This window comes from Sphingomonas sp. (genome assembly GCF_036388215.1).
In the GTDB taxonomy this organism is placed as follows: domain Bacteria; phylum Pseudomonadota; class Alphaproteobacteria; order Sphingomonadales; family Sphingomonadaceae; genus Sphingomonas.
In genome coordinates this window covers 1-113,941 of sequence record NZ_DASVSH010000011.1, presented here as the reverse complement: position 1 = coordinate 113,941, position 113,941 = coordinate 1, and the positions used below count along the sequence as shown (strand labels likewise).

Annotated in this window: 105 protein-coding genes, 2 tRNA genes and 1 pseudogene (1 of these 108 cut by a window edge); 50 read left to right on the top strand and 58 right to left on the bottom strand. The window is 64.5% G+C overall.

The annotated features are described in order from the left end of the window. Positions 1-554, bottom strand: partial view of a TonB-dependent receptor gene (locus VF617_RS05285; RefSeq protein ID WP_331013823.1) — the beginning only. Its footprint begins 1,903 nt before the window's first position; the window shows 554 of its 2,457 coding nt (coding positions 1-554); the start codon lies at positions 552-554; the stop codon falls past the left edge of the window. A 233-nt stretch (positions 555-787) separates the two neighbouring features. Here VF617_RS05285 and VF617_RS05280 point away from each other — a divergent pair, with 233 nt between their 5' ends. Together VF617_RS05280 and VF617_RS05275 are read left to right on the top strand one after the other, a co-directional pair. Beyond that, the gene (locus VF617_RS05280; RefSeq protein ID WP_331013822.1) at positions 788-1,258 is read left to right on the top strand and encodes an Hsp20 family protein; all 471 of its coding nucleotides are present in this window, start codon (positions 788-790) and stop codon (positions 1,256-1,258) included. Positions 1,259-1,424: 166 nt separating this feature from the next. Next, positions 1,425-1,964, top strand: a complete 540-nt coding sequence (locus tag VF617_RS05275) for a PAS domain-containing protein (protein WP_331013821.1) — start codon at positions 1,425-1,427, stop codon at positions 1,962-1,964. Positions 1,965-1,976: 12 nt separating this feature from the next. Here the strand turns inward: VF617_RS05275 and VF617_RS05270 are convergent, their stop codons facing one another. Both VF617_RS05270 and secG read right to left on the bottom strand, forming a co-directional pair. After that, positions 1,977-3,611, bottom strand: coding sequence for a CTP synthase (locus VF617_RS05270; protein ID WP_331013820.1), 1,635 nt, complete (start codon positions 3,609-3,611; stop codon positions 1,977-1,979). 105 nt (positions 3,612-3,716) lie between these two features. Beyond that, complete coding sequence (gene secG / locus VF617_RS05265) at positions 3,717-4,100, bottom strand: preprotein translocase subunit SecG (protein ID WP_331013819.1); 384 nt, start codon at positions 4,098-4,100, stop codon at positions 3,717-3,719. A gap of 199 nt (positions 4,101-4,299) precedes the next feature. On the opposite strand from secG, the gene VF617_RS05260 reads away from it, so the two are divergent. The 8 genes from VF617_RS05260 (at position 4,300) to eda (ending at position 11,696) form a co-directional block, all read left to right on the top strand. Next, positions 4,300-4,668 carry a helix-turn-helix domain-containing protein gene (locus VF617_RS05260; protein ID WP_331013818.1) on the top strand — a complete coding sequence of 123 codons (369 nt, stop codon included), beginning with the start codon at positions 4,300-4,302 and terminating at the stop codon, positions 4,666-4,668. 118 nt (positions 4,669-4,786) lie between these two features. After that, positions 4,787-4,981, top strand: a complete 195-nt coding sequence (locus tag VF617_RS05255) for an SH3 domain-containing protein (protein WP_331013817.1) — start codon at positions 4,787-4,789, stop codon at positions 4,979-4,981. After that, complete coding sequence (gene argC / locus VF617_RS05250) at positions 4,978-5,901, top strand: N-acetyl-gamma-glutamyl-phosphate reductase (RefSeq protein ID WP_331013816.1); 924 nt, start codon at positions 4,978-4,980, stop codon at positions 5,899-5,901. The genes VF617_RS05255 and argC overlap by 4 nt, the downstream gene beginning before the upstream one ends. A gap of 56 nt (positions 5,902-5,957) precedes the next feature. Then, positions 5,958-7,415, top strand: a complete 1,458-nt coding sequence (gene zwf, locus VF617_RS05245; RefSeq protein WP_331013815.1) for a glucose-6-phosphate dehydrogenase — start codon at positions 5,958-5,960, stop codon at positions 7,413-7,415. A gap of 177 nt (positions 7,416-7,592) precedes the next feature. Further along, on the top strand, positions 7,593-8,300 hold the full coding sequence (gene pgl / locus VF617_RS05240) for a 6-phosphogluconolactonase (protein WP_331013814.1): 708 nt from the start codon (positions 7,593-7,595) through the stop codon (positions 8,298-8,300). Next, positions 8,300-10,120: a phosphogluconate dehydratase gene (gene edd / locus VF617_RS05235; RefSeq protein ID WP_331013813.1), complete on the top strand. Its 1,821-nt coding sequence runs from the start codon at positions 8,300-8,302 to the stop codon at positions 10,118-10,120. Before pgl ends, edd begins: the two co-directional genes overlap by 1 nt. 2 nt (positions 10,121-10,122) lie before the next feature. Then, positions 10,123-11,091 (top strand): ROK family protein, encoded by a 969-nt coding sequence (locus tag VF617_RS05230; protein WP_331013812.1) that lies wholly within the window; start codon positions 10,123-10,125, stop codon positions 11,089-11,091. 14 nt (positions 11,092-11,105) lie between these two features. Next, the gene (gene eda / locus VF617_RS05225) at positions 11,106-11,696 is read left to right on the top strand and encodes a bifunctional 4-hydroxy-2-oxoglutarate aldolase/2-dehydro-3-deoxy-phosphogluconate aldolase (RefSeq protein WP_331013835.1); all 591 of its coding nucleotides are present in this window, start codon (positions 11,106-11,108) and stop codon (positions 11,694-11,696) included. Between the two features lie 317 nt (positions 11,697-12,013). Here the strand turns inward: eda and mltG are convergent, their stop codons facing one another. From mltG to fabD, 8 genes and pseudogenes are all read right to left on the bottom strand, one after another. Next, positions 12,014-12,949 (bottom strand): endolytic transglycosylase MltG, encoded by a 936-nt coding sequence (gene mltG / locus VF617_RS05220; RefSeq protein WP_414713958.1) that lies wholly within the window; start codon positions 12,947-12,949, stop codon positions 12,014-12,016. 64 nt (positions 12,950-13,013) lie between these two features. Continuing rightward, positions 13,014-14,273, bottom strand: coding sequence for a beta-ketoacyl-ACP synthase II (gene fabF / locus VF617_RS05215; protein WP_331013811.1), 1,260 nt, complete (start codon positions 14,271-14,273; stop codon positions 13,014-13,016). Between the two features lie 139 nt (positions 14,274-14,412). Beyond that, positions 14,413-14,661 carry an acyl carrier protein gene (locus VF617_RS05210; protein WP_331013810.1) on the bottom strand — a complete coding sequence of 83 codons (249 nt, stop codon included), beginning with the start codon at positions 14,659-14,661 and terminating at the stop codon, positions 14,413-14,415. 371 nt (positions 14,662-15,032) lie between these two features. Beyond that, positions 15,033-15,572, bottom strand: a complete 540-nt coding sequence (locus VF617_RS05205; RefSeq protein ID WP_331013809.1) for a hypothetical protein — start codon at positions 15,570-15,572, stop codon at positions 15,033-15,035. 28 nt (positions 15,573-15,600) lie between these two features. Further along, complete coding sequence (locus VF617_RS05200) at positions 15,601-16,143, bottom strand: hypothetical protein (protein WP_331013808.1); 543 nt, start codon at positions 16,141-16,143, stop codon at positions 15,601-15,603. Between the two features lie 82 nt (positions 16,144-16,225). Beyond that, a complete protein-coding gene (gene fabG / locus VF617_RS05195; protein WP_331013807.1) occupies positions 16,226-16,963 on the bottom strand; it encodes a 3-oxoacyl-[acyl-carrier-protein] reductase in 738 nt (245 codons plus the stop codon). An 18-nt stretch (positions 16,964-16,981) separates the two neighbouring features. Beyond that, a pseudogene (locus VF617_RS05190) lies at positions 16,982-17,397 on the bottom strand (GxxExxY protein). Between the two features lie 54 nt (positions 17,398-17,451). After that, on the bottom strand, positions 17,452-18,387 hold the full coding sequence (gene fabD / locus VF617_RS05185; protein WP_331013806.1) for an ACP S-malonyltransferase: 936 nt from the start codon (positions 18,385-18,387) through the stop codon (positions 17,452-17,454). 199 nt (positions 18,388-18,586) lie between these two features. Between fabD and VF617_RS05180 the strand changes: the two genes are divergently transcribed. The 6 genes from VF617_RS05180 to VF617_RS05155 all read left to right on the top strand — a co-directional run bounded on the left by VF617_RS05180 (position 18,587) and on the right by VF617_RS05155 (position 22,320). Beyond that, positions 18,587-18,925: an RcnB family protein gene (locus VF617_RS05180; protein ID WP_331013805.1), complete on the top strand. Its 339-nt coding sequence runs from the start codon at positions 18,587-18,589 to the stop codon at positions 18,923-18,925. Positions 18,926-19,048: 123 nt separating this feature from the next. Then, on the top strand, positions 19,049-19,987 hold the full coding sequence (locus VF617_RS05175; protein WP_331013804.1) for a hypothetical protein: 939 nt from the start codon (positions 19,049-19,051) through the stop codon (positions 19,985-19,987). A 151-nt stretch (positions 19,988-20,138) separates the two neighbouring features. Beyond that, positions 20,139-20,525 (top strand): 30S ribosomal protein S6, encoded by a 387-nt coding sequence (gene rpsF, locus VF617_RS05170; RefSeq protein WP_331013803.1) that lies wholly within the window; start codon positions 20,139-20,141, stop codon positions 20,523-20,525. A gap of 12 nt (positions 20,526-20,537) precedes the next feature. Continuing rightward, positions 20,538-20,762, top strand: a complete 225-nt coding sequence (gene rpsR, locus VF617_RS05165) for a 30S ribosomal protein S18 (protein ID WP_010543816.1) — start codon at positions 20,538-20,540, stop codon at positions 20,760-20,762. A gap of 10 nt (positions 20,763-20,772) precedes the next feature. Next, the gene (rplI, locus tag VF617_RS05160) at positions 20,773-21,393 is read left to right on the top strand and encodes a 50S ribosomal protein L9 (RefSeq protein ID WP_331013802.1); all 621 of its coding nucleotides are present in this window, start codon (positions 20,773-20,775) and stop codon (positions 21,391-21,393) included. Between the two features lie 327 nt (positions 21,394-21,720). After that, the gene (locus VF617_RS05155; protein WP_331013801.1) at positions 21,721-22,320 is read left to right on the top strand and encodes a CAP domain-containing protein; all 600 of its coding nucleotides are present in this window, start codon (positions 21,721-21,723) and stop codon (positions 22,318-22,320) included. Positions 22,321-22,563: 243 nt separating this feature from the next. On the opposite strand, the gene VF617_RS05150 is transcribed toward VF617_RS05155, so the two are convergent. From VF617_RS05150 to mutL, 3 genes are all read right to left on the bottom strand, one after another. Further along, complete coding sequence (locus tag VF617_RS05150) at positions 22,564-23,748, bottom strand: glycoside hydrolase family protein (RefSeq protein ID WP_331013800.1); 1,185 nt, start codon at positions 23,746-23,748, stop codon at positions 22,564-22,566. 7 nt (positions 23,749-23,755) lie between these two features. Then, a complete protein-coding gene (locus VF617_RS05145) occupies positions 23,756-24,007 on the bottom strand; it encodes a hypothetical protein (RefSeq protein WP_331013799.1) in 252 nt (83 codons plus the stop codon). A gap of 139 nt (positions 24,008-24,146) precedes the next feature. After that, complete coding sequence (gene mutL / locus VF617_RS05140; protein WP_331013798.1) at positions 24,147-25,955, bottom strand: DNA mismatch repair endonuclease MutL; 1,809 nt, start codon at positions 25,953-25,955, stop codon at positions 24,147-24,149. A gap of 145 nt (positions 25,956-26,100) precedes the next feature. Here mutL and VF617_RS05135 point away from each other — a divergent pair, with 145 nt between their 5' ends. From VF617_RS05135 to VF617_RS05075, 13 genes are all read left to right on the top strand, one after another. Continuing rightward, on the top strand, positions 26,101-27,144 hold the full coding sequence (locus VF617_RS05135) for a rod shape-determining protein (protein WP_331013797.1): 1,044 nt from the start codon (positions 26,101-26,103) through the stop codon (positions 27,142-27,144). A gap of 78 nt (positions 27,145-27,222) precedes the next feature. Further along, a complete protein-coding gene (gene mreC / locus VF617_RS05130) occupies positions 27,223-28,062 on the top strand; it encodes a rod shape-determining protein MreC (protein WP_331013796.1) in 840 nt (279 codons plus the stop codon). Beyond that, on the top strand, positions 28,059-28,571 hold the full coding sequence (gene mreD, locus VF617_RS05125) for a rod shape-determining protein MreD (protein ID WP_331013795.1): 513 nt from the start codon (positions 28,059-28,061) through the stop codon (positions 28,569-28,571). Before mreC ends, mreD begins: the two co-directional genes overlap by 4 nt. Beyond that, complete coding sequence (mrdA, locus tag VF617_RS05120) at positions 28,571-30,607, top strand: penicillin-binding protein 2 (RefSeq protein WP_331013794.1); 2,037 nt, start codon at positions 28,571-28,573, stop codon at positions 30,605-30,607. The genes mreD and mrdA overlap by 1 nt, the downstream gene beginning before the upstream one ends. Next, entirely contained in the window at positions 30,604-31,722 is a 1,119-nt protein-coding gene (rodA, locus tag VF617_RS05115) for a rod shape-determining protein RodA (protein WP_331013793.1), read from the top strand. The genes mrdA and rodA overlap by 4 nt, the downstream gene beginning before the upstream one ends. A gap of 112 nt (positions 31,723-31,834) precedes the next feature. Beyond that, positions 31,835-34,549 (top strand): Tat pathway signal sequence domain protein, encoded by a 2,715-nt coding sequence (locus VF617_RS05110; protein ID WP_331013792.1) that lies wholly within the window; start codon positions 31,835-31,837, stop codon positions 34,547-34,549. Positions 34,550-34,635: 86 nt separating this feature from the next. Beyond that, positions 34,636-34,842, top strand: a complete 207-nt coding sequence (locus tag VF617_RS05105; protein ID WP_331013791.1) for a hypothetical protein — start codon at positions 34,636-34,638, stop codon at positions 34,840-34,842. A gap of 86 nt (positions 34,843-34,928) precedes the next feature. Further along, entirely contained in the window at positions 34,929-36,470 is a 1,542-nt protein-coding gene (locus VF617_RS05100; RefSeq protein ID WP_331013790.1) for an EAL domain-containing protein, read from the top strand. A gap of 146 nt (positions 36,471-36,616) precedes the next feature. Next, entirely contained in the window at positions 36,617-39,598 is a 2,982-nt protein-coding gene (locus VF617_RS05095; RefSeq protein ID WP_331013789.1) for a S8 family peptidase, read from the top strand. 117 nt (positions 39,599-39,715) lie between these two features. After that, positions 39,716-42,178, top strand: coding sequence for a tetratricopeptide repeat-containing sensor histidine kinase (locus tag VF617_RS05090; RefSeq protein WP_331013788.1), 2,463 nt, complete (start codon positions 39,716-39,718; stop codon positions 42,176-42,178). A 61-nt stretch (positions 42,179-42,239) separates the two neighbouring features. Next, complete coding sequence (locus VF617_RS05085) at positions 42,240-42,635, top strand: response regulator (RefSeq protein ID WP_331013787.1); 396 nt, start codon at positions 42,240-42,242, stop codon at positions 42,633-42,635. 253 nt (positions 42,636-42,888) lie between these two features. After that, the gene (locus tag VF617_RS05080) at positions 42,889-47,844 is read left to right on the top strand and encodes a hypothetical protein (RefSeq protein ID WP_331013786.1); all 4,956 of its coding nucleotides are present in this window, start codon (positions 42,889-42,891) and stop codon (positions 47,842-47,844) included. A 162-nt stretch (positions 47,845-48,006) separates the two neighbouring features. Beyond that, positions 48,007-48,786: an OmpA family protein gene (locus tag VF617_RS05075; protein ID WP_414713957.1), complete on the top strand. Its 780-nt coding sequence runs from the start codon at positions 48,007-48,009 to the stop codon at positions 48,784-48,786. A gap of 166 nt (positions 48,787-48,952) precedes the next feature. Here the strand turns inward: VF617_RS05075 and VF617_RS05070 are convergent, their stop codons facing one another. Beyond that, positions 48,953-49,489: a ferritin-like domain-containing protein gene (locus tag VF617_RS05070; protein ID WP_331013784.1), complete on the bottom strand. Its 537-nt coding sequence runs from the start codon at positions 49,487-49,489 to the stop codon at positions 48,953-48,955. Between the two features lie 325 nt (positions 49,490-49,814). Here VF617_RS05070 and VF617_RS05065 point away from each other — a divergent pair, with 325 nt between their 5' ends. Then, complete coding sequence (locus VF617_RS05065) at positions 49,815-50,285, top strand: DUF4142 domain-containing protein (protein WP_331013783.1); 471 nt, start codon at positions 49,815-49,817, stop codon at positions 50,283-50,285. A 22-nt stretch (positions 50,286-50,307) separates the two neighbouring features. Here the strand turns inward: VF617_RS05065 and VF617_RS05060 are convergent, their stop codons facing one another. After that, positions 50,308-51,822, bottom strand: a complete 1,515-nt coding sequence (locus tag VF617_RS05060) for an MFS transporter (RefSeq protein ID WP_331013782.1) — start codon at positions 51,820-51,822, stop codon at positions 50,308-50,310. Positions 51,823-52,171: 349 nt separating this feature from the next. Between VF617_RS05060 and VF617_RS05055 the strand changes: the two genes are divergently transcribed. Then, positions 52,172-53,377: a tyrosine-type recombinase/integrase gene (locus VF617_RS05055; protein ID WP_331013781.1), complete on the top strand. Its 1,206-nt coding sequence runs from the start codon at positions 52,172-52,174 to the stop codon at positions 53,375-53,377. Here the strand turns inward: VF617_RS05055 and VF617_RS05050 are convergent. Further along, positions 53,325-54,149: a hypothetical protein gene (locus tag VF617_RS05050; protein WP_331013780.1), complete on the bottom strand. Its 825-nt coding sequence runs from the start codon at positions 54,147-54,149 to the stop codon at positions 53,325-53,327. The two genes, VF617_RS05055 and VF617_RS05050, sit on opposite strands and share 53 nt — an antisense overlap. Before the next feature lie 373 nt (positions 54,150-54,522). Between VF617_RS05050 and VF617_RS16505 the strand changes: the two genes are divergently transcribed. From VF617_RS16505 to VF617_RS05035, 4 genes are all read left to right on the top strand, one after another. Next, positions 54,523-54,705, top strand: coding sequence for a helix-turn-helix transcriptional regulator (locus VF617_RS16505; protein ID WP_414713956.1), 183 nt, complete (start codon positions 54,523-54,525; stop codon positions 54,703-54,705). Between the two features lie 5 nt (positions 54,706-54,710). Further along, a complete protein-coding gene (locus VF617_RS05045; RefSeq protein WP_331013779.1) occupies positions 54,711-56,774 on the top strand; it encodes a phage/plasmid primase, P4 family in 2,064 nt (687 codons plus the stop codon). Positions 56,775-56,784: 10 nt separating this feature from the next. After that, complete coding sequence (locus VF617_RS05040; protein WP_331013778.1) at positions 56,785-57,243, top strand: hypothetical protein; 459 nt, start codon at positions 56,785-56,787, stop codon at positions 57,241-57,243. 149 nt (positions 57,244-57,392) lie between these two features. Further along, positions 57,393-57,920 (top strand): hypothetical protein, encoded by a 528-nt coding sequence (locus VF617_RS05035; RefSeq protein WP_331013777.1) that lies wholly within the window; start codon positions 57,393-57,395, stop codon positions 57,918-57,920. Here the strand turns inward: VF617_RS05035 and VF617_RS05030 are convergent. The 6 genes from VF617_RS05030 to VF617_RS05005 form a co-directional block, all read right to left on the bottom strand. Next, entirely contained in the window at positions 57,917-58,891 is a 975-nt protein-coding gene (locus VF617_RS05030; protein ID WP_414713955.1) for a PD-(D/E)XK motif protein, read from the bottom strand. The two genes, VF617_RS05035 and VF617_RS05030, sit on opposite strands and share 4 nt — an antisense overlap. Positions 58,892-58,910: 19 nt before the next feature. After that, the gene (locus VF617_RS05025) at positions 58,911-61,139 is read right to left on the bottom strand and encodes a Z1 domain-containing protein (RefSeq protein WP_331013775.1); all 2,229 of its coding nucleotides are present in this window, start codon (positions 61,137-61,139) and stop codon (positions 58,911-58,913) included. Between the two features lie 9 nt (positions 61,140-61,148). Next, positions 61,149-62,702, bottom strand: a complete 1,554-nt coding sequence (locus tag VF617_RS05020; RefSeq protein ID WP_331013774.1) for an ATP-binding protein — start codon at positions 62,700-62,702, stop codon at positions 61,149-61,151. After that, entirely contained in the window at positions 62,692-64,026 is a 1,335-nt protein-coding gene (gene dcm / locus VF617_RS05015) for a DNA (cytosine-5-)-methyltransferase (protein ID WP_331013773.1), read from the bottom strand. Before dcm ends, VF617_RS05020 begins: the two co-directional genes overlap by 11 nt. Positions 64,027-64,465: 439 nt before the next feature. Further along, positions 64,466-64,541: transfer RNA gene (locus VF617_RS05010), tRNA-Lys, on the bottom strand. Between the two features lie 120 nt (positions 64,542-64,661). Next, a tRNA-Ser gene (locus tag VF617_RS05005) sits at positions 64,662-64,751 on the bottom strand. A gap of 124 nt (positions 64,752-64,875) precedes the next feature. Here VF617_RS05005 and hspQ point away from each other — a divergent pair. Beyond that, on the top strand, positions 64,876-65,253 hold the full coding sequence (hspQ, locus tag VF617_RS05000; RefSeq protein ID WP_331013772.1) for a heat shock protein HspQ: 378 nt from the start codon (positions 64,876-64,878) through the stop codon (positions 65,251-65,253). A gap of 82 nt (positions 65,254-65,335) precedes the next feature. Here hspQ and VF617_RS04995 read toward each other — a convergent pair whose 3' ends face one another. Next, positions 65,336-68,125, bottom strand: coding sequence for a TonB-dependent receptor (locus VF617_RS04995; protein WP_331013771.1), 2,790 nt, complete (start codon positions 68,123-68,125; stop codon positions 65,336-65,338). Positions 68,126-68,363: 238 nt separating this feature from the next. Between VF617_RS04995 and rplU the strand changes: the two genes are divergently transcribed. The 4 genes from rplU (at position 68,364) to VF617_RS04975 (ending at position 71,543) form a co-directional block, all read left to right on the top strand. Next, positions 68,364-68,747 (top strand): 50S ribosomal protein L21, encoded by a 384-nt coding sequence (rplU, locus tag VF617_RS04990; RefSeq protein WP_331013770.1) that lies wholly within the window; start codon positions 68,364-68,366, stop codon positions 68,745-68,747. Between the two features lie 16 nt (positions 68,748-68,763). Then, on the top strand, positions 68,764-69,033 hold the full coding sequence (gene rpmA / locus VF617_RS04985; RefSeq protein ID WP_331013769.1) for a 50S ribosomal protein L27: 270 nt from the start codon (positions 68,764-68,766) through the stop codon (positions 69,031-69,033). A gap of 176 nt (positions 69,034-69,209) precedes the next feature. Beyond that, a complete protein-coding gene (locus tag VF617_RS04980; protein WP_331013768.1) occupies positions 69,210-69,770 on the top strand; it encodes a GNAT family N-acetyltransferase in 561 nt (186 codons plus the stop codon). A 138-nt stretch (positions 69,771-69,908) separates the two neighbouring features. Next, the gene (locus tag VF617_RS04975; protein ID WP_331013767.1) at positions 69,909-71,543 is read left to right on the top strand and encodes an SEL1-like repeat protein; all 1,635 of its coding nucleotides are present in this window, start codon (positions 69,909-69,911) and stop codon (positions 71,541-71,543) included. 3 nt (positions 71,544-71,546) lie between these two features. Here the strand turns inward: VF617_RS04975 and VF617_RS04970 are convergent, their stop codons facing one another. Beyond that, positions 71,547-72,119 carry a hypothetical protein gene (locus VF617_RS04970; RefSeq protein WP_331013766.1) on the bottom strand — a complete coding sequence of 191 codons (573 nt, stop codon included), beginning with the start codon at positions 72,117-72,119 and terminating at the stop codon, positions 71,547-71,549. Between the two features lie 84 nt (positions 72,120-72,203). Between VF617_RS04970 and VF617_RS04965 the strand changes: the two genes are divergently transcribed. Beyond that, positions 72,204-73,286 carry a transcriptional regulator gene (locus tag VF617_RS04965; protein WP_331013765.1) on the top strand — a complete coding sequence of 361 codons (1,083 nt, stop codon included), beginning with the start codon at positions 72,204-72,206 and terminating at the stop codon, positions 73,284-73,286. Here the strand turns inward: VF617_RS04965 and VF617_RS04960 are convergent. Next, positions 73,283-74,122 carry a metal-dependent hydrolase gene (locus VF617_RS04960; RefSeq protein WP_331013764.1) on the bottom strand — a complete coding sequence of 280 codons (840 nt, stop codon included), beginning with the start codon at positions 74,120-74,122 and terminating at the stop codon, positions 73,283-73,285. The genes VF617_RS04965 and VF617_RS04960 overlap by 4 nt on opposite strands. A gap of 108 nt (positions 74,123-74,230) precedes the next feature. Between VF617_RS04960 and VF617_RS04955 the strand changes: the two genes are divergently transcribed. Beyond that, on the top strand, positions 74,231-74,761 hold the full coding sequence (locus VF617_RS04955) for a TetR/AcrR family transcriptional regulator (protein WP_414713953.1): 531 nt from the start codon (positions 74,231-74,233) through the stop codon (positions 74,759-74,761). Positions 74,762-74,814: 53 nt separating this feature from the next. Here VF617_RS04955 and VF617_RS04950 read toward each other — a convergent pair whose 3' ends face one another. The 7 genes from VF617_RS04950 to obgE form a co-directional block, all read right to left on the bottom strand. Beyond that, positions 74,815-76,776, bottom strand: coding sequence for an ATP-binding protein (locus tag VF617_RS04950; protein WP_331013762.1), 1,962 nt, complete (start codon positions 76,774-76,776; stop codon positions 74,815-74,817). Positions 76,777-76,796: 20 nt separating this feature from the next. Then, on the bottom strand, positions 76,797-78,059 hold the full coding sequence (gene spt / locus VF617_RS04945; RefSeq protein ID WP_331013761.1) for a serine palmitoyltransferase: 1,263 nt from the start codon (positions 78,057-78,059) through the stop codon (positions 76,797-76,799). A 4-nt stretch (positions 78,060-78,063) separates the two neighbouring features. Beyond that, positions 78,064-78,306 (bottom strand): acyl carrier protein, encoded by a 243-nt coding sequence (locus VF617_RS04940; RefSeq protein WP_331013760.1) that lies wholly within the window; start codon positions 78,304-78,306, stop codon positions 78,064-78,066. Positions 78,307-78,368: 62 nt separating this feature from the next. Further along, on the bottom strand, positions 78,369-79,271 hold the full coding sequence (locus tag VF617_RS04935; RefSeq protein WP_331013759.1) for an NAD-dependent epimerase/dehydratase family protein: 903 nt from the start codon (positions 79,269-79,271) through the stop codon (positions 78,369-78,371). Further along, entirely contained in the window at positions 79,268-80,374 is a 1,107-nt protein-coding gene (gene proB / locus VF617_RS04930) for a glutamate 5-kinase (RefSeq protein ID WP_331013758.1), read from the bottom strand. The genes VF617_RS04935 and proB overlap by 4 nt, the downstream gene beginning before the upstream one ends. 1 nt (position 80,375) lies before the next feature. Next, positions 80,376-80,783 (bottom strand): endonuclease domain-containing protein, encoded by a 408-nt coding sequence (locus VF617_RS04925; RefSeq protein ID WP_331013757.1) that lies wholly within the window; start codon positions 80,781-80,783, stop codon positions 80,376-80,378. A 53-nt stretch (positions 80,784-80,836) separates the two neighbouring features. Beyond that, positions 80,837-81,886 carry a GTPase ObgE gene (gene obgE / locus VF617_RS04920; protein ID WP_331013756.1) on the bottom strand — a complete coding sequence of 350 codons (1,050 nt, stop codon included), beginning with the start codon at positions 81,884-81,886 and terminating at the stop codon, positions 80,837-80,839. 102 nt (positions 81,887-81,988) lie between these two features. Here obgE and VF617_RS04915 point away from each other — a divergent pair, with 102 nt between their 5' ends. The 3 genes from VF617_RS04915 (at position 81,989) to lptG (ending at position 85,065) form a co-directional block, all read left to right on the top strand. Further along, the gene (locus tag VF617_RS04915) at positions 81,989-82,672 is read left to right on the top strand and encodes a hypothetical protein (protein WP_331013755.1); all 684 of its coding nucleotides are present in this window, start codon (positions 81,989-81,991) and stop codon (positions 82,670-82,672) included. Between the two features lie 93 nt (positions 82,673-82,765). Continuing rightward, positions 82,766-83,971 (top strand): LPS export ABC transporter permease LptF, encoded by a 1,206-nt coding sequence (gene lptF, locus VF617_RS04910; RefSeq protein WP_331013754.1) that lies wholly within the window; start codon positions 82,766-82,768, stop codon positions 83,969-83,971. After that, complete coding sequence (gene lptG / locus VF617_RS04905; protein WP_331013753.1) at positions 83,968-85,065, top strand: LPS export ABC transporter permease LptG; 1,098 nt, start codon at positions 83,968-83,970, stop codon at positions 85,063-85,065. The genes lptF and lptG overlap by 4 nt, the downstream gene beginning before the upstream one ends. A 9-nt stretch (positions 85,066-85,074) precedes the next feature. On the opposite strand, the gene VF617_RS04900 is transcribed toward lptG, so the two are convergent. Beyond that, complete coding sequence (locus tag VF617_RS04900; RefSeq protein WP_331013752.1) at positions 85,075-86,175, bottom strand: fatty acid desaturase; 1,101 nt, start codon at positions 86,173-86,175, stop codon at positions 85,075-85,077. A 134-nt stretch (positions 86,176-86,309) separates the two neighbouring features. Here VF617_RS04900 and VF617_RS04895 point away from each other — a divergent pair, with 134 nt between their 5' ends. After that, complete coding sequence (locus tag VF617_RS04895; protein ID WP_331013751.1) at positions 86,310-87,461, top strand: GNAT family N-acetyltransferase; 1,152 nt, start codon at positions 86,310-86,312, stop codon at positions 87,459-87,461. 62 nt (positions 87,462-87,523) lie between these two features. Here VF617_RS04895 and VF617_RS04890 read toward each other — a convergent pair whose 3' ends face one another. From VF617_RS04890 to VF617_RS04855, 8 genes are all read right to left on the bottom strand, one after another. Then, positions 87,524-87,748: a hypothetical protein gene (locus VF617_RS04890; protein ID WP_331013750.1), complete on the bottom strand. Its 225-nt coding sequence runs from the start codon at positions 87,746-87,748 to the stop codon at positions 87,524-87,526. 225 nt (positions 87,749-87,973) lie between these two features. Next, positions 87,974-88,744, bottom strand: a complete 771-nt coding sequence (gene xth / locus VF617_RS04885) for an exodeoxyribonuclease III (protein ID WP_331013749.1) — start codon at positions 88,742-88,744, stop codon at positions 87,974-87,976. Positions 88,745-88,753: 9 nt separating this feature from the next. Continuing rightward, positions 88,754-89,095, bottom strand: a complete 342-nt coding sequence (gene erpA, locus VF617_RS04880) for an iron-sulfur cluster insertion protein ErpA (RefSeq protein WP_331013748.1) — start codon at positions 89,093-89,095, stop codon at positions 88,754-88,756. A gap of 93 nt (positions 89,096-89,188) precedes the next feature. Then, on the bottom strand, positions 89,189-90,364 hold the full coding sequence (locus VF617_RS04875; protein ID WP_331013747.1) for a M23 family metallopeptidase: 1,176 nt from the start codon (positions 90,362-90,364) through the stop codon (positions 89,189-89,191). 301 nt (positions 90,365-90,665) lie between these two features. Further along, a complete protein-coding gene (locus VF617_RS04870) occupies positions 90,666-91,139 on the bottom strand; it encodes a peroxiredoxin (RefSeq protein WP_331013746.1) in 474 nt (157 codons plus the stop codon). A 10-nt stretch (positions 91,140-91,149) separates the two neighbouring features. After that, the gene (locus VF617_RS04865) at positions 91,150-93,759 is read right to left on the bottom strand and encodes a bifunctional [glutamine synthetase] adenylyltransferase/[glutamine synthetase]-adenylyl-L-tyrosine phosphorylase (RefSeq protein WP_414713952.1); all 2,610 of its coding nucleotides are present in this window, start codon (positions 93,757-93,759) and stop codon (positions 91,150-91,152) included. Positions 93,760-94,102: 343 nt separating this feature from the next. Further along, a complete protein-coding gene (locus VF617_RS04860; protein ID WP_331013744.1) occupies positions 94,103-94,750 on the bottom strand; it encodes a sigma-70 family RNA polymerase sigma factor in 648 nt (215 codons plus the stop codon). Between the two features lie 295 nt (positions 94,751-95,045). Further along, positions 95,046-95,843 (bottom strand): response regulator, encoded by a 798-nt coding sequence (locus VF617_RS04855; protein ID WP_331013743.1) that lies wholly within the window; start codon positions 95,841-95,843, stop codon positions 95,046-95,048. 235 nt (positions 95,844-96,078) lie between these two features. Between VF617_RS04855 and VF617_RS04850 the strand changes: the two genes are divergently transcribed. From VF617_RS04850 to VF617_RS04840, 3 genes are all read left to right on the top strand, one after another. After that, positions 96,079-96,246: a NepR family anti-sigma factor gene (locus tag VF617_RS04850; protein ID WP_331013742.1), complete on the top strand. Its 168-nt coding sequence runs from the start codon at positions 96,079-96,081 to the stop codon at positions 96,244-96,246. Between the two features lie 10 nt (positions 96,247-96,256). Then, a complete protein-coding gene (locus VF617_RS04845) occupies positions 96,257-97,825 on the top strand; it encodes a sensor histidine kinase (RefSeq protein WP_331013741.1) in 1,569 nt (522 codons plus the stop codon). A gap of 294 nt (positions 97,826-98,119) precedes the next feature. Further along, positions 98,120-98,254, top strand: coding sequence for an entericidin A/B family lipoprotein (locus VF617_RS04840; RefSeq protein WP_331013740.1), 135 nt, complete (start codon positions 98,120-98,122; stop codon positions 98,252-98,254). A gap of 31 nt (positions 98,255-98,285) precedes the next feature. Here VF617_RS04840 and tatC read toward each other — a convergent pair whose 3' ends face one another. The 12 genes from tatC to VF617_RS04780 form a co-directional block, all read right to left on the bottom strand. Beyond that, positions 98,286-99,062 (bottom strand): twin-arginine translocase subunit TatC, encoded by a 777-nt coding sequence (tatC, locus tag VF617_RS04835; RefSeq protein ID WP_331013739.1) that lies wholly within the window; start codon positions 99,060-99,062, stop codon positions 98,286-98,288. Beyond that, positions 99,059-99,469 carry a Sec-independent protein translocase protein TatB gene (gene tatB, locus VF617_RS04830; RefSeq protein ID WP_331013738.1) on the bottom strand — a complete coding sequence of 137 codons (411 nt, stop codon included), beginning with the start codon at positions 99,467-99,469 and terminating at the stop codon, positions 99,059-99,061. Before tatB ends, tatC begins: the two co-directional genes overlap by 4 nt. A 54-nt stretch (positions 99,470-99,523) precedes the next feature. Beyond that, entirely contained in the window at positions 99,524-99,751 is a 228-nt protein-coding gene (locus VF617_RS04825) for a twin-arginine translocase TatA/TatE family subunit (RefSeq protein ID WP_331013737.1), read from the bottom strand. A gap of 27 nt (positions 99,752-99,778) precedes the next feature. Continuing rightward, positions 99,779-100,369 (bottom strand): SMC-Scp complex subunit ScpB, encoded by a 591-nt coding sequence (gene scpB, locus VF617_RS04820; RefSeq protein WP_331013736.1) that lies wholly within the window; start codon positions 100,367-100,369, stop codon positions 99,779-99,781. Further along, a complete protein-coding gene (locus VF617_RS04815; RefSeq protein WP_331013735.1) occupies positions 100,366-101,100 on the bottom strand; it encodes a ScpA family protein in 735 nt (244 codons plus the stop codon). The genes scpB and VF617_RS04815 overlap by 4 nt, the downstream gene beginning before the upstream one ends. Before the next feature lie 23 nt (positions 101,101-101,123). Continuing rightward, positions 101,124-102,131, bottom strand: coding sequence for a beta-N-acetylhexosaminidase (gene nagZ / locus VF617_RS04810; protein WP_331013734.1), 1,008 nt, complete (start codon positions 102,129-102,131; stop codon positions 101,124-101,126). A 120-nt stretch (positions 102,132-102,251) separates the two neighbouring features. Continuing rightward, complete coding sequence (locus tag VF617_RS04805) at positions 102,252-102,962, bottom strand: SPOR domain-containing protein (RefSeq protein ID WP_331013733.1); 711 nt, start codon at positions 102,960-102,962, stop codon at positions 102,252-102,254. Further along, complete coding sequence (gene argS / locus VF617_RS04800) at positions 102,962-104,713, bottom strand: arginine--tRNA ligase (protein ID WP_331013732.1); 1,752 nt, start codon at positions 104,711-104,713, stop codon at positions 102,962-102,964. Before argS ends, VF617_RS04805 begins: the two co-directional genes overlap by 1 nt. Before the next feature lie 197 nt (positions 104,714-104,910). Then, entirely contained in the window at positions 104,911-105,204 is a 294-nt protein-coding gene (locus VF617_RS04795; protein ID WP_331013833.1) for a GIY-YIG nuclease family protein, read from the bottom strand. A 288-nt stretch (positions 105,205-105,492) separates the two neighbouring features. Beyond that, complete coding sequence (locus VF617_RS04790) at positions 105,493-106,644, bottom strand: DUF1501 domain-containing protein (protein WP_331013731.1); 1,152 nt, start codon at positions 106,642-106,644, stop codon at positions 105,493-105,495. A 3-nt stretch (positions 106,645-106,647) separates the two neighbouring features. Further along, positions 106,648-108,156 carry a DUF1800 domain-containing protein gene (locus tag VF617_RS04785; RefSeq protein ID WP_331013730.1) on the bottom strand — a complete coding sequence of 503 codons (1,509 nt, stop codon included), beginning with the start codon at positions 108,154-108,156 and terminating at the stop codon, positions 106,648-106,650. Between the two features lie 29 nt (positions 108,157-108,185). Continuing rightward, on the bottom strand, positions 108,186-108,317 hold the full coding sequence (locus VF617_RS04780; protein WP_331013729.1) for a hypothetical protein: 132 nt from the start codon (positions 108,315-108,317) through the stop codon (positions 108,186-108,188). Between the two features lie 114 nt (positions 108,318-108,431). Here VF617_RS04780 and VF617_RS04775 point away from each other — a divergent pair, with 114 nt between their 5' ends. Then, positions 108,432-108,704, top strand: coding sequence for a hypothetical protein (locus VF617_RS04775; RefSeq protein WP_331013728.1), 273 nt, complete (start codon positions 108,432-108,434; stop codon positions 108,702-108,704). Here the strand turns inward: VF617_RS04775 and VF617_RS04770 are convergent. The 4 genes from VF617_RS04770 to VF617_RS04755 form a co-directional block, all read right to left on the bottom strand. Beyond that, a complete protein-coding gene (locus VF617_RS04770; RefSeq protein WP_331013727.1) occupies positions 108,701-109,867 on the bottom strand; it encodes a deoxyguanosinetriphosphate triphosphohydrolase in 1,167 nt (388 codons plus the stop codon). The two genes, VF617_RS04775 and VF617_RS04770, sit on opposite strands and share 4 nt — an antisense overlap. A 28-nt stretch (positions 109,868-109,895) precedes the next feature. Further along, positions 109,896-111,716 (bottom strand): SPOR domain-containing protein, encoded by a 1,821-nt coding sequence (locus VF617_RS04765; RefSeq protein WP_331013726.1) that lies wholly within the window; start codon positions 111,714-111,716, stop codon positions 109,896-109,898. An 89-nt stretch (positions 111,717-111,805) separates the two neighbouring features. Continuing rightward, the gene (gene ftsZ / locus VF617_RS04760; protein ID WP_331013725.1) at positions 111,806-113,326 is read right to left on the bottom strand and encodes a cell division protein FtsZ; all 1,521 of its coding nucleotides are present in this window, start codon (positions 113,324-113,326) and stop codon (positions 111,806-111,808) included. A 111-nt stretch (positions 113,327-113,437) separates the two neighbouring features. Next, positions 113,438-113,941, bottom strand: a 504-nt coding sequence (locus VF617_RS04755; RefSeq protein ID WP_331013724.1) for a cell division FtsA domain-containing protein, incomplete at its 5' end; no start/stop codon positions are given.

Here is a 113,941-nt window from a genome sequence, read left to right as displayed (position 1 = left end):
TTGAAGCTCGGCGCCTTGCTGGTGATGCTGATCGCCCCGGCCACCGTGTTCTTGCCGTACAGCGTGCCCTGCGGCCCGCGCAAAGTCTCCACTTGCTGGACGTCCAGGAAATCGAGCGTGGCGACCGCGACGCGGCTGAAATAGACCTGGTCGATATAGACACCGACACCTTGGTCGATGCCGTCGTTCGTGAGGCCCAGCGGAGCGCCGATGCCGCGGATGTTGACGGATGAGTTGCGCGGATTGCTGGAATAGAATTGCAGCGTCGGCTGAAGCTGCTGAAGGCGCTGGACGTTGAAGCTGCCCGTGCTGTCCAGTTCCTTCACGCCCACCACGGAGATCGGGATCGGCACGTCCTGCACCTGCTCCGCTCGGCGGCGCGCGGTCACGACGATGTCGGATGCGACCGAGCTGCGCTGGACGTCCTCCACGGTGCGATCCTGATCGCCTGGGACCGACGGATCGGCAGAGACCGGCTCCTGGGCGACCTGCGCATAAGCCGGGATTGGCGAGATACCGGCGAGTAAGGATAGCGTGAGTTTGGCGAGCCGCATGGAAACCCCTTTTCGATGTCCCGCTTAATCTCCACTTGTTCAGTATGTTTTATCCAGCAAGCGAATCTTTGGGAGCGCGTAGTTCGAATTTCAGACGGTCTCGGGCCCTTGAAACCGCAAAAAACCGTAACCAGATTGCGCCTGCCGCGGTGCCGATAGGGCTGCGGCCAGGCGCTGCGGACGACCGCGCGCCGGATCATTTATTCAATCCGCTTCACATGGAGGTTTTGAAAATGCGTCAGTTCGATTTCACTCCCTTCCGCCGCTCGACGATCGGTTTCGACCGGCTTTTCGATCTTCTCGAAACAAGTGCGCGCCAGTCGGCGGAAAACTATCCTCCCTTCAATCTCGAGCGCATCGCGGACGATCGCTATCGGATCACGCTGGCAGTAGCGGGCTTCAAGCCCGATGAGATCGACGTGACTGCGCAGCAGAACCTGCTGCTCGTCTCGGCGAAGAAGCGTGAGGAGAATGAGAACAACCAGGGCGCCTACCTGCATCTCGGCATCGCGACGCGCAGCTTCGAGCGCCGTTTCGAACTCGCGGACTTTGTGCGTGTCGAGCGCGCCGACCTGTCCGACGGCCTATTGGTGGTCGAATTGGTGCGCGAGATTCCGGAGGCGATGAAGCCCAGGAAGATTGCGGTGAACGCCCGCGGAGAGCCCGCTGCGATCGCGCACCAGGCCCAGGCCCAAGCCGCCTGATCAAGCAAGGCCAGCGGCGTCTTCCCCCCTTTGACGCCGCAGCGGGGGGCGTCCGGACGAAAGCCCGGGCGCCCTTTGCTTTGCATGGAACCTTTGATCTCGATCAATGTTTTTCACGGCGGAGGGGTTCGTTTTGACCAGCGTTGGCATGAATACGGAAAAGATCTTGAGCTCCGCCCTGGCGGCGGCAGACGGCCCGCGCGAGTATCTCGCCGAGGCGCTCGAATCGCTTCCGGCGGCGATCTATGTCACCGATGCCGAAGGCCACATCACCTTCTACAACAGCGCATGCGTAAGTCTCGCCGGGCGCATTCCCCAATTGGGCCGCGATCGGTGGTGCGTGACCTGGAAGCTGTTCACGCAGGAAGGCGAGCCGCTTCCGCACGAGCGCTGCCCGATGGCGACGGCGATCCTCGAAAAGCGCGAAGTGCGTGGTGCGGAGGCGATTGCCGAGCGGCCAGACGGCAGCCGATTCCGCTTCCAGCCATTCCCCACTCCGTTATTCGATGCGAAAGGCGATCTCATCGGCGCAATCAACATGCTGATCGATGTGACCGACCGCCGCCGTGTGGATGAGCTACGCGGTCAAGCCGCGCGCTGTCGCCGCCTGGCGGGCAGCACGTTCGATCGCCAGACCATCGATGCGCTCAGCACGATGGCCGACGAATATGAAGGCGAAGCGGACCGGCTCGGCCGCCCGCATTAAGCGCACGTGACCTCAGACCAGACGCGACTGACGCACCGCCGCCTGGATGAAGCTAGCGAACAGCGGGTGCGGGTCGAACGGCTTGGACTTCAGCTCGGGATGGAATTGCACCCCAACGAACCAGGGGTGATCGGGCCGCTCGACGATTTCGGGTAGCGCGCCATCAGGTGACATGCCCGAAAAGACCAGTCCGGCTTTCTCGAGCACATCCCTGTAATGCGTGTTGACCTCATAGCGGTGGCGGTGGCGCTCGCTGATCTCTTCGGCGCCATAGATTGAGGCGACCACGCTGTTGCCGCCGAGCTTCGCCGGATAAGCGCCCAGCCGCATCGTGCCGCCCAGATCACCGCCGACTTCACGCCTCTGAAGCCCCTCCGAAGTCATCCATTCTGTGATCATGCCTACGACCGGCTCGTGCGTCGCGCCGAACTCGGTGGTCGAAGCGTCGGTAACGCCCTCGCTCCGGGCGCCCTCGATGCATGCCATCTGCATCCCCAGACAGATGCCGAAGAACGGCACCTTGCGCTGGCGGGCGAAACGCACACCGGCGATCTTTCCTTCACTCCCGCGCTCGCCGAACCCGCCAGGGACCAGAATGCCGTGCATGGGCTCCAGCGTAGCGGTGATCTCGTCCATATCGTCATGCTCGAACAATTCCGCGTCGAGCCAGCGGATGTTGACCTTGACCCGGTTGGCGATCCCACCATGCGTCAACGCCTCGGTGAGCGACTTATAGGCGTCGGGCACGCCCATATATTTGCCGACGACGCCGATCGTCACTTCGCCCTCGGGATTCTCCACGCGCTGGACGATCTCGTCCCAGCGGCTGAGATCAGGCGCTTCGCCGGGCTCGATCCCGAAAGCGCGGAGCACTTCGGTGTCGAGCCCCTCGCGATGATATTGCAGCGGCACGGCATAGATGCTCTTCGCGTCCAGGCCGGGGATGACCGCCGATGTCGGCACGTTGCAGAATTGCGCGATCTTGGCGCGCTCGCCGATCGGAAGCTCGCGCTCGCAGCGGCATACGAGCACGTCAGGCTGCACCCCCAGCGAGGCAAGCTCGCGCACGCTGTGCTGTGTGGGCTTGGTCTTCAACTCGCCGGCAGCGGCGATATAGGGGACCAGGGTCAAGTGGATGCTCACCGAATTGCCGCGGCCAAGATCGTTCCTGAGCTGGCGGATCGCTTCGATAAAGGGCAGCGATTCGATATCGCCAACAGTCCCGCCGATCTCGCAGAGCACGAAATCAAGCCCATCGGTATCATCCTGCGCGAATGCCTTGATCGCGTCGGTGACATGGGGAATCACTTGGACGGTCGCACCCAGATAATCGCCGCGCCGCTCGCGATTGATGATCGTCTGGTAGATCCGGCCCGAAGTGACGTTGTCCGACTGGCGCGAGGCGACTCCGGTGAATCGTTCGTAATGACCGAGATCCAGGTCAGTCTCGGCACCGTCGTCGGTCACATAGACTTCGCCATGCTGGTGCGGCGACATCGTGCCGGGATCGACGTTCAGATAGGGATCGAATTTGCGGATGCGGCACTTGTAGCCACGCGCCTGGAGCAGCGCCGCCAGGCTCGCGCCCATGAGACCCTTGCCTAGCGAGGAGACCACGCCGCCGGTGATGAAGATATACCGCGCCATGGGGGAAAAGGCCTAACGTGTTTATGCGCGCGCCGACAAGCGTCCGACTCCGGACCGGCGCAGAAAAATTCGAGTCGCCCGGCGATGCGCCTGGCAAACCGCCAATTATTTCGCCAGCGGCACTGCGGAATTGCCCGGCGCGGCGGCCGGAGCCGCCGCCGGAGCAGCGCTGTTTTCCACGGCGAAGGGCACGGCGCCAGGAGCCGTCACAGGCGCAGGCGCCGCGGCCGGCACACGCTGGAGCGAAGTGTCGATCGCGGCCGAATGGCGCGTTGCCGCGATCACTGCGAGCACGATGCTCATGCCGATGAACATCGTTGCCAGAATTGCCGTAGACCGGGTCAGGAAATCCGAAGCGCCCCGCGCCGACATCAGGCCGGAGGGGCTGCCGCCCGAAGTGAGCCCGCCGCCTTCCGAACGCTGCATGAGGATCACGGTGACCAGAAGGGCCGCGATGATGGCATGGACGACGAGCAGGAAGGTGAACATGGGAGCGGACCTGTTGGGAAGGAACGCGGCACATAGGGGAGCCGCACGCAGCGATCAACCTTTGTACTGGGCCCGCCCACCCCGCAGTCCATGCTTGGCTAACGCCAGCATAACATTTCGCGTGCGCACTGAAACTACCGCGCGTGGCGGGCGTTGATGTCCTGACCCCGAGAGTGCCGGGGTGGCAATAGCAGAGTATATGCCCGTGAACGCGATGTCTGACAGCTCGCTATATTCGTGGAAGAACACGCTGATCGATTACGTGCGTTCGGGCGAGCCCGATCTCACCAATCGGCAGATGGCGCTCTTGATGCTGGTATATCTCGATCCAGGCCCCCATACGGTACGCGGACTTGCTCGTGCACTGAATGTGTCGAAGCCCGTTGTCACACGCGCCTTGAACAGACTCGGTTCGCTCGGCTATCTGCGCCGGCAGCGCGACGACACGGACAGAAGAAACATATTCGTCGCAAAGACGGCTGAAGGGGCAGATTTTCTTGCAGAATTCGGGCATTTCCTCGCCGGCGAACACATCGCCGAGCCCGTCGCCCACAGGGCTCACGCGTAAGCGCTTCGCGCTCACCGGAACTTCGGCCATTATAGACCCGCGCATAGATGCGGTCCGCCCTGATCTGGCGGACGTTCGCCTCGCCGCGCGTGTTTTCGCCCCGCATTATGCCGCGCCGATGGCCCGCATTATCTCGCAGGCGGTCGATTTGCGCGCAAAGCCTACGGCGGACTCGGAAGTCCTTGCCGAATTGAAGGCCGGAGACGGGTTCGAAGTGCTCGATCTCGCTGGGGCCAACGCCTGGGGCGTCGCCCCGGCGGCGGGACTGGTCGGCTATATCCACGCTGATGCGTTGTCGGCCCCGAGCCAGTGACCAGCGTTTTTATCGATGGCGCGGTCGGCACCACCGGCCTGGAAATCCGCGAGCGGCTAGCGGGGCGCAGCGAAATCGAACTGATCCTGCTCGACGACAGCGCCCGCAAGAATGCAGCGAAGCGCCACGAGGCGCTCAACGCCGCCGATTTCGTCATCCTTTGCCTGCCCGATGACGCAGCCCGCGAAGCGGTGGAGATGATCGAGAACGCCGACACGCGAGTGATCGACGCATCGAGCGCGCACCGTGTCGCCGATGGCTGGACCTATGGCCTTGCCGAGCTCGAACCCGGGCAGTTCGCCGCGATCGCGGAGGCGCCCCGCGTCTCTAACCCCGGCTGCTACCCCACGGGTTTCCTGGCGCTGGTCCGCCCGCTGATCCGCGCCGGGCTGGTTCCCCACGATTACCCCCTCAGCGTCAACGCCGTCTCGGGCTATTCGGGCGGCGGCAAATCGATGATTGCGGAGTTCGAGGGCACGAGCCCCCCGGCCTTCCGCGCCTATGGCCTTGGCCTCGCCCACAAGCATGTGCCCGAAATGCAGAAGCATGCCCGCATCGTACATGCGCCGACCTTCCAGCCAGCAGTGGTCAACACCTATCGCGGAATGGTTGTCGAAGTGCCCCTGCCCCTCCACGCCTTCACTCGGCGGCCGTCGCTGGAGGCGATCGAAAACGCGCTGCGCGATGCGTATAGGGATTCGCCGTTGGTCCGCGTTCTCGAAGACGATGCGGCGGTGGTGACGATCGAGGAAGATGCGAACACCGATCGGCTCTCGCTGCGCGTGTTCGGCAATGCCGAGACCGGCCAGGCCAGGCTGGTTGCCACGCTCGACAATCTCGGAAAGGGCGCTGCCGGCGCCGCGGTGCAGAACCTCAATATCATGGCCGGCTTCGATCCGCTGGCAGGCCTTGTTCTCTAGCTTGATCTTTCCCGCCCGTTGGTGTCTCGCGAGCGTACCAAGCCAAGAGGCATGAAATGCGACAGCCCGCGGGCAAATTGCTGCTGTTCGGCGCGACCGGCGACCTTGCCCAACGCATGCTGCTGCCCTCGCTTTACGGACTGCACGCCGATGGCCTGCTTCCCGATGGGCTGACGATTACCGGCACTGCGCGATCGGACAAGGACGATGCCGGCTATCGCGAGTTTGCCCGGGCCGCCTTGGACGAATTCCTGATTGCGGATCGCAAGGATGAGCGGGCAATCTCGGGCTTCCTCGATCGACTCTTCTACCAGCCCCTCAACGCTTCGAAGACAGAAGGATTCGCCGCGCTCAAGACCAAGATGGGCGACATATCGGGCGGTCTGGCGATCTTCCTCTCGACTGCGCCCTGGCTGTTCGGCCCGACGATCAAAGGGTTGGAATCAGCCGGCCTGACGGCCGCCAACGTGCGCATCGGGCTGGAGAAGCCGCTGGGCTTCGATCTCGATTCCAGCCGAGAGATCAACGGTATCGTCGCCGCGGCTTTCCCCGAAGAGCGCACGTTCCGGATCGATCACTATCTTGGCAAGGAAACGGTGCAGAACATCCTGGCGCTCCGCTTCGGCAATTCGCTGTTCGAGCCGGTGTGGAACGCACAGGGAATCGACCACGTCCAGATCACGATTTCCGAGACTGTCGGCCTGGAGGGCCGCGCGGAATATTATGACGATGTCGGCGCGCTGCGCGACATGCTGCAGAACCACATGCTCCAGCTGCTCGCGCTGATCGCGATGGAGCCCCCCGCCCGCTTCGACGGCACGGCGATACGCGACGAGAAGGTGAAAGTGCTGCGCTCGCTGCGCCCGATCGCCGATGCGGACGTGGCGAGCCTTACCGTGACGGGCCAATATGGCGAGGGCGCTTCGCAAGGCGAGATCGTCGCGGGATATGATGCCGAGCTGGGCAAGGCTTCGGACACCGAGACCTTTGTCGCGATCAAGGCACATGTCGATAATTGGCGGTGGCACGGAGTGCCGTTTTACCTGCGCACCGGCAAGCGGATGGCCGAACGGCGCTCTGAGATCGTGATCCAGTTCAAGCCGGTGCCGCATTCGATCTTCGCTGGACGCGGCGGCAAGCTCCAGGCGAACACGCTGGTGATCCGCTTACAGCCCGAGGAATATGTCCGCCTGCTGGTTATGGCCAAGCAGCCCGGACTCGACCGCGAGGGCATCCGCCTGAGCGAAGTGCCCCTCAATCTTAGCCTCGAGCATGAATTCGCCGGAGCCCGTCGCCGCATAGCCTATGAGCGACTGCTGCTAGACCTGATCGAGGGCGACCCCACCTTGTTCGTCCGCCGGGACGAAGTGGAGGCGCAGTGGGAATGGATCGATTCGATCCGCCGCGGCTGGGAAGCGGCGGCGATGGCGCCCAAGCCCTACGCTTCGGGAAGCTGGGGACCCACTGCGAGCGTAGGGCTGACCGAACGCGACGGCGTGACGTGGAACGAATGAACCAGATAAACCCTCTCCCGCTTTCGCGGGAGAGGCGCGAGACTTAGTAAGCGAAGCGAACTTAGTCGCAGCGTGAGGGTCTTCTTCTCGGCCGCGGCGTTCGTGAAAAGGAAGAAGACCCTCACCCCGCCCCTCTCCCGCGAAGGCGGGAGAGGGAGAAGAAAGAATGGAGCAGCGATGACGGCCGAGATCGAATGGTGGGAATATGACGATGCCGATGAGATGGCGGCCGCAGTCGCGGGCGATATCGGCTTCATCATCGAAAGCGCGATCGACGCGCGCGGCGCCGCGGTGATCGCACTTGCCGGCGGCAAGACGCCGCTGCCGATCTACGAGAAGCTGGCGGCCGCCAAGATCGACTGGAAGCGCGTGACGATCGTGCCAGGCGACGACCGGCTCGTTCCGCTGGGCGATCCGCTCTCCAACGTCACTGCCATTGGCAAGGCCTTCATCCCCAGGGGCGCGCGGGTGATCCCGCTGATCAGTTCGACCGTAAGCGATTACAAGGCCGCAGGCCGCGCCGCCGATGCGATCCTCCAGGATCACCATTGGCCGCTCGACCTGTGCCTGCTTGGCGTAGGCGCGGACGGCCATGCCGCCTCGATCTTCCCCGGCCCGGATTACGACGAAGCGCTGAACGGCCCCAAGGAGCGGCGCGCCCTTGGCGTGATGCCCGATCCAATGCCGCCCGAAGCGCCGGTCGCCCGGGTGACTCTCAGCCGCGCCGCGATCGTCTCCGCCCGCTCGCTGATCATCGCAATCACCGGCGACAGGAAGCGCGAAGTGCTGGAGGCCGCAGTTGAGCAAGGCGCGTCGTCGCCTTATCCGGTCGGCCGAATTCTGGCGGACGTCGAACTGCCGATCGACGTGCACTGGAGCGCCTAATGGCATTGCACCCCGAGATCGCCGCGGTAACCGATCGGATCATCGAACGCTCGCGCACGAAGCGTGCGGCTTATCTCGAATTGACCCAACGGGAGCGGGACTCGGGGGCGGACCGGCCCAAGCTCGGCTGCGCCAACCTCGCGCATGCCTATGCCGGCACTGACGAGCAGCGCGAACTGCTGACCCCGGCCAACCGGATGAATATCGGCATCGTCACCTCGTACAACGACATGCTCTCCGCGCACGCGACCTATTATCGCTACCCTGAGCAGATGAAGGTCTGGGCGATCGAGGCGGGTGCGACGGCGCAAGTTGCGGGCGGCGTGCCTGCGATGTGCGACGGGGTTACCCAAGGCTATCAGGGCATGGAATTGTCGCTGTTCAGCCGTGACACCATCGCGCTCTCCACTGCGATCGCGCTCAGCCACCGGACCTTCGAGGGCGCGGCTTTACTCGGCATCTGCGATAAGATTGTGCCCGGGCTGTTGATGGGGGCGCTCCGTTTTGGGCATTTGCCGATGGTGCTGATCCCCGGCGGCCCGATGCGGACCGGCATCCCCAATAAGGAGAAGGCCGCAGTCCGCGAAGCCTATGCCGAGGGCAAGGCGACTCGCGAGGATCTGCTCGCCTCCGAGATCGCGGCGTATCATTCCAAGGGCACCTGTACCTTTTACGGCACCGCGAATTCGAACCAGATGATGATGGAGGCGATGGGGCTGCACATGCCTGGCGCAGCCTTCGCCAATCCCGGGACCAAGCTACGCCAGGAACTGACCCGCGCCGCCGTCCATCGGCTCGCGCAGATCGGCTGGAACGGCAATGACTATCGCCCGGTCGGCCATGTGGTCGATGAGCGCGCCATCGTGAATGCGGCGATCGTGCTGCTGGCGACCGGCGGCTCCACCAATCACCTGATCCACTTGCCCGCAATCGCCCGCTCGGCGGGGATAGTAATCGACTGGGAGGATTTCGACCGGCTCTCGCGCGCGGTGCCGCTGCTCACCCGCGTCTATCCCAATGGCTCGGCAGACGTGAACGGGTTCGAGGATGCAGGGGGCCCGCCCTTCGTGATCCGCGAATTGCTGAGAGGCGGACTGATGCACGGGGATGCGCTCACCGTGGCTTCGGGTGGAATGACAGATTACGGCCGCAAACCTCTGATCAAAAACGATAAATTGACCTGGAACGACTCGCCCGCGAAAAGCGGCGACGATTCGATCGTCCGCACGCTCGATGCTCCGTTCTCGCCAGAAGGCGGCTTCCGCATATTGGCCGGCAATCTCGGCCGCGCGTGCATCAAGGTCAGCGCAGTCGATCGCGACCGCTGGACGATCGAAGCGCCGTGCCGGGTGTTCCAGGACCAGCAGGCGGTGCAGGATGCGTTCAAAGCGGGCGAGCTGGACCGCGACATAGTCGTCGTCGTGCGCTTCCAGGGGCCCAAGGCGAATGGCATGCCCGAGCTGCACAAGCTCACCCCCCCTCTGGGCGTGCTTCAGAATAGGGGCTTTCGCGTCGCTCTGGTTACGGACGGTCGCATGTCGGGAGCGTCGGGCAAGGTGCCGGCGGCGATCCATCTTTCGCCCGAGGCATTTGGGGGCGGCCCGATCGGCAAGCTGCGCGACGGCGACATGATTCGGGTCTGCGCCGAGGAAGGGGTGCTCCAGGCGCTGGTCGATCCGGCCGAGTGGGATGCCCGCGAGCGATGCGAGACCCCGCCCCACGCCGAGGGCACTGGCCGCGAGCTCTTCGCGATGTTGCGCACGAACTGCGACGAAGCGGAACTCGGCGCCTCGGCAATGCTCGCTCAGGCCGGCCTCTGAGCGTGGAAGTCGTCACGGTCGATATCGGCGGCACGCATGCCCGCTTCGCTGTCGCTCAGGTCGCGGAAGGCCGTATCCTTTCGATCGGCGAGCCGGTGACGCAAAAGGTCGCCGAGCATTCGAGCCTGCAACTCGCCTGGCAGGCCTTTGGTGAAACGCTCGGTCGCCCCATGCCGAGAGCCGCGGCGATCGCGATCGCGTCGCCTATTCACGGCGAGCTTATCAAACTCACCAACAATCCCTGGATTATCCGGCCGGCCCTTGTTCCCGAGCGGCTAGGCGTCGATGCCTGGACGCTCGTCAACGATTTCGAGGCAGTCGGACATTCGGTCGCGCAGCTCGGTCCAGACGCCTTTCTTCACCTCTGTGGACCCGATGTGCCGCTTCCCGAGCACGGCTCGATCACCGTCTGCGGCCCCGGCACGGGCCTCGGCGTCGCGCAGGTGTTCCGCCACCGTGCCGGCTACGACATCATTCCCACCGAGGGCGGCCACATGGATTTCGCCCCGCTCGACTCGATCGAAGACGCGATCGTCCAGCGGCTGCGCACGAGCTATATTCGCGTCTCGGCCGAGCGGATCGTCGCCGGCCCCGGTATCGTCGCGGTCTACGAGACGCTGGCGGAGATCGAAGGCAAAGCAGTGCATCGGCTGGACGACAAGCAACTCTGGGCCCTGGCGCTGGAGGGCAAGGACGAACTGGCCATGGCCGCGCTCGATCGCTTCTGCCTCAGCCTGGGCGCAGTCGCGGGCGATCTGGCGCTCGCGCACGGCCCCAGCGCCGTGGTCATCGCGGGCGGCCTGGGCTTGCGCCTTAAGGACCGTTTGCTGCAATCCGGCTTCGGCCAGAGGTTCGTCGCCAAGGGCCGGTTCCAGGGGCTGATGTCGTCGATCCCGGTCAAGCTGATCACTCACCCCCAGCCCGGCCTTTACGGCGCCGCGGCGGCTTTCGCGCAGGAGCACGCACGTTGAACATTGAAGAAATCATGGGTGTGGCGCCGGTGATCCCGGTGCTCGTGATCGAAGATGCCGCAACCGCGCGGCCGCTTGCCCAGGCTTTGGTCAAAGGCGGCTTGCGCGTCCTGGAAGTGACCATGCGCACCGGGGCGGCGCTGGAGGCGATTCAGGAGATGAAGAAGGTCGAGGGCGCGATCGTCGGCGCGGGCACGGTGGTGAACCCCGATCAGTTCGCGCAGGTGGTGGACGCCGATGTCGAGTTCATCGTCTCGCCGGGCCTGACCGAGCGGCTGGCGGATCCGATCATCGCCAGCGGCGTGCCCTTTCTGCCCGGCACGGCCACCGCGGGGGACATCATGCGCGGACTCGATCTCGGCCTGACGCACTTCAAATTCTTTCCCGCCGAGACGTCGGGCGGTCTCAAGGCGCTCAAGGCCCTCGCGGCGCCCTTCTATCAGGCGCGATTCTGCCCCACCGGGGGGATCAGCTTGGCGACTGCGCCAGAATGGCTGGCGTTCGAGCCGATCCTGTGTGTCGGAGGCAGCTGGGTCACCCCCAAGGGCGCAAGTTATGAACAAGTCGAGCAACTGGCGCGGGAGGCGGCGGGGCTGCGGCGCTGAGTTCGACGCGGAAGTTTAGGCGAAGTTTAGGCCAATGCGCGGTCTCCCGCGCCGCGAATGTTCCCGGTGTTCGCACTGGCCATGGGAGCTTTTCGGACTGACGACTTCAAAGAGCGGCCAGCGGGTTGCACGCCGCCAGCCGCGCGAGCCAAGCATTTGAAATCCTACATTGCAAGAGAGTCCCTCTCCCTTTGGGAGAGGGAGGGAGCCGATGAAATCGGCGGAAGGGTGAGGCCAGAAAGGCCCACTGCCCTCACCCTTCCCACTCGCTTCGCGAGCGGGCCCCTTCCCTCTCCCAAAGGGAGAGGGGGTTTAAGTCACATCTCGCCCTTGGCGCGCCGCAGCGCATACCATTTCTGGACGTTGGCGTTGTGCTGCTCCAGCGTGTCGGCAAAGGCATGCCCGCCGGTGCCATCGGCCACGAAATACAACGCCGAGGATTGCGCCGGATCGAGCACGGCATCGATGCTCGCCCTGCCCGGATTGGCGATCGGGCCCGCCGGAAGACCGGTCATCGTATAAGTGTTGTACTGGTTCACCGCGCGGAGTTCGGACTGCAGGATCCGGCGGCCTAGCGGCTTGCCCTTGGTGATCGGATAGATGATCGTCGGATCGGCCTGGAGCATCATGTTCTGCTTGAGCCGATTGGAATAGACCGCGGCGACGGTGCGGCGCTCTTCGGATTTGCTCGTTTCCTTCTCGACGATCGACGCCAGCGTCAGCGCCTCGAGCGGCGTGTTCACTGCGATGCCCGGCTTGCGCTTCTCCCATGCCTTGGCGAGGTAGGTGACCATCGCTTTCTGCATCCGGTCGAGCACGCTCTGGCGCGTGTCGCCGCGATTATAGGCATAGCTGTCGGGCAGCACCGTGCCTTCGACCGGTACCTGGATTTCCCCCTGGAGCTGGGGCGCTTTCATCAGCGCTTCATATACGATGATCGAGGGCGTGCCCTCGGGGATCGTCACCATCCGCTGCAGCGTGCGCCCCCCCTGGAGCAGCTTCAGCACGTCGGCCTGACTGAGACGCGCGGGAATACGGTATTCGCCCGCCTTTATGCCTTCGCCGCCGCCCAGCACACGCGCGAACAGCACGAATTGGCGCGCCGAGCGGATAGCTCCGGCTTTCTCCAGTTCGTTCGCAGCGCGCGAGAGGCTAGCGCCTTCGGGCACCAAGACGCTGACATTGACCTTGGCCGGGCCGGCTCCACCCCAGAGCTGGAGCGCATAGAATCCCGCGCCAAGGGCCAGCAGGATGCCGATCAGCAGCGCGCAGCCACCAAGCTTCCGCCGCGGGCGCCGCCGTTCGGGAGGAGCTTCCTCAGACAGCCTTCATCACCAGGCTGGCATTGGTGCCGCCAAAGCCGAAGCTGTTGTTCAGCACGGCCTTGATCCTGCGCTCCTTGGCCTTGAACGGGACCAAATCGACCCCCGCGCAATTCTCACTGGGGTTGTCCAGGTTGAGTGTCGGCGGCGCGATCTGGTCGCGCATCGCCAGGATGCAAAAGATACTCTCCACCGCGCCCGCGCCGCCGAGCAGATGCCCGATCGCGGACTTTGTCGAGCTCATCGAAAGCGTCTCGATATTGCTGCCGAACAGGCGGCGGACCGCGCCCAGTTCGAGTTCGTCGCCCAGTGGCGTCGAAGTGCCGTGCGCGTTGATATAATCGATCTCGCTCAGGTCGAGGCCCGACTTCTTCATCGCCATCTGCATCGAACGGAACGCGCCCGATCCTTCGGGATGCGGCGCGGTCACGTGATAGGCATCACCGGACAGGCCATAGCCGACCACTTCAGCATAGATCTTGGCGCCGCGCTTCTTGGCGTGCTCATATTCCTCCAGCACCACGATGCCAGCGCCCTCGCCCATCACGAAGCCGTCGCGGTCCTGGTCCCACGGGCGGCTTGCGCGCCACGGCTCGTCCCGGAAGTTGGTCGAGAGCGCCCGCGCCTGGCCGAATCCCGCCATGCCGATCGGGCAGATCGTGCTTTCAGCACCACCCGCCAGCATGATGTCGGCATCGTCCATCGCGATCATCCGCGCCGCATCGCCGATCGAATGCGCGCCCGTGGAGCAGGCGGTCACCACTGCGTGGTTGGGGCCCATCAGCCCGAACTTAATCGAGACCTGGCCCGAGATCAGGTTGATCAGCCGGCCATGGACGAAATGCGGGGAGACGCGCTTGGGGCCCTTTTCGTGCAGCACCAGCGACTCGCTCTCGATTCCGGGAAGCCCGCCGATGCCCGAGCCGATCGAGACGCCGAAGCGGAAGCGTTCTTCCTCGCTCAGGTCGAGAAGGCCCGCATCCTCCATCGCCTGCCCCGCCGCGTCGATGCCATAGATGATGAAGGGATCGACCTGGCGCTGCACCTTGTGATCGACACGCTGATTGGGATCGAAGCCGTATTCGTGCCCCGCCGGCTTCACTTCGCACGCATAATTGCTGTGATAGTCCGTCGCGTCGAACCGCGTGATCGTCGCGGCGCCGGACTTGGCGGCCAGAATGTTCTTCCAGGCGGTCTCGACGTCCGCGCCAAGCGGGGTGACGAGGCCAAGGCCTGTGACGACTACGCGGCGCATCGCGGTTCTCCGTGGCAATTCACAACTAATACCTGGTCAAAAACAAAACGGCCCCCCGCCCAACTCGTAACGAGCCCGGGACGGGGAGCCGCTGAAATTCAATGGCGGCCCATGCGGGCAACGATCGCCGTAACGGCGATCAGCCTTCCTGATGCTCGCTGATGTACGAAACCGCATCGCCGACAGTGGTGATCTTCTCGGCCGCGTCGTCTGGAATCTCGACTCCGAACTCTTCCTCGAAGGCCATCACCAACTCGACGATGTCGAGGCTGTCTGCGCCGAGATCATCGATGAAGCTCGAAGCCAGCGTCACTTCCTTTCCGTCGACACCGAGGTGATCGACGACGAGTGCGGTCACGCGGGTGGTGATCTCTTCCTGATTGGCCATGGTCCCTGTTTTCCTTTGGTATGCTGGGCTCTAATTCGGTTGAACGCACGTAGATCGCTGCCGGTGCCGTTGCAAGGGGGTCACATCCGGACTGCGCAACGTTTAGGGTCTGTACTCGCTACCGGCAACACCCGGGACGGAGCGCATTTTGGCGTTGGGCAAGGAATGAGGAGGGAGTGAGGCGGCGCCCTCAGGACCGACGAATGACGCCGCCCAGCGCCAAAATGCGCCCGCTGCTTGCGGTCGCCATGGGAAGCCCGCTCGCTGCGTTGGACCGCTTGCGCGTAGCACCGCTACGCGACTGCGCGATCCGCCTTGCCGGCAGACTTCCCATGGCGATCACGGGCGTTGCCGGTAGCGAGTACAGACCCCTAGGCTTGCGAAAAATTCCAGGCCGCGAACTGAACCGTGCTGAGGATCAGATAGTATTTGTTGAGCAACGCGGCGTTATCGCGGGTCTTCATTGCCTCGTCGGCGACGGAGGCGATGACGAGCGCCTGCATCTCTTCCTTGGTGAGCTGACGGTTCCGGATATCCTCCGCCAGCGATCCGAACTGGGTTTCAAGTTCGGCAGTCACGAAGCCCTTCTCAGCCACGAACTTCTCGGCGATCGGAAGGCCCAGCTTGGCAAGGGCATAATCCCGCGCCGCGGTCGCCGCAGCCTCCGACCATTTATGCTCGATCGCGCAGGCGGTAGCCGCCGCGCGCAGGCCGCTGTTCACGGCCGGATCGAATGTCGGCCGCAGCGTATTTTCGGTGAAGTTGCGCGTGACATCCGTCTCCAGCTGCTCGCGCAATGCGGGCTGGACCTTGCCGATGACGCAGTCGATCGTAGCAAGGTCGGCCGCATTGGCCGGAAATGCCGGCGTCCACAAATAAAGGGCGAAAAGGGCAATCGTCGTGCGCATCATGTGACTGAACTCCTGCCCCCCGCTCTTCTCATGTGCTCGCGAAATCGGCCAACGCCTTTTCGCGAAGCCCCAATAGCGCGAACAGTGCGCCCGCGAGCGGGGCCGTGCTCTCAGTGATCTCTCCGGCGTCCACGCCACCTCTGGCGAGTTTGCCGAGCACCGTATCGTTGATCGCGTCGAGGCGCTCGGCATCGGGCAGCGCGCGGAAACGGACGGTCAATGCCTCGGGACTCAGGCCCTGCTCGCGCGCCAGACGCTCGCCGATAGGCCAGCCCAGCGTCGGCAGCGTATACAGAACCGCGGCCTTGGTGGAAGCAGCGCTCCAGCTATGCTTCGCCTGACAGGCTTTGGCCACGTCCTGCATCGCGGTAATCGTCTCTGGGCGATAGCTCTGCTCGCCGGCCGCATTGTTCAGGTTCTTTTCCAGATCCTCGGACAGCAACGCGCGAGCCTTCTCGTCAAGGCCCTGTTCGATACAGCCCAGCGTCTCGACGTCGGCGGCGCGGGCGGGCGCGGAGAGGCCCACCAAGGCGATAAGGCCCAAAGCAAGTGCGGCACGAAACATGATCATCCAACTCCTTGATAAGCCGAAGCATGCTGGACGCACCGCGCTACGCAATCAAGTCCCAAGCCTGGTGGGGTGCGGGAGCGGTTCAGAACATCGCCATCCCGCCATTGACGTGCAACGTCTGCCCGGTGACGTAGCCGGCCTCCCGGCTTGCGAGGTAGACCACCGCCGCGCCGATATCCTCCCCGTTGCCGAGGTCGCCATTGGGGATGCGGGTCAGGAGAGCGGTCTTCTGCGCCTCGGGCAGCCCGTCGGTCATGGCGGAGCGGATGAAGCCGGGGGCGACGCAGTTCACGGTGATGTTGCGGCTCGCCAGCTCCTGCGCCAGCGCCTTCGACATGCCCACCAGTCCGGCCTTCGATGCCGCATAGTTCGCCTGGCCGGGATTGCCCGTCGCCCCCACGACCGAGGTGATGGAGATCATCCGCCCGAAGCGCGCCTTCATCATTGGCTTCGCGGCAGCGCGCATCAGGCGGAAGGCGGCTTCCAGATTGACGCGGATCACCGTGTCCCACTCCTCATCCTTCATCCGCATCGCTAAATTGTCGCGTGTCACCCCGGCGTTGTTGACGAGGATATCGAGTTGCCCGAGCGCCTCGACCGCCCGCGGCACCAGTCCATCCACCGATGCCGCATCGGAGAGATTGGCCGCCAGCGCGACATGATCGCCGCCCAGTTCGGTGCGAAATGCTTCGAGCTTATCGGCATTGCTCCCCGAAACCGCCAGCCGAGCGCCCTGCCCCGCCAGCGCCCTGGCGATCGACGAGCCGATACCCCCCGAAGCGCCGGTGACGAGTGCGGTCATGCCTGTGAGGTCGAACATTGCAATCTCCAGAAGAAGTTATTTGTTCACGCGGAGGCGCGGAGACGCGGAGGGTAGATAGTCGTTGACGACCCGCCTGAGGCCTTCTTTGAGGGTTTCACCACCAAGTTAATTAGAAGCCCTACGGGCTGATTGGTGAGCCTCAGATAGGTCAGCAGTTGCTTGCCATGAACAGCTGCAAGGCGCTCCACCGATTTTATTTCGACAAGAAGTCGACAATCGACAATCAGGTCGATACGAAATGCCGCATCAAAACGCAGCCCTTCGAACTCGATGTCGATCGGTGCCTGGCGAGCGACCTTGTAACCCATCTCAGCCAGCTTGCTGGCTAGAATTGCTTCATAGACGCTTTCGAGCAATCCCGGCCCAAGCTGGCGATGCAGCCGTAGCGCCACATCGATCACGTCCCCGCTGATCTGCTCGATATCCACCAAGTGCCTGATCTCCGCGCCTCCGCGCCTCCGCGCCTCCGCGTGAACCTCTATCTTCTAAAGCGCCCGCACCAAAGCCTCGATGTCGTGCATCGTCACCGCGCTGATCGCGCTCGCATCGGGGGCGATGCGCTTCACCATTCCACCGAGCACCTTGCCGCCCAGTTCCACGAAGTCGCCGACGCCTGCATCGAACATCGCCAGCACCGATTCGCGCCAGCGGACCATTCCCGTCACCTGCTCGACCAGCAAAGCGCGGATGATGGCGGGATCGCTCACCGGGGCGGCGGTCACGTTTGCGTAGACCGGCACTAAAGGCGCCTCGATCGCCACTCCGGCCAGGGCCTTCTCCATCGCGTCGGCCGCAGGCTGCATCATCGCGCAGTGAAAGGGGGCCGATACAGGCAGCAGCAGCGCGCGCTTGGCGCCGTGATCCTTGGCGATTTCCACGGCACGCTCGATCGCGGCGCGGGCGCCCGAAATCACGACCTGGCTCGGGTCGTTGTCATTGGCGACGGTGCAGACCTCGCCCTCCGCCGCCGCATCGGCGATCGCCTGCGCCTTGACCAAGTCCGCACCGAGCAGCGCCGCCATCGCGCCCTGCCCTACCGGGACAGCCGCCTGCATCGCATCGCCGCGAGTCCGGAGCAGCCGGGCGGTGGTAGCCAGGTCGATCGCGCCAGCGGCACACAAGGCTGTATATTCGCCCAGCGAGTGCCCCGCGACGAAATCGGCCTTGTCCGCCAGCCGGACGCCGCCTTCCTTCTCCAGCACGCGGAGCACGGCGATAGCATTGGCCATGATCGCCGGCTGGGCGTTTGCGGTCAGCAGCAACTGGTCCTCGGGCCCTTCCGCCATCAGCTTGAACAGCGACTGGGCCAGCGCCTCATCGACTTCCTGGAAAACCTCGCGAGCAGCGGGGCTTGCTGCGGCGAGCGCACTGCCCATGCCTACGGATTGGCTGCCCTGCCCCGGGAAGATGAATGCGCGCATCGGCCTCTCCTGTTTTCAGGGCGCGCGTTAGAGCCCTAACCGGGGGCCATCAACCCCAGCCTCCGCCAAAGCTGAACGCCGCTGGCGGCGCGAGGACACTTTGCGACCATTTCGCCGCATTCCTGGGAATGGGCTGCGACAACCGGGTCCTACTTAAGGTGCAACGCCAAGACGGCGTTCCCAAAGAGGAGTTGCAGTCATGAAGAAGTTCCTGTTCGCGGCCGTAGCCGCCACGCTCGTCGCCACCCCGGCACTCGCCGCGGCACCTCAGCATTACGGACCGCAGCGCCATCAGCAGGTGAAGGTGGTCAAGAAGACCGTCTACAAGCCCGCTCGCGTGGAATATCGCAGCTGGAAGCGCGGCCAGCGGTTCGAAAGCCGCTATGCCCGCAACTATCGCCAGGTGGATTACCGCCAGCATCGCGGCCTGCGGGCTCCCCCGCGCGGCTATCGCTACGTCCAGTCGGGCAATGATGCGGTGCTGATCGGCGTGACCAGCGGGATCATCGCGGCGATCTTCTCGAACATCCTGCGCTAAGCTGGAAGACAATCGGGAACGGCGGGGCCTCGGCCTCGCCGTTTTCGTGCGTGCGACAGAATCGCTGTTCGTTTCGGCTGCGTTAGTGTTATGGTTAACGCCGGCCGACGGAGGACGCCCCCCATGATCCGCGCGACGATCGCTGCACTGCTTACCTTGTTCTTCGCCCCTGCGCTCGCGCTCGCCGCGCCCGATGATCGCGACGGGGTTCTCGAGGCCGAATTCGAAGGCAAGGTGGCCTATTTCGGTAACTATACCGGCACGTCCTCGGTGCTTGCCGAGCAGCCCCGCGGCGCGCGCGACGTGCCCTGCCCCTATCGTGACAATCGTTGCCGCAAGGCGACGGTGGGCGGCGGCGTGAAGGTTGTGCTCGAATTCCACGGACCGCGCGTGATCGGCTTCTTCTATGCGGTGGACGGATTTCGCGGCCCCGAGGGCCTCAAGCTCGGCTCGCTTACCGGGCGACGGGTGAACGACGGGAGCTGCGAGCTGTTCCAGGCCGATGGCAGCCGCTGGACCGGCATTTGCGGCGCCAACGAGTTCACCGGCGACATCACGACTGCCGACGGCATCCCCAACGCGTTCAACATCCGCTTCAACACCGTGGCGATGCACATGCGCGATCTTCGCGAGATCAAGCAGAAGAAATGGGAAGCCCAGCGCCGCGAGCAGCGCGTCGAATCGCTCCGCGACCGCTTGCACGGCGATCCGCGCGAGGCGTTCTTTGCCGCGGCAGAGCTCGAATCCTATAGCTGGACGCCCGGCGGCATCCCCGGCGAGCGCTTTCCCGCGCCCGAATTTCCACGCAAGTTCAAGCGCAACAAGACCTATGACCTGCGCTCGGATTATCCGCTGCCCAGCGGCGGCAATGGCTGGGTGATGGTGCGCTTCAACGGCGACCAATTCACCTGCGTGGCGTCTTCACGCCGCCCGAATTGCGGCCCGATCAACGATCCCCTGCCGATCGTGGTAGCCGACGAGGACGATCCCGAAGGCTGGTTCACCGCCGACGGCCGCGTCATCACCGATCTGCGCGCGGCGGAGCCGGGGAAGCAGCCCTGACGCGCTTGCCATTTCGCAACTGACCGGTTAAGGGCCCGCCTTCGCGAGCGATGGAGCGCTGCTTCTCGTACGCGTTGCATACAAGACGACAGCCGGAGGGGTGACCGCATGGTGCGGCGTCAGCGATCGGCCAAGAGAAGAGAAAAGCAGCATGGCTCTTTACGAGCACGTGTTCCTTGCGCGCCAGGATCTGGCACAGGCGCAGGTGGACGCGCTGGCGGAAACCGCCACCAAGATTGTCACCGATAACAAGGGCAAGGTCGTCAAGACCGAGAGCTGGGGCCTTCGCAGCCTGGCTTACCGCATCGCGAAGAACCGCAAGGCGCATTACGTGATGCTCGAGATCGACGCGCCCGCGGGCGTGGTCGCCGAGCTGGAGCGCCAGACGCAGATCAACGAAGACGTGATCCGCTACATGACCGTCAAGGTCGATGGGCTGGAAGAAGGCCCGACCGTGATGATGCGCAAGGGTGCCGAGCGTGAGCGCGGCCGTCGTCGCGATCGCGACGAAGGCGGCTTCGGCGGCAATGGCGAATAAGGAAGTATAGACATGGCACGACCCTTTTTCCGCCGTCGCAAGAGCTGCCCCTTCTCCGCGAAGGATGCTCCCCGGATCGACTATAAGGATGTCCGTCTGCTCCAGGGCTTCGTGTCCGAGCGCGGCAAGATCGTCCCCTCGCGCATCACTTCGGTGAGCGCGAAGAAGCAGCGCGAGTTGGCCCAAGCCATCAAGCGCGCCCGCCATCTGGGCCTGCTGCCCTACATCGTTAAGTAAGGAGCAGATCATGGATGTCATTCTGCTGGAACGCGTCGAGAAGCTCGGCGCCATCGGCGACGTGGTGAAGGTAAAGGACGGCTTCGCCCGTAACTACCTGCTCCCCAACAAGAAGGCGCTGCGCGCCAACGAAGCCAACCGCAAGGTATTCGAAGCCAATCGCGCTCGTATCGAGTCCGACAACGCGACTCGTCGCGGCGAGGCCGAGAAGGAAGCGGGCAACTTCAAGGACGTGTCGGTCACGCTGATCCGCCAAGCCTCGAACACCGGCCAGCTTTACGGCTCGGTCGCGGCCCGCGATCTGGTCGAGGCGCTCGAAGCCGATGGCCACAAGGTCAACAAGGCCCAGATCGTGCTGAACAAGCCGATCAAGGCGCTGGGCGTCTATGACGTCAACGTCGCGCTACACCCCGAGGTGTCGGTGACCGTCAAGGTCAACGTCGCCCGCTCGCCGGAAGAGGCCGAGATGCAGGCGAAGGGCGTCGATGTCATGGCGGCGATGTTCGAGAAGGAAGAAGCCGGCTTCGTCGAGGATTACGATCCGAACGCCGAGCCCGGCGCGACTGCCGACGTGCAGTCAGCTCCCGCCGGGGACGAGCCGGCCGCCGAGGCCGAGCAAGCCCAGGGCTGATCGCCTTTCGCGAAACCATTAAAGGGCCGTTCCGGTTAGCCGGAGCGGCCCTTTTCATTTGCCCCGGACATGAAAATGGCCGCGCCTTGGACGCGGCCCGTTTTGTTCTTCGTCAATCTGGCGCCACCGCCTCAAGGGCAGGAGACGCATGCTCCGATCATGGCGGCCAGCGGGATCAGCGCAAAAATCACCGGCAGCATCTTCGTCATCGTAGGAAACCCTTTGGGTGTGTTGCGAGATGAAACGTGCAAGGTGCGGGGCAGTTGCATCGCAGATTAATCTTTTGTTCGGCCTGCGTTCACCCAGTTGCGGGCTATGGAAGGACCGATGCCGCTAATTCCGCTGCTTCTGTCGCTTGCTGTCCCCGCACAGCCGGCGCTCACTCGCGAGATACTGGCCGAGATCAACTTCGCCCGCGCCCAGCCCCGTCGTTACGCAGAGCGCCTCCGGGGCTATCGCGCGCTGTTCAAGGGCAAGGTGGTATATTATCCGGGCAATCCCGACGGCCTGCTGACCAAGGAAGGCGTGAAGGCAGTCGATGAAGCGATCCGCTTTCTCGAGAAGCAGCCCCCGCTCGATCCGATCGCGCCATCGTCCCTGCTGGCGCGCGCCGCCCGCGACCATGTCGAGGAGCAGGGCCCGCGCGGCGCTACCGGCCACATCTCAAAGGACGGAGCAAACCCGCGCGACCGGGTGCAGCGCAGAGGCGGCGGCAATTATGTCGCCGAAGTCATCACATACGGCCCGCCCAGCGCGACCGAAGTGGTGCGGCAACTGATCGTCGATGACGATGTGCCCGGGCGCGGGCATCGCCGGACGATGTTTGCAGCCGAAATGCGCTATGCGGGCGTGGCCTGCGGCCCGCACCGCGTCTACCGCGTCATGTGCGTCGCCGAACTGGGCCGCACAATCGACGGGCAGCCTTAGCGTTCATTCAGCCGCCCAGGCTGCGCTTACGGATCGAAAGGTTAGTAAAGGTTAGGCCAAGAACGCACCTGTAGCCCAGGCAAGTAGCGGCACGGAGGACGAACGCCTGAGGGTGTGACCAAAGTCAAGCCAAGGCGCGGTTGTTCGTTCGACGACTTCAAAGAGCGGCGCGACGGGTTGGGCGGCGCATGCCAGCCAAGCAGGCGAAATCCTACATTGCAAGGGAGCAGGTCGCCTCGCCAGCTAGGGCCGCCCCCTCCTGTCCACATCGGCAAGATCGCGATCCATCGCGGCGCCGTCGAACGGCACGACGATGACCTTGCTGCCGTGCCCGTTATTGCCGGCCTGCGATTCCTTGGGCGTATCGATCACGGCGAACGAGAGCGCGGTCACATGGCCCTTTTCGATCACCACGCCGGGGCGCTCTAGCTTGTTCCAGTGGTTCACGACGCCATTGGTATAGCGGATGAAATCGGCGCCCGACTCATAAGCCAGGCCCTGAACCTTCCAGCCGGTGATGCCGTCGCGCGAGATCAGGTGGTAGGCGCGGCGTTCGCGCCAGTGATTGACGATCACGTGATACCAGCCGCCGCTGAACCAGAGCGCCGGGTCTTCATATGCGCGCATGTCTCGCTGCGGTATGCCGGCCAGCCCGCGATAGACGCTGTCCCCCATCACCATATAGGGGCCGAGTATTCCCGTCCGGCTGATCAGGACCTGCCCCGATCGGGGAACGATCTGATAGGCGCCGTCTGGGCGGAGCATGATCGCGAAATTGGTGGCGCGCGCGGGCTTGGCGTTCGCATCGCCTCTGATCGCCACGTCGCCCGGCGTCTTCACCAGCTGAAAGCGGCTCTGATCGAGAGCGATGGCGCCCAATTGGCGCCATGGGCCGTCGATGGAATCGGAAACGAACACGTCGCCATTCCGCGTCTCGCTGACGACGACAGCATAGCGCTCGTCATGCATGCGCAAGGCAGTGACGTTGTGGCCCTTGCCGCCCTCATTGTCCGGCCAGGTCGGCCCCAAGTCGTGATACGGACCCAATAGAGACGTGCTGACGGCCATGACGCCCTGGGAATCGACCCATCCGTCGAAGCTGCGCGCTTGATCCCAGCGGCTGGCGAACATGCGGTATTTGCCGTCGCTCCCCTTCAGGATTTGCCCGTCCCAATAGCTCCACCGCTTCATGCTGCTGTCTTCGAGCCCATTGCGGATGTCGCGGGGCCCGACCTCCGCAGCGCCCCATGCCGTGGCGGAGAGCTTGCCGCTCATCGGGGTGGGCTTGAAATAGGCGATAAAGGGCTTGGGGCCGAGGACCGGAACGGATGTCGGCTGGAGGCTTGGCGCGGTTGCGGTCTGGGAAGATGCCGCGAGCGGCAGCGCAACCGTGGCCGCCAAAGCGATCAGGCTCAGACTGAGGTGCATCGATCGCTTATTGCGAAAGCGTACGATCCATGGTGGTCTTGCGCGCGTTCAATTTTGCCTCGGTGTGCTTGCCGATATCATCGTCCAGGCGGGACCACTCATTCTTGGTCAGGCAAAACCGCTTCGGCATGATCGAGCCTACGGGCACGAGGCTCCGACATATCTTCTTTTCCTTGGCGGGCTTGGCCGAATCCACCGCAGCATCCTGGGCAGAAGCAAGGCCGGAGATAAGTATAGTGGCCGTCCCCGCGACCAACATCAAACGCGCTATCATACTGGCAAATCTCCCGCGGATATCGTGCAAGCTCAATAGGTAACAGGTTTCAACCGCAACGTACAGATTCGGGGCTTGCGTGATTCATTTGGCGGGTATGCCAAGGCGTTATCCCCCATGTGCATCACTTCCGCCCGAACAGCTTCTCGATATCGCCATGCGCCAGCTTCACCCAGGTTGGGCGGCCATGGTTGCATTGACCCGAATGCGGCGTGACTTCCATTTCGCGCAAGAGCGCGTTCATCTCAGTGACCGAGAGCACGCGGCCCGCGCGAACCGAGCCATGGCAGGCCATGGTCGATGCGACATGGTCGAGGCGTTCCTTCAGCGACAGGGCTTCATCGAAGCTTGCTAGTTCGTCGGCCAGGTCGGTGACGAGGCTGGTGACGTCACCGGCTCCGAGGGCGGCCGGGGTGGCTCGGACCAGCATCGCGCGGGGGCCGAAGCGTTCGAGTTCGAGCCCGAATTGCGCCAGCTCCTCGGCGCGGGTTTCGAGCCGGTCGCAGCCGGGCTCGTCCAGTTCGACGACCTGGGCGAGTAGCAGCGCCTGGCTGGGCACGCCGCCCCCTTGCATCGCGCGGCGCATGCGTTCGAGCACGAGGCGTTCGTGCGCGGCGTGCTGATCGACTAGGACGAGACCGTCTTCCGCTTCGGCAACGATATAGGTTTTGGCGACCTGCCCTCTGGCTACGCCGAGGGGGTGGGTGATGGTTTCAGGGACTGGGGCGTAGGCTGGTTCGGCTCGGGCCATGGGGGGTGGGGTCAGGAAGGTTTGGCGGCGGTCTTGGACCCCGCCCGTCACCCCCGCGAAGGCGGGGGCCCAGGGTGACGGGTCCATCGCTCGCGACTCCGGGTTCCCGCTTTCGCGGGGATGACGATGGAGGTCGCTCGTCCACATGCCGAGTGCGGCTTCGCTTGTGCGTTGGACGCTGCGGTGGCCGGCTTCGTCGAGCGCCCGGCGCAGGCCGCTGACGATCATCCCGCGCGCCAATGCCGGATCGCGGAAGCGCACTTCGGTCTTGGCGGGGTGAACGTTCACATCGACCGCGTCCGTTGGGACTTCGAGAAACAGCGCCACCACCGGGTGCCGATCGCGCGCCAGCATTTCCGCATAGGCGCCGCGCACCGCGCCCGCGAGGAGCCGGTCCTTCACGGGGCGGCCGTTGACGAACAGATATTGGTGATCCGCCACGCCGCGATTGAAGGTCGGCAAGCCCGCGACTCCACCCAGCATCAGCCCCTCGCGCTCGAAATCCACCGCAACGCTGTTTTCGCGCAGGGCGCGGTCGGTAAGCGCCGCGACGCGCTCGGGGCGGGTTTCGCCGCCCTGCACCTGGAGCACCCGGCGACCGTCATGCTCCACCGAAAAAGCGATATCCGATCGCGCCATCGCGAGGCGCTTCACCACGTCGAGGCAAGCTGCATATTCGGAGCGCGCGGAACGGAGGAACTTGCGGCGCGCGGGTACACGGGCGAACAGTTGCTCGACCCGGATGCGCGTCCCCGGCGGGATAGCAGCAGGCCCTTCGGCGAGCACATCGCCATTGTCGACCGTCCTCGACCAGCCCTCGGCCCCGCGCACCCGGCTCTCCAGTGACAACCGCGCGACGCTCGCGATCGAAGGCAGCGCCTCTCCCCGAAAGCCCAAAGTCGTGACCTGCTCGATCGCCCCATCCTCCCACAAGGCTTCAGGCAATTTGGAGGTGGCGTGACGCTCGAGCGCCAGCGCCATTTCAGGGGGCGACATGCCGCATCCGTCGTCGATCACTTCGATCAGTTCGGTGCCACCTGCACCCAGCCGGATGGCAATGCGCGTGGCCCCGGCATCGACTGCGTTTTCAACAAGTTCCTTCAACGCGCTGGCGGGCCTTTCGACCACTTCACCGGCTGCGATCCGATTGACGAGATGCTCTGGGAGGCGGCGTATTGACATGGCCTACGCTGTAGCCCAAGCGACGGCATCCCGCGACCTAGAACCGCTATGGCCGAGGCCGGAATCGTTTCCGCCCCGGAAGGGCCCGGGCTAAATTTTGTGCGAACAGCCGCAGACAGCAAGCGCGGCAGAGACGGATTGATCGATGGCGTTTTTTTCCCGCTTTTTCCGCATGATGTCTCACGACATGGCAATCGATCTCGGGACCGCGAACACCGTGGTCTACCTGCGCGGGCGCGGCGTCGTGCTCAATGAGCCGTCGGTTGTGGCAGTCGAGACCATCAATGGTGTGAAGCGCGTAAAGGCAGTCGGCGACGACGCCAAGCTGATGATGGGCAAGACGCCCGGCTCGATCGAAGCGATTCGCCCCTTACGCGACGGCGTGATCGCCGATATCGATGTGGCCGAGCAGATGATCAGCCACTTCATCCGCAAGGTTCACGGGCAGCGGCGCTTCATGCGCTGGCCGCAGATCGTGATTTGCGTGCCGTCCGGTTCCACTTCCGTTGAAAGGCGCGCGATACGTGACGCCGCGTCGAACGCTGGCGCGAGCCAGGTATTCCTGATCGAGGAGCCGATGGCGGCCGCGATCGGCGCCGACATGCCCGTCACCGAGCCGATCGGCTCGATGGTCGTCGATATCGGCGGCGGCACTACCGAAGTCGCGGTGCTTTCACTGCGCGGCCTGGCCTATTCCACTTCGGTTAGGGTGGGCGGCGATAAGATGGACGAAGCGATCGTTTCCTATGTGCGCCGCAACCATAATCTGCTGATCGGCGAAGCCACGGCCGAGCGGATCAAGCAGGAAGTGGGCGTCGCCAAGCCCCCCGCCGACGGCATCGGCCTGACGATCCACATAAAGGGCCGCGATCTCGTCAACGGCGTGCCCAAGGAAATCCAGATCAACCAGGGCCAGATCGCCGAAGCGCTCAGCGAGCCGGTAGGTACGATCGTCGAGGGCGTGCGCATCGCACTTGAGAACACCGCGCCGGAACTGGCCGCCGATATCGTGGATCAAGGCATCGTGCTCACCGGGGGGGGTGCGCTGCTCAAGGGCATCGACGAAGTGCTGCGCGACGAGACCGGCCTGCCCGTGACGATTGCCGAGAATCCGCTGACCTGCGTCGCGATCGGCACCGGCCGCGCGCTGGAGGATCCTGTCTACCGCGGCGTGCTTATCCAGGTCTGATAGAGGGGCAAGGGGGACATGGCGCCGCCAAGAAACCGGCGCCCGGGGTTTTCGCGGCGGGCGCAATACGGCCTATTCGTGGGATATGTGGGTGCGGTCGGCGGTGCGCTGATCGGCGCGGGGCTGCTCTTGCTTTCTACCTTCAACCCTACCGCCTATTCGGCGGTGCGCGGCTTCTTCGCGGAGGTAACCACCCCGGTCGCCTCTGCCTTCGCCTGGATGCGCGGCGGCGTGGCCGGCGCCCCCGGGTGGATCGCGAGCCATGGCAACGTCCGCGCCGAGAACGAACGGCTGAAGAAGCAGCTCGCGGATAACGAGACGCTCGTCGCGCGCGCGCGCACGCTCAATCAGGAGAACCGGCGGCTCCGCGGATTGCTCCAGCTCCGCGACGTGACCACCGATGCCGTAGTGATTGCCCGGTTGGTCGCCAGCTCGGCTTCGAGCACGCGGCGCTATGCCACGCTCAATGCGGGCAATTGGCAGGGCGTGAAGCCCGGTCAGCCCGTGCGAGAGCCCGCCGGCCTGATCGGACAGGTGATCGAGACCAGCCCCAACACCGCGCGCGTGCTGCTGATCGTCGATCCGGAGAGCATCGTGCCCGTCCGCCGCACGCGCGACGGGCTGCCGGCGATCGCCTCAGGGCGCGGCGACGGTTTGATGGACATCCGCTCGGCGAGCGTCGCCACGATGATCTTTCAGCCGGGCGACACTTTCGTCACTTCGGGAACCGGGGGCATCTTCTCGCCCAACGTGCCCGTCGCGCGGGTGATCCGCACTGCGCGCGACATCGCGGTCGCCGAGCCCAGCGCCAATCCCGACGCGCTCGATTTCGCGCTGGTGCAGCAAAGCTTCCTGCCCGAGCCAGTCCCCTCCCCCACTCCCGCGGCGGCAAAGGCCAAGCCCAAGGCCGGCCAATGAGCCCGATCGAGTGGGTTCCGCTCGGTCGCAGCGAGAAAAAGCCCCGCGCGGTGTGGCTCGCGCCGCTCTCGGTCGTGCTCGGCTCGATGATGACGCTGCTGCCGTTCATCGCCACCGTGCCGTACCTTCCGCCCTTCGGCCTGATGATGCTGCTCGGCTGGCGGCTGGTGCGCGGCGATTCGATGAAGGTGTGGATGCCGGTGCTCCTCGGCTTCTTCGACGACATGATCAGCGGCCAGCCGCTGGGCAATGCGATGTTCTTCTGGACGGTCTGCGTGCTCGTCATCGATGTCTTCGATACGCGGCTGGTGTGGCGCGATTTCTGGCAGGATTGGCTGATCGCGAGCGGCGCCATCGCCTTCTGCCTGATCGCCGGCCGGCTGGTCGCCGCGCCGATATATGCGCATGTCGATACTGCCTTGCTCTTCCAGATCGTGATCTCCGCTGCGCTTTTTCCTGTGATTGCCCGCTTCTGCACATGGCTGGATCGCGATAGTAAGAGTCGGTAATGGTCCGGATCACCGAAGCAACCCAGGCATATAGCTTTTCGCGGCGGGCGCTGGTGCTTGGCGGGCTGCAGGGTGGCGTGGCAATGCTCCTGGCGGGCCGCATGGCCTATCTCTCGGTGTTCGAGAACGAGCGCTACCGGCTGATGGCGGAAAGCAACCGCATCAACCTGACGCTCACGCCGCCGCGCCGCGGCTGGATCGTCGATCGCAACGGCGCGCCGCTCGCGAACAACCGCACCGATTTCCGTGTCGATATCATCCCCGACCGAATGGAGGACAAGGCGAAGACGCTCGACACGCTCCAGCGCATCCTGAACCTCACGCCCGAGGATCGCGCGCGGATCGAGACCGATCTCAAGCGGGCGGCGGGCTTCCAGCCGGTCCAGGTGCTGGAGAACCTCGATTGGGAGCGCTACGCGACGGTGATCGTGCGGCTGCCGGAAATGCCCGGGGTACAGGCGACGCAGGGCTTTGCGCGCAATTATCCGCTCGGCGCGGGCGTCGGCCACCTCGTCGGCTATGTCGGCACCGCGTCGCAGGAGCAGTTCAAGAAAGACAAGGACCCGCTTCTCGTCACCCCCGGATTCAAGCTCGGCAAGGATGGAATCGAAAAGACCCTCGAGGACGAATTGCGCGGCACGCCGGGAGCCAAGCGCGTCGAAGTCACCGCGCATGGCCGCCTGGTCCGCGAACTCGCCACGCGGCCCGATGCGCCCGGCAAGACCGTCAAGCTGACCATCGATGCGGCGCTCCAGGAATATGCCGCCCGGCGGCTGGGCACCAATTCGGGCTCGGCCGTCGTGCTCGATTGCCACACCGGCGATATTCTCGCGATGGTCTCGATGCCCGCTTACGATCCCAACAGTTTTTCGGACGGGATCGGACAGACCGAATGGAAAATGCTGTCCGAAGACGATCACGTGCCGCTGATGAACAAGGTGATGCAGGGGCTTTATCCCCCCGGCTCCACGGTCAAGCCGATGAACGCGCTCGCGCTGCTCCAGGCGGGTGTCGATCCCAGCGCAACGGTGCATTGCGGCGGCGCGATCAAGGTAGGCAACGGCACCTTCCACTGCCACAAGCGCGGCGGGCATGGCGGCGTCAATCTTCGCCGCGCGGTCGCGCAGAGCTGCGACATCTATTTCTACGAGATGGTCCGCCGATACGGCTATGACGCCATCGCGCCGGTCGCGCGGTCGCTTGGCATGGGCCAGAAGTTCGAAATGCCCTTTTCCACACAGCGCTTCGGGACGGTGCCTGACAGCCAGTGGAAGATGAAGCGCTACAAGCAGGCCTGGACGGTGGCGGACTCGCTCAACGCATCGATCGGCCAAGGCTATGTGCTGGCCAATCCGCTCCAGCTTGCAGTGATGGCGGCGCGGCTCGCATCGGGGAAGGCGATCGTACCCCGGCTGATCGCGGACGGGCCCGCTCCGGCTGCCCCGCCCCTCCAGATCAGCGCGGAGCATATCCATATCGTGCGGGATGCGATGTTCGCGGTGGTCAATGACGGAGGCACCGGCGGCGCCTCGCGCATGAACGTTCCCGGCGTGACCCTCGCCGCCAAGACGGGCACCGCGCAGGTGCGCCGCATTACCATGGCCGAGCGGCGGGGCGGCGTGCTCAAGGATGCGCAGCTTCCGTTCAAGCTGCGCGACCACGCATTGTTCATCTGCTTCGCGCCCGCCGAGAACCCGAAATACGCGATGGCGATCGTGCTGGAGCATAATGGCCATACCGTGCGCAACATGGACACGCCGCTCACCGGGCGTGACATCATGACCTTCCTGTTCGATCGGCCCCAGGCGATGAAGTCGCTGCACGAAGCCGAACCGACCTGGGGCGGCACCTATCGCGAACGTCAGGCGGCGCAGGCGACGGCATTCCAGCAGGCTCAGAACGTGCCTGCCCCGCCCGCCCCGGAGGACGCCGCCGAAGCCGCGAGCACCGTCGCGTCCCAAGCCGCCGACGCCACTACGACCAACACGATAGACACGAGCGCAGCCGAGCGCGGCAGCGCGGAAGCCGACGAATGAGCCTGATCAGCTCCGACGTCGTCCCCAGCCAGATAGCGCAACTGCCCTGGCGGGTGCTCCTGCTCGTCATCGCGATCGGGCTGTTCGGCCTGGTCGTGCTCTATTCGGCGGCGAGCGGGCATATCGATCCCTGGGCCTCTTCGCAGGGCAAGCGCTTCGTCGTGTTCCTCGCGATGGCGATCATACTCTCGCGCATCCCCGAGAGCTTCTGGGCGCTGAGCGCACTCCCCATGTATGCCGTGACGCTGCTCATGCTCATCGTGGTGGAGCTGCTCGGCGCAGTCGCTGGGGGAAGCCAGCGCTGGCTGGATCTCGGCTTCATCCGCCTGCAGCCTTCCGAGCTGATGAAGCCCGTGATCGTGCTCGCGATGGCGCGATTCTATGAGATGCTGCCCGCGGGTGAGATTCGGCGCTTCGGGGCGGTCTGGCCGGGCATCGTGCTGGTCGGCTTGCCCGCGGCGCTGGTGATGCTCCAGCCCGACCTGGGAACGGCACTGATGATTACGGCGGGCGGGATCACGGTGATGTTCCTCGCGGGAATTCCGCTGCGGCTGTTCATCGGGGGCGCGCTGGGGCTCGCGGTCTCGGTCCCCATCGTGGTCAATTATGTGCTCCACGATTACCAGCGAAACCGCGTGCTGGTGTTCCTGGATCCTGAGAGCGACCCGCTCGGCACCGGCTATCATATCAGCCAGTCGAAGATCGCGATCGGTTCGGGTGGCTGGTTCGGCAAGGGCTTCCTCCAAGGTACTCAGAGCCATCTCGACTATCTACCTGAAGGGCATACGGATTTTGCACTGGCGACGATGATGGAAGAATGGGGCCTGATGGGCGGAATCTTCCTGATCGTTGCCTTCGGGCTGCTGATCAAATGGGGGATCGGCGTCAGCGTCCGCGCGACGAGCCGCTTCGCGCGCCTCACGGCCGCGGCGCTGTCCGCCACCATTTTCTATTATGTCGCGATCAACATGGCGATGGTGATGGGGCTCGCCCCCGTCGTGGGGGTGCCGCTGCCGCTGATCAGCTTCGGCGGCACCGCACAGATGACCTTCATGATCTGCCTGGGCATCCTGATGTCGATCGACCGCCAGAACCGCCGCGTAACACGCTGGTAGCCTTTGCCCGAGCCCGGGCGATATCCACTCGCCGATCGAAAAGCTCTCGCTATAGTATTGCGAACCATTGGGGAGGACAGCCATGATTCCGGCGCCGTCGCAAAGACTCGTAATGTCGCGCCGCCGTCTGCTGCAGGGCGTAGCAGCGGTGAACCTGTCGCTCATCGTGCCCGGCCGCGGCCTGGCCAGTTTCGGCCCTTCCCCACCGCCGCTTACCAAAGCCATCTGGCTGGACGCGGCGGCGCCGGCTTTCACCGAAGGAATGACCTTCGGTGTTCCCTGGCCCAGGGGCGCAGTGAGCGCACGCGCCACCTTCGCTATGGAGGACCTGCCCGTGCAGTCCTGGCCAATCGCTTATTGGCCCGATGGCTCGCTGAAATGGTCGGCTCATGCCGTGGCGGCGGCCGACGCGCCGCGCGGGGCCTATGCCCTCACGATGGGCAAGCCCGCCGCCCCTGCCGCCCCAGTTCGGATCGAGCGATCGGCGCGGGTGCTCACGGTCAGCACGGGCGACGCAGTGTGGACGCTGCCGACAAGCGGAACGGCCCTGATAACCCAGGCGACGCGCGGCGGCCGCAAGGTCATGGGCGCCGTCACGCTCGGGCTCCTCACGCAGAATGCTTATAGTTTGGAGGAGAATTCGGAGGTTCGTCAGACGAGCTTCGAGGGGCAAGTGGAAGATGCGGTCGTCGAACAGCACGGCCCCGTGCGCGCGGCGATACGTTTGACAGGGCGCTATTCAGGCGGTGGACGCCAATGGCTGCCGTTCACGGTCCGCCTGTATTTCCATGCGGGCGCGGAGTCGGTCCGCATCGTCCACAGCTTCATCTACGACGGCGACGAGACCAAGGACATCATCAGCGGCATGTGCCTGAAGGCGATGGCGCCGATGCGTGACGCCCTGGAGAACCGGCATGTGCGGTTCTCGGGGCAGGACGGCGGCGTGTGGGGGGAAGCGGTGCGCTCGATCACCGGCTTGCGGCGCTCCTCGGGCCGGGAGCTGGAAGCGGCGCAGGTGGCGGGGAAGTTCGTGGATGCCGCCAAGCTGCCGGGCAAATTCCCACAGGAACTCAAATGGGTGCCGCCCTGGGACGCCTTCACCCTCTCCCAGCCCGCGCCAGACGGATACACGATCACCAAGCGCACCGCGCCCGGCCAGGGCTGGATCGCATCGGCCGCCGAAAGGCGTGCGTCGGGCCTGGGCTATGTCGGGGGCGTATCGGGCGGCATCGCGCTGGGGATGAAGGACTTCTGGCAGCGCTATCCCTCGCGCATCGACGTGCGCGGGGCGACGCAGGACGAAGCATCGCTGACGATGTGGATGTGGGCGCCCGACGCCCCGGCGATGGACCTGCGCCCCTACCGTGCCGACATGGGCATGAACACGTATGAGAAGCAGAATGAAGGGCTCGACATCACCTATGAGGATTTCGAACCCGGCTGGAACAAGCCCTATGGAATCGCGCGCACGACCGAATTCATCCTGTGGGCCCTGCCCGCCACGCCCGAGCGGGACCGCTTCGCGGGCATGGCGCACCAGGTTTCGGCCGCCCCCCGTTTGACCATCTCGCCTGAGCGGCTGCATGCGGCGGGCGTATTCGGCGATTGGAGCCTGGTGGATCGATCCACGCCGACGCGCAAGGCGATCGAAGCGCGGATGGATTATCAGCTCGATTACTACCTCCAGCAGATCGAGGCGAACCGCTGGTACGGCTTCTGGAACTACGGCAACGTCATGGCGTCATACGACCCGGCGCGCCATGTGTGGAAATATGACATGGGCGGATCGGCCTGGGACAATTCCGAGCTCCAGTCGGACATGATGTTCTGGTATGCCTATCTGCGCTCCGGCCGGCCCGACATCTATCGCCTGGCGGAGGCGATGACGCGGCAGACCGGCGAAGTCGCGGTGCTGCATCTTGGCCCTTACAAGGGCTTCGGCACGCGCCACGGCGTGCAGCCCTTCTCCGACTCGTCCAAGCAGCCGCGCGTTTCCAACGCCGCCTTCCGCCGGATCTATTATTACCTCACCGCCGACGAGCGCACGGGCGACCTGATGCGCGAACTTGTCGATTCCGATCAGACGCTCAAGAACGTGTTCATCGAGCGCAAAGTGGCGAGCGAAGGCGGCAGCGGGCACGGCGTGCGCGAGAAGATTCCGGGCACGGTCGATTGCAGCTTCGGTACTTCCTGGGGATCGTTCGTGGCGGCATGGCTCACCGAATGGGAGCGCACCGGCGACAAGAAGTGGCGCGATCGCATCGTCAACGGGATGAACTCGATCGCCAAGCTGAAAAATGGCTGGTTCTGCGGGGGGGCGCCCTATGATTTGGCGACCGGGCGCTTCGTCGGCCGGGGCGACCAGATCAACATGAGCCATCTCAACGGCGTTTTCGGGGTGATGGAGATGCACCAGGAGCTGATGCCGCTGCTGAACGTGCCGGCGTACAAGAAGGTCTGGCTGGATTATTGCCGCTATTACAACGCGCCAACCGAGGAGATCACCGCATTCCTGGGGGTGAACCCGGGGGGCCGCGGCCTGACCGAGGCGCATTCGCGCTACACCGCCTATGCCGCGCGCGAGCTGAAGGACGTGCGGCTTGCCGACCGCGCCTGGAAGGAGTTTTTCGGCCCCCGCGGCGTGCCCCGGTCGCAGACGCAGCGAGTCGCGGGGTCGGCGGTGCTGCATCCGGTGGATGAAGATCCCCGGATCAGCACCAACGGCGTATCCCAATGGGGCCTGGCCGCGATCCAGAACATCGCGCTGATCGGCGACACGCTGGATACGCTGGGCGCCAAATATGCTGCGTCCCGCGCCCCAGGATAGCGCGGCAAGGGCTGGCGGCAGCCGCTTGCGGCTTCTTTAACCCTGCCGATAAATCGTTGATTAGGCTCATGATGCCAGGAAGCCTTATGAGCGAAATCGCGCCGCAGGATTTGATCGACCTCGCTCACGCGGCGGAAGCCCGCGTGTGGCACGGCGAACGCGCGCCGCAATATCTGGTCGATGTGATGCAGGATTGCGTCCGGAGGGGTGACATGTCGCAGGGCACCGACGCAGAGCGCGCCCTTCGCCTTCTCGATCGCGAGCCGGCATCGCGAAGACTTGGCCGCTACTAACTTGTGTTATGCAAACTCCTTGTGAAACAACCGTTTGACCTGTGGCTGGTTACCGTTGCTTCACCAATCAAGCCTAGTTTAGCGCCATGGACTGGACGACGCATCCGCTGTTGATCCTGCTCGCGGCGATTTGCGTCCTCGCGGGATGGCTCTCGCTGCGCCGGCGCGCCCCCGTCCATATCGACGCGATCGACGCCGCGCTGGCGCGGATTCGAAACGGGGAAACGGGGGTGCGGCTGGAGCCGCTCGCCTGGGGCCGCGACGCGCGGATGATCAGCCGGTTCAACGCCGCGCTTGCCGAAATCGAGGCGGGGTGCTTCGATTGGGACCGCGCCACTCCCGAAGACAGCGCGATGTTCAAGGATCTGCGCAAGGACGGCGTTTCGAGCGGCACGCTGATCACCTATGTGGCCGTTGCCGAGATCGACCGCTTCACCACGCTGCGCCAGAGCACCGGCTATCGGATCGCCAATTTGCTGCTCGCGCAACTGGGCCAGCGGATCACCGCGGCGATCGCCACCGCCGAACTGGGCCGCATCGGCCGCACGACCATCGAGTTCGCGTTCAAGGCCGAAACGCTCGGCGAAGCGCAGATGCGGCTGATGAGCGCGATCCAGTCGCTAGAGCAGCGGCTCGTCATCGACGACTATTCGTTCGACCTGTCGGTCGCGATCGGGTTCGCGGATGCGGGCAAGAGCTCGATCCGCGACGAGCTGGTGGACCAGGCAGCCGCCGCGCTTACCGCCGCCCAGGCCGAGCGCGTCAAGGTCTGCTTCGCCGACGCCGCGATCCTCAACCAGAACAGCCTGGTCGATCTCGAATTGATGCGCGCCTTTCCCGTGGCCCTGGCCGCCGGCCAAATCGATCTTCATTATCAGCCCAAGCTCGAATCGCGGACCAACATCATCAAGTCGGTCGAGGCGCTGGTACGGTGGCATCGGCCAGAGAGCGGCCTGGTCGCCACGGATCGTTTCATTGCGCTCGCCGAGGAAACCGGGGCGATCCGCGAGCTGACCGAATGGGTGATTGCGCGTGCGGTCCGTGATCAAAAGGCGCTGCAAGTACAAGGACATGAGATAGAGATTTACGTCAATATCTCAGGTCAGTTGCTGCCCGACCGCGACTTCGCGCACGCGGCGCTCGACATCGTGCAGGACGCATGCGGAAAGATCGGATTCGAGATAACCGAGACGGCGGTGATCGGTGATCCCGATGCGGCGCTGGCCAATCTTCACGAATTCACGAATGCAGGCATCCGCATCGCTATCGACGATTACGGATCGGGCCTGTCCTCCCTTGCCTATCTGAAGCAATTGCCCGCGCATGAACTCAAGATCGATCGCATGTTCGTAAGCGGGCTTACCGACAGCCATCGCGATCCGCTGCTCGTCCGGTCCTCGATCGATCTGGCGCATGCGCTGGAAATGGAAGTGACGGCGGAGGGCGTGGATGACGCCATGGCGCTGTCGCTGCTGCGCATCATGGGCTGCGACCTGCTCCAGGGCTATTTCATCTCTCCCCCCCTCCCGCTCGATTCGCTGGTGGCCTTCCTGAACGACGAAGAGCAGGTCAAGCGCCTCGGCGGCCAGGGCGATGGCGGCCAGTGGCCCCTCTTCGGAAAGGCCTGAATCAAACATATGATAAGGTAGGGATTTTTTCGTCCCTAACGCGCTTTTTACTCTCTCCATTACGAAGCGACTCAGCTCTTTGGGCGCAAAAGGTGCCTAATCGAACAGGTGGTTTCAGGGGCCACCTTTCTAAAGGGGCTTATCGAATGACCTCCAGTAATCTGCTTCGTGCCTGCCTGCTATCGGCCACTGCATTGTGCGCCACCGGGCTTTCGGCGGTGGCAAGCGCACAGACGGCTCCCGCCGCCCCCGCGCCGGCTCCCACCGCAACGCCGACCCCGGCGCCCAATCCGGCGAAACCGCTCAAGCCGCTGACCGGGAAGGTCGAGCCGCGCTGGGGCAACATCCGCACTTTCTGGGGCGACGTTAGCCCCTATTGGGGCAACATCCGGACGTTCTGGGGCGATGTTAATCCCTATGAGGGCGACCTGTCCGCCTTCTGGGGCAACATCCGCACCTTCAACGACGGCACGACCGCCGGCAACCTCTCGCCGCTCTGGGGCAATATCCGCACCTTCTCTGGCGAGCTTGGCGCGCAATGGGGCAATATCCGCACCTTCTGGGGCAATATCCGCACGTTCAGCGACGCGCCGGGCGACTATGCCTCGCTCGCTGATCAGCTCAAGGCGCTCGTCCAGCAGAGCGAGACCTTCTGGGGCGGCGCTGTGCAGACGCAGACGGGCAAGAGCTTCAGCGAAGCCTTTTCCAATCCGATGCTTTCCAAATACGGAATCGACCTGGGCAATCCCGAGTCGCTCGCACGGCTGACGCCGGACCAGCGCGAGCGCTTTTTCCTCGACTGGTATGACGGGCTGATGAACTATTCGGGGGCCGACCATGTCGATCACTGGATGAAAGCGATCAACTGGACGCCGAAGCTGACTCAGATTCAGGGCAGCGGCGCCGACTCGGTCATCGGGCTGGTCGATTTCTATGCGGCCAACGATCCCGACGTGAAGAACAAGCTGATCTATTCGGGCGGCGTTTCGACGGTGGATAACGGCCACGGCGTCGCCGTGCTCAGCCTGATGGTCGCCTCGCACGATGGCAAGGGCGTGATGGGCATCGCCCCGAACGCCAAGATCGCCGCGTATAATCCGTTCGACGCGACGCAGACCGCCGATTGGGCCGCCGTGCGCATGGGCATCACCGAAGTGACCAAGCGCGGCGCGGCGGTGGTCAACCTGTCGCTCGGCGTTCCCAACTGGACGCTCCATCCCGACTGGCAGACCGTGCTCAAGTCGAAGGAAGTCGATGCGGTAAAGAACAAGACGATCTTCGTGATCGCCGCGGGCAATGATGGGATCACCCAGACTCAGAACGTCAACATGAAGGACGCGTTCGACACGACGTTCCTCGTGGTCGGTTCGGTCGATCCCAGCGGCAAGATTTCGGACTTCTCGAACCGGCCTGGCACCACCTGCCTGCTCGACGGCGACTCGTGCAAATACAGCAGCAAGATCGAAGAGAGCGGGCTGCTGATGAACCGCTTCATCGTCGCGCCGGGCGAGTTCATCCTCGTCTCCGACGGCAAGGGCGGCGTCACCCGGATGTCCGGCACGTCCTTTGCCGCGCCGCTGGTTTCGGGCGCGATCGCGCTGATCCACGATCGCTGGCCCTGGCTGAAGACATATCCGCGCGACGTGGCGAAGGCGATCCTGGCTTCAGCCAAGGATCTCGGCGCACCCGGCATCGATCCGGTCTATGGTGTCGGCATGCTCGATGTCGAGGCGGCGCAGTCCGCGCTCGATTTCAACAAGCTCAAATATTATCTGGTCGATCCCACCAAGCGCATCGACACGACCGTGACGGGCACCACGACGACGACGGCGGTTCCGACCGGCGCAGTCGAGATCAAGGTGGATGCGCTGCGCACGACCGGCATCCAATCGGCCTGGGTGACGAAGGACATGTACTTCACAGCATTCGAGCCCCTTCTGCAGACCAAGCGCGACTTCCTCATCCCCTTGTCCAGCCGCCTGGTCGGCACGCAGCGCAACGGGGAATATTTCCAGGAGTTTGTCTATAACCGCTTCATGTCGTGGATGGGCGGAGGCGCTTCGTCGGTGGCCGGAGCCGCGCCGTTCGGCCGGGGCTTCAGCGACTTGAACCGCGTGCCGATGTACGGCGTCAACGAATGGTCGCTTTCGATGACCGGCAAGCTGCTCAATACTGCGCCGGGGATCGAAGGCTATTATCGCCCGAGACTGCAAACCTCGGTCGATGTCCAGTCGCCCTCGGGCAAGTTCGGCTTCTCGTTCGGCCATGGGGATGGCGCGGTGTTCCTGGGCGGCCAGCAGGCCACTCAGCTCACTTCGGACTTCGATGCCTATTCGGGCGGCGTCAATCCGCTGCTGGGCTTCGCTTCAGGCGGCGCGCATGTGGCGGGCCGCGTGGAGATCGCCCCGTCAGTCAAGGTCTCGCTCGGCATGACCTCGCAGCGCCGCGACCTTCGCGACGACCTGCATAAGGTGACCGACATCAACGATCGCCGGCTGCTCAATGGCCTCGATCCCTACAAATCGGCCGCGGCCAATTTGCGCGTCGATTACAAGGCGTCGCCCTGGCTCAACCTGGCAGCCTCGCTGACGCGGCTGGACGAGGCCAATGCACTGCTTGGGGTCCGCTCGATCGAAGAGCGCGACCTGGCCGATGGCAGCTTCACCGATGGCGTGACCATCAGCGCGGATGCCGCGATCGGATCGGGCTTCAGCCTGTTCGGCTCGGCTACCGGTGCGCGGACCAGCAGCGGCGGCAAGGGGCTGTTGCAGGTTTCGGACGGCGGGCTCAAGGCGACTGCCTTCCAGGTCGGGGTCAGCAAGCAGCGTCTGCTGGGCAAGGGCGACAACCTGCGGCTCACCATCGCACAGCCGCTCACCGTGGAGAACGGCTCGATCGAAATGCAGATGGTCAAGGTGATCGACCGCGCAACGGGCGAGATCGGCGTGGTGAACGAAAGGTTCGACATCGCCGGGCCGGGACGCCGCTATATCGCCGAGGCGGTCTATGGCGGGTCGATCCTGGACGGGCGCGGCGAAGTGGCGCTCTTCGGCAGGGCCGAACTGCGGCAAGTGGACGCCACCATGCCGCGGATGATGGCCGGCAGCCGCCTCCGCCTCGCCTTCTGAACTCCCTCTCCCAAGGGCAAAGGAGCCGCCCCGGCATGTAGCCGGGGCGGCTCTTCCCTTTGAGACTGCATTAATCATTCGCGGCTAAATTCCGCCGGTAAATCCGGGGATACTCGAATGCGCGTTCTTGTCCTGCTGCTGTCGCTGATGCTGCTCCCGGTGCTGGGCGCGCCGGCGGCCGCGCAACCGGCTCCGGCAGCCGCCGCCGACCCTGCCTACGCCCGCTTCGAAGCGGCAGTGGCCGAGGCGAAGACGGCGATGATGGCCGATCCGGAACAGGCGCTGATCAAGTCGGACCTTGCGCTGGCGCGCGCCCGCGAACTGCCCAAATCCGCCAGGTCCGAGATCGCCATCGCCACGGCCGAATGGCTCAAGGGCGAATCGTTCATGTTCCTCAACCAGACCGACAAGGCTGTGCCGGTCATCAAATCGGGAATTGAGCGTGTCGAGCGCAATGCACCCCGCAGCAAGCTGCATGGCGACCTGATGCGATCACGCGGCGCGATTGCGGCGATGCAGGGCAAAGTCGTCGAAGCGATGAAGGATTTCCAGCGCGCGCACGACATCTTCCGCCAGGCCGGCGAAAAGCGCAGCCAGGCCATCGCGCTTCAGGATATCGGCCAGATCTATTCCGACGCGGGGGATTATCCCCGCACGCTCGAATATTATTCGCAGGCGGCCGAGCTCTACGACGCCGAGCCGGCCTTCCGCCTGACCACGCACAATAATCGCGCCGAAGTGCTGCGCAAGCTGGGCCGCCATGCCGAAGCCGAGAGCGATTTCCGCGTGGCGCTGGCCAGTGCGCGCGAATTGAAGAGCCCGCTGCTCGAAGTGCGCATCCTCGCCAATCTGAGCGCGGCACAGGTGGATGGCGGCAAGCCGGAGGCAGCGCAGCGCACCGTAAACGAAGCGCTGCGGCTGTCGCGCTCGGGCGAGGCCGCGGGCTGGAAGCCGTTCGTGTTCGGGGCAGCCGCCGAAGTCGCGGAGGCGCGGGGAAACCTGCCCCTTGCGGCGACCTTGCTCAAACAGGCCTTTGGCGGCGCCGATCTGGCGACCACGGCGATGCCGTTCCGTGAATTCCACGAGCTCGCCGCTTCGGTGTTCGAAAAGCTGGGCGATCAGCCTCAGGCGCTCGCGCATCTGAAAGCATTTCAACGTCTCGACAGCGAGGCCCGCAACCTCACCGCCTCGACCAGCTCGCAGCTGATGGCCGCAGAGTTCGATTACCAGAATCAGAAGCAGAAGATCATAGAGCGCGACGCACGCATCAAGCAGCAACAGGCGGAGTTCCGATCGAACCTGCTGATCGGCCTGGTGATCGCGGGTGGCATCGTCTTCACCCTGCTGCTGGTCAGCGCGCTGCGCATCCGCCGCAGCCGCAACGAGGTCCGCGCCGCGAACGTCGTGCTGGGAGAAACCAACAGCGCGCTCGAAAAGGCGCTCAAGGCCAAGACCGAATTCCTGGCGACGACGAGCCACGAAATCCGCACGCCGCTGAACGGCATTCTGGGCATGACGCAAATCCTGCTCACCAATCGCAAGCTCGATCCCGAGATGCGCGAGCAGGTCCAGGTAGTGCACGGGGCCGGCGAATCGATGCGCGCGCTGGTGGACGACATTCTGGACGTGGCCAAGATGGAGACGGGCGAAGTCGCCGTGGCCTCCGAGGAAGTGGCCTTCAGGCGCATCCTGGAAGACGCGGCGCGGCTTTGGAGCGGTCACGCCGCGGCCAAGGGCCTGGCGCTCGAACTCGACATCGGCGCCGCGCCCGCGCGAATTCGCTCCGATGGCGCGCGCCTCCGCCAGATCGTCGCCAATCTGCTTTCCAACGCGATCAAGTTCACGCCCGAAGGCAGCGTCCGCCTCAGCTCGCGCCTGGACGACGGGCAACTCGTCATCGAAGTGCGGGACACCGGCATCGGCATTCCGGAAGACCATCAGAAGCTCGTATTCGACGCCTTCCACCAGGTGGATGGCGGCACGACGCGGCAATTCAGCGGCACCGGGCTGGGCCTGTCGATCTGCCGCAGCCTGGCCGAGGCGCTGGGCGGATCGATCGCGCTGGAAAGCGTGACTGGCGAAGGATCGACCTTCACGCTCACCGTTCCCGCCGAGGTGCTCGAGGAACCCTCAGCGGCGGAAAACGCCCTGAGCGCCGGCAGACCGGCGGCCCTGGCGACCGCCCGGCTGCTGCTCGTCGAGGGCAATGCGATGACGCAGGGCGTGTTCCGCGCACTGCTGGAGCCGCGCGTCGGCGCAGTCGATTGCGCGGAGGACGGCGCCGCCGCGATCGCCGCGATCGGCACGGGCACCACCGATCATGTCCTGCTGGAAGCGAAATCCGGGAACGTGGACGGACTTTCGCCGATCGCCAGCCTGAAGGCAGTGATCGACGCGGCCCACGCGGCGGAAATCCCGGTCACCCTGCTGCTGGCTCCCAGCGACGATTTTCCGCTGGGCGAGGTCGCTGAGCTGGGAGCGACTCAACTCGTGCTCAAGCCCGTGGGCGGAGCGCAACTGATCGCCACGCTGCAAGAGGCCTATGCCGCGCCGGCCGAAGAATTATCGAGCGCGGCGTGAGCCAGGCTAATCAATCGTTTACGCCGAGCGCGTATAGCTTGAGCCGTTAGGAGCGTACCCCATGCAGGTCCTGTTCGTCGAAGACGATGCCATGAACCGCCGTGTCGTAAAGGACATGCTGCGCGTCGTGGGCGCCAATATGGAGGAAGCGGCGGATGCCGAGACCGGCCTCCGGATGATCGAGGACGGCACCTACAACATCATCCTGATGGACCTGCGCATGCCGGGCATGGATGGCCTGACCGCGATCAAGCACCTGCGCGCCAACACCGCCGCCGCCAAGGCCACCCTCCCCGTCATCGTAGTGACGGCGGATACCGCGATCGATTTGCGCGAACAGTGCATCCAGGCGGGGGCGGACGAAGTGATCCTCAAGCCGGTGGCGATGGGGGCGCTGCTGAACGCAATGGGGCGCATGGTGGCCAAAGGATCGACGGACGACATCGTCCTCAGCTGACGTTCGGGCCGGCGCAATAGACTCTCGACGTCCGATTCGGGGAAGGCAAGTCCTGCCCCGTGCGACATAAGTGACGAAGCCCATATTTCTAAGGAAATGGGCACAAACTATTCATCATATGTTAAAGAATCGCCCATCGAATTCGGGATTCGCTTGCCGCTGACTCGGATCAGTGTCACGGTCGAGGCATCGCGGGCGCTCCGATCGTGGAAGCGCAGCGGACCGATCTTGGGCGACCAGAGGGAAATTCTTGATGCTTAATTCGACACACGCGGTGCTTCGCCGTCTGCATTCTTCGCGTGCACTCATTCTCGCGGGGAGCGCCTTGGGCGCAATCCTCCTGCCGGGAATCGCCAGCGCACAGAACGTCACGTCGGTCGGCACAACTGATTATACCCTGATCGAAACCGGCACGCGTTCGGGCGGACCGCGCACGGTCGATATCACCACGACCGGCGGCAACATCACGCTGGACCACGGCACGATCAACACCACCAACAACACGCCCCTCATCGGCGCGGGCATCGCGGCGACCAACACCGGGCCCGGCAACATCGTAATCGGCGTGGACGCCGTGAATGCTTCGGGCACGGGCACGGTCTATGGGATCGATGCGCGCGCGACGACCGGCAACATCTCGATCGACACGGGCGTCGTCAATTCGAACAACACCGTCAACAGCCGCGGAATCCAGGCGCTCACCGCCGGCAACGTCCTGATTACCGCCGACACGACGAACGGCGGCCAGCGCGCGATCTTCACCGGCTCGAACGGGGGCGCCCTGCCCCTCACGACCACCATCGTCAGCAATCTGGCGACCGCAAGCGGACTCACCAGCCCGAACGCCATCGTCGCGCAGGGCCAGACGGTGAACCTCACCAGCGGGACCGCGCGCAACACAAACGCCGCAGGCAACTCGGGCACAGCGATCTTCGTCTTCGCCGGAACCGGCGGCGCCACGGTGCGCGCGGGCACCACCGAAGCGCTTGGCAATGGCCAGGCGGCGATCCTGATCAATTCGGGCGGCTCCGTGGTGCTCGACAGCCAGATCGCGCGCACTACCCAGTCTTCCGACGCGCTCAGCGTCCAGAGCGGCGCCAGCGTGGTGATCCGCAGCGGCACCATCACGACAGGCGCGAACGGCGCGCGCGGCATCGTGGTGAGCACGCCCGCGGCACCGATCAACATCACCAGCGGCACGATTACCACGACAGGCCCGAACTCGACCGCGATGCTGATCACTCCCGGCACCGGCGCCACGACGATCACCAGCGGCATCATCAGCGCCACGGGCGCGGGATCGGACGGGATTTCCGTGGCCGGCACCGGCGCAGTGACGATCGCGACGACCGGCAACACCACCGCCGGACGCACCGCGATCACCGCCAACGGCAGCACGATCAACATCACCACCGCCGCGGGCACGAACACTTCCTCGACGGGCAGCTTCAATGCGATCGTCGCCAATGGCACCGGCCCGGTGACGATCACGAACAACGGCACCACCACTTCGCTCGGGAACGCGATCGTCGCGAACAGCGCCGGTCTCGCCACCGTGACCAGCAATGTCGCGACCAGCACCGACACCGGCATCGCGATCCAGGCGATCGGCGCGAACGGCGTAGTCGTCAACAGCACCACCGCCGGCACCACCGGCTCTACGACCAGCGGAATTTTCGCCAACGCGACCACGGCGGGCAACGCCACGGTTAACAGCGGCACGTTGACCGGTTCTGCCGCGCAGAACGGGATCACTGCAATTTCGAACAACGGCAGCACCGCAGTCGTTTCCGGCGCGCTGACCAACACCAGCACCGCAGCAAATTCGGGCGGCATCTTCGCCGACGGCCGCACCGGCGTTTCGGTCAGCGCCGGCAGCGTCGAAGCGAATGCACTGGCGATCCGCGCGCAGTCGCTCGCCGGCAATGCCAGCGTCGCCACGACCGGTAACATCACTTCGCGCACCGCAGGGGCGATCAACGTCGCGGGACGGGCCTTCGACGTCACCACGGCAGCAGGTGGCACGGTCACGTCGAATGGCGGCGCGGCAGCAATCATTGGCAACGCCACGGCCGGAAACGGCACCGTGACGAACAATGGCACGGGCGCAGCCCAGGGTACGACCCAGTCGGGCGTCGTCGCTCTTGCGACGGGTAACGCCACCGTGGTCTCGAACGTCGTGACGCTAAACGGCGCGACGGCGGCTGTGGCTCCCAATGCAGCCGGCATTGCGGCAGTCTCGTCCGGCGGCGGTAATGTTCTGGTCAACAGCCAGAGCGTCACTGTGCGTGGAGCGGGCCGCTACGGCATAGTTGCGAACACGACTGGAGCAGGCACGGTCACGGTCGTCTCCGGCACCGCGTCGAATGATGCGGCTGACTTCGCCACGATCCGCGCGTCGAGCGAAACGGGCGCGATCGACGTGACCAGCACCAGCGCGACCAGCACAGGGGCGAGAGCCTTTGGCATCAGCACGGAATCGACCACCGGCTCGAACACGATCCGCAGCGGCACCGTGAACACTTCGGGCGTCGGTTCGCAGGGCGTGTGGGCGCAGACCACCGACGGCAACATCGTGATCAACGCGGGCACCACCACGACCACGGGCCTCGGGTTCGACGCGGGAACCAGCGACACTTCGGATGCGGTATTCGGCTATGCGAGCGGCGCGGGCAGCGTGACCGTCACCAGCGGCACGGCATCGACGCGCGGCGACTTTGCAACCGCGGTCGGCGCAATCGGCGGCGGCGCGGTCAACATCACCAGCGGCACGGCATCGACCACGGGCAGCCGGACTGCGACCATCTATGGCCAGAGCCTCAACAACGGCGTCACGATCAATGCGACGACCACCACCGCTACCGGCGCGGGCGCCTTCGCAGTGGAAGGGCATGCCAATAACGGCAATCTGACGATCACCAGCGGCGCCGCGAGCGCGACACAGGGCAATGCCATCTTCGGCGACGCCAGCAGGCTGGTCTCGGTCACCGCGACGAGCGCCAATGCAGGCGGCAATGGCGGATCGGGCGTCTCGGTCACCGGCGGCACGGGCGTCACGCTCAACGTGGGCTCGGCTTCTTCGACGGGCACGATCGTCACGGCGGGCGCAGTCGTGACGCGCGCGGATGCAATCCTCGCGACCGCGACGACCGGGCCGATCACGGCCAATATCGGATCGGCAAGCACCCTGGGCGCCAGCGCGGATGGCGTCAGGCTCGTCGCGACTGGCGCGGGCGGGACGATCACCGGCAATTTCACGGGCGCCGTCACTACCGCGGGCGCCAATGCCAACGGCATCTTCGCCAACGCCGCTAGCGGGGTTACCTTGACCTCGACCGGCACGGTCCGCACGACCGGCGCGAACTCGACTGCGATCAACGTCCTTTCGCAGTCCGGCCCAGTCAATGTCAGCACGGGTGCAGTATCGACGACCGGCACGGGCGCATCGGCTATCGTGGCGCGCAGCGTCACGGGTCCGGCGGCGGTCACGATCAACGGCGCGGTCACTGCCCCGGGCGCGACCAACGCGATCCTCGTCACGGGCGGCACCACCGCCGCGCTGACGCTGGGGACCGGCGGATCGCTCACGGCGGCCGGCCGCGGCGCGCTGCTTACTTCGGCCACGGGCTCGACCGTCAACAATGCGGGCACGATCACGGGCGACGGCACGGCGAACATCCTCGCGGCCACCGGCGGCGGCGCCCTGACGTTCAACAACAGCGGCACGTTCACCGGCCTCGTCGGCTTCACCGCCGGCAACGACGTGGTGAACAACAGCGGCACGTATCGCGCAATGTTCAGCCAGGCGTTCGGCGCGGGCACCGACACCTTCAACAACAGCGGCACATTCGCGGTGCTGCCGGGCACGACGGTGGCGGGCACGGTAAACCTTACCGAGCTCGAAGCGTTCAACAACAGCGGGCTCGTCGATCTGCGCAATGGCCATGCCGGCGATACGCTCTCGACTTCGGGGACGTTCACCGGATCGGGCAACAGCGTTCTCGGCGTCGATGTCGCGTTCGCCAATGCCGGATCTGCTTCGGTTTCCGACCGCCTCATCGCGGGCGGCGCGATCACCGGCCAGACCACGCTGGTGGTCACGCGCGTTGACGGGAATGGGGCGATCCTGAACCCCGGCACGGTCTTCGCGACCGGCGGCGCGGGATCCTCGGCCGGCGCTTTCGTGCTGGCGCCCACGCCCGATCAGGGCTTCATCACCTACTCGCTGGGCTTCACGCCGGGCACGAACAGCTACAGCTTCATCGCCGGCCCGAGCAACGCCGTGTTCCGCACGCTCAAGGTGACCGAGGGCGCGCAGCAGCTTTGGCACAAGTCGGCCGATGCCGTGGCGGCACATATGACCAATGCGCGGACGCTGGCGGACGAAGATGCGTCGGGCGCGCGGTTCTGGGCCCAGATGTATGGCCAGACGAACACCCGGGAGACCCAACAGGTGGCCACCGCCTTCGGCCAGTCGCGCACCGTCGATCTGTCCTATGAGCAGGATGCATTTGGCGGACAGGCCGGACTCGATTTCGGCTCGGGCAGCGCGTTCGCCTTCGGCATTACGGGCGGCTATCTCGGCTCGGTGCTGAATTTCGCCAATTCGCCTAATCGCGTGAACTATGGGGTCGCGAATGCGGGGGTCTATGCCAGCTTCTCCGCAGGACCCGTGTTCGCCAATGTGCTGGGCAAATATGACCATAGCTGGATACGGTCGCGCGACGCGACGGCGGGCTATTTCGGCCGCCTGAAGGGCAACACCTATGGCGCACGCGGCGAAGTGGGCCTGCATTTCGGATCGGCAGGCTTCTATGCCGAGCCGGTGGCCAGCATCGCGATCGTGCGGACCGACATCGATGACCTCAATGTCCTCAATGCCAGGGTGGATTTCGACACGCTCGAGGGGATGCGCGGCAAGGCCGGGCTCCGCCTGGGCGGCGACATGGCGATGGGCGGCTCGAAGGCGCAGGTCTATGTCCAAGGCAATTATGTTCACGAATTCGAGGGTGAACAGGGCATCGCCTTCACCAGCGGTGGCACGACGCTGAACTACGGCAATCGCCGGATCGCCGATTATGCGGAGGTCAAGGTCGGCTGGAGCGTGGCCACCCCGGGCGGCGTGACTGGCTTCGTCGAAGGCTTTGGCGATTTCAGCAAGGCCTATAAGGGCGGCGGCGGCCGCGCGGGCATCCGCGTCGGCTTCTAAACTGACCGGGCGGCAGGGTGCCCCCAAGGCCCCTGCCGCCGTCCTCTTTCCAACCAGGGATAGGCGGCGGGACCGTGAACATCGGCTGTCACTGATCCTCACCCGCGGTTAAACCAGCATCTGACATCTCCGGGCCATGGCGGGGCCAAGGAGATGATAATGATGAAGCTTCATAAGCGGGCGCTTGGCGCCCTGGCCGCTTCGGCGGCGATCGTCGGGGCCTGTGGCCCCGCAATCGCGCAACAGCGAAACTGGGATTGGAGCGGAGGCCGCTCGGGCGACCGCGAATATCGGCTGATCGGCGCGGGCGTTCCCCTGCTCCACCGCGAGCTGCGCAACACCAATCGCGGCCGCGCCTTTGTCATGCGTAATTTCGATGACAATCGCGATGGCCGTATCAACCGCCGCGAAGCCGAGGAAGCGAACCGGATCTTCATCCAGATCGCCCGCCCCGGCCGCGGCGGCTTCGACTGGTCGTCGCGCGACGAGGTCGTTGTTCGCCCCGATAGCGGCGGCGGGTGGGACCGTGGCGCGATGCGCAATTACCGCTTCCGCCAGACCTCGGCAGGCGCGACCATGACGATGCAGGAAGAGGTGCTCTTCCGAACCGACAGCGCCGATCTGCGCCCCGGCGCGGTCGAAAAGCTGCGGCCGCTGGCCGGCTATCTCCGCGCCAATCCCGGCATCCGCGTCGCGATCATCGGCCACACCGATTCGCGTGGCAGCGATGCGCACAACCAGAACCTGTCCGAGCGCCGCGCAGAGAGCGTGCGTTCCGCATTCGACCAGATGGGAGTGACCCGCGCGCGCTTTAGGGTCGAGGGACGCGGCGAAGGAGAGCCGGTCGCCACCAACGGCACGCCCGCGGGAATGCGCCTGAACCGCCGCGTCGAAGTCACACTGCTGGGCGAGCGCGCCGATCGCTTCGACCGCGACAATTGAACGAGCAGGGGCGGCTCGGACGAGCCGCCCCTCACAACGCATTTCTCGCATGCCCACCGGCGCGGCTCCGGCTGCGCCCTGCCCCGCCGCTAAGCGCTCCCGGCTGGATCAGGGCAACTGCTTCCTTGCGCGCGCAAAAATCTGATTTGCCGGGTCTAGACTCCTGTCAGATTTTGGCCTCGAACGATCCTTCCTGCGCATAGAGATCCGCATAGCGCCGTGTGATCGACGGCAGCGCCTCGTCGATCCACTGCGCCATCGCCTGCTCCTCGCGCAGGGTCTCCTGAAGCGCGGGCGTCGCGCTTCCGAAGCCGCCATGTTCGGCCATGGCGATCAGCGACTTATAGGCCGCGATCTCGAAATTCTCGAAGGCGTAATTCGCGAAGGTGTCCTTCAGGATTTCGTCACCGGCGATGCTGTGGCTCATCGCAGCCATGCCGCCCGTCAGGCTCAGCCCAAGGTCTTTCAGCGTGGAGCCGCTTGTGTCCAGATCGGCGAGCAACTCGTCCAGGCGCGTGAGCTGGCCGTTCGTTTCCTCGATATGCGCGCGCAGCCGCTCCGCCATCTCGGGATAATTTTCGATGCGCGCCACCTGCGGCGTCATGATCGAGAGCGCCTGCTTCTCCAGCGCGTGGGCATTTCTCAGCCCGACGATGAACAGGTCCTGGAGAGCCTCGGATGATCCTTGATACGTCGTCGCCATGTCTTCGCTCCTTAGGGGTCGCGAGGGGAACGGCGCCTCCGGGCGAAGGTTGCCGGTGGAGGGCGGCGAGGCTTGGGATTGCGCTGCGCCGACAGATTTTCACGGTAGAAACGCAGTTATTTGATCTATGTTTAGGCTGCTATCCCAATAATTTACAGTAATGAGCATCATCTACGGGATCAGAGGCGCAGTATATCAATAACATGAGTTAGTAATTGGAACTGTCGGGGGGCATTGTTGTTTGGGTAGGCAACAGGGAGATCACACTGTGAGACATTTACTTATCTGCGCGAGCGCGGCCGCACTAATTGCAGGTTGCGCACCGATGACTCCCGGGTCGAGCGCCAACATGCCGGCGGACCCGACGCCCAGCGACGCCATGGGCTATGTCGCAATGGCGGGATCGAGCGACATGTATGAGATCGAATCGTCGCGCCTGGCGCTTCAGCGCGCGCAGTCGCCGGCCGTGCGCGAGTTCGCGCAGATGATGATCGATCATCATACCATGACCACCCAGCAGGTTATGCAGGCCGCGCAGGCCGCGGGGATGACTCCGCCGCCGCCGATGCTCATGCCGCCCCAGCGCGCGATGCTGGAGGAGCTGCAGCCGGCGAATGGCGCGGACTTCGATCGGATGTACCTGCGGCAGCAGCGGATGGCGCATCGCATGGCCCTCGCACTGCACAGCAACTTCGCGCAGCGTGGCGACAATCCGCAACTGCGCCAGACGGCTACCACGGCGGTGCCCATCATCCAGCGACACATCGATCAGCTGCGGACGCTTTCTCCGAACTGAGCTTGGCCGCGGGCCGCGCGGGTCAAGGTCTTTCGCGGGGTTTCGCCTCCCGACTCTGCGCCCGGGCGAGCCTGAACCGAACTCTCGCATCGCGCAGCAACGAGACCGGCAGGTCGGTCGCCGCCCTCAGGCCGGCGACACTCGAAACGTTGCGGATCGCGCGCCGCGTCAGCGCCAGAACTTCACCGATCATCTCGGCGCGCTCGATCTCGCCCTCTTCGCGTACCAGCGAGAGGCGGTGGATCGCATACAGGCCCAGGATCCCCGCTATCAGGAAATAGAAATCCCAATGCGTCAGGCGAAAGGGGAAGGACCATATGCCGTTGGGGCTGGTCCAGCGGATCAGCAATTCGAGCTGCCGGCTGGCGAAGAAATCGGCAAGAAGACCGCCAAGGATCGGAGCAATGCCGGCCGCAAGCGCGGTCGCCAGCGCGTTCGCCGCGACATAGGCAGTGGCGGACCCGCGCGGCGACAGCTTCAGCGCGATGTTCGTGGATCCAAGCGTCACCCCGGCCACGGAGGCGCCCATCAAGGCATGGAGCACGACCAGCCAGCCGAGGACGAGCCCGCGTTCGTCGAATTGCGACGCGCCGATCATCGCGACGATGCAAAGGATATAGGCCGGCGCGCAAACCAGCATCACCGACTTGTTCGTGAAGCGGTCGCTCAATTGCCCCCAGGTGCGCAGTGCCAGCAGATTGGCGAGCTGGCTGACGGCGCTCAGCACCATCACCACGCTGACATCGAAGCGCAATTGCTCGACGATGAAGACCGTGAAGAATGGCGTGGCGAGGTTCACCGAGAATTGCCAGCTTGCGACGAATCCCATCAGCCGCGCGAAATTGCGATCGGAAAAAGGCGCGCGCAGCAACACGGCGAGACCGACGCGCTCGCCCGCCGGCGGCATCCGCGGCTCGGGCATCAGGCTGACGATGCGGGCGCTGATCAGCCCGGTGACGCAGCCGACCAAGAACTTGCCCGCAAAGGCGAAGCTGCGCGCTGTGGATCCGTCGGCGGTCTGCTCCAGAATCAGCGCCGCCGTCAGGCCGCCGAGCAGGCTGATCCCCGCCGCCCAGGTGGTCCGCCGCGCGAATACCCGCCCCAGCCGATCTTCGGGCGCAAGATCGCGTATCCAAGCGTTCCACGCGCAGGCCCCCACCGCGCTCAGGCCGCAAAGGACATATTGTGCGGCCAGGAATACCAGCAGTGGCGCGGTCCCGGCGGCAAACGCAGTCGCGGCCATCACCAGCAGCATCAGGCGACCGAATATGCTGGTGAGGACGGCGATGCGCTTTCGCGCGCGCGTGCGCTCGATGATCAGGATCGCCGGGACTTGCAGCAGCTGCGTGAGGAACGGCGCGCTGGCGAGAATCCCGATCATCAGGTTTGACGCTCCCAGATGCAGCGCGAACGCGGTAAGGATCACGCCGCCGGTGAGCGCCACCGCGCCACTCGAATAGGCCGCTTCGATGACGAGGTGGCGCAGGCCAGCCTCGCGCTCGTCCTCAGTGATCACCGCTTGGGGTTCGAGCACCACTTTTTGCTCCGCAGCATCCAGCCGGGGAGGTAACTCCGCGGCAGCAGTTCGGATGCGAGAGAAGGGAGGGATATCTCAAAGCGGGAAGCGACGACGCGCGTTCGGGCGTCAACCCCGATCGACGTATCGTTTGCCAGCAATTTGAAAAATATGGTGGACGCACTTGGGCTCGAACCAAGGACCCGCTGATTAAGAGTCTCACGTCACGTTGTTTGCCAGCTATCGCTCCACTGCGCTTGCCTACGCTAAGCCTTAGAAAGAGCAGCATTCTTCCTACGCTGTGATTCGATACCAGTTGCCGTGATTCGCTGCAATGTGCTACCTAGCTGCTACCTGATGGAGAGTAGCGATGAAGGCGAAGCTGACCGTTCGCGGCGTTGAAGCGATCAAGCCGGAAGCGGCTGACGTGATTGTCTGGGATACCGAACTGGCAGGCTTCGGTTGTAAAGTGACGCCCAAAGGCAGGCGGTCCTATTTCCTCTACTATCGCAACAAGGACGGGCAGCAACGACGCCCCACAATTGGCGTGCATGGCCCGACGCGTCCGGAAGCGGCACGGGAGATAGCACGTCGCTGGCTTGCAGACGTAGCGCAAGGCAAAGACCCATCGCAGTCTAGGACAGATGACCGAGCCGCGCCCACCGTGCGGGACCTATGCGCCCGGTATATGGCGGAACACGCTGAGACCCGTAAGAAGGCTACGTCAATCCGCAATGATCGACGGCTGATCGACACGCACTTGCTTCCCGCATTGGGCGCGAAGAAGGTGGCATCTGTTACCCGCCCCGACATAGCAGCGTTGCATCACTCCCTGCGCACCACGCCTTACGAAGCCAACCGAATGCTGGCGATGACAAGTAAGATGTTTGGCCTTGCCGAACGCTGGGGCTTGCGTGCGGACGGTTCCAATCCCGCAAAGAACATCGACCGTTATCGGGAGGAAAAGCGCGAACGCTATCTGTCCGGCGCCGAAGTCGCCCGACTGTGGGCGGTGCTCAACTCAGTTGATGCCGCCGGGAAGGCGTCGCCCAGCGCGATAGCTGCAATCAAGCTGTTGATGCTCACCGGGCGGCGTTTGAATGAAGTGCTTGGGCTCCGGTGGTCTTGGATTGACCTAGATGCGAAAGTCATGCGCCTGCCTGACACTAAGAACGGCGCATTGTTGGTTTCGCTTGGCGACGCCGCTGTCGCGGTCCTTGCCGATCTGAAAGCCGACGCTCGGGACGAGATATTTGTTATCGCCGGCCAGCGAAAAGGGGCGGCTCTGGTGAACCTGCAAAAGCCGTGGCGCGCCTTGCGCGCTTTGGCGGGGCTGGACGACGTTCGCATTCACGACCTGCGGCATACTTACGCCAGCATTGGCGCGGGGCTTGGAATGAGCTTGCCCCTGCTCGGGCGCTTGCTGGGCCATACTCAGGCAGCAACGACCAGCCGTTACGCACATTTAGCGCAAGACCCCGTGCGCGTCGCTGCCGACGCGATCGGGGCAGAACTTATGCGGCTTACATCGGCCCAAGCCGAGGCGACGCGTTCCTCTCCAAACTCCATTGGTTGAAGCTCCACGCGTCGAGCACGCGATCGTTGAGCGTGAGGTAGGCACATCGCGCCCTGAGATGCGCCTCATCGAAGGTGGTTTGCGTTTCCAATGGGTTTGTAAAGGTAGGTGATCCGCTCGACCTGCGGGATGAAGCTCCGACTAACTCGCCAAGGACATGCAGCCGTCCCGCGCCATTGGCGAGGGACGCAGCATCGGGACCACTCAACTTGAAATACACGGTGTCTTCGATGACGCGCCGGGGGAAGAAAACACCCACCGTAAGTGTTTCCTGTCGCCGCTTTTCTACACGCCGCTTTGATCCCATGGCGGTGGTCCCCACGTAGGAGCCTGTCGTAACGCTCGACCAATCTAGCGAAAGGTCTAGCCGGTTTTCATCAAGCCCCGGCCAAGCGCGGAAGTTCAATGCCTCCATACCATTTTCCGCGGTGTAGGAAGTCCAAGACTTATTGACCCTAGATACGATATAAACCCGTGAGGCATCGCCCACTGCGAAATCAAGATTCTCGGCAATTCTACTCCTATATTCAGCTTTGCTTTCAAATTCCGACTTGGTTGCTCCGGGCGTTCTAGCGATCACGCGCATAAAGCTATTGGCGCTTGGGAGCGTTTTGAGCGCAGCTTTGAACGCTGCGCAATCTGTGATCTTTGCGACCGCATCTTTGTAGCGAGTGGGCGATAGGGCGCTCTGAGATTGCGAGACGGCGCTGTGCGAAAGCGTTAGCGCTAGTGCACTGGCGACAAGCGAACACCGGGTTGGATTGAAGATCATGCTTGCTCCCCTTGTTGGGAGCGTGCCCGGCTTGAAAGCCGGGCGTGGTAATCCCTGCACGTAGGACAGAGCGCGGACGCCTTTGGACCGAAGTCTTGGACATGCGCGCCCGCCGCCCGGCCACATAGCTGCGACCGGCCTACGTTCGTCTGGGGATTACCAGCCCCCGCCCTTGGGATTTACCAAAGGCAAGGCCTTGATCGCATGTCCAGTACCGCCACGCAACGAGTCGGAGGGAAGACGTTTGACTCAGTTCATCGACGAGTTGGAACGGTCGGACTCATCGCGAGCCTGGTTGTCGAACAACCAGTAGCGGAGCGCAGCGCCAGGCGACAACGCAGTGCGTATCAAATCGCACAAGGACACCGTGAAGATGACAACGCCCCAATTGCTCCGAGAGATAGACGCTGCCGCCTATCTCGGTCTCGCTCCCAAGACTCTGTCTCGTTGGCGCTGGGCTGGTAAAGGCCCAAAATTTTTCCGTTTGGGCTCTGCGGTGCGCTATTCAGTTCAAGAACTTGATAAGTTCATCGTAAGTGGGGCGGTTGTGCGATGAACGTTATGTCCGCTGCCGCTGCCGACTATGCCGAACAGGGTATAGCCGTTCTCCCGCTTCGTCCCCGGAGCAAAGTACCTGCCACGTCGCATGGCAAGAAGGACGCGACCAGTGACCGGGAACAGGTCGCGGCATGGTTCACGCCCGATACTAACCGCAATATCGGCATTCTGACTGGCGAGCGGTCCCGCCTGCTAGTGCTGGATATCGATCCACGTAATGGCGGCGACGCGAGCTTCGAACGTTTCGAGCGGACTTATGGCAAGCTGCCAGCGACCAAGCGCGCCATCACCGGCGGGGGCGGTTTTCACCTGTTCTTCCGCCTGCCCGAAGGTGCCACCGGGCTGAGCGATCGGCCCAACGTCGCGGACTTCAAAGGGCTAGACGTCAAGTGCGACGGCTATGTGGTCGCCGCGCCTAGCGTCCACCCCGACACGGGCAAGGCGTATGCGTGGGAAGCCGACGTGCCGATTGCCGACGCGCCCGCGCACCTGATTGAGTTGGCGCGGGGCGGCAAGCGCATCAAGTCAGCTGCGGTGCCGTCCAGTGGAGCGGTTGAAGAAGGCGGCCGGAACGATACGCTGTTCCGCATGGCGAGTGGGCTGCGCGCCCGCGGGCTCTCTCCCGAAGCGATCATTGCGGCTGTGCAAGCCGAGAACACGGCGCGTTGCGCGCCGCCGCTCGACGCCGATGAAGTCGAGCGCATTGTGCAAAGCGCCATGCGGTATGATCCGGGTTCAGACCATGCTGAAACTGAGTTGGGCAATGCCCGCCGGTTGGTCGATGCGTTGGACGGCAATGCCCGATTTGAACCCGCGTCGCGCCACTGGTTCTGTTGGGATGGTCAGCATTGGGCGCGCGATGATGAAGGCCATATCACCCGGCAGGCTAAGCGGGTGGTGGACGGGCTGCTAACTGCCGCAAAGCTGGTGAACGACCCGGACACATCTAAGCGCCGCATGGCCTTCGCCTTCAAGTCGCAAACCGCCGCCCGCATCTCGGGCATGATCGAACTGGCCAAAACCGAGCCGGGCGTGCCGATCAAGTTCGATGCCTTCGATCGCCAGCCGCACTTGCTCAACGTGGCGAACGGCATGGTTGATTTGCGGACGGGCGAGCTGCTGCCGCACGACCGGGACGCCTTCGCAACCCACGTCATAGACATTGAATATGATCCGGCTGCTCCGTGCCCAGTGTTCGAGACCTTCATCGCCGATGTGCTGGCGCATGACCCCGAACTTGTCGAATATGTCCAGCGTGCGGTCGGCTATGCCGCCACAGGCGAAACGCGAGAGCAATGCTTCTTCGTGCTCCATGGGGAAGGCGCGAACGGCAAGAGCACGGCCCTGAACGCTATGCGTTCGGTGCTCGGCTCGTATGGCAAGCATACGCCCACCGATACGCTGACCGTTAAGTCGGGCGGCGCGTCCAATGACTTGGCGCGGCTGGCAGGAACGCGGTTCGTCACCGCTTCTGAGGCGAACGCCGACCAGCGGCTTGCCGACGCACTTTTGAAGCAGGTGACGGGCGACGAGCCGATCGTCGCGCGTTTCTTGTTTAAGGAGTTCATCTCCTTCCGGCCGACGTTCAAGTTGTTCCTCGCCACTAATCAACTGCCGCAGGTGAATGGCAATGATCCGGCGATCTGGCGACGCATTCGCACCATCCCGTTCACCCGCGTGTTCACGCCGGAAGAACAGGACCGGCAACTTGCCGACAAGCTAGCGGCGGAACAGGCTGGCATCCTCGCATGGATCATTCGCGGGGCAGTGGATTGGTACAAGCATGGCCTACCCACGCCCGTGGCCGTGGCAGCGGCGAATGCCGAATATCGGGCCGATATGGACTCCGTCGGGCAATTTATAGACGAGCGATGTGAGCTTGCAGCCGACGCCGCCGTGTCCGCGCAGACGCTCTACGGCAGCTATCGGCACCACTCGAATGACAACGGCCGATCGCCTGTAAGCACCACCATGTTTGGTCGGACGCTCAGCAAACGCGGGTTCCTGCCGGACAAGCGCGGGGGCGTTCAATACCGTGTCGGCTTGCAGCTCCGCACAACCCTTTAGGAGAGATAATATGAACCACCGCTCCCACGCCTTCCTTGCCCTGCTTGCCGCCGCCGCCAACGAGGCTATCCGAACCGGGCGTTGCGATCCGCTTGCACCGAACCGTGATCCGCTGGGAGCGCGCACGTCGGCTCTGTTCGACGCGACGCTAGGCTCGATCCCGCTGCGCGTCTGTATGAGCGATTGGCGATCCGATGAGACGCGATTTGCCGTTGTCGCTTGGCCCACGCGCGAAGTGGACCAATGGGTTGAAGCGTTCGGGGCAAACGAACTTGCCGGGGACGTGACCGCTATCGGCTATCTTATCCGCGCAGGGACCGGCCGGTTGCGTCTATCCGACCCGTTTGAGCCAACCGTCTTTATGCGCCGCGACCGCGTGCTGCTAATGAAGTCGCTGCCTGCGCCGGATGATGCAGCCGATCCCTTCCAGCTCTACCCGCGTTACCTGTCCTATGCCGCCGCCGCATAGGACAGTTAGGACGGTCAGGAGGGTTCCACATAAAGCTCTCTCTGCCGCTCATTTGCTCGGACCTAATAACCGACCGTCCTAACTGTCCTACTGTCCTGGCAATGGGAAAATAAGAGTGACAGACGAGACACTGTGGAGGCGTGGTTCTAATGACCAATTCTCACTCAGAACGGGCGTTGAGGGTCGATGGCAAACCGTGGCAGCCGGTTCGCCCGCCTAAGCGAGGCGAGGATCGTACCGCCTTCCACGCTCAGCTATTGATGCCGGGTTTCTCGCTCGCTTTCCATGCGGCCGCGCTGCGCCGCTCCCGCTCTACCGTTGCGACCTATCGGGCGGCAGCAATCGAAGCGGCCCGCTCTGAGCCAGCGATCATGGCAGCCGTTGACGCCGCCGTATGGGCGATGCGGGCCGAACACGGCCTGCAAATGGCACAGGTCCGCGGCAAAGCTCAACTCCCCGCATGGTCGCACTTGGCGATCGGCGAATACCGCAAGCGAGGCTTCTCTCGCCGTGAGCTTGCCGCCGCGTTTCGCTGTGCGCCGGGCACGGTTGCCAACGTGCTTCAGGGCAAGGGAACGGCTTACGCCTTATTCTCTGGGGAGCGCCGTCTTACTCACGCGCAGCGGAATCCCCCCGGCCGGTGGCGACGTGACGGCAATCGCGCCAACAAAGATTAGCGGAATGTCGGCAGGAGATTCCATGCAGACGGTGGGAAAGCCTCGACGTCATTCCGTGTCAACGGCGCAATCTGCGTGAGATCGGATCGAAAGTGAATTTTGCTGACCTCAGGTGGCACTCCGCCTCTGATCGCAGGAACCGTCATCAGGTCGTAAAATTGGATGGAAGACCGTGCCAGATGATCGTCGAAACGCGCCTCCATTGCCGAAGGTAGCGTGTCGCCAAGCGTTTCAGCCACGGCCTGCTGCACCTTGAGGATCAAGTCATCCCGACCGGCAAGTGCGGTTTCGATGACTTGCAGCAACTCCCCCAACGATTGACCGCCGCCACTGCTTTCGATGAACACGGATGCAAGCAGGCCAGCGGTGCCAGGAGGCGGCTGGCATTGTTCGGCCGATAGGTGATGAGCCCTTGTCCTGTCGGCTGCCGCCTTCACGTCCAGCCGCACGTCGCCCGTAGAAAAGTCGAAGCGGTCGTAATCGCTGCTGCGCCAAGCCCCAACGGTTGCGGGGAGGTTCCTGCTGGCGGCGATAAGTATCAACTCACCAAGAAGACCGTTCAGGGATCGCGTCGCGGGTCGCGCGATGTGCCTGAACAGGTCGATCAGCCTTTGTACGGCACTGACGATATCGGGAAGCGTCGGTTGATCGCCGACGATCCGAACGATCGTCTCGCATACATGGAGGAAGTAGGATTGGGCCTGCACCTCCTCAGAGGTGCAGGTGATGACCGAGAGTAATTCCTCGCGCTCCTCGCCGTCGTGCGACCGGATGCGATGAAGGTTGCCAAAACGAGCTTCGAGCAAGGCCAATCGGACAGGCGCATGGAACGGGCCTGCGTCACTACCAAGTAAGAGGCTCGGTTGGCCGCCAACGCTTCTGCCGACGTAGTGCCGGGAATAACCGGGGATAGCTCGAACCGAAAAAGATGATCCGGCCTCGCCAGACGAACCCGGACCAATCCCTGCCATCAATGCGGACAGGCCTAGGTCAGGCATCTTGATGGGGCTGGTGCTGTGAAACCCAGTCCAATTCGAGCCTTCTCGGAATCCAAATGGCAATCACCGGCACGTCATCGGCAACGGGTTCGTCATTCCGACGAAGATTGAGCCGATGCAATTGCACGGTCACAGTCTCGTCGTCACGAAAGGCCGTATCGCCCGGATAGCTGTAGCCGCCCGAGGCAAGGCGGGTGGCGCCCTGGAAAAGCTCGTTGATCTTGCCGTTGGCGTCAATTGCGCGGGATCGCGCAAATTCCGGGCTGACTTGATAGACCGTGCAGTGCTCGTCGCCGTTGTTTTCCAGCGCCCGCGATATTTGCAGCATCAATCCGACAAGATTGCGGGAGTCCCCGGCTCCCGTCACGCGGAACGGCACGATCAAGTCGCTGACGATTTGCGCAAGCGACAAACCCCGCTGCACGCGATGACGCTGAGCTGGCTCCCGGTCGGCTGTGTTTGGGTCTTGCTCAAGAGCGAGACCGGCGACGAAGGCCTCCGTGGTCAAGCGATTAGCGTTCATCACTCCATCGGGTGCTTCAGCGATTGAAGGATAGAACCACCGATCTGCGTAATTGCCGCGCACATAATCGAACTCGATAATGTTACGGCGACAGGCCGAGAGCGCCGGGGAAAGCACGAAGGCTCGCTTCCAATCGCTCAAGGGACCGCCACGTTGCTGAACCTCCTGCAATTGGCGGCGCATGTCATTCTCATGCTCGACATATTCCTCAAAGGCGTTGAGGGCGTCCTGTTCAAGATAGACGCGACAAAATCCGAGATAGCGCTGCTTGTAGCCGAAAAATCGCCCGCGTTGCTGGACGGTGTCGGCATTTCCCACGCCGGGGCCGCGCGGCATGTAAGTGACAGTCAGGCCCTCGACCGTGAAGCCTCTGTCCATCGCCTGACCGCCAACCAGAATCCATCCGTAAGACTGACTCCAGTCGATCTCAGGCGTGCTGCCCCCGCGCGCATTGACCTGCTCGATCTTGGTCAAGCGGAACGCGCGGCGGAGTTGCAAGCTAACATTCTCGAAGCTGGGCAGGTGGTCCACGGTCCCGTCCAACTCAGCATGAGACTGGCGAAACTCATCGACCAAATCCTGCTTATCCGGGTCGCCGTCCGGCAGGTCCAAAATCCGCTGCCAATCGTCAAACATGTCACTGATCCAGCGCCAATACTCGGCATGGGAATCCGTGCGCTGTGACGGATGCACCAGCATTGACCGGCGCGCGTTGCGCGCGCTGCGGCCTTCGAGAAGCCCCGCCGCCACACCGAGTAGAAAGATGCGCAGGGCTTCGCGCAACGGCTCGGGTGGATCGGTCAGAGGGTTGTCATCTGTGGAGATGTCCTGCGGGTCGATCACGCGTACGAGAGGCATGTTGCCCTGAAAAAAGAGCTGTCCGCCGACATAGCCGGTGCCGGGTTCAAGCACCTCCACGAAGCCCGGCGAAAGCGCATCAATAATGTTAATGAGCAGCGGTGCCTGTGGCGTCGCCGTGTATTGCAAGAACGTGTGGTTCGGCACGGCATCGCGCAATTCGAGCAGGCGCTGATAGGTCGTGCTCTGACGCTGCTGGTTCACGAGCGTGTTCAAACTGGCTTGGTCAGCCTCATCGTCAATGATGAGGGTCGGAACGCCGGTGAGGTCGAGGTGCCGCAGAAGCCCTACCAGCGTGCGCAGCCAGCGGTGGTTCTTCATGACGGTGATCAGAATGGTCGCCCGCTCGCTTTGCGGCACAGCCGGATCGGACCATTCTCCCAACGTCTGTTGAATATGGCGGCGGCTCGTCTCGTTATCGAGCGGATTGGTGTAAAGCCGCCACTGCAACGAGCCTTCGATCTCATCGATTTGAAGATCCTTGCGGAGCCTGTCGGTGGATTGCTTCAAGAGCAGCTTGGAAATGCCAGCGACAACGATGACGATTTGAAAACCATTGTCCCGCGCCAGCGCCATGACAGTGGTGAACGAAAGGGTCTTGCCGCTCTGCACGTACCCGACAACGAGGCCGGTCTCGCTGCCGGTGTCGGCCTGCGGATTGGCAGATTTAGAGAGAATGGATGCAGCCGAGTTAAGGACGGCCTCTCGCGCTTCTTCGCTTTCATGCGCCAGCTTGCGCGCTACTAAATCCCGCGCTTCCTCTCCAGTAAAGACTTCCCAATTAGCGCCCGGCGGAAGTGCGGGCGGGATTGGGGTTATCGTTGCGCGGCCGTCGGTCATGGTCGGAACTTAGGGTTTAGCCAAAGCCTCACGCAACAATTCATTTAGGTTGCGGCGGATCGTGCCCGCAAGCTTTACCCCTGTTCCCCGTGCGAGCTTTTCTGAAAGAGCTAGGCCCGCTGCCAAACGCAGCGTCGCCTCCATCGCTTCCGGATCGGCCTGCACGAAGCTCACCATGAAGGGGTGAACAAGCGAGAGGCGGATTTGCAGCACCTGCACCCCATCTGCCCGGGCGGGCTGGTCGCTGACGGCCAGCCAATCACCCTCGGCTGGATCGTTGGTCATCTCGATGCGCAGCAGCCATTTCTGCTCGCGGAATGAGATCATCAACTCGCGCGCGGCAAGCGTAGGTTCGGGCTCAAGTGGCGTGGTGTCGGTCTCGACTGGTTCTTCGGCGACCAAGCCCGGCAAAGCATCGGGCAACGTCGTCTGCATGGCCTCAACCGCGCTGGCGATGGCCTTCTGCGCCGCATCGGCAAGTTCATTACGGGCAACCTGAACGCGATAAAGGTCGGCCTGACGCAAGAGCGGCAACTCGTCCTTATCGAGTTCTTCTCGCAGCAATTCGAGGAATGGCTGCTCGTTCTCGTCCCAGCGGAAGCCATCTTTGGTGTGGCTGACCTCGAACCCCTCTAGGTGCAACTCACCGAACAGCCTGCGCCATTTGAAATTGCCCGGCTGTCCAAAGATGAAGGGCGGACGGTAGCCTTCGTCGCCGCTGCCCTCGATCAAGCGTCCGCGCCGGAAAAGTGCGAACCCCGATCGGTTGGTGTTCATCGGGTCCATCAACCCCGCGAAGCCATGCGCGGACAACCCGCCGCCCAAGTCAAAGTTGATATCGCAGAGCCACTCTTTGGCGCCGTCATCCGGCTTCCTCACGAAAGGCGCATTGAGCAATCGTGGTGGCGCATATTCAAGGAGATCAGAGTTCAACCGAAGCTCCAGAATCCCCTTCCTGACATAGACGCGGTAAATGTCGGTGAGGTGATCCTTGATCTTGCCGAGCGTCCGGCCGGCGGGAACGTGGTAGGGTTCTTCGAGCACAATCTCGGTGAAATGAGCGTTAGCCGTGGATGGGGTGTCGTCGATATCCAACTCTTCGAGTTGGTCACGGACAATACTGGCAACGTCGAATCGGACCAGCCGTTCTACCGTCTCGCCAAGCGCCTTTGTACGGACAGACCATCGGGGCGCAAACCAGCAGGCCGCGCTTTTCATGCCCATGCCAAATTCAGAGAGGCCAGTGCGATCGGGCGGGACCGCCGCCGGCCGGAACGCTCTTGGAAAGTCCTTCGACGCTATGCCCGCGGCATTGTCGCGGATCACAATGCGGGTCGGAGCAACAGCCTCGATGACGATACCGACCTTGAGCCGGAATTCCGGCCCGTGGAGCGCTTCTAATTGCTCCTTGTTGGCGACGTAGCTTTGCACGGCGTTGTCGACAAACTCGGCGAGCGCGAACCACGTCTTATAATTGAGGTGGCGTAGTATTGAGAGAACACTGACGCCCGGTCGTATGGGAACAGCGGTGATGCGGCCCTGGCCTGCGGCATCAGGCTGCAAGGCTCGCCTCCGTGCGAGCGCGCGGCCGAACTGAGACCTCTAGCGTCTCGGAGGGTGTCTTGATGAGCGCTTCCGCGACGGCGGCGATCACATCGACGTTGACCGCGTTGCCTAAGGCCTTGTGCGCGGCTCCTTGGCTTTCCGGCAAGAACTCGAGTTGGCCCATGCTCTGCAAGCGGGCACACTCTCGCATCGTCATGTAGCGCCCTTCCCAAGGGATCACCGGAACCTGACTTGTCGTGAGTGCGACGAGCGACGGAGCGGCGGTCGGGCGCTTTGCCCGAATGCCCGACGCTCGAAACTGCAGGACGGCCTGCCAAAGGTCGCGCGGCCCGCCCTTCCAATTCCATTCGAGCTTTTGAAAGCTCGCGGCGAAATCTCCTATACGCGGGAGCCACGGGTCGATGATCGCCTTGTGCCGCTTATAGAACTCCCGATTTTGGCGAATGAAATGCTGCTTCCACTCGGGGAAGGCGTCGCTCTCGCCCCGCGCATAAGCGGGTAGCGCTGCCTTGACCTCCTCGGCAGTCAACCCTTTTAGCGAACGGCCGAGCGCGCCTTTGAAAGACCCGATGTTATCGAAGCCGATCTTGTGCGGAGACAGGTCGCGGAAAGGATATGTTGCCCCGAACTCCATCGCCCAGATGGGGAAAGACGGTAAATCCTCTCCCTTCGGCAAGGCGTCGATCAAGTCTTGCCAAGCTTCTAGGTATTGGATGAATTTGGGTCCAAGGGCCTTCGCATTCGGAGGATTTTTGTCCAGCACGGATCTGATGCTGACACTCTCTGGCCGGTGTGTTGCTGTCGGCCAGACGAAGTGGGCAAGGCCCTTTCTCGCACCGACTATGATTGCGCGCTCTCGCACCTGTGGCACCCCGAACATGTGTGGGGACAGCTTGCCGAGATCGACTTCGTAGCCGATGGCTTCGAGCTTTTCCTTGATCTTTTCCCACGTCTTACCGTCATCGTGACGGATCAGGTTCGGGACATTCTCGATCAGAAGATAGGCAGGCTGATGCGTGCCCAGAATCTTGAGCACATAGTCAAACAAGTCCCCCCATTGCGGACAGTCAAAGCCGAGTTGATCGCCGGCCTTGGAAAACGGCTGGCAAGGAAAACCCGCGGTCAAAATATCGTGGGCCGGAACTTCGGCGAAGGCTTCCCGGATATCGCCCTTAGGCTTCAAGCCGAAGTTTTTCTCGTAAAGATCACCCAGCACTGGATCGAGTTCGGACGCGAAAACGCAATGGTGGCCTTGGCGTTCAAGCGCCTGATGGAATCCGCCCAGACCGGCGAATAGGTCAATGAAGCGAAGCCCTGCCAAGGTCACTCGTCCAACGGAAATTTGAGTTGCCGCGCCGCTTGGCGATCAAGCAAATTCTTCACCGCAACGCCGACAACGTAGTTTAGCGTAAGCGGTGGGCGGTGGGCGCTACTTAAAGCCATCAAGGAATCGTAGTCCGCTCTATTCAGCGACACCGTAAACCGCTTCTGCTCTAACGGTTTGGTCACATCACACCTCGTTGCACCAAACTGCACCAGTTACGGGAGGTTGTCAAAGCTGTCGCATTCGTGCTGTCGGACTTGCTAAAGTGCAAAAAGCTGAAAAAATATATGCGGATGGCGGATGGGATAATTGGTGATCGCAGTCCATCGGCCCGCAAAAGAGGGTGTTACCCTTCTCCATCCGAATCCGCTTGCTACCTATTTGCTACTTAGCGATCCAGCGGCAGCTATGACCAGCAGTTAAGTCATTGAAATTGTGGTGGACGCACTTGGGCTCGAACCAAGGACCCGCTGATTAAGAGTCAGCTGCTCTACCAACTGAGCTATGCGTCCATTCCGCGCGGGCTCCGAATGCGCCTTTGGAAAGGGCGCCGCCGCGATTGGAGGGGCGCGGTTAGCACCGGTTCGGCGGTTTGCAAACCCCAAAATAACGACGCCTGGATCTGCGGGAAGTGGCGGAGAGGGTGGGATTCGAACCCACGGTGAGCGTTAACCCACGCCGCATTTCGAGTGCGGTACATTCGACCACTCTGCCACCTCTCCGCGAGGTCATTAGATGCCATCCGTGACGGCGGCACCGGTCGATGAGCCGGCGCGTCTAGCGCAATGATTTGCGGCTCGCAAGCGGGGTCCTTGTGCGGCGCGGCGGAAACATTAGATTGGGTGCATGGCCCCTTCCGATCCCTCGATCCCCTATGAAGCCGCGGTTCCCATGCCGCCCGTGGCGACCGCGCGCTTCGGCATCGGCGAAGTCGTGCGGCACCGCCTGTTCGAGTTTCGCGGGGTGATCTTCGATGTCGATCCCGTCTTCGCGAACAGCGAGGAATGGTATGCGGCGATCCCCGAGGATGTGCGCCCGCGCAAGGATCAGCCCTTTTACCACCTGCTCGCGGAAAATGCCGAGTCGAGCTACATCGCCTATGTCAGCCAGCAGAACTTGGTGACCGACGACAGCGACGAGCCGGTCGATCATCCGGCGATCGACGGCTTGTTCGACGGCTATGACGCCGGGCGGTATAATCTGCGCCCCGAGCACCGGCATTAATCGTCACCCCGGCGAAAGCGGGAGACGAGTAAAAGAAAAGGGCCCGCAAAGGCCCCTTCCCTTTCCAGAATCCGCCCGTGCCTCAGAATTCCGCGGTGAAGCGTCCGTAGAGGAAACGGCCGTTGAAGCCGAAGGGCGAGAAGCTGCTGAACGGCTGGTAATAAGCGTCGACCGGATATTGCCCGCCCACGCTGGCCGGGCGATTTCCGGTCGGGCGCGCGTCGGGATAGACGTCGAACAGGTTGTTCGCGCCGATCGCGAAGGTCGCGTGTTCCTTGAAGGTCCAGCGCACTTCGAGATCGGTGACCCATTTGGGCGACAGGAAGAGATCGTCCGGGCCGTAAGCCGTCAGGCTTGCCGCATTGGGAGCGAGCGGGGCCGTGGCGCCGGGCGCGATCACCTTGCCATAGCGAGTCGATCGCGTGGTGATGCCGAAATCGCCCAGCGAGCCTTCGGCGCTGAGCACGATCTTGTCGCGCGGCTGGCCGTCGGTGAAGCGGATGCCTTCCAGCCGGCCGAACAGGATCAGGCCGGGGATCGTCGAGACGCCTGAAAGGTCGCTGATCCTACGATCGATCTTGTTCCTGTTGTAATTATACGCAGCCGAAAGCGACCAATTGCCGAGACCGGCGAGGCCCATCCGATACGTGGCGACGACATCCACGCCCTGGGTGGTCGTATCCAGGCCATTGATGAAGAACCGCGCCGCGCCGACCGACTGGAAGCCATTGGCGTCCAGGATAGCCTTCACCGCGGCGTTGACCGTCGCCGTGCCGCTGCCGGCCGCACCGAGATTCTCGGTGAGCACGATGCGGTCCTTGATCTTGATGTTGTAATAATCCGCGGTGACGTTGAATCCGCGGAAGGGATTGATCGTCGCGCCCCCGCTGAAGTTGATCGACCGCTCCGGCTCGAGCGGCTGGGCGCCGAGCGCGCGCGCCACCGGGCTGGAGACCGCCTGGGTGCTGATTTCCACCGGCACGCCCGAAATGAAGTTGGTCGAAGTAGTGGTGAAATATTGCTGGTGGAGCGACGGGGCGCGGAAGCCGTTCGAGACCGATCCGCGGATCGCGAAGCCCCGCGTGAACTCGTAGCGCGCGGCGAGCTTGCCGTTGATCGTTTCGCCAAAGTCCGAGAAATGCTCGTAGCGGCCCGCGGCGGTCACCGTGAAGCCGTCGAACAGATCGGTGTCGAGCTCGACATAGCCGGCATAGCTGTTGCGGCTGACATCGGTCGCGGCACTTGTGGGGAAGCCCGGAAAGCCCTGCGCGCCGACCAGGGCAGCACGGCCCGGGAAGCTGCAGATGCCGGTCGCGGCGGTAAAGACGCCGCCCTGGGTGGTGCAGTTCGCCGCGGTGGTCGCGAACGACGCGCGGAAAAACGGGCCGATCGCAAAGGACTGGGTCTCGCCCGGGCGGATGTTGAAATCCTCGTTGCGATATTCGGCGCCGAGCGCGAAGGTCAGCGGCTTGGCGAACCCCATGTCGAATTCGCGGCTGACGTCGAGGTTGGCGGTGAGCTGGCCGAACTGCAGCCCGCCCGAATCGAAATCGCGCAGCGACGCCGGACCATAGGAAGTATTCTGGCTGTTTTCGGTGCGGTAATCGAACTTGTTGTTGCCATAGACCAGCGACAGATCGGTCGACCAGCCGCCCAGATCGCCGCGGATTCCGATAGCCGCCGAATAATCGGTCAGGTCCGAATGGATGAAGGGAAGGAAGCCATCGGGCCGCAGCGGCACGAAGTTCGCCGCGCTCGGCGTGGTTGCCGGCGTGATGACCGAGAAGTCGCGATTGTTGGCGGAGCCGGACTGGCGATAATTCGCGGCGCTCAGGCCGTCGCGCTTCGAATAGGAGCCGAACGCATAGAGTTCGAAGAGCCCAACCGGGACGCCGGCATTGATGAAGACATTGGTGTCCTCGGTCTTCGGGTCGCCATATTGGAAGTTGAGCCGGTTGAAGCCCGCCTCGCGTGCATCGAAAGCGGCGGTGGGGCGATTGTAATTGGGCCGAAGATCGTAACCCGCGCGATTGGTGTTGTCGCGGTCGCGATACTCGGCGGTGAGGTTGACATAGCCTTCGGCCAGGATCGGCAGGCCGATGTTGAAGCCGAGCGTCCACAGGTCGCCGTCGTTCGCCTTGCGGTCCCCGTTGCGGGTGGCCGCCAGGATGCGGCCATCGGAAGTGTCGAAGGTTGGCGCGCCGCCGGTCAGCGCGAGCGTCGCCTCGGGCACGCCTTCGAGAGTAGTGACGTATTTTCCGTAGCTTACGGAGGCGCGGCCGCCGCGGCTGGCGCGCTTGAGCTGGACGTTGATGACGCCGGCGATCGCATCCGAGCCATATTGCGACGATGCGCCGTCACGCAGCACTTCGATCCGCTCGATCGCCAATGCCGGGATGGTGTTGAGATCGACCGCCGCCGAGCCGCGGCCGACGGAGCCGTTGATGTTGAGCAGCGCGCTGACATGGCGGCGCTTGCCGTTAACGAGCACCAGCGTCTGATCCGGTGCGAGGCCGCGCAGCGATGCCGGGCGGATCACGTCGGTGCCGTCGGTGATCGAAGGCTGGGGGAAATTGAACGAGGGGACCAGCTGGTTGAGGATCTTGTTGGTCTCGCCCAGCCCCGAGCTGGCCATGGATTCAGCGGAGATCACGTCGATCGGCACGGCGCTGTCCGCAACGGTGCGGTTGGCGGCGCGCGTGCCCGTCACCACGATCGTCTGGCCGGGGTCGTTGTCCGGCACGGCATCGCCGGGGGTTGCGCCCTCCACTTCCTGCGCGGGCGGAGTAGCCGATGTCTGTGCCTGCGCCGTTGCCGCAAACGCAAAGACCGAAGCCGTGACAGAAAGCGTGGATAGGATCGTTCGACGCATGATGCCCTCCCTGGAAGCGGATCGCCCCTCTAAGTGCCGACAGTATCGGCTAAGTTTCGAGTAACGAAAGCGAAACATTTGTGCGGCGCAATGGTATTTTTCCTCCTGTGTCCGGCGGGCAACATTCTTGATCGGCGCGGGAGATGGTTGACAGCGAAAGGCCTTTGGCATAGCTGCGCCCTTCCTCCTGCCGGGGCCTTCCCTGGCGGGCACATGCTTTTGGTTAGAGAAGAGACCCATGTTCGCTATCGTGCGCACGGGCGGCAAGCAGTATCGCGTTGCCGCCGGAGACAAGATCGTAGTCGAGAAGCTCGACGGTGAGGCCGGTTCGACGGTCACGCTGGGCGATATCCTGCTCGCGGGCGAAGGCAGCGAACTGAAATCGACGGACGGCCTGACCGTTTCCGCCGAGATCATCGCGCAGGCGAAGGCCGACAAGGTCATCGTGTTCAAGAAGCGCCGCCGGCACAATTATCGCCGCAAGAACGGCCACCGCCAGCAGCACACGATCCTGAAGATCACCGCCATCGGTGCACAGGAAGAAAAGAAGAAGGCCGCGCCCAAGGCGAAGAAGGCCGACGCTCCCGTTGCCGAGGCTGCTGCCCCGGCCGCCGAAGCGTAAGCAGGAGTAGCTTAATATGGCACATAAGAAAGCAGGCGGCTCTTCGCGCAACGGTCGCGACTCCGCTGGCCGCCGTCTCGGCGTCAAGAAGTTCGGCAGCGAAGCAGTCGTCGCCGGCAACATCATCGTGCGCCAGCGCGGCACCCGGATCTATCCGGGCGTGAATGTCGGCATGGGCAAGGACCATACCCTGTTCGCGCTCGTCGATGGCCGCGTGGCGTTCAAGCAGGGCAAGCTCGGCCGCAAATTCTGTTCGGTAGACATGATTGCGGAAGCAGCCGAATAACATCGGGTAACCAGCCGGGTTGCCCACCAGGGTGATCCGGGTCCGGCGAACGGACTAACCGAAAAGGGAGACGGGTTACCCCGGCTCCCTTTTTTATTGCTCCCTCACCCAAGTGAATGCCGCCGGCGCGTCACAGTGACACGCCAGGGGCAATCGCGAAGACGAGGAGAGTCGCCATGTTCGTGCGGACGGAGAGACTGACGTTGCGGCCCGCCTGGGCCGAGGATGCGCCCCAACTGGCGGCGGCGATCGGCCATGAGGCAGTGGTGCGCAATCTCGCGCGCGCGCCCTGGCCCTACCCCATCGAGGCGGCGCAGACCTTTGCCGAGAGCTTCACCGATCCCGGCGAGGCGAAGTTCCTGGTGTTCGAGCACGTTGGCGCCGGGACCCGCCTGATCGGCGGCATGGGCGTCGGCGCATTCAGGGAGGAGCCGCACGAACTCGGCTATTGGATCACCCCCGATGCCTGGGGCCGCGGCTATGCGACCGAGGCGGCCGGCGCCGTGCTCCGCGCCGCCAGGGCAGCGGGGGTGCGCCGCGTCACCGCCGGTCACTTCGTCGATAACCCCGCCTCGGGCCGCGTGCTGCGCAAGTTGGGCTTCCGTCCCACCGGGCGGATCGTGCCGCTATATTCGCGCGGCCGCGCGGCGGAGGCCCCTACGGCGCGCCATGCGCTCGATCTCGCGGAGGGCGAGAATAGCGCGGGCATGGACCCTGATGCGCGAATGGCCGCCTGACCGCTACGGATGGAGTGGTCGCCCTCCCGATCGCTCCGGCGCCGGATGCCGGCGACTATGCCAAAGCTGCAGGATCGTGATACCATCGACGTGGAGAAGCGAATCCCGGAACCAGGGTTCGCATGTTGGGAGGATCCTATGGCCAGGGCTGAGGGAATTCGCCGTGCATTGACGATCGCGCTGGGAGGGACCGCATTCGCCGCGGCCAGCCAGGCTCAGGCGCAAACCGCCCCTCCACAGGACCAGGTCACCGTCACCGGCAATCGCATGCCCTCCGCCGAAGCTCCGCGATCGGCCACCTGTGAGGCGCTGGTGCGCGACCCATATTTCCGGGGCTTGCTGGAGGTATCGGGCCAGGCCGGAGTGCTGGGCCCGCCAATCTATCTGCCCACGCGCATGCCGCGAAACCCGGATTATTCGGCGCCGCCGCGGTCCCCGATCGGCTCACCGCTGCCTTCCCTGCCCAAAGCGCGCTTCGGCGTGCGCGATGCCGTCACCAGCGGCGAATCCGGGGTTGTCTCGAATGTGTACGCCGCCGATCTGACCAGTGCGAACGGCAGCGGCATTTCGCTGGAGCCGGGCAGCGTCGAAAGTGGAGTGGCTGCCTGCCGGGCAGTATATGAGCGCGGCGGCGGCCCCGCTGGGGAGGCGGGGCGGCCCACGGCCGCCAGCTCCAGGCTGGAACAGGGGCCTTTGTCGCTGACCGAAAGCGCCTCTTCGCGCTTCGCAAACGGCCTCGCCACCCGTGCCGCGCACGACAAATCGCTGCCGACGGCCTTCGCCCTGTTCGACCAGGGCCGCTATGGCGAGTCGCTGGAGTGGTTTCGCAAGGCGTCCGACAAGCTGCCGGCGGGCTATGGCGGCGCGGAAGCCGATCTGTTCATCGGGAAGCTGTATCTTCAGGGACTGGGCGACAAATCGGATATCGCCCAAGGGATCAAGTGGTTGAAAAAGACCGCAACGGCATCCTTCAACCCCATCTCGGAAACCCCGGTATTCGATCCCCAGCGGCCCGAGATGAACACCGCCCCGGGCGAAGCCGCGATCATTCTGGCAAATCTTTATCGTTATGGCTCCCGCGATGTTCCCAAGAATCTCGCGGAATCCCGCAAATGGTATGAGCGCGCGCGCGACGTTGGGCACATCCCGGCGGCAAAAGTGCTGGGCGATCTATATTATGACGGTTCCGGTGGACCGCGGGACGTGAAGAAGGCGGTGTCCTATTATCGCGAAGCCGCGAAATACGGTCTTCCCTCCGCGCAGGTTGCGCTCGCCGATATCCTTCACAATGGCGAAGACACCGTCGCGCAGGATCGCAAGCAGTCGCTCGCCTGGTATCAGGCGGCGGCGAAGAGCAATCATCCCGGCGCTCTCTATGCGCTCGCCCGTGCCTATGATCTGGGCGAGGGGGCAAAGCCTGATCCGCAACTGGCCATCGGCTTCTACAAATCGGCCGCCCTGGGCGGAAACGCAGCGGCGATGGCTGCGATGGGCACCTATTTCTATGAGGGCAAGCTGGTCGCCAGGAACTACGCCACCGCCCGGCGCTGGTTCGAAGCCGCGGCCGGCCAATCCGACCCCGATGGCATGTTCAACCTGGCGGCGATGCTCTCGAAGGGCGAAGGCGGGCCGAAGGACCTGCCTAAGGCGTGGGCCTGGATGAAGCGCGCGGGGGCGACCGGCCACCAGAATGCTCCGCGCGGCCTGGCCACGCTTGAGAGTCGCATGACTCCTGACGAGAGACAGGCCGCCGCGGCAAGCATCAGGTCGTAACGGTTACGGCCCGGTCCGGGCGGCTTTGCGAAACAGGCCGCCCGAGACCAGCCACAGGATCGTGAAGAACACCGTCAGCACCCCCACGTCCCTGGGCCAGATGGGCCCGTCCGCACCGAGCCGGCCGGCCACCGCGACGATACCCACCAATGCCTGCGCCCCGGCGACTAGGAATAGCGTCCACGCCATCCCTCCGGCTCTGAACCGCGCCAGGGCTGCACCCGCCAGGCCGATCGCCAGCACGCCGGCGAACATCAGATTGGCCGGGTCGCCTTCGTCTCCGATGATGCCGACGGCCGCGTTGAGCCAGATGAGCAGGAATGCGCCCGCCAGCGCCGCGGCCATCGCGATCCGATAGGCGCTGTTCGCCGTCATGCGCACCACTGCTTCCAAAATAAGCCCGCTCCCGATGATCATGATCCCGGCAAACGCGAAATCCTCAACGCCCCAGTTCATTTCGCTGGTGAATTGCATCGCCACCAGCGGCGCCAGGAGGAGCAGGGCGGCGATGCTCCAGCCTGTCGCGCGCCACGGGAAGCCGCGCCGTCCGCCGTTCGTCTCCGAATAGTCCGTCATTGCCTTGCCCTTGTGCTGGAATGAGCCTCCGGTGTAGCCGGGCATCCGATGAGCGGCATGAGCGCCAGGTGAGGGTTCGCTGAAATGACTTCCGGCAGCTTTCGCTTCGATCGCTTCCTCCTCGATCCCGCCGACCGTCGCCTGAAGCGTGACGGCGCCCCTGTCGAGCTCAACGCCCGCTATCTCGATGCATTGGCGCTGCTGGTTCGCGAACAGGGCAAGCTCGTCTCCAAGGACCGGTTTCTCGACGAAGTCTGGCGCGGCGTGCCGGTGACCGACGAGGCGCTGACGCAGTGCATCAAGACGCTCCGACGGCAGTTGGGCGACGATGCGGCGCGGCCGCGCTTCATCGAGACCGTGCCGAAGCATGGCTATCGCTTCATCGCGGCGGTTGAGGATGGCGCGGGCCGGATACCTGACACCCCTCCCCTGGCCGCACCCTCGCCGGCTTCGCATTATTCGTGGCGGGAGTGCCTGATCCTCACGGGCGCGGGAACGCTGGGGGCCGGCATCGCGGGCCTTCTGGGCGGCATATTCTATGGCGTCGCCGGCGCATCGCAGCCGCTCCAGGCGGGAACCGGCGCGGTCTCGATACTGCTCGTGCTGCTCGCTCTTACGCTGGTCGCCGCGCTGACCGGTGGCGCGGGGGTGAGCTTCGGGATCGCCGCCGCGGGCTTTGCGCGCAATGATCGCGGGCTATGGTCGGCCTTTGGCGGGGCGCTCGGCGGAGCGCTAATCGGCGGCTTCGTCAAGCTGCTGGGGCTCGATGCGTTCGACTTGCTGCTCGGCAAGTCGCCGGGCGACATCACCGGGGCAGCCGAAGGGGCGATGCTGGGCGGCGCAGCGGGCATCGGATGCTGGCTCGCCAGCCGGGACGGTGCATTCCGGCTCCGGCGCAGCATGATCGCCGCTGGATTGGTTGGCGGGGCGACCGGCATCCTAGTGCCGTTATTGGGCGGGCGGCTTATGGGCGGGAGTCTCGACCTGCTCGCGCGGCAATTCACCGATTCGCGCCTGCGGCTCGATCAGATCGGCGCGATTCTGGGTGAAAGCGGCTTTGGCCCGCTCAGCCAGATCGTCACCGCGGGGCTGGAGGGCGCGCTGTTCTCCGCGTGCATCGTCGGCGCGATCATTCTCGGCCGACGCGCTGTGGGCGGAACCCGCTAGGCCGCGACCGCCATCGCATAGTCGCTCTCGGTCTTGCCGATCAGGTGGCGGTCGTCATGGTTCCACGGGTGGAAGCCGGGCAGGAAATAAGCGATCCATGCCGGGAATATCCGCCGCAGTAACCCCGGGCTCGCCAGCAGATACCACCAGACCCGGCGTCGCGCGCCTTTCTCCAGCCCGTCCTGCCGCAGCAGCTCGACTGCGCCATCCACGCGCTTCTTCCAGAAATTGAGCGTCACCAGCAGCATCATCAGCGCCTTGAGCTTCCACCGCCGCCATTTGCTCCAGCCCTTGGTAGCATGGAGCCAGGTGTCATAAGCGACGCCCTTATGCTCCAACTCCTCGATCGCATGCCAGCGCCACATATCGGCCTGCGCGGCATCGACTCCGGCGAAATAGCGCCGGTCCTTGAGCATCATCGCGGCGAGGATCGCCGTGTAATGCTCCAGCGCCATCGTCGCGGCCAGGTTTACGATCGGCGGGCGCTGCCTGATCAGCACCAGCATGTCGTCCACCACTTGCTCCAGCGGCGCGAGGTCGTAACCCGCTTCGATTACGCGCTTGTTGAATGCGACATGCTCGCGGCTGTGCATCACTTCCTGGAGGGTGAATGCCTTGATTTCGGCTTCGAGGCGGGGGGAAGCGCCCTCGCGGAAAGCCTTGACGCTTTCGATGAAGAACGCCTCGCCCTTGGGAAACGTGATCGAAAGCGCATTATGAAATGCAGTACCCACCGGATCGCCGGCCAGCCACCACCGCGCCTGGCCCGCCTCGCGCCCGAAGCGGCGATCGCGCGGCGTGATGGTCAGGTCCGCGGGAGTCTTTGCTTTCGTCACGGAGATTCCTCCACTAAGCCGGTTTCCCTGGGGGCATAAAGTTTACTTACATTGATGTCAATAAGTCCACGCAAACGCCTTAGCCCGGAAGAATCGCGCGATGCCGCGATGGAAGCCGCGCGGGCGCTTCTGCTCGAATCCGGCCCCCAGGCCGTCACGCTCAAGGCAGTCGCGGCGCGCATCGGGCGCACCCACGCCAATCTGCTACACCATTTCGGCTCCGCCGCCGGACTCCAGAAGGCGCTGGCGGCGAACATCGCGGAAAGCGTGACCGCCAAGATCGGCACAGCGATCATGCGGGCGCGCGAAACCGATCACAATCCCCGCGAGGTGGTCGATCTGACCTTCGATGCCTTCGACAAGGAAGGGGCCGGCGCGCTGGCGAGCTGGATGATACTCACCGGCAATCATGACGTGCTCGAACCGATCCTGGAGTCGGTCCAAAAACTGGTCGATATGATCGATCGCGATCATCCGCATGAAGGCATGACGCTCCAGGAGGAGACGCTTCACCTGGTGCTGATGGCGCTTGGGGACGCCTTGCTCGGCGCCCCGATGGCCCAGGCGCTGGGCCTGCCGCGCGACAAGGCGCGCGCGCTGGCTACCGACGCCATGCTCCGCGCGCACTTGCATCCGTAGGGCTACCCTGCCAGCCGTCTTGCCCCCATTCACTGAGAGGCCGGGGAGGCGATTTATTCCGCCGCCTCGCGCGGGCTGCGCCGCGCTTCGAGTTCGATCGCCTCGTCCACCGCGCGGGCCAGCGCCGCCATCGTGAACGGCTTGCGCAGCACCGGGCGACCGCGGAATATCTCCGCATCGACTTCTCCCGCGAACCCGGTGACGAACAGCACGGCGACTCCGTCTATCCGCTCGCCCAGCGCCGCGATCATCTCCGGGCCGGTCTGTCCGGGCATCAGCACATCCGAAACGATGGCGTCGAGTGCATCAAGGCCATCGATCGCGTGCGCAGCCTCCAGCGGATCGGCGCAACCGGTAGCCTGGTGCCCAAGTTCGGCCAACGCACCGAGCGTGGCGGAGAGCACGCGGGGATCGTCTTCGACCACCAGTATCGATAGCTTCCTGGTCGCCACCGGCTCGGCTTCAGTCCCGGCCTCCACTCGCTCCGATCCGGCGTCGCCCAGGTAGCGCGGCAGATAGAGCGTCACCACCGTCCCTTGCCCCGGCTTCGTATCGATGCCTATCTCGCCGCCGGATTGGCGCACGAACCCGAATATCTGGCTCAGCCCAAGGCCCGTGCCCTGCCCCACCGGCTTGGTAGTGAAGAACGGCTCGAACACGCGCTCGAGCACATCGCTGGTCATGCCGCAGCCCGTATCGGCCACCCCGATCGTCACATGATCCCCCGCCGCGCACTCGCCCACCTCCCCCTCGGCAAGCACCTTCGTTCCGGACCAGATCGTCAGCGTGCCGCGCCCGTTCATCGCGTCGCGCGCATTGACCGCGAGGTTCAGCAGCGCATTTTCGAGCTGGTGCCGATCGACCCAGATGCGCCAATCGCCCTCTCCCGGCCGGGTTTCCACTGCGATCGTGTCGCCCAGCGTTCGATCGAGGAGGTCGCTCATCCCCTGGATCAGCTTGCCGGCCTCCACCGCTTCGGGAAGCAGGGGTTCGGAGCGCGAGAATGCGAGCAGCCGCCGAGTAAGCGCGGCGGCACGATTGGCGCCTTCCATCGCGTTTTCGATGTGCTTGTGCGCACCGGGCCCGCCGATATGCATCTGGCGCTTGGCCAGCTCCAGGCCGCCCAGCACGACTGCGAGCATATTGTTGAAGTCATGCGCGATCCCGCCGGTCAGCTGTCCAACCGCCTCCATCTTGTGCGCCTGGCGAAGCTGTTCCTCAGCAACGATGCGCTCCTGGACTTCGGCGCGAAGCTGCGCGGTGGCCTGCTCCACTGCCTGTTCGAGTTCCTCCGCCCGCGCGCGCTCGGTATTGGCCTCGGCGTCGGCCACTGCCCGCTCGCCTTGCGCCTGGATCGCCATCCAGCCGAGGATGACCGCGCCGAGCACGATCAGGACACCGAAAACCGTCAGGATGCGCGAGGCTAGGCTGGAATTTTCGATCAGTTCCGATGCATCGCGCGTTCGCTGCTGGAGCAACACTCGCTCGGCATTCACCACGCGCGCCAGCGTGGCCTCGACACGCGTGCGCGCCTCGCTCTGGCGGACCTTGTAATAGCTGCCCCAGGCGTCGCGATGCCGCTGATAGGCCGAATAGAGGGCGGTATCGCCCAACTCCTTGCCACGCGCGTCAAAGGCTTGCTTGAGCCGGGCAAGCTCGGCTTGCTGCGCCGGGTTGTCGATCGTGATCTGGCGTAACTTCGCGAGCTGATCGCCGGCCCGGGTCCATTGATCGGCATATTGCCGGCCCAGATTCTTGTCAGCGCTGACGACGTAGCGTCCCAGCGCAGCCTCCGCCGACGAGATCGCGCCGGAAAGCTGGTTTGCGCGAATGATGACTTCGAAGGTATGCTGCTGGAGCGCAATCGCCCGATCGCGCGCGTCGTCGGTGCGCTGCTGAACCAGGATCACCGCCGCCAATACCGCGATACCCAGGAGCGCCAGCAGCCCGAGCAAGCGGAAGCGCCAGTTCGTTTCCCGAACCGCGCGCTCAAGTGCTGCATTGCTCTCGCTCATCTCAAGCGATTCTAGCTGGGTTAGGCGATCACGCCAACTGCTTGCCCGGCCGCCTTGAACATGGCGAGCACGGCCTGGATCTGCTGGGGCGTGTGCTCCGCACAAAGCGAGCAGCGCAGCAGATACGTGCCCGCCGGAGTCGCGGGCGGGCGGGCCATATTCACGTAGAGGCCGCCATCCAGCAGCACCTGCCACATCGCCACGGCCTGTTCCTGATCCTCCAGAATCACCGCGATTATCGCGCTGTCCGGCTTTTCGGTGCCCAGCTTGAAGCCCATCGCCTTCAGCCCGCCATGCAGCGTGCGGGCATTTTCCCAGAGGTGCTGGCGCTTGTTATGCGCGTATTTGAGCTTGCGGATCGACGTGGCAGCGGTCGCGACTACCGAGGGCGGAAGCGACGCGGTGAAGATATAGGCGCGGCAGGCCAGGCGGATCGCCTCGAACTTGGGATGGTTCGAGACGCAGAAGCCGCCGACGGTGCCGACCGACTTTGAAAAGGTGCCGACGATGAAATCGACATCGCCTTCGCAGCCCTGCTCCTCGTATACGCCGCGGCCATTGGGGCCATAGAAGCCCATCGAATGGGCTTCGTCGCTCAGCACCATGCACCCGTGCTTCTTGGCGACGGCGACCATTTCCTTGAGTGGGGCAATGTCGCCGAACATCGAATAGACGCCTTCCAGCACCACCAATTTGCCGGGCTCCTTGGGCAGCCTGCCAAGGCGCTTGTCGAGATCCTCGACCGAATTATGGCGGAAGCGGACGATTTCGGCATCGCCCTGCTTGCAGCCGTCATAGATCGAGGCGTGGCTGTCGGCGTCGAGGATGACATATTCACCCTTCCCAGCGAGCGTCGAGATCATGCCGAGATTGGCCATATATCCGGTCGAAAAGACTATCGCGCCCGAGACGCCGTAGAAATCGCGGAGTGCCTCCTCAACTTCCATATGGTCGCGAAAAGTGCCGTTGAGCATCCGGCTGCCATTGGTGCCCGAACCGAACTGGTCGAGCGCGTCCTTGCCCGCCTGGATCACGTCGGGATCGAAGGTCATGCCCATGTAATTATAGGTGCCGAGCAGGATCGTGTCCTTGCCCGCGATTACCGCTTCGGTAGGCGACTTCACTTGCTCCATCACGATTGCGAACGGATCGGTGACGCCGGTATCGATCAGCGCCTGGCGCTCGGCGATCAGCGCGTCGAACTTCGACATCAAGTCGCGCTCGGGCGAGACCGTTTGCTGATTTACCGGCAGCGCGTCGGCGAGATTTGCCCCCTCGGTCATTGCGTCAACCCTTCAGCTTGGCCACGGCATCGACCAGCTGCCCCACATTCTCGATCTCGGCCTGCATGTTCATCGTGATGATGATGTCGAACTCGTCCTCGATCGCGGCGACGAAATCCATCACCGTCAGGCTGTCCCATTCGAGGTCGCCGGCAAAGGTCGTGGCGTCGCTCAGCGCTACGCCCTTCTTGTTGAAGGGCTCGATCTGCGCGGTGACGATATCGAATATTTCGCTGCGGTCGCTCACATGGCTTCCCTTGTTTTGCTTTCAGCACGCCCTGCCAAGCAAATGAGGCGGCTGTTGGGCGGCTATAGCAGGCCCTGCTGGCGATACCACGCCGCCGTTTCCCTGAGACCCTGGCGGGTTTCGACCTGTGCGGCCCAAAGGTCGCCGCTGGGGCGCCTGGCGGGATCGCTCACCCAATCGGGATGGCAGAAATAGGCTACGCGGTCTGGCGTAAGCCGGGCGCCGGAGCGGCGGAACAGGCCGTCCAGCATCGCACCTATGGACAGGATGGAACGCGGCAGAGCCAAGGCGCGGATACGCTTGCCGACCGCATCCCCTATCGCGCGCGAAAACGCCTCGTGAGTCCAGCCGCCGACCCCATCATCGGGTTCGAGGATCAGGCGTTCGGGATCGCTTTGCGCCAGCGCGATCAGCAGGCGCCCCAGATCGTCGGCATGTATCGCCGACATCCGTCCACTCGGCGGCAGCAGCGCCAGGCCGCGCTTCGCCAGCTTGAACAAGTCGAGCATGTCCATGTCGCCCGGGCCGTAGACGGCGGGCGGGCGGACGATCGTCCACTCAAGCGCGGATTGACGCACCAGGCTCTCGCCACGCTCTTTCGAGCGGCCATATTGCGAAAGCTCCGGCTCGCGCGCGGCAAGCGACGATACATGGACGAAGCGCCGCACGCCGACCGAGGCGGCGGCTTCGAGCATGCGCCCGGTGCCTTCGACATTGCCCTGGGTGAAGCCGATGGCGTCGGGCGCGTTGACCACTCCGGCGATGTGGATCACCGCATCGGCGCCGCTGGCCAGGCGGGCCAGCCTATCGACATTTTCCAAGCTGCCTTCGACCCAGACCACCCCTTCGCGGGCGCCTTGGGCGCGGCGGGTAAGCGCGCGCACCTGATGGCCGGCGGCCAGCGCGAGATCGAGGGTGCGTTTGCCGACAAAGCCCGTGGCACCGGTTATGGCGAGCGTGCTCACAGCAAGGCCATGTGGCTGCGATGCACGAGCGCGGAGCGCGGGGCGTAGCCGAGGATGTCGGCATGCTCATCGCTGCGCTTGCCCACGATCAGCGCCGCATCCACGCTTGCATATTCGGCAAGCCCGCGCGCTAGGTGCGCTCCGTCCGGCCCGATGACGACAATCAGGTCGCCGCGCGCAAAGCTGCCTTCGATCCGGATTGCGCCCGCCGCGAGAAGGCTGTTGCCCTTGCCCAGCGCGCGCGCGGCGCCGGCATCGACATGAATGCTGCCCTTTGCGGTCAGCCCTCCCGCCAGCCACGCCTTGCGTGCGGGCGCGGATTTCTCGGCCACGAAGAGCGTGTGCCGCGCTTCCGCCGACAAGGGCCGATCCACGCGGCCCGAGGCGATGGCGAGATGCGCGCCCGCGGCGTTGGCGATGCGCGCGGCGGCGATCTTGGAGACCATGCCGCCCGATCCCATGCCCGAAGCCGAGCCCCTGTCGGCCATGCCCTCTATCGCGGCGTCGATCCGCTCGACCCGCGCGATATGCCGGGCAGCGGGCAGCACAGGATTGCGGTCGTAAAGGCCATCCACGTCGGAAAGCAGCACCACGCCCCCCGCCCCCGCCGCCTGCGCGACGCGCGCCGCGAGCCGATCATTGTCGCCGAACCGGATTTCCTCGGTGGCGACGGAGTCGTTCTCGTTGAGGATCGGGACGACGCCGAGGCTGAGGAGGCGATCGAGCGTGGCGGCGGCGTTGAGATAGCGGCGGCGGTCTTCGAGGTCGTCGAGCGTCACCAGCATCTGCGCGGCGGTAAGCCCTTCGGCGCCCAGCGTCTCGGCCCAGACCTGGCTGAGCGCGATCTGCCCGACCGCGGCGGCGGCCTGCGCGTCCTCGAGACTGGCGCGGCCGCCCTTGGCGAGATTGAGCCGGCGCGCGCCGAGCGCAATCGCGCCGGAGGATACGACCGCGACTTGCTGGCCGGTGCGGGTGCGCTCAGCGATGTCCTTCGCGATCCCCGCGAGCCAATCGCGCCGCACGCTGCCGTCCGGATCGACGAGCAACGCGGACCCGATCTTGACGATCAGACGCGGGCAGGAGCTGGGGGGGAAGAGGTGCATATTAAAAGCCCTCTCCCGCTTGCGGGAGAGGGTGGGGTGAGGGTCTGGCCGCAGGTGAGGCGCTAACGATAGCGAGAAGCGTCTCCAATACGCCCTCGAGATTTTGCATCACATCGTTATTCCAGTATCGGACCACTCGATATCCCCGCGCCTCCATGAACGCGGTGCGGCTCGCATCCACTGCCTGATCGTGCTGGCCGCCATCAATCTCGACGATCAGCCCACGCTCGGCACAAAGGAAATCGACTACGAACGGACCGACCGTCGCCTGCCTTCGAAACTTGAAGCCGCCGAGCCGACGGTCACGCACGGATAGCCAGATCCGCTGCTCAGCATCGGTCGCTTCTCGGCGCAGGCGGCGGGCATGGGGATTGGTGGGGCGGATCGCGGGCACTAGCGCATGTTGCACATGTCGGACCCTCACCCAACCCTCTCCCGCAAGCGGGAGAGGGCTTTAGAAAGTTAGACCGGCGACCATTCGATCGCGTCCTCGCCCTCGTCGTCGTCCGCGACCCGGCCATTCTCCGGCCCGATCGCCTCCAGCAGCTTGTCGAGCACCCAATCGACGCCGGTGCCGGCTGCGCCCGAAAGCGGGATCACTTCAGCGCCGCTGGCTTCTTCCAGCTCGGCCGAAAGCGCCGCGATCAGTTCGTCGTCGAGCGTGTCGATCTTGTTGAGCGCGACGATGATCTTCTTGTCGGTCAGCCCCGCGCCGTAATTCTCGAGCTCGTCGCGCACGATGCGGTAGCTTTCGGCGACGTCCTCGTCATTCGCATCGACCAGATGGAGCAGCACGCGGCAGCGCTCGATATGCCCCAGGAAGCGGTCGCCGATCCCCGCCCCTTCCGCCGCGCCCTCAATGAGCCCCGGAATGTCGGCGACGACGAATTCGCGCATCTTGTGGCGCACCACGCCAAGCTGGGGCCGCGTGGTGGTGAAGGCATAGGCGCCGACCTTGGCCTGGGCATTGGTCACCTGATTGATGAAGGTCGATTTGCCGGCATTGGGCAGGCCGACCAGCCCTGCGTCGGCGAGCAGCTTGAGCCGCAGCCACACCCATGCTTCCTCGCTGGGCCAGCCGGTGCCGTGCTGGCGGGGCGCGCGGTTGGTCGAGGTCTTGTAGCTGGCATTGCCGCGCCCGCCATCGCCGCCGCGGAAGAAGATCGAGCGCTGGCCCTCTTTGGTCATGTCGACGAGCAAGGTGCGCTCGTCGTCGTCGGCCAGGATTTGCGTGCCGATCGGCACCTGAATGACGAGATCCTCGCCGCCCGCGCCGGTCATGTTCGATCCCGCGCCGCCCTTGCCGCGCATCGCCCGGAAATGCTGGGTATAGCGGAAGTCGATCAGCGTATTGAGGCCCGCGACCGCTTCGAAGATGATGTCGCCGCCCTTGCCGCCATTGCCGCCGTCCGGCCCGCCATATTCGATGAACTTTTCGCGCCGGAAGCTCACCGCGCCGGGGCCGCCCGCGCCCGAGCGGACGAAAATCTTGGCTTGATCGAGAAAATGCATGCGGCTCCCATAGGCGCTCGGGCGCGCGGCGTCACCCCGGGGTAACGCTCTGTTTACGCCTGAAGCGGCACCATCCCGCGCGGCAGCGAAGGGGGGACGAAGATGATCCGCGAATTTCTGATCGGCGGCGTGCTGGTGGGCGGCGGCGGCTATTATGTCGCGTCGAACTATACGAGCGCCGACGTGGTCCGCACGGTCAAGGCGACGCCGCACGATACGTGGCGCGGGTTCAACCTGATCCTCAACGATTATTCCGCCGGCATGGCCGAGATGAGCATGGCCGAGGTGAGCATGGGCGAAGGGCCAGGCGGGGAGCGGCGGGAGTTCAAGCCCGTCGTAACCAGTATCCCCGGCAAGGAAATCGACTTCCGGCTGATGAAGCAGCAGGCCGAAATCGTGCGCATCCACGTGACCTTCGAGCCGCTTGCCGGCGGGCGCGAGACCAAATTGTCGCTCGACGCGCACGTCGCCAACGAAGCCCTGCCCGACGGGCGGCCGGTGTTCGGCGGCAACATCCTGTTCCGGCAGGTGCTCGCCGGCATGACCGAAAAGGTCGCCGCCGAGATCGAATCGGGGAAGCTCGTCAAGGTCGCCGACGCCTTTGCCGAGATGCGGCACCGCATCGCCGCCGATCCCCGCATCGGCGAGGCAAAGATGCGGATGCAGGAGCGCGCGCGACGCGATGCGCAGGAGGCCGCCTCCAAGCCGCAGCTCGATCCCAATGCGGCACGGCTCAATCCGCAGGGCGCGACGATAGTGCCCATGGACCCGACGCCGCGCAACTAAACGCTGGCGCCGGGGGGAACCGCGAGTATAGGCTCTCGTTCCTCACCGTGGCGCCGTCCGCGCCCCATGATCACAGGGCCGCCAAGCACGCGCATGAACTCGATCGATCGCTATATGGCGCGGCTGATCGCGGTTCCGTTGATTTCGACGCTGTTGATCTCCGCGATGCTGCTCGTGCTCGATCGCATGCTGCGCCTGTTCGACTTCGTGGCGACGGAGGGCGGACCCGTAAGCGTGGTCTGGCGGATGCTCGCCAATCTGCTTCCGGAATATCTGGGGCTCGGCATTCCGATCGGCTTGATGCTGGGCTGCCTGCTCGCATTCCGGAGGCTCGGCACCTCCTCCGAGCTCGACGTGCTGCGCGCGGTCGGCGTGAGCTATACCCGGCTCCTGCGCGTCCCGTTCATGTATGCGATCGCGCTGGCGGCGCTCAATTTCTCGATCGTCGGCTTCGTCCAGCCCTGGGCGCGCTACAATTACGAGCAGCTTCGCTTCGAATTGCGCACCGGCGCCCTGGGCGCTTCGATCAAGGTGGGCGAATTCACCAGTTTCGGCGACCGCATGACGCTGAGGATAGAGGACAGCAAGGACAGCGGCCGCAACCTCACCGGCATCTTCGTCCAGATGCGCACCAAGGACGGTAGCCCGCTCGCGGTGACTGCCGAGACCGGGCAGTTCCTGCGTTCGGACGATCCCGACACGATCATCTTTCGCCTCACCAACGGCACGCTGGTGCATACCGACAAGGGATCGAGGGTTCCGCGCGTGCTGACCTTCAGCACCCACAACCTGCCGATCCCGCTTCCCAAATATGAGCAGTTCCGCAAGCGGGGCGACCGCAGCCTGGAGCAGACCCTGCCCGAGCTGGCGCGCATCGGCGGCGACCGTGCGGCGCAGGAGGCGCAGCGCGACACCAGCCGCGCGGCTTTCCATTTCCGCCTTGCCGAAGTCGCGTCGATGTTCCTGCTGCCGATGCTGGCGGTAGCGCTGGGCGTGCCGGCCAAGCGTTCGACTTCGGCGCTGGGCGTGTTCCTCGCGATCGTGCTGATCGTGACCTACCACAAGGTCAATGAATACGCCCAGGCGATCGGCAGCCTGGGCCGGATCGATCCGTTCATCGCCTTGTGGGCCCCTTTCGCAATCTTCGCGGGACTCACCTTCTGGATGTATCATCAGGCCGCCTATGTGCCGGGCGGCCAACCGCTCGCCGCGGTCGAAAAGAGCTTTGAAAAGGGTGTGAAGGCATTGCTGCGCCGCCTGCCCGGCCGCCGCAAGCCGGCGGAGGAAGCTGCGGCATGAGCCTGATGAACTTCTTCCCGTCGCGAACCATGTCGCTTTACATGGCGCGGATGTTCCTGGTGCGCACTTTCGCCATATTGGCGGCGCTGGTGCTGGTGCTGCAGGCGCTGGACCTGCTCAGCGAGAGCGGGCGCATCCTCGCCTATGCCGGCAATGGCGATGGCGAGGTGTGGCGCTATGTCGGCCTGCGCACGCCGGAGATTATCGCGCGCTTCCTGCCCTTCTCGGTGCTGCTCGGCACGATCATCACGCTCTCGCAGCTCAATCAGAACAGCGAAGTCATCGCGATGAAGGCTTCCGGGCTGTCCGCGCACCAGGTCCTCGCGCCGCTGATGCTCACCGGGCTTGCCGTCGCCGCGATCTCTTTCGGATTTAACGAACGCGTGGTGGCGCGCGCATCGGCGACGCTCGCCCAGTGGAAGAAGGTCGATTACGGCCCCCTTCCGATCGACCGCGGCGACCGCTCGAACGTGTGGGTAAAGGATGGAGACCATCTGATCGTCGTCCAGCAGATCAAGGGCCGGGGCGATGCGGCCCTGCTGGCCGGCATCACTGAATATGAACGAAGCGGCCAGTCGCTCCGCTCGATCCTGACCGGCACCACGGGCAAGCGCGACGGCGACGGCTGGCGGATCGAAGGCGCACAGCGCTTCGACGTCGCGGGGGGGACGCTGACTCCCTTGGGATCGGTCCGCATCGCCCAGGGCGTGCGCCCGGATCAGTTCACTCTGTCCTCGGTCAATGCGGACGGGCTCTCGTTCGTCGGATTGCGCGAGGCGATCGCCGATCTCCAACTGGCGGGGCGGCCGACCAAGGCGCTGGAGGGCGCATTGTGGCACAAGCTCTCGGGGCCGCTCTCATCGATCCTGATGCCGCTCTTGGGGGCCGTTGCCGCCTTCGGGCTTGCGCGTTCGGGCAAGCTCTTCGTCCGCGCCGTGATCGGCATGGGGCTGGGCTTTCTCTATTTCGTAGCGGACAATTTCGCGCTGGCGATGGGCAATCTAGGCGCCTATCCGCCCTTCCTCGCCGCCTGGGCGCCGTTCCTGCTGTTCCTGATGATCGGCGAGGCGGTGCTGCTCAGGACGGAAGAATAAGCGCTCGGATCAGCGCTTCACCATCGTCGAGCGGGCAAGTTGGCCCAGCAGCCCGGGAAGGCCGCCATAGCTGGCCTTGTGATAGATCGAGCCCTGCTCCAGCGCAGCGGCGATACGGCGATGCGCTTCGCCCAGCGCGTGATAGGGCACGCTGGGCAGCAGATGGTGCAGCGCGTGATAGCGCAGCCCCACCGGAGCCCAGAGCCCGGGCAGCAGCGCCGGCGGCGGAACGTTTACGCTGTCGAGATATTGGGCGGTCACGCTCATCGCGTCGCCCTCATTTTCCCACAGATGCGCCACCAGCGTTCGAACCTGATTTATCACCGTCGCCGCGGAAATGATCGCCAAGGGAATCAAGAACGCCTTGAGCGGGATCACCGCGGTGACCACCAGCAGGATGAGCGTGAGAGCCCAGAGGCAGGCCCCGGCTTCCATCAACAGCCATTCGCGGCGGAATCTGCCCTCCGGCATGCGGCGGCGATAGGCCGGATTGATGACCAGGCCCGAATATCGCTCGATCACATGCCGGCGCAGCGTCGGGATCAGCGCCGAGAGGGGCGTGAGCAATCCATAACGCACCATCAGCCCGGCCGGCGCCAATGCCGCCACGATCACGAACATCGGCAGCGTCCACGGCTTCATCAACGCAAGCGGAAGATATTCGGGATCCTCCACAGTGCCGTATTTGGTGCGCGCATGGTGATGGACATGGACGTCCTCATACATGAACGAGGGCACGAACAGCGGCACCCCCACCAGCAGGTTCCAACCGAGCCGGAAGCCCGGCACCGCGCCGGGCTTCATATGCGCGATCTCGTGGATGAAGCTCACCGCGCGATAAATGGCGAGCGCCGAGACGAATCCGGCGGCCAGGCCTAAGGCCGGCCCGCCGGCGGTGGCCGCAACGAACATCGCGCCATAGCCGATGACCAGCGAAACAAGCAGGTCGCTCCAATAGATGAGGGGCTTGTGCGGGTGCAGGTCGCGCGACAGCTCGGCCGCCGCGCGCAGCATCGCCCTGTCGTCAGCGATGCGCTCGCGCGCCGCATTCGGGGCCGCTATCGGCGCCTCTGCGATGTCGCGCGCATTCAAGACGGCACGGGTGCTCATGCTCTGGCCCATTGCAATTAGATAGTGGCTAGATGTTGGCATAACAGGGGGGCGCCCGCCCTTGTTCGCAGACGTTCCGCCTTGACACATGAGCGGGCAGGCGGGACTTCACCCCGCAGAAAGGGGCTCTCCGTATGTCTTCTCTGTCCATCCGCCCGGTCGCGACCAAGGCGGACCGCAAAGCTTTCATCGAGCTCGCTTACCGGCTGAACGGCAACGATCCCAACTGGGTTGCGCCGCTGCGCAGCGAAGTCGCCGCTACGATCGATCCGAAGAAGAATGGCTGGTTCAGCCATGCGGAGGCGCAGCTTTTCCTTGCCGAGCGCGACCGCAAGGTGGTGGGGCGGATTTCGGCGCATATCGATTTCCTCGCGCTCGAAATGCCGGCCGAGAAGGGCTTTGGCCCGGGCACCGGCTTTTGGGGCCTGTTCGAGGCCGAGGACCAGAACGCGGCCAAGGCGCTGATGAACGCGGCCGAGGATTGGCTGCGCAAAAAAGGCATGACCAAATCGATGGGTCCCCTCAGCCTGTCAATCTGGGAAGAGCCCGGGCTGCTGGTCAAGGGCCATGATCACCCCCCCACTATATTGATGGGCCACCACCCCGCGCATTATCAGGGGTGGATCGAAGCGCTGGGCTATGCGCCCGCGAAGAAGCTGCTGACCTATTGTCTGAATGTCGAGAACGGCTTTCCGCCGCTGATCCAGCGCATCGTGGCCGCCGGGGAAAAGAATGCCCGCATCCATATCCGCCGGGTGAGTAAAGCGAAGTTCGAAGACGAAGCGGCAATCATCCTGGCCATCCTCAACGATGCCTGGTCGGATAATTGGGGCTTCGTGCCGCTTACCGCGCCCGAAATCGCCGATGTCGGAAACAAGCTGAAGCCGCTGGTGTTCGAAGACCTGATCCGCATCGCAGAGCTGGATGGCGAGCCCGTGGCGTTCATGATGACGCTGCCGGACATGAACGAAGTGCTCCGGCCGCTCAAGGGATCGTTGCTGCCGTTCGGCTGGCTGAAATTGCTGATGTGGCTCCGCAAGCCCAAATCGCACACGATGCGCGTGCCGCTTATGGGCGTCGTCAAGCGCCTTCAATCGTCACGCATGGCGAGCCAGCTCGCCTTCATGATGATCGAATTCATCCGGCGCGACGCTGTCGTCGATTACGGGACCAGGCGTGGCGAGATCGGCTGGGTGCTGGACGACAATCAGGGGATGAACGCGATCGCCCATGCCATCGAGAGCAAGATCAATCGCGAATATCTGATCTATCGCAAGGCGCTTTGAGGCCAAGCAAGCGGGAAACGGCCCGCGGCGCGAGGGTGCCGCGGGCCGCCCCGGCAGGTCGATTACTTCTTGAGCGGATCGACCCCGGTCTGGGCAATCCATTCGCCGCGCGTCTTGCACTGCTTGGTCGACAGCATCGTGCCGGTGATGGCCGGCCTGACAACGCAAACGCGCTTGGCCATCGGATCCTTGGCGCTCGTCTTGGCGGGGTCGGAAGCGAAGGCCGGCGCTGCGGCCAAGGTGGCGGCGGCGATGGCGACGGCGGCGGTGGTGATGAAACGAGTCATATCTGCACTCCTCAAGGTTGGGACACGGCAGGCGCTCCTTCGTGCCGCCTGTGACTGTGTTAGTGCAGCAACTGTGCCAAACACCGAGATTGCCTATTATCAATGACTTAGCAGTATAAGGCAACAATGCCATGTGCCATAGTACGGTAATACACACCAGAATTTGGCGGATCGTGCGTGGAAGGTGTTCGCCAGCGGACAGTCGCCTGTCCGGAACCGGTCAAGCTATCGGAGGCTGACCCAGGTGGGCGCGTGGTCGCTGGCCCGCTCGCGGCCGCGATATTCCTTGTCGACCCCTGCGCCGGCGAGGCGGTCGGCAGCCTGGGGGCTGAGCAACAGATGATCGATTCGGAACCCGGCATCGCGCTGCCAGCAGCCCGCCTGATAGTCCCAGAAGGTCCAGACACCACCGCCCGGGAAGCGGGTGCGCAGCGCATCGGTCCAGCCCTGTGCGAGCAAGGCGCGGTAGCGCTCCCGTGATTCGGGCTGCATCAGCGCATCATGCGCCATCGCGCGTACCGAGAAAGTGTCGTCGTCATTGGCAATGACATTGTAATCGCCCGCGAGCACCACCGGACGCTCCTCGGCAAGAAGCGTGCGGGCGCGATCGGCCAACCGTTCCATCCACTTGAGCTTATAGTCGAATTTGGGGCCCGGCTGCGGATTGCCGTTGGGCAGGTATATCGACGCAACGATCAGATCACCGATTTGGGCTTCGATATAGCGGCTATGGGCATCCTCGGGATCGCCGGCGAGCCCACGCTGGCGCTCGACCGGCTGCTCACCCCTGGCCAGCACCGCTACGCCGTTAAACCCCTTTTGCCCATGCCAGACCGCGCCATAGCCGGCCTTTTCGATTTCGCCCGTCGGCAGCGTCTCGTCCGCGCCCTTCAGCTCCTGGAGGCACACGATGTCGGGCTGCTGCTCGGCCAGATATTCGAGCAGGCGCTCCATCCGCGCCTTGATGCCGTTCACGTTGTAGCTGACGATCTTCAAGCGCCGCGCTCAGACCGAGAAACTGGTGCCGCAACCGCAGCCGGAGGCGGCATTGGGGTTTTGTACCTTGAATGCCTGGCCGGCGAGCGAATCGACGAAATCGACTTCGGCGCCGCGCACCAGATCGAGGCTGATCGCATCGACCACCAGCCGCACGCCGTCGGTTTCCGCGATCGTGTCGTCCGCTTCGGGGCCCTCGGCGAGCCCGAACTTGTACTGGAACCCCGAACAGCCCCCGCCTTCCACCAAAAGCCGCAGGATCGCCGGCTTGGCTTGCTTGCTCGCGATCGCCGCGACACGCGCCGCGGCCGCGGCGGTGAGGGTGATCTCGGGCTGGGTGAGCGTGGTCATGCGCTGGAGATAGTGGCCCGGAGGCGGAGAGGCAATGCGGAGTGGGGGCCGCCTCACGGACGACCCCTCCTCTCTCCTGCCTCTAAATGTCTTTTACTTGCCCGGGCCGCCGACTGCGGTCTGCGCGCGATCCTGGATCTGGACCAGGTATTCGCCGGTCTGGAGGAAGGGGATCGGGTTGACCGCCTTGCCATCGACACGGACTTCATAATGGAGATGGCTGCCGGTCGAGCGCCCGGTCGAGCCCATCAGGCCGATGATCTGGCCGCGATGAACGCGAGTGTTATCGGCGACGAGGATCTTGGAAAGGTGGCCGTAACGCGTCTCGATGCCCCGGCCATGATTGACCTGGACGAGATTGCCGTAACCACCCTGGCGGCCGGCATGGCTGATGATGCCATCGGCAGTCGCGTAGATCGGCGTGCCGATCGAGCCGGGGATATCGACGCCGGCATGCATCGCGGCGGTGCCGCGGAAGGGATCGGAGCGGACACCGTAGCTCGACGTGAAGATCAGCTTGTCGACCGGCTGCATCGAGGGGATCGAAATCACCGTCTGCTCGAGCATGTCGAGCTTCTTCCAGGTCTGGAACAATGCGCGGAACTGGGCGTCGGCGGCTTCGGCCGAACCGGCAGTGGCGTCACCCTCGTCCACCGGCTCAAAGGGGCCGCCCATCGCTACGTTCGAATAACGCTCGGGCGCGAGGCCCAGGCGGCGCAGATGGCCCGCAGTCTCCTGATAGCGTGCCTCGCCCGCTGCACGCGCCTTGCCGGCAAGAGCGACCTGGCGCTGCTCGACCTGCTTGAGCGGCGCGAGCACTTCCTCGGCTACAGCGCTGGTCCTCGGCGCGTTGGCTGGCAGCTGCTGCTCGATGGCGGCGCGATCTACCTTGCCCGAAAGCGTTGCGGCGATCAGCGCCTGGCGCTGCTCGACCCGCGCGGCGTGAATTTTGGCGGCTTCCTTGGCGGCGGTCACATCGGCCTGCATCTGCTCGACCTGCTCGCGCATCAGCGCCACCTGCGCTTCGGGCGATGCCGGCGTGCCGGTCACGCCGCTGATCGCAATCGCGCCGACGGTTGCCTGTGAGACGCCATAGGCGGAGAACAGCACGGTCACCACGGCAGCACCTGCCAGCAGGGCCTGGGTGCGACCGGCGACGCTGAAGCGGCGGAGATCGCGGCCATCATGGAAGATGAAATCGCGCGTTGTGAAAAACTTACGGAACCGTTGGCCCAGCTTCTCGTTCTTGATCTTCGATGCGTGAGCCATGTGTCCCCGGCAACCCCGTTAAGCGCGCATCGGATTTGCCGATGGGTGCTTCGAATTCAAAAATGTCGCAGTTGCAGCCCCACCGCTTCTGGACGACCAGCTTGTGACGGATTCTTTCAATCCGCCGCAAGGCCCTGGAAATATTCCCGGGACAAACCGGCTGAGTCACGCGGCGAGTCGTTGAATCATGGGTTAATCAAGCTTTTGGAATGACTCGCGAACCCAAAAGCGGATGTCTCGCGGTGTCAGATTTGCGCCGGCTCCTGCCGATTCGGTCACTGCCCGGCCGCGCCGTCGCCGCCTAGCGCGCGAGCAGTTCCTTTACCGATTCGAGCACGTCCACCGCGTGCCCCGGCACGCGCACTCGCCGCCATGCGCGAAACAGCTTGCCGTCCGGTGCGAACAGGAAAGTCGAGCGGTCGATGCCCATGTAGCGCTTGCCGTAGAGCTGCTTCTCGACCCACACTTCGAACACTTCCATTGCGTTGCCTTCTGTATCGGTCGCAAGCGGCACGGTCAGATCGTATTTGGCGATGAATTTCTGGTGCTTGATCGCGTTGTCCTTCGAGACGCCGAGCACAGTGGCGCCCAGCGCTTCGAACTCGGGCATCATCGCGGAGAAATCCTGAGCCTCGCGGGTGCAGCCCGAGGTGTCGTCCTTCGGATAGAAATAAAGCACGAAAGGCCGTCCCGCCTGATCCTTGAGCGAGATCGTTCCGCCATTGGGAGTGTCGAGCTGCACGTCCGGGAGCTTGTCGCCTTCCTCTATCGCCATTTCCGTCTCCTCACCCCTCGCGCAATGCGGTCCAGCACGCGCGAACCTCCTGCCGCGTCCGCTCCAGCTCCGCAACCACTTGCGGCCAGGCTTCCAGGCCCACGGCGCGCGCGATCAGGGCCTGAGTGGGAGCGCCTGGCGGCTGCCCGTCCGGCGCGACGAGCCGCAGAGTGACCAGCAGGCGAGAAAGGAAATCATGCGCGGGCCGCATCGCCGCGGGCATCAGCCCCGCCGCCGCCAGCGCGTCGATCGCCCGGCCTAGCTGCGGATCGAACGCGCTGCGGTGGACAAGCTGCAGCGTGTGGACAGCGAATTCGAGATCGACGAGCCCGCCGTCCGAGAGCTTCGCGTCCAGCGGACCTTGCGGGGGCTTGTGCGCGGCCATCTCGTCTCGCATCTTCGCGGCATCGGCGACCACATCGCGCTGCGGACGTGCGCCGTGCAGCACCTCCCCCACCATTTGCATGACCGCGGCGCGCGCTTTGGCGGAGCCGAAGATCGGGCGCAGCCGCGTGAGCGCCATATGCTCCCAGGTCCAGGCATCCTCGCGCTGGTATCGCGTAAACCCCTCGAGCGATACGACCAGCGGCCCCTGTGCGCCGGACGGACGCAACCGCGTGTCGATCTCGTAGAGCGGTCCGGCGGCGGTCGGCACGCTGAGCGCGGCAGAGACGCGCTGGCCCAGCCGATTGTAATACATCACCGCGCCGAGCGGCTTCGCGCCGTCGGATTCAGCCGCATAGTCGCCCGTGAAAACGTAGATCAGGTCGAGGTCCGATGCGTGAGTCAGCGCCTGGCCGCCCATCCGCCCGAGCGCGAGGACCACAAGTTCGCTATCCGGCACCCGGCCGTGCGCGCGGGTGAACTCCTCGACAGTGGCGCGCGCCAGCACTTCGATCGCAGCCTCCGCGACCCGCGCATAGCCCGCGGACACTTCCAGCGGATCACTCGCCCCCGCGACGATCTGCGCGCCCAATGCGAAGCGCTTCTCGCCCACGACCTTGCGGACATGGTCGAGCTGCCATTGATAATCGGCGCCGGTCTCCCGCGTGGCCATTTCTTCGGCCAGCGCGGCCACATCCGGCATGGGATCCAGCGCAGTCGCGTCGATCAGGCCGTCGAGCAATTCGGCCCGCCGCCCCAATTGCTCCGCGAGCGTGGGAGCGTGGCAGAGAATGTTGCTGAGCAGTCGCGTCAGCGCCGGTTGCGCCTCCAGCAGCCGGAAGAAGTTGATCGCGCTGGGCAGCCTTGCCAGCATCGCGTCGAAGCGCGTGATCGCATGCGTCGAATCCGGGGCCTGCGCGAACGCCGCGATCAGCCAGGGCAGCACGCTCTCCAGCGCCTCGCGGGCGGGCGAAGTGCGCAGCGCCGGATAATTCCCGCTGCGCCAGCCCTCGACGATGCGCGCCGCGCCTGCGGGATGATCGAATCCGGCCTCGGCAAGCTGCGCCTGAAGGCTGTCTCCGCTGGCGGGAAGCCGGGGCTCGGCATCGTCGCTCAGCGAATCATATACCCGCCCCACTCGCTCGGCGCGCGGGCGCAGCAGATCGAGCAGGGCCTCACCGCTTTCCACTCCGTGGAGCGCCGCGACATTGGCGAGCGCTTCGGCCCCGGCCGGCAGCCGATGCGTCTGGAGGTCATCCACCATCTGGAGGCGGTGCTCGATCGTACGGAAGCAGGCATATGCTTCTGACAGCGCCGCCGCATCCTCCGCATCAATCCGCCCCGCAGCCGCAAGCGCCGCCAGCGCGTCGCGAGTGGCGGGCGCGCGCAGTGCGGGATCACGACCGCCATGGATGAGCTGATGGATCTGCGCGAAGAACTCCACTTCGCGGATCCCGCCCCTGCCGCGCTTCAGGTCATAACCGGGTCCGAAAGCCTGGGCCTGCGCATAATGATCGCGGATGCGGCGGCTGATGTCGCGTATCTCGCGGATCGTCCCGTAATCCAGCGCCCGCCGCCAAACGAAAGGGCGCACGGCTTCGAGAAAATAGCCGCCGAGCCTCAGGTCTCCGGCGCAGGCGCGCGCGCGGATGAACGCCGCGCGTTCCCACGGCAACGCCTGGGATTCGTAATAGGATATCGCGGCGTCCACCGGCAGCACGATGGGCGTCGCCTCTGGCGAAGGGCGCAGCCGCAGATCGACTCGCATCACATAGCCGTCCCCGTCGCGCGACTGGAGCAGTTCGAGCACGCGCCGCCCGATCCGCACCGCGGCGTCCACCGGCTCTTCGCGCGGCTTTCGGGGCAGTGTATCGGGATCGAAGAGCCAGATCGGGTCGATGTCGGAGGAGTAATTGAGTTCGCGGCTGCCCTGTTTCCCAAGCGCGATCGCCGCGAAGCCGATCGGATCGGCGTCCGGGGTGCGCTCCAGGATCGCGGCGCGGATGGCGCGGTCCAAGGCGTCGTCGGCGAAATCACTGAGCGTGTGCGTCACGCGCGTCAGGTCGAAATGGCCGGACAGGTCGCCAAGCGCGACCAGCAGCGCCAGCCGCCGGCGTTCGATGCGCAGGCGGGCGCCCGCGCTCATCTCGCCGGGGATGTCGCGGGCCGCCGCCAGCGGGTCCAATAGTGCGCCGGGCAAGTCTTCAGCGAGCTGCGGCTCGCGCGTCAAAAGCATCGCGAGGAAGGGCGAATGATCTCGCGCGCGGGCAATTGCGCCTTCAAGTAGATCCAAAGAAGTTGTTACGGCCACAGACCCTAACGCTTCCGTATCGAGTTTTCGCTTATGTCAAGCAACAAATATCAATCTCAACGGTTTTATCTTTGTGACAAGCACTTCACCTCAGTCGGCCAAGCAGGCCCCGCCCTCGCCTTACCGGGTTCAGGCGCCCCGCGCCAGCGACGCGATCGCCGCGTCGCTTCGCGGCGCATACGGAGACGCCAATTGCCTGCCTGATGAAATATCCGCCCTGCTGCGCAGGCTCAGCTGCATCGATCACTCGAGATCGGAACGCTGATCCTCAGCGGTCGCGACTGAGATCGTCGACCTGCCCCATGATCGTGTCGAGCGCGCTCTTGCCGCCTGGATTGGGCAGCATGTCGCGGCGAGACGGCAATTGCCCCTCTGAGAGCAAAGCTTCGAGCGCGACACGTCCGCGCGCGACTCGGCTCTTGATCGTGCCCACCGCGACCTGGCAGATCTCGGCCGCTTCTTCATAGGCAAAGCCGCCCGCGCCCACCAGGATCAGCGCCTCGCGCTGCGGCTGCGGCAGATGCAGCAAGGCGCGCTGCATGTCCGATAGCTCGACATGCCGGTCCTGGCTGGCCGGCGCGGCCAGGATTCGGTCCGCCACCAGATCGTCCCACTCGCCCTTGAAACGCGCCCGGCGCATCTGGCTCAGATAGAGGTTGCGCAAGATTATGAAGGTCCAGGCGCGCATGTTCGTGCCCGCCTGGAACCGCTTGCGCGCCGCCCATGCCTTAAGCAAGGTCTCCTGCACCAGATCGTCGGCGAGATCGCGGTTGCCAGAGAGCGAACGCCCAAAGGCGCGCAGATGGGGGATCACCTGGCCCAACTGCTGCTTGAATTCGGGGTCCGAAAGCGAGACGTGCTCGACCGGCGGCTCAAGACCGTCTTCGCGCTCATCGGGCTGTTCAGTCTCGCTCATTGATTCCCGCTCGATTGGGCGCCGTTTGCCGCCAAAGGTGGACATAAGGGTAAAGATTGCGATCGCCAGGGTCCGCCCCTGCGCGCGTCAGACCAGGAGAATTATCGCGAACGCAATGACCACGAACACGAGTCCGAACCCCAGCACATAGCGAGTCATATGGGGAGTGGAACCGGCGCGCGCGCGATCGGTGGTCACGTGAATCTCTTCGTCATTCTCAGCCATGCCGGTTCAACCCCTGAAAACCGTTTTGGGTCCGTTCCATATGGAACTTCGCTGTTCAGGAACCCGCCGCTCAGACGGGCACCGTCGCCTGATCGAAGAACAGCGCTTGGCTGATCGTCGTCTTCACTGTCTCGCGCTGAAATGGCTTGGTGATCAGGAAAGTCGGCTCGGGCCGCTCGCCGGTCAGCAGGCGCTCAGGGAAAGCCGTGATGAAGATCACCGGGACCGTGAATTCGGCCAGGATGTCCTTCACGGCGTCGATGCCCGAGCTGTCGTCGGCCAGTTGGATGTCCGCAAGCACCAGGCCGGGGCGATCCTCCATCGCCAGCGCCACCGCCTCGTCGCGAGTCACGGCCACGCCCGTCACGTCATGGCCCAGATCGCGGACGATCTGCTCCAGATCCATCGCGATCAGCGGCTCGTCCTCGATGATCATCACCCGGGTGCGCGTCTGGCGCTCGATCTCGGCGACTGCCTCGGCGACCAGATTGGACACGTCCTGGGAGTCTTCTTCGATCAGATAACCGACATCCTCGATGCTGAATCCTTCCACGGTGGTCAGCAGCAATGCCTGGCGGGAAAGCGGCGTCAGGCGCGCCAGGCGCTTCCGGGCGATCTCCTCATTCTCATTGAGCGAATCCTCCGCGAGATCGTCTTCCTCGAGATGTGTCGATTGCCAGATCGCCTGAAAGGTACGGTAGAGCCCCAGGCGGGGATCGACATCGCGGGGAAACTGGTCCGGCGCGGCGACGATGGCCTCAAGCGCGGCGCGAACATAGCGGTCGCCTTCCGTCTGGCTGCCGGTGAGTGCGCGGCCATAGCGGCGCAGCAGGGGAAGGTGCGGCGCGAGTTGCTGTCCAAGCGACATAGTCGGGTAATTCTCCATTCGAATCCGGGACGCTTGTTTCGCCCCCGTTACGGGCCATTGCAATCGAATACGCCAACCGAAGGAGCCCCTCCCCGGAATCGCATCGCATGTGGAACAAACAACCCGCTCTTTTGTTTCATGCGCCTGAACCGGTTGATGCGGGGTCGTCCTTGCTTTGCCCGGCCCGTTTTTTATACCGGACCCGGAACGTCCCGTGGTCCTTGAGGGGGAATTGGTGGTTTCCACTAAGAAAGAGTTGATCAGGCCGCCCCGCTCCGGGGGCGGGGACGATGGCGGCAAGCCAGGCCGCAATCTGGGCGATGCGCTGCGTCAGGCCTATGACGAAACCGTTGGCGAAGCGGTGCCCGACGACCTCCTGGACCTTCTGAAAAAGCTCGACTAACCAGCCAAAAATGGAAAGTTCCGATCACGAGGCGCGCTCCCGGGTTCCCGTGGCGGCGCTGGCCCGCATGCAGACCGGCGCGAAGCTCTTCCTGATCCTGGTCGGAGCCCTCCTCCCGCTCGCGCTGATCGCGCTGCTGATCACTATACAATCGATGCGAACCGCAGGCGCGGAAGCTCGGGCGCGGCTGCGCTCGATGGCGGAAGAGAGCTCGGCTGTCACCCAAACTGCGCTCACCAGCCACGCGGCGCAATTGCGCCAGGCGCTGACCGCGCTCGAAGCCGATCCGGCGGCTACGCTCGCCTGTGAGCGGATCACCGCCACATTCGAGTCGCTGGCGAATGCGCAATTCTCCATCGTCAACGGGGCGGGCAAGATATTGTGCGGGCAGCGGTTCACTGTCGCAGGCGCCGCGGTTCTCGGCCCATCGCAGCTTCGCGCCAAGATCGTGGACAGCGGGCTTTCGGTGCGGATCGGTGGGCATGACGGGGCGAGCGCCACCGCCTTTTACCCCGCGGCCGTTCTGAGCACGATCGCCCGCCCCAACGGGTTCGTTCCCGATTATGGCCTCGATCTGCTGGCGGGCGGCGAACGCCTGGCGCTGCGCCGCCTACCCGATGGCGGGCCGTTCGATCTGCGCGAGAGCGCGCGGGGCGAACTCGATATCGGGGGGCTGGCGCTCGACATGTCGGTGCCCGGCGCGCGCATCACTTCCCCGATCATCATCACCGCGGTGCTGCTGGTCGTAATGTGGATCGCGGCCGCCGCGATCAGCTGGTTCGTGGTCGATATCCTGCTGATCCGCCCCCTGCGGAGGCTTCGTGCAAGCGTGGGCGCATATCAGCCCGGCGAACTGATCGATGTCGGGCGGGTGGGCGAAATGCCCGCCCAGGAGATACGCGAGCTTGGAGAGACCTTCCGCGAGATCAGCCGCACCGTGCAGGCGCACGAGGCGGACCTGGCCGAGGGGCTGGTCCGCCAGACCAAGCTGACTCGCGAAGTGCATCACCGCGTGAAAAACAACCTTCAGGTCATCGCCAGCCTGATCAACTTCCACGCGCGCGGGGCCAAGAGCGCCGAGGCAAGCGAAGCCTATGCATCGATCCAGCGCCGCGTCGATGCGCTCGCCGTGGTCCACCGCAACCATTATGCCGAGATGGAGGAAAATCGCGGGCTCGAACTGCGGTCGGTGATCGGCGAGCTCGCGGCCAATATTCGCGCGACGGCGCCCGAGCACGCCGCCGGGCTGGGCATAACGCTCGAAGTGGAGCCGCTGCTGGTCAATCAGGACGTGGCGACCGCGGTCGCGTTCCTGCTGACCGAGATCGTCGAGCTGGCGATGAACTGCATGGCGGGCGCGCAGATACGCATTTCGGTGAAGGCCGGGCCCGAAGACGATCGCGCGACGCTGAGGGTAGTTTCCCCCGCCCTTGTGGAGAGCGCCGAACTCGAATCGCTGCTGGAAAGCCGCTATGGGCGTGTGCTCGGCGGGCTTGCGCGGCAGTTGCGCTCCAAGCTTCACCATGACCCGCTGGTAGGCGCCTATGAGGCGGGGATTGCCATCACGGGCCGCTCGTAAAAAGCGCGATCCATCGCTCCAAAAAAATTCCAAAAAAAGTTCTATTTGCCGGGAACCCCTGCCCGCCTTCGTCGTTCTACACTTCGGATAGTGACCTTTTGCCCCCCCGCTCTCGCTATCCAAGACATGGGCCCGGAAGCGTCAACCTCCCCCCCCCGGTGACGCTTTCGGGCCTAACACTTTTCTCCGCATCGCTGATCTGCCCCCCGCGCGGCTTCCGTCCCCCCGGGGCGGAACGATCCCTCGCGCCCGTTCATTGGGCTTATCCACATTCACAGCGATATGGAGATTCCAATGCGCAAGATCCTCACCTGCATCGCGCTCGCGGGGACGATCCTCGCCTCGGCGTGCAACACGATCGAGGGAATGGGACGCGATGTAGAATCGGCGGGCGGAACCGTCGCCAACGCGGCCAAGGAAAACAAATAGGCCGATCCGGCCCTCCCCGCTGCGGGAGGGCCTATTCGGATGCGGCCTCCGCCTCCGCATCCGCCTGGGCCGTGCGGCGGCGTCGCGTGAACCATATCCCGACAAGCGACAGGAAATATAAGCCGATCAGCGGGACCGCGAGCAGGAACTGCGATCCAATGTCCGGCGGCGTGAGCACAGCCGAGATCGCGAAGGCCGCGACGATGGCATAGCGCCAAGCGCTCTTCAGCTGCTCGTAGGTAACGATCCCGGCGCGCTCCAGCAGCATGAGCAGCACGGGCAGCAGGAAGGTGATCCCGAACGCGAACAGGAACTGCATGATGAAATCGAGATACTTGCCCACTGCCGGCAAGGCCTCCTGCGTCACGCCCCCGCCCAGATCGCCCTGATAGCTCAACAGGAAATGCAGGGCGGTGGGAATGGCTATCCAATAGGCCAGCGATGCGCCGGCAATGAACAACAGCGGCGTGGCGAGCAGGAACGGCAAAAGCGCGCGCTTCTCCTTGCGATACAGGCCGGGCGCGACGAATTGCCATAACTGGTTCGCGATGACCGGGAACGACAGCATCATCGCCGCGAAGAACGCAACCTTCACCTGGACGAAGAACGCCTCGAAAATCTCGGTGAAGATCACCTTGTTCTGCCCCGCTTCGGCAAGCGGCTGGACCAGGAAGCCGAAAATCGGCTTGGCGAAATAAAAGCTCGCGATGAAGGTCAGCAGGATCGCCAGCGCGCAATAAAGCAGGCGCCGGCGCAGCTCGATAAGATGTTCGAGCAAGGGCGCCTGGCTATCGTCGATATCCCTCACTCCGCCGCCTCGCTTGGCTTGATGGCCCTGGGCTTGCGGACGCGTTTGGGCTTGGCCGGCGCGGGCTCGTCCACAGTCTCGCCAGCAGCGAACAATTCCGGCTGCTCGACCATTACCGGATCGCCATCCTCGGTCGCGAAATGCTCGGGCTGGGGGGCTGGCAAGGCGGGCTGCGGATGCTCGCGCATGATCCGCTCATTCTCGGCCGCCCATTGCTTTTCCATCTCGGAGAGTTCCGCCTCGCGGATCATGCTGTCGAAACCCGAGCGGAACTGGCGCGCGACTCCGCGGGCCTTTCCGAACCACTTGCCCAGGAACCGCAGCGCCTTTGGCAGGTCCTTGGGCCCGATCACCAGCAGCGCGACGACCGCGACGACCAGAAATTCGGGCGCGTTGAAATCAAGCATTCGCTACCGCCAGAAGCTGCGCGCCAAAGCCTCCCTGGCGCTGAAAACCGTAAGTCAGCGCTCTTCGCGCGTGCGCTCGGCTTCGGTCTGAAAGGCGGGATCGGCCCTTTTGGCTTCCAGCCGCGTGGCTTCGGCCTTCTCGTCGTCCTCGGCCATGCCCTTCTTGAAGCTCTTGATGCCCTTGGCGACGTCGCCCATCATGCTGGAGAAACGACCGCCGCCCAGCAGCAGGATCGCCACTACGCCGAGCACCAACCAGTGCATCAGGCTGAAACCACCCATCAGAAATCTCCTTGTGTCTCGCCGTATCTAGTCTTGTTCGGTGACGGTTTCCACCTCTTCGTCCGTACTGAACGCATCAAGCGCCAGATCGACCGGATCGAGCAGGCCGGCAGCCTTCAGATCGTCGATGCCGGGCAGGTCGCGTCGGCTCTCCAGCCCGAAATGCGTGAGGAAACCTGGCGTGGTGGCATAAGTGAGCGGGCGCCCGGGCACTTCGCGGCGCCCGGCGGGGCGCACCCAGCCGGCTTCCATGAGCACGTCGATCGTGCCCTTGCTGATCTGGACCCCGCGGATCGCTTCGATTTCGGCGCGGGTCGCGGGCTCGTGATAGGCGATGATCGCGAGCGTCTCGACGCCCGCACGGCTAAGCTTGCGGCTCTCCTCACGGTCTCGGCGGAGCAGGTGCGCAAGGTCCGGAGCGGTCTGGAAGTGCCAGCGGTCGCCCCGGCGGACGAGTTCGATACCACGCCCGGTAAACAGCGCCTCCAGGCTCGCCAGCGCGCCGCGCACGTCTGCCTCCGCGCCGACATGCGCCTTGATCTCGTCTATCGACAGCGGGTGCTCGGAAGCGAACAGGACCGCCTCCACTGCGCGGGACAGGTCGTCCTGACCCGTCATGCGCTCGCCCTCAGATAAAGCGGCGCGAAGGCTGATTGCTGCTGGAGATCGACCCTCCCCTGCCGCGCCAGCTCGAGCGCCGCAACGAATGAGGAAGCCAGGGCCGATTTGCGATAGGCCCCGCTTGCGTGTTCCGGCAGGAAACTCTCGATCGTGCTCCACGCGATCCGCGCCCCGATCAGGCTGGATACCCGCTCGATCGCTTCCTCCAGCGTCATCACGTCGCGCTGCGCGACCACGTGCATCACGGGCCGGGTGCGCGCGCTGATCCGGCCATAAGCGGCGATCAGGTCATAGATTTCCGCCTGGTAACGCCCCTTGCGGACCACGCGCAGCCCCTCGGGCGCGGCGCGCAGGAAGGTGTCGCGGCCCAGCCGGTCGCGCGCGACCAGCCGTGCGCCAGCTTCGCGCATGGCATTCAGCCGTTCGAGCCTGAGCTGAAGGCGCAGCGCCAGTTCGTCCGGGCTCGGCGTCTCCTCGGGATTGCGCGGCAGCAGCAATGCGGATTTGAGATAGGCCAGCCACGCGGCCATCACCAGATAATCGGCCGCCAGCTCCAGCCGAAGCTCGCGCGCCTCGTCCACGAAGGCGATATATTGATCGACCAGCTCCAGGATCGAGATCGCCCGCAGATCGACCTTCTGGCTGCGCGCGAGCGCGAGCAGCAGATCGAGCGGCCCTTCCCAGCCGTCGATGTCGATCGTCAGAATTGCGGCGGTATTGGCTTCCATCGCGGGCAAGTTAAGCAGAGCGTTCAGGCGAGCGCCAGCAGTTCGTCCCTCACTGCGATCAGCTCGGCCATGTCGGCCTGTTCCGGCCCGTCCTGCACTGTCGCCATCGCGCGATCCAGCCGCGCGATGCATTCGGGTGTCGCGTCCCCAATCAGCCCGGCGATCTCGACCATCTCGTCCATCCGCGCCCAGCAATCGAGAACCACGTCGCAGCCCGCCGCCAGCGCCGCCGAGGCCTTCTGCCCGGCGCTGCCGGAAAGCGCCTTCATGTCGATATCGTCGGTCATCAGCAGTCCGTCGAAGCCGATGCGGCCACGAATGATCTCGGAGATCACCGTGGGCGATTGCGTGGCCGGGTGGTCCGCATCCCAGGCTTCGAAAACCAGGTGGCAGGTCATCGCCATCGGCGCGTTGTTCAATCTGGCGAAGGGCTCGATATCGATCTCAAGCGCCGCCGCATCGGCCTTGACTCGGGGAAGCTCCAGATGGCTGTCGACCACGGCGCGGCCATGACCCGGCATATGCTTGATCACGCCTACCACGCCGCCCCGCCGCAGGCCTTCGATCGCCGCACGGCCCAGCGCCGCCACCTGCATCGGCTCGCCGCCGAATGCTCGGTCGCCGATTGCCCTGGTCGCTCCGGGCTGGAGCACGTCGAGCAACGGTGCGCAATTCACATTGACCCCGACTTCGTGGAGCATCAGCGCCAGCGCATGATAATTGTGGCGCGCGGCCTCGATCGCGGAGATCGGCGCGGCCTGGTAGAGCGCGTTGAACGCTGCCCCAGCCGGAAATGCGGGCCACACCGGCGGCTGCATCCGCGAGACCTGCCCGCCTTCCTGGTCGATCAGGATCGGCAGGTCGGCGCGCCCGCCAAGCTCGCGCAAGCTGTCGGTCAGCGCCTTCATCTGCGCGCGATCGCCGCAATTGCGCTTGAACAGGATGTAGCCGAGCGGATCGGCCTCCCTGAAGAAGGCGCGCTCGCTATCGGTGAGGCTATGGCCCGATAGGCCAAAGATTACGGGCTTCATCGGGCGGCTCCTGGCCAAATATGCAACCGCTCACCCTGAGCTTGTCGAAGGGCGCATTCCTAGAAAGAAGAAGCGTGCTTCGACAAGCTCAGCATGAGCGTATTTCGTGCGGCAGCCCTGTCAATTCGCGACGTAGCAGTTTTCGCCCGCGACCTTGAGCTTGCCGCAGATTTCCTTCGCCTGCCCGCTCGAACCGGCATTGACCCGCAGGCGGAACACCGTCTTGCCGTCCTTGTCGCCGCGCTCGATCGATTTCCCGAGCGACGCAAGATATCCGAAGCGCTTGGAGAGCCGCGACCATGCCGCATTCGCCCCGCCCTCATCCGGGAAAGCGCCGAGCTGGACCAGCGAGCCCGATCCACCGCCGACAACGGGCGCCACCGGCGCGGCCTTGGCGGGAGCCGAAGCACCCGCAGTCGGCACCGTGATTTTGGCGGTCTTGCTCCCGGGATCGTTCCCCGAAGTCGCGGCGGGACGGGCGCCTTGGACCGGCGCCTCGGGCAGCGCGCCCGTGTTGATGCTCGCATTGCTGGCATTGCCCTGGCTGGTCGCGAAGACGCTGTCGCCTTCCCCGTCCACCACCTGGCCGCCCGGCTCATCGGGCTTGACCTTGTAATCGCCTTCCTGGGCATTGATGAGCTGGCCGTTGCCGGTCAGCCCCTGTTGCTGCTGATACCAGTAATAGCTGCCCGCGCCGGCGCCGATGACCAGCAGCAGGAGGATGATGAGCAGCAAGATGCGGCCGAACGAGGGGCCCTCGCGGTAATCCTCCTCGACCGTTTCAAGCCACGGCAGGCGATCGTCGTCGCCATAACCGGGTTCCCTGCTCATCAATGCATCTCCTGGACGGCTTCGACGCCCATGATGGCGAGGCCGTTACGCACAATTTGCCCGATCGCACGCGCCAGATAAAGCCGCGCGCACGTTAACCTTACCTGATCCGGCAAGAGGAAGCGGCGCTCGGGATTATCGTTCCCCTGATTCCACAGCGAATGGAAGCTTGCGGCCAAGTCGTAGAGATAAAAGGCAATCCTGTGCGGCTCGCGCGCCAGCGCCGCGCTTTCCACGATCCGGGGGAACTGCGCGGCGAGCTTCACGACGCCAAGCTCTTCCGTATCAAGCAGGGACAGTTCCGCATCGGGACAGTCGCCTGCCCCGGCCCACGAGCCGGGGATACCGGCCTCAGCGGCCTTGCGATGCAGCGATGCGATGCGGGCATGGGCGTATTGAACGTAGAAGACCGGATTGTCCTTGGAGGCCTCCACGACCTTCGCGAAATCGAAGTCCATCTGCGCATCGGCCTTGCGGGTAAGCATCGTGAAGCGAACCACGTCCTTGCCGACTTCCTCGACGACATCGGCGAGCGTCACGAAATTGCCCGAGCGCTTGGACATCTTCACCGGCTCGCCGTTGCGCAGCAGCCGCACCATCTGGACCAGCTTCACATCGAAACGGGTCTTGCCCTCGGTAAGCGCCGCCACTGCCGCGACGATGCGCTTGACCGTGCCGGCATGGTCCGCGCCCCAGATGTCGATCAGCTGATCGGCCGATTGCGCCTTCTGGAAGTGATAAGCCAAGTCCGCACCGAAATAGGTCCAGCTCCCGTCGGACTTCTTGATCGGGCGGTCCTGATCGTCGCCGAACTGCGCCGAGCGGAACAAGGGCAGCTCCACCGGCTCCCAGTTATCGGGCAGCTCGCCCTTGGGCGCCTCAAGCACGCCATCATAGACGAGGTCATGCCCGCGCAGCCACGCTTCGGCCGCCTCCGGCTTGCCCGCCGCCTGCAACTCCGCCTCGGACGAGAACAGGTCATGATGGATACCGAGCAGCGCCAGATCGGCCTTGATCATCACCAGCATGTCCGCGACCGCCACCTTGCGGAACTCGGCGAGCCATTCGCTCTCGGGCGCGCTGAGATATTGCGGGCCGAAGCGGTGCGCGAGCGCGTCGCCAACCGGCTTCAGATACTCGCCCGGGTAAAGTCCCTCCGGAATCTCTCCGATCTCGACACCCAGTGCCTCCTGATACCGCAGGTGCGCCGAGCGCGCGAGCGTATCGACCTGGCCGCCCGCATCGTTGACATAATATTCGCGGATCACCTTGTGCCCGGCATGTTCGAGCAGCGAGGCAAGCGCATCGCCAACCACTGCGCCACGGCAATGCCCCATGTGCATCGGCCCCGTCGGGTTGGCCGAGACATATTCGACATTGACGGTGACGCCCTCGCCGATCGTCGAGCGGCCATAGGCATCGCCCGCATCGAGGATCGCGGCAAGCTCGTTGCGCCAGGTCGCATCGGTCAGCGTCATGTTGATGAAGCCCGGCCCCGCCACGCTCACCGACTGGGCCGCGCCAAGCTTCTCCAGCTCGGCGGCCAGCTTCTCGGCTAGCGCACGCGGATTGGTCCCCGCCGGCTTGGCAAGCACCATCGCCGCGTTGGTCGCCAGATCGCCATGCGAGGGATCGCGCGGCGGCTCGACCGTCACATTGCGCCGCTCCAGCCCAGCCGGAAGATCGCCCGAGGCCACCAGGGCATCGAGCGCGGCATGGATATGGGCAGCGAAACGAAGGTAGAGGGTCACGGGGCGCTTCCGATGGTGCGAGGAAGCGCGGGCATTAGACCAAGCGTTGCGCGGGTGCAAAGCGGGGGATGGGACCGCCCGGGGAGTTGTGGCTATCTCCTCACGGCACCTCTGTCTGCCTAGGAACGGATTTCGGGCATAAATCTGGCCCCTCTTCTCGTCTCCCCGGGCTTGACCCGGGGTCCCGCTTTCTCGCTTCAGGCAAGTACGTCAAACAGATCGCGCCATTCCGGGTTGCCGTTCTCGATCAATGCGAACTTCCATTCGCGACGCCAGCGTTTGACGCGCTTCTCGTGAGCGATCGCATCCGTGATTGACGGCGCATGCTCGGCCCACACCAGTCGGCCTAATCCATAGCGCCTGCAGAAATCCGATCCGTCGCCTGTGCGGTGCTGATGGATGCGCGTGGCCAAGTCTGCGGTGACACCGACATACATCGTGCCGCGATACCGGTCGGCCATGATGTAGATCCAACCGCCACGATGCCCCATCGGGACAAAAAACAAGGAGCGGGACCCCGGGTCAAGCCGGGGTGACGAACTGAGGGCGATGACCGCTAACCACCAATAGCAGCCCTCAGCATCCCCTTGCAATGTAGGATTTCACCTGCTTGGCTAAGCCGGTCGGCACTCCCGATCGCTCTTTGAAATCGTCGGTTCAAGAAACCCCATGGCCAGTGCGAACATTGGGAACATTCGCATGTGTGCGCACCGCGCATTGGCCTAAACTTCGCCTAAACTTCCGCGCGCCGATCCACGAAGAAGCATGCGGCGTTCAGATCAGGCCCGCACCAGCCCCTCGATCGGTCGCGATGCCCGCATGTCCGGAAACAACTTGGCCGCCGCCTGCGACGCACCCAGCCCAAAATGCGAAGCCACCGCGCTGCCGATCACCGTATCCAGCCCCAGCGTGGGCTTCAGATCGCGTCCCTCATACAGCGCCGCATCCGACAGCCCCGGCCAGTCCGCGATCACGCGCCCGCCATTGACCGCGCCGCCCATCAGCATCGCCGCCGATGCCGTGCCATGATCGGTGCCGCCGGTGCCGTTCACCTTCACGGTGCGGCCGAACTCGGTAGCGACGAGCACCATGGTATCGGCCCATAACGGCCCCAGCCCGGTCTTGAGCGCGCCGATCATCCCATCGAGCCCGCGCAACTGCGCGCCCAGGCGGCCGCGCTGCTGGGCATGGGTGTCCCAGCCCCCGGTCTCGATCATCGCGATGCGCGCGCCGCCCTCGGCGCTGAGCAGCTTGGCCGCGAGGTCGCCCGTCGCAACGGCGTTGCGGCCATTGTCCGCCGCCATGTCGCTGGTCAGCACTCGCGTCGCCACTGCCTGTTCCCAGATCCCGTGGAGCTGCGGATCTTGGGCATACATCGCTGCGACGCGGCCCAGCAGATCATCCGATGCATCGGGCAGCGCGGACGGCGCATAGCTCCCCACTTCCACCCGCCCACGCAATGCCATCGGGATCGTCGCGGCGAGCGCGATCGCCTTGTTGTCGGCGGGCAACAACGAGAGCAGCCGGTTGAGCCAGCCGTCCTTGACCGCATAGGCGGCCGTCCCGCCGGTCTCCAGCACGTTCTGCCCGTCGAAATGCGATCGGTCGCGATAGGGTGAGGCCACCGCGTGGACGAACAGCGCCTGCTTGGCCTGATACAGCGCCCCGACATTCGCCAGCGAAGGATGCAGCGCAAACATCGAATCCAGCTTCGCCGCGGAAGCGAAATCCTGCGCGAGAAGCCCGCGCTGGCTCACGAACGCGGGATCGCCCACCGGCGCTATCGTCCCCAGCCCGTCCGCCGCGCCGCGCTGGATGATGAAGACGAAGCGCTTGGCGGTGGCCGCGCTGGCGAAGGTCATCCGTGCGCCGAGCGTGGTGGTGAGGACCGCGGAGGCGCCCAGGGCGACGAAGTTGCGACGGTTCAGCATGGCCTATCTCCGCATGAATTCGGGGGCGACGAGCATCAAAGCGAGCCCCTGGCCGGGGCTTTCGGAACGGGCGATCGCCTGCGCCGTCGCCTCGCTCAAAGCGCCCGGGAAAAGCTGCGCCGCGCGCTCACGGGCGTCGATCGAGTCGCGGGTGCGCTGCGCCATCCGCTCGGCTGCCTCGACCCTGCGCATCACGGCGTCCGGCCCCGCCCAGGACGCCGCGACATCGTCCCATCCCGCTGGCGAGCCTGGCCGCCACACCGGCTGGCCCAGCTGGGTCAGCAGTCCGTTCATCGCCATGGACGGCAATTGCTGCGTGCCGAGCGCGCGCAACGCCGAGATCGACCATTCCCAGGGCGACTTGAACTTGACCGGCGCCGCCACCCAGCATTCGGGCGCGTCGATCAGCGCACGATACACGGTCGGCAAGTCGCCGCCCGATCGCAGGAACGCCGCTTCCAGCCTGCCGACCAGGCTCGCCGGCGGCTCGTCTCCCGCGAAATGGCGCGCCAGCTTGGTGGCGATGTGGCGCGCCGTGGCGGGATGCGCGGCGAGCATATCCAGCACCGCGGCGGCCTGCCCCTCGCCCTCCTGCGTCCAGCTCTTGCCCAGGATGGTGCGCGCGCCCGGCTCGTGCAGGCGCGGCGCGAAGACGAAGCTGCCCGGGATGCCATCCGTCCCCGCAAAGGCCGCGCCCCGGCCTCGTCCGAGTCCGGCGACCGTCCAGCCGGTCATCGCCCGCGCGAATTCGGTGACGTCGGCCTGGCCATAGCCCGTGCGGACCCCCAGCGTGTGAAGCTCCAGGATTTCGCGCGCCAGATTTTCGTTCAGCCCGGCGCGCTGCGGATTCTGGCGCCGCTGCGCGATCTGGCCCGCCATGCTGTTCGGCCCGATCGACTGCGCCTGATCAAGATAGAGCAGCATCGCCGGGTGCCGCTCGACTGCGTGGAGCATGTCCCGGAACTTGCCGAGCACATGCGGCCGCACGGCTTCGAACTCCAGCGTGCCCGCAAGGCCGACGATCGTGATCTTGTCCGCCGAAACCGCGAAGTGATTGGCCCAGAAATGCACGAGCCGCTCGACGAAGCTGGCCGGCGACATGACCGCGCAAAGCGCCCGCGCAGAAACCGCCTTGGCATAATGATCGCGCCCCTGCTGGCGCGCGAAGCGCTGCGCCTGGACGACGGGATCGTTCTGGTCGCGCTGCGGAGCCTTCTCGGTCATCGGCGCGCCCGCCATATCCTGCATTTGCGCAGGGGCCATCATTTCCGCATCGGGGCGGGCGGGAGTCTCGCCTTGGCGGCGGTCGCGCTGCAACTGCCGCACTTGCTGGAGGTACTCGCTCAGCTCGCGTGCGATCGTGCTGCCGGGCGCCAGTGCGGCAATCGCCTGGGGGCGAGCCTCATAGCGATCGAACTGCGCGAGCAATCCGCGCTTCGGGTCCGCGCCCGGGCTGTCGCCCGGCCTGCCTCCCATGCCGAAGCGGTTGAGGGCGATGCTGGCGTCGGCCATCCGAAATCCTCTCTGGCTGCTGCGCGAAGCTAGGCTCCGGTTATCGCACAATTATGGCAATGCGGCCATTCCGCCCGGCGCAGCCCGTCGGTCGCGACGATTGTCTCGCGCACGGCCACCGATTGCGCGCGGCGCATGCAATGCGCGGAATGCATCCGCATTCTCCTCTCTTTGCGTTTGCGATCGTTGCTGCGCCGCAGCATCCTGGGCGCATACAAACAAGCTCGGGAAGAGGATGTCGGTCCGGCCGTGTCGAACCAACGAGGAGAAATCTCATGTCCCGCATCGTTTTCGCGGCCGCCGCCGCTTCGCTCGCTTTCGCCGGTCCCGCTCTCGCCGATGAGCGCCAGCTCACCCGCGACGGGGTCACCTATAATTACACTATAGCCAAGCAGGGCGACGCCCGCATTCTGGCCGGCACTGCGTCGCTCGGCGGCCGCTTCAGGCTTGTGGTCAAGGATGGATGGGTGCGCGGCCATGTCGGCAGCACGCCGGTCTCGTTCGCCGAACCGAAGCGGACGGCACAGGTAACGGTGGCATCACGCTAAAAGCCTTCGGGCAATTCAATGGGACCGACCGCTTCGCGATATCGCGCGATCGCGTAGCGGTCGGTCATCCCCGCAATGAAATCCGCGATATGCCGGCTGCGCCACGGTTCGCCCGCCGGTAGCGCCTCCCGCCATTCGCCGGGCATGAGCGCGGGATCGGCGGCATAAGCGGCGAATAGCCCTGAGACCATCCGGTGCGCCGCGTCCGCCGCCGCGACCTGATCGGGGTGGTGATAGAGGTTGGCATACATGAATGCCTTGAGCCCACGCTCGGCCTCGCGCATCGGGTCCGAGAAATGGGCGAGGCAGCGCCCTGCCGCGCGAACCTCCTCGACCGATTGGACGCCGCTCTCGGCCACGCGGCTCCGGGTCGTCGCGATCAGATCGTTGGCCATCGCCCCGATCTGCGCGCGCACCATCTCCCCGATCAGCCGCTTGCGCTCGACGCCCGGATATCGCGCTTCCACTGCGCGCCACCCATCCGCGATCATCGGCACGACCATCAACTGATCGAGACAGAGCAGCCCCGCACGCAACCCATCGTCTATGTCGTGATTGTCATAGGCGATATCGTCCGCGATCGCGGCGACCTGCGCCTCCAGCGAGGGCCAGTGCGCCAGCTCAAGCGGGAATTGCGCATCCGCCGCCGCCAACGCCCATTCGGGGCTGGAGATCGGGCCGTTATGCTTGGCCAGCCCCTCCAGCGTGTCCCAGGTCAAGTTGAGCCCGTCCCAGCCCGGATAGGGCCGCTCGAGCGCCGTCAGCGTTCGCAGCGTGTGGCCGTTGTGATCGAAGCCCCCCTGCCCCGCCAAAGCCTCTTCGAGCGCACGTTCTCCGGCATGACCGAAGGGCGGATGGCCGATATCGTGCGCCAGGCACAGCGCCTCGGTCAGGTCCTCGTTCAGCCCCAGCGCCCGCGCCACCGTGCGCCCGATCTGCGCGACTTCCAGGCTGTGCGTCAGCCGCACGCGGAAATGATCGCCATCGGGCGCCATGAACACCTGGGTCTTCGAGCGCAGCCGGCGGAAGCTTATCGAATGGATGATGCGATCGCGATCACGCTGAAAGGCGTCGCGCGGGCCGCGGATGGTCCCGGTCTGTTCTTCATGAAGGCGGCCGCGACTGCGTTGAGGAAGGCACGCCCATGGCGCGCCCACGCTCAAGCGCGCGTCTTCAAAGGCGAATTGCGCGTCACTTCAGTGTCAGCCGCGTGATCTTCTGGCCCGCCTCGCTCGTGAACACAAAGGCCGAGACCCCGGCCTTGCCAAGCGTGTTGACGAAACTCTGCGCCTCGGCGCTGTTCTTGAACGGCCCCGCAAGCACGCGGTTGGTCGCCCGCAAGGGGCTGGACCAGCCCGATTTGCCTTTCATCGCCGCCGGCGCCTTGGTCACCACCGCTTTCCACGCCTTGGTCAGCGCCGCTTCGTTCGCGCCCCCCGCCACTTGAACCCAAGTACGCGAGGGTTCTGACGTTGCCGGATCGGGCTTCTTCGGCTCCGGCTTCTTCGGCTCGGCTTTCTTCGTCTTCGGATCGACCTTTGCCACGGTCTTGGTTGCGGGCTTTGCCGGCTCTGGCTTGGGCTTCGCCGCAACTGGCTTGGCGGCAATCTCGGCGATCCGTGCCGGCGCGGCGGTCCGCACTGGCTCCACTACAGGCTCCGGCGCCTTGGCCAGGACTTCGAGCTCCTCAGCCGGGATCGTGATGCCATTGACGATCGACGCCAGCACCGAATCTTCCTTGCCGATCTGCGTTGGCGCGGGGCTCGTTGGTGCCGGCCCTCCGCCCACGCTCTCGGGCTGCGGGTCCGACATGGTCCGTCGTACCGGGATTTCTGTGATCATCACAGGCTGGGGGGTCGGGGTCGGGACACGGCTGGCTAACTGCACCGGCGCCAGGGCTGGTGTCTGAGTGGGCGTGGGCGCTGGTGCCGGCATAGGCGTGGGCGTGGGCGTGGGCGCCGGCGTGGGCGTGGGCGCCGGCGTGGGGATCGGCTGCACCATCGCCACCTGGCGCTCCACATATTGCGGCGGGGTCGGAAGCACAGCGGCGGCGACGGCGGCTTGCTCGGCCGCGCGCCGTTGCTCCGCCGCCAGCCTGGCCGCCTCGGCGTCGCGCTCGCGTTCGCGCCGCGATCGGCGGTCACGATCCCTGCGCTCGGGTTCGACCGTCGGTCTCGGCGGGGCGGCTGCCGCCATCTCGGCCGGCCTGGACTGCGGCACGTAACGCGGCACTTGCGGCGCCATCCGCGCATCGGCCAGCCGCGCCTGGGTGGGCGAAAGCTCGCCGAAATGCACGGCAAAGGCGCGGTCGGCGGGCGCCAGCGCTGCAAGCCGGCGGAAGAACGGCGCAAGCGACGCGCCCATATTGCCCGGCATCATCGTGCTGGCGATGCGGTCCGCGCCGGCCAGGTCACCGTTCATCGCAAGGATGAAGGCGCGCGCGCGCCACGATGCCCGGTCACTGCGGCGAAGCAGCGGGTCGAGCTCGCGCATCGCCTGCTCAACACCGCCGGTGATTCCCAGCGAGAGGGCGTAGCGGCGCACCGTCTCGTCATCGCGGAACACCGCCAGCGCCGCGCGGTAATCGCGCTGCGCAAGATCGGGGGCGCCGAGCAGATCATAAGCGAGGCCACGGTCGCTGGCATATTGCGCCAGCCGCAGCCCGCGCGCCTCGGCCTGCTGAAACAGCCGCAGCGCCTCGCCCGGCCGCTCGAGCCGCACCAGCGTTCCAGCCCGGCCAGACAGGATCCGCGGATTGGTCGGGTCGATCGCCTCGGCGCGCGCAAAAAAAGCGAGCGCGGCTGATGTGTCCCCCAGCCGCGCGCTCAGATCGCCCGCGTCGAGCAGTGCGACCACGTCGCGCGGATTCCCCGCCAGCCGGCGGACTTCGCCGGCCAGCCGATCGGCATCGGGATTGGGCCCCGGAACCACCTCATATTGGCCGAAAGCGGGCGCGGCGGCGCTCAGCGCAAGAAGAAGTGCGGTCGAGCGAAGGAAACGAATCCGGATCATCTGGCTTGCAGTTAGACGCTACAACCCCTGAACCGCCAATGACGCGCGCAGCCGTGCTCGCCGAAGCGAGGCACGACGGCGACGAACGCCTATTGGTTGTTCTGGCTGCGCAGGAAGCGCGGGATATCGAGGGGGTCCTTGTCGTCGTCGTCGGACGATTTTGAGCCACCTCGTGAGGCAGAGGCCATCCGCTCGAACAGCGTGCCGCCCGCTTTCTTCGCGGGCTTGGCCTCGGCGGCGGGCTCTTCTTCCTCGCTGCCGCCGCCCGTGAGCCAGCGACGGCGTCCGCCGAACTCGGGAGTGGGCGCTTCAGGAGCTGCTTCAGGCTCGTCCAACGCTTCGGGCGCTTCTTCGGAACCAAGTACCAGTTCGTCCGCGTCCTCGCCGTCGTCGACCCAGCCGCTCTCGGCCTCGGCGGCGGCAGCCTCGGGCTCATAGGGCTGGGGCACGCGCGGAGCTTCGAGCGTGGGCTCAGGCGTCAGCGCTTCCCCGGATTCGAAACTGGCTTCGGAAAAGCCCGGCTGGGGCGCTTCGGCGGTCGGCTCGGGAGCCGCCGCGGCGGGTTCGGCGGCAGTGCGGCGCGGAGTCGAGAAGGAGAAGACGCGCGGCTGCTCCGCCGCGCGCGGCGGCGCGGCCGATTGCGCCTCTGCATCGATGCCCGTGGCGACGACCGAGACGCGGATCTTGCCTTCCAGATCGGGATTGAATGCCGATCCCCAGATGATGTTGGCGTCCGGATCGACCAGCTCGCGAATGTGGTTCGCGGCTTCATCGACTTCGAGGAGCCGCATGTCCTCGCCGCCGGTGATCGAGACGATGACGCCCTTTGCGCCATTCATCGAGACGCCGTCGAGCAGCGGATTGGCGATCGCCTTTTGCGCCGCGATCAGCGCGCGATCGTCGCCTTCCGCCTCGCCCGTGCCCATCATCGCCTTGCCCATCTCCTGCATCACTGCGCGGATATCGGCGAAGTCGAGATTGATCAGGCCCGGCATCACCATCAGGTCGGTGATCCCGCGCACGCCTTGCTGAAGCACTTCGTCGGCGAGCTGGAACGCTTCCTTGAAGGTCGTATTGGCGTTGGCGATCAGGAACAGGTTCTGGTTCGGAATGACGATCAGCGTATCGACATATTTCTGAAGCTCGTCGATCCCGGCTTCCGCGGCCTGAGCCCGGCGCTTGCCTTCGAAGGCGAAGGGCTTGGTCACGACGCCTACGGTCAGGATGCCCATGTCGCGCGCCATCTTGGCGATGACGGGCGCCGCGCCGGTGCCGGTGCCCCCGCCCATGCCGGCGGCGAGGAACACCATGTGCGCGCCCTCGAGCGCCTTTTGCACCTGGTCGATCGTCTCTTCGGCAGCCGCACGCCCGATCTCGGGCCGCGAACCCGCGCCCAGGCCCTGCGTGATCTTCGCGCCGAGCTGGATGCGTTGGCCGGCCGCGGACTGCTTGAGCGCCTGCGCGTCGGTGTTCGCGACAAGAAACTCGACGCCCTGCACGTCGGCGCGGATCATGTTGGCGATGGCGTTGCCGCCCGCGCCGCCGACGCCGATCACCGTGATTTTCGGGGTCAGCTCATCCACCTCGGGCGGAAGGAAATCGATACTCATCGCCATGCTCTCCCATGCGCCTTGCCTACGCCGGCGCAAACTGTGGGTCCCGTTCTGCACGAACCCCAAGGGCGACTCTAGAGGAAAGACGAAGTTACCAACGCATTTCTTCTAATAATTCGCACGGAACGCCGCCATCAGCCGCTGGAGCAGCGCACCGGGGCTCGCCTTGGTCACCAATTGCCCCGTTCCGGGCTCCAGGCTGCGCAGGTCGATCGGATCGGAAGCGGCGAAGCGCACCAGGCCGGCCAACGTCGCGAATGCGGGGCCGGCATGGGCTTCGGGAAGCGCGATCAGGCCCTTGGGCCGCCCCACACGAACCGCCGAGCCCAGCGATTGCTGCGCATAATCGGCCACGCCTTTCAAATCCGCACCGCCGCCCGTGAGCACGATCTGGCGGCCGACAGGGTCGCTGAAACCGAGCTTGCGCAGTTCCTTTTGTATCTCGATCATCAGCCGCTCGAGCCGCTGGCGGATGATCGCATTGAGCTGCGACTTGGTGATCCGCGATCCGTCCCCATTTTCGGGGGTTGCGGGCACTACATCGATCATTTCATGATTGTCGCGCGGCGAAAGGTTGGCCGAGCCATGGAAGCATTTGGTCCGCTCGGCCCA

What these genes read in the sequence shown, in the direction of transcription:
- fabF (WP_331013811.1), bottom strand. Translation starts at nt 14,273, where the DNA reads ATGCGCCGCGTAGTCGTCACAGGCCTTGGCCTCGTCACCCCGCTTGGC.
- VF617_RS05040 (WP_331013778.1), top strand. Translation starts at nt 56,785, where the DNA reads ATGAACCACCGCTCCCACGCCTTCCTTGCCCTGCTTGCCGCCGCCGCC.
- VF617_RS05255 (WP_331013817.1), top strand. Translation starts at nt 4,787, where the DNA reads ATGGCCCGCATTATCTCGCAGGCGGTCGATTTGCGCGCAAAGCCTACG.
- proB (WP_331013758.1), bottom strand. Translation starts at nt 80,374, where the DNA reads ATGCACCTCTTCCCCCCCAGCTCCTGCCCGCGTCTGATCGTCAAGATC.
- VF617_RS04995 (WP_331013771.1), bottom strand. Translation starts at nt 68,125, where the DNA reads ATGCGTCGAACGATCCTATCCACGCTTTCTGTCACGGCTTCGGTCTTT.
- VF617_RS05145 (WP_331013799.1), bottom strand. Translation starts at nt 24,007, where the DNA reads ATGTTGGTCGCGGGGACGGCCACTATACTTATCTCCGGCCTTGCTTCT.
- VF617_RS05110 (WP_331013792.1), top strand. Translation starts at nt 31,835, where the DNA reads ATGTCGCGCCGCCGTCTGCTGCAGGGCGTAGCAGCGGTGAACCTGTCG.
- VF617_RS04970 (WP_331013766.1), bottom strand. Translation starts at nt 72,119, where the DNA reads ATGACGGACTATTCGGAGACGAACGGCGGACGGCGCGGCTTCCCGTGG.
- VF617_RS05025 (WP_331013775.1), bottom strand. Translation starts at nt 61,139, where the DNA reads ATGACCGACGGCCGCGCAACGATAACCCCAATCCCGCCCGCACTTCCG.
- VF617_RS04860 (WP_331013744.1), bottom strand. Translation starts at nt 94,750, where the DNA reads ATGAGCGAGACTGAACAGCCCGATGAGCGCGAAGACGGTCTTGAGCCG.
- VF617_RS04950 (WP_331013762.1), bottom strand. Translation starts at nt 76,776, where the DNA reads ATGAGCGAGAGCAATGCAGCACTTGAGCGCGCGGTTCGGGAAACGAAC.
- rplU (WP_331013770.1), top strand. Translation starts at nt 68,364, where the DNA reads ATGTTCGCTATCGTGCGCACGGGCGGCAAGCAGTATCGCGTTGCCGCC.
- VF617_RS05260 (WP_331013818.1), top strand. Translation starts at nt 4,300, where the DNA reads ATGCCCGTGAACGCGATGTCTGACAGCTCGCTATATTCGTGGAAGAAC.
- VF617_RS04780 (WP_331013729.1), bottom strand. Translation starts at nt 108,317, where the DNA reads ATGCGGATGCATTCCGCGCATTGCATGCGCCGCGCGCAATCGGTGGCC.
- VF617_RS04965 (WP_331013765.1), top strand. Translation starts at nt 72,204, where the DNA reads ATGACTTCCGGCAGCTTTCGCTTCGATCGCTTCCTCCTCGATCCCGCC.
- VF617_RS05100 (WP_331013790.1), top strand. Translation starts at nt 34,929, where the DNA reads ATGGACTGGACGACGCATCCGCTGTTGATCCTGCTCGCGGCGATTTGC.
- VF617_RS04805 (WP_331013733.1), bottom strand. Translation starts at nt 102,962, where the DNA reads ATGAGCAGGGAACCCGGTTATGGCGACGACGATCGCCTGCCGTGGCTT.
- VF617_RS05210 (WP_331013810.1), bottom strand. Translation starts at nt 14,661, where the DNA reads ATGGCCAATCAGGAAGAGATCACCACCCGCGTGACCGCACTCGTCGTC.
- VF617_RS04825 (WP_331013737.1), bottom strand. Translation starts at nt 99,751, where the DNA reads ATGGGTGGTTTCAGCCTGATGCACTGGTTGGTGCTCGGCGTAGTGGCG.
- VF617_RS16505 (WP_414713956.1), top strand. Translation starts at nt 54,523, where the DNA reads ATGACAACGCCCCAATTGCTCCGAGAGATAGACGCTGCCGCCTATCTC.
- rpmA (WP_331013769.1), top strand. Translation starts at nt 68,764, where the DNA reads ATGGCACATAAGAAAGCAGGCGGCTCTTCGCGCAACGGTCGCGACTCC.
- VF617_RS04795 (WP_331013833.1), bottom strand. Translation starts at nt 105,204, where the DNA reads ATGGGGCATCGTGGCGGTTGGATCTACATCATGGCCGACCGGTATCGC.
- VF617_RS04765 (WP_331013726.1), bottom strand. Translation starts at nt 111,716, where the DNA reads ATGATCCGGATTCGTTTCCTTCGCTCGACCGCACTTCTTCTTGCGCTG.
- VF617_RS04790 (WP_331013731.1), bottom strand. Translation starts at nt 106,644, where the DNA reads ATGCTGAACCGTCGCAACTTCGTCGCCCTGGGCGCCTCCGCGGTCCTC.
- rpsF (WP_331013803.1), top strand. Translation starts at nt 20,139, where the DNA reads ATGGCTCTTTACGAGCACGTGTTCCTTGCGCGCCAGGATCTGGCACAG.
- VF617_RS04815 (WP_331013735.1), bottom strand. Translation starts at nt 101,100, where the DNA reads ATGGAAGCCAATACCGCCGCAATTCTGACGATCGACATCGACGGCTGG.
- VF617_RS05270 (WP_331013820.1), bottom strand. Translation starts at nt 3,611, where the DNA reads ATGGCGCGGTATATCTTCATCACCGGCGGCGTGGTCTCCTCGCTAGGC.
- edd (WP_331013813.1), top strand. Translation starts at nt 8,300, where the DNA reads ATGGCATTGCACCCCGAGATCGCCGCGGTAACCGATCGGATCATCGAA.
- obgE (WP_331013756.1), bottom strand. Translation starts at nt 81,886, where the DNA reads ATGCATTTTCTCGATCAAGCCAAGATTTTCGTCCGCTCGGGCGCGGGC.
- VF617_RS05065 (WP_331013783.1), top strand. Translation starts at nt 49,815, where the DNA reads ATGACTCCCGGGTCGAGCGCCAACATGCCGGCGGACCCGACGCCCAGC.
- VF617_RS05075 (WP_414713957.1), top strand. Translation starts at nt 48,007, where the DNA reads ATGAAGCTTCATAAGCGGGCGCTTGGCGCCCTGGCCGCTTCGGCGGCG.
- VF617_RS05205 (WP_331013809.1), bottom strand. Translation starts at nt 15,572, where the DNA reads ATGATGCGCACGACGATTGCCCTTTTCGCCCTTTATTTGTGGACGCCG.
- scpB (WP_331013736.1), bottom strand. Translation starts at nt 100,369, where the DNA reads ATGACGGGTCAGGACGACCTGTCCCGCGCAGTGGAGGCGGTCCTGTTC.
- rodA (WP_331013793.1), top strand. Translation starts at nt 30,604, where the DNA reads ATGAGCCTGATCAGCTCCGACGTCGTCCCCAGCCAGATAGCGCAACTG.
- VF617_RS04840 (WP_331013740.1), top strand. Translation starts at nt 98,120, where the DNA reads ATGCGCAAGATCCTCACCTGCATCGCGCTCGCGGGGACGATCCTCGCC.
- VF617_RS05055 (WP_331013781.1), top strand. Translation starts at nt 52,172, where the DNA reads ATGAAGGCGAAGCTGACCGTTCGCGGCGTTGAAGCGATCAAGCCGGAA.
- VF617_RS05035 (WP_331013777.1), top strand. Translation starts at nt 57,393, where the DNA reads ATGACCAATTCTCACTCAGAACGGGCGTTGAGGGTCGATGGCAAACCG.
- fabD (WP_331013806.1), bottom strand. Translation starts at nt 18,387, where the DNA reads ATGCGCGCATTCATCTTCCCGGGGCAGGGCAGCCAATCCGTAGGCATG.
- VF617_RS04785 (WP_331013730.1), bottom strand. Translation starts at nt 108,156, where the DNA reads ATGGCCGACGCCAGCATCGCCCTCAACCGCTTCGGCATGGGAGGCAGG.
- VF617_RS05080 (WP_331013786.1), top strand. Translation starts at nt 42,889, where the DNA reads ATGCTTAATTCGACACACGCGGTGCTTCGCCGTCTGCATTCTTCGCGT.
- nagZ (WP_331013734.1), bottom strand. Translation starts at nt 102,131, where the DNA reads ATGAAGCCCGTAATCTTTGGCCTATCGGGCCATAGCCTCACCGATAGC.
- spt (WP_331013761.1), bottom strand. Translation starts at nt 78,059, where the DNA reads ATGACCGAGGGGGCAAATCTCGCCGACGCGCTGCCGGTAAATCAGCAA.
- VF617_RS04895 (WP_331013751.1), top strand. Translation starts at nt 86,310, where the DNA reads ATGTCTTCTCTGTCCATCCGCCCGGTCGCGACCAAGGCGGACCGCAAA.
- VF617_RS05105 (WP_331013791.1), top strand. Translation starts at nt 34,636, where the DNA reads ATGAGCGAAATCGCGCCGCAGGATTTGATCGACCTCGCTCACGCGGCG.
- VF617_RS04870 (WP_331013746.1), bottom strand. Translation starts at nt 91,139, where the DNA reads ATGGCGATAGAGGAAGGCGACAAGCTCCCGGACGTGCAGCTCGACACT.
- mutL (WP_331013798.1), bottom strand. Translation starts at nt 25,955, where the DNA reads ATGTCAATACGCCGCCTCCCAGAGCATCTCGTCAATCGGATCGCAGCC.
- VF617_RS04775 (WP_331013728.1), top strand. Translation starts at nt 108,432, where the DNA reads ATGTCCCGCATCGTTTTCGCGGCCGCCGCCGCTTCGCTCGCTTTCGCC.
- VF617_RS05050 (WP_331013780.1), bottom strand. Translation starts at nt 54,149, where the DNA reads ATGATCTTCAATCCAACCCGGTGTTCGCTTGTCGCCAGTGCACTAGCG.
- rpsR (WP_010543816.1), top strand. Translation starts at nt 20,538, where the DNA reads ATGGCACGACCCTTTTTCCGCCGTCGCAAGAGCTGCCCCTTCTCCGCG.
- VF617_RS04875 (WP_331013747.1), bottom strand. Translation starts at nt 90,364, where the DNA reads ATGGCTCACGCATCGAAGATCAAGAACGAGAAGCTGGGCCAACGGTTC.
- mrdA (WP_331013794.1), top strand. Translation starts at nt 28,571, where the DNA reads ATGGTCCGGATCACCGAAGCAACCCAGGCATATAGCTTTTCGCGGCGG.
- VF617_RS04845 (WP_331013741.1), top strand. Translation starts at nt 96,257, where the DNA reads ATGGAAAGTTCCGATCACGAGGCGCGCTCCCGGGTTCCCGTGGCGGCG.
- erpA (WP_331013748.1), bottom strand. Translation starts at nt 89,095, where the DNA reads ATGACCACGCTCACCCAGCCCGAGATCACCCTCACCGCCGCGGCCGCG.
- mreD (WP_331013795.1), top strand. Translation starts at nt 28,059, where the DNA reads ATGAGCCCGATCGAGTGGGTTCCGCTCGGTCGCAGCGAGAAAAAGCCC.
- VF617_RS05090 (WP_331013788.1), top strand. Translation starts at nt 39,716, where the DNA reads ATGCGCGTTCTTGTCCTGCTGCTGTCGCTGATGCTGCTCCCGGTGCTG.
- tatB (WP_331013738.1), bottom strand. Translation starts at nt 99,469, where the DNA reads ATGCTTGATTTCAACGCGCCCGAATTTCTGGTCGTCGCGGTCGTCGCG.
- rplI (WP_331013802.1), top strand. Translation starts at nt 20,773, where the DNA reads ATGGATGTCATTCTGCTGGAACGCGTCGAGAAGCTCGGCGCCATCGGC.
- VF617_RS05150 (WP_331013800.1), bottom strand. Translation starts at nt 23,748, where the DNA reads ATGCACCTCAGTCTGAGCCTGATCGCTTTGGCGGCCACGGTTGCGCTG.
- VF617_RS04855 (WP_331013743.1), bottom strand. Translation starts at nt 95,843, where the DNA reads ATGTCGCTTGGACAGCAACTCGCGCCGCACCTTCCCCTGCTGCGCCGC.
- lptG (WP_331013753.1), top strand. Translation starts at nt 83,968, where the DNA reads ATGAGCCTGATGAACTTCTTCCCGTCGCGAACCATGTCGCTTTACATG.
- VF617_RS05155 (WP_331013801.1), top strand. Translation starts at nt 21,721, where the DNA reads ATGCCGCTAATTCCGCTGCTTCTGTCGCTTGCTGTCCCCGCACAGCCG.
- VF617_RS05085 (WP_331013787.1), top strand. Translation starts at nt 42,240, where the DNA reads ATGCAGGTCCTGTTCGTCGAAGACGATGCCATGAACCGCCGTGTCGTA.
- VF617_RS05045 (WP_331013779.1), top strand. Translation starts at nt 54,711, where the DNA reads ATGTCCGCTGCCGCTGCCGACTATGCCGAACAGGGTATAGCCGTTCTC.
- VF617_RS04890 (WP_331013750.1), bottom strand. Translation starts at nt 87,748, where the DNA reads ATGACTCGTTTCATCACCACCGCCGCCGTCGCCATCGCCGCCGCCACC.
- fabG (WP_331013807.1), bottom strand. Translation starts at nt 16,963, where the DNA reads ATGTTCGACCTCACAGGCATGACCGCACTCGTCACCGGCGCTTCGGGG.
- ftsZ (WP_331013725.1), bottom strand. Translation starts at nt 113,326, where the DNA reads ATGAGTATCGATTTCCTTCCGCCCGAGGTGGATGAGCTGACCCCGAAA.
- VF617_RS04975 (WP_331013767.1), top strand. Translation starts at nt 69,909, where the DNA reads ATGGCCAGGGCTGAGGGAATTCGCCGTGCATTGACGATCGCGCTGGGA.
- VF617_RS04980 (WP_331013768.1), top strand. Translation starts at nt 69,210, where the DNA reads ATGTTCGTGCGGACGGAGAGACTGACGTTGCGGCCCGCCTGGGCCGAG.
- VF617_RS05175 (WP_331013804.1), top strand. Translation starts at nt 19,049, where the DNA reads ATGATCCGCGCGACGATCGCTGCACTGCTTACCTTGTTCTTCGCCCCT.
- VF617_RS05200 (WP_331013808.1), bottom strand. Translation starts at nt 16,143, where the DNA reads ATGATCATGTTTCGTGCCGCACTTGCTTTGGGCCTTATCGCCTTGGTG.
- VF617_RS05280 (WP_331013822.1), top strand. Translation starts at nt 788, where the DNA reads ATGCGTCAGTTCGATTTCACTCCCTTCCGCCGCTCGACGATCGGTTTC.
- VF617_RS05180 (WP_331013805.1), top strand. Translation starts at nt 18,587, where the DNA reads ATGAAGAAGTTCCTGTTCGCGGCCGTAGCCGCCACGCTCGTCGCCACC.
- secG (WP_331013819.1), bottom strand. Translation starts at nt 4,100, where the DNA reads ATGTTCACCTTCCTGCTCGTCGTCCATGCCATCATCGCGGCCCTTCTG.
- hspQ (WP_331013772.1), top strand. Translation starts at nt 64,876, where the DNA reads ATGGCCCCTTCCGATCCCTCGATCCCCTATGAAGCCGCGGTTCCCATG.
- VF617_RS04955 (WP_414713953.1), top strand. Translation starts at nt 74,231, where the DNA reads ATGGAAGCCGCGCGGGCGCTTCTGCTCGAATCCGGCCCCCAGGCCGTC.
- zwf (WP_331013815.1), top strand. Translation starts at nt 5,958, where the DNA reads ATGCGACAGCCCGCGGGCAAATTGCTGCTGTTCGGCGCGACCGGCGAC.
- pgl (WP_331013814.1), top strand. Translation starts at nt 7,593, where the DNA reads ATGACGGCCGAGATCGAATGGTGGGAATATGACGATGCCGATGAGATG.
- VF617_RS04900 (WP_331013752.1), bottom strand. Translation starts at nt 86,175, where the DNA reads ATGAGCACCCGTGCCGTCTTGAATGCGCGCGACATCGCAGAGGCGCCG.
- VF617_RS05070 (WP_331013784.1), bottom strand. Translation starts at nt 49,489, where the DNA reads ATGGCGACGACGTATCAAGGATCATCCGAGGCTCTCCAGGACCTGTTC.
- VF617_RS05095 (WP_331013789.1), top strand. Translation starts at nt 36,617, where the DNA reads ATGACCTCCAGTAATCTGCTTCGTGCCTGCCTGCTATCGGCCACTGCA.
- eda (WP_331013835.1), top strand. Translation starts at nt 11,106, where the DNA reads ATGGGTGTGGCGCCGGTGATCCCGGTGCTCGTGATCGAAGATGCCGCA.
- lptF (WP_331013754.1), top strand. Translation starts at nt 82,766, where the DNA reads ATGAACTCGATCGATCGCTATATGGCGCGGCTGATCGCGGTTCCGTTG.
- VF617_RS05135 (WP_331013797.1), top strand. Translation starts at nt 26,101, where the DNA reads ATGGCGTTTTTTTCCCGCTTTTTCCGCATGATGTCTCACGACATGGCA.
- VF617_RS05030 (WP_414713955.1), bottom strand. Translation starts at nt 58,891, where the DNA reads ATGGCAGGGATTGGTCCGGGTTCGTCTGGCGAGGCCGGATCATCTTTT.
- VF617_RS04915 (WP_331013755.1), top strand. Translation starts at nt 81,989, where the DNA reads ATGATCCGCGAATTTCTGATCGGCGGCGTGCTGGTGGGCGGCGGCGGC.
- VF617_RS04865 (WP_414713952.1), bottom strand. Translation starts at nt 93,759, where the DNA reads ATGCTTTTGACGCGCGAGCCGCAGCTCGCTGAAGACTTGCCCGGCGCA.